This window comes from Micromonospora trifolii (genome assembly GCF_050516465.1).
Taxonomy (GTDB): Bacteria; Actinomycetota; Actinomycetes; order Mycobacteriales; family Micromonosporaceae; genus Micromonospora; species Micromonospora trifolii.
The window spans coordinates 2,611,887-2,724,988 of record NZ_CP191526.1 but is presented as its reverse complement, the minus strand read 5'-3'; the positions used below and the strand labels follow the sequence as shown (position 1 = coordinate 2,724,988).

104 protein-coding genes and 2 pseudogenes (2 of these 106 cut by a window edge) are annotated in these 113,102 nt (G+C 71.9%); 68 read left to right on the top strand and 38 right to left on the bottom strand.

The window, feature by feature from the left end; translation table 11 throughout:
* Positions 1-706, bottom strand: partial view of a methyltransferase gene (locus ACQRWP_RS12675; protein WP_430502415.1) — the 5' portion only. It extends 311 nt beyond the left edge of the window; only the first 706 of its 1,017 coding nucleotides appear in the window; the start codon lies at positions 704-706; the stop codon falls past the left edge of the window.
* A gap of 34 nt (positions 707-740) precedes the next feature.
* On the opposite strand from ACQRWP_RS12675, the gene ACQRWP_RS12670 reads away from it, so the two are divergent.
* Complete coding sequence (locus ACQRWP_RS12670) at positions 741-926, top strand: hypothetical protein (RefSeq protein ID WP_430502414.1); 186 nt, start codon at positions 741-743, stop codon at positions 924-926.
* A 34-nt stretch (positions 927-960) separates the two neighbouring features.
* Here ACQRWP_RS12670 and ACQRWP_RS12665 read toward each other — a convergent pair whose 3' ends face one another.
* Together ACQRWP_RS12665 and ACQRWP_RS12660 are read right to left on the bottom strand one after the other, a co-directional pair.
* Positions 961-1,521, bottom strand: a complete 561-nt coding sequence (locus tag ACQRWP_RS12665) for a GNAT family N-acetyltransferase (RefSeq protein WP_430502413.1) — start codon at positions 1,519-1,521, stop codon at positions 961-963.
* A gap of 23 nt (positions 1,522-1,544) precedes the next feature.
* Positions 1,545-1,955 (bottom strand): hypothetical protein, encoded by a 411-nt coding sequence (locus ACQRWP_RS12660; RefSeq protein ID WP_430502412.1) that lies wholly within the window; start codon positions 1,953-1,955, stop codon positions 1,545-1,547.
* Between the two features lie 308 nt (positions 1,956-2,263).
* On the opposite strand from ACQRWP_RS12660, the gene ACQRWP_RS12655 reads away from it, so the two are divergent.
* The 6 genes from ACQRWP_RS12655 to ACQRWP_RS12630 are packed head-to-tail and all read left to right on the top strand — an operon-like array spanning position 2,264 to position 6,793.
* Positions 2,264-2,566: an urease subunit gamma gene (locus ACQRWP_RS12655; RefSeq protein ID WP_030335444.1), complete on the top strand. Its 303-nt coding sequence runs from the start codon at positions 2,264-2,266 to the stop codon at positions 2,564-2,566.
* Positions 2,563-2,910, top strand: coding sequence for an urease subunit beta (locus ACQRWP_RS12650; protein ID WP_430502411.1), 348 nt, complete (start codon positions 2,563-2,565; stop codon positions 2,908-2,910). The genes ACQRWP_RS12655 and ACQRWP_RS12650 overlap by 4 nt, the downstream gene beginning before the upstream one ends.
* Entirely contained in the window at positions 2,907-4,610 is a 1,704-nt protein-coding gene (locus ACQRWP_RS12645) for an urease subunit alpha (protein WP_354942932.1), read from the top strand. The genes ACQRWP_RS12650 and ACQRWP_RS12645 overlap by 4 nt, the downstream gene beginning before the upstream one ends.
* The gene (locus tag ACQRWP_RS12640; protein WP_430502410.1) at positions 4,610-5,302 is read left to right on the top strand and encodes an urease accessory protein UreF; all 693 of its coding nucleotides are present in this window, start codon (positions 4,610-4,612) and stop codon (positions 5,300-5,302) included. The genes ACQRWP_RS12645 and ACQRWP_RS12640 overlap by 1 nt, the downstream gene beginning before the upstream one ends.
* Positions 5,292-6,077 (top strand): urease accessory protein UreG, encoded by a 786-nt coding sequence (ureG, locus tag ACQRWP_RS12635; RefSeq protein WP_258400227.1) that lies wholly within the window; start codon positions 5,292-5,294, stop codon positions 6,075-6,077. Before ACQRWP_RS12640 ends, ureG begins: the two co-directional genes overlap by 11 nt.
* Positions 6,077-6,793, top strand: a complete 717-nt coding sequence (locus ACQRWP_RS12630; protein ID WP_430502409.1) for an urease accessory protein UreD — start codon at positions 6,077-6,079, stop codon at positions 6,791-6,793. The genes ureG and ACQRWP_RS12630 overlap by 1 nt, the downstream gene beginning before the upstream one ends.
* 281 nt (positions 6,794-7,074) lie before the next feature.
* Here ACQRWP_RS12630 and ACQRWP_RS12625 read toward each other — a convergent pair whose 3' ends face one another.
* Positions 7,075-7,638 (bottom strand): MarR family winged helix-turn-helix transcriptional regulator, encoded by a 564-nt coding sequence (locus ACQRWP_RS12625; RefSeq protein ID WP_430502408.1) that lies wholly within the window; start codon positions 7,636-7,638, stop codon positions 7,075-7,077.
* A 96-nt stretch (positions 7,639-7,734) separates the two neighbouring features.
* Here ACQRWP_RS12625 and ACQRWP_RS12620 point away from each other — a divergent pair, with 96 nt between their 5' ends.
* The 6 genes from ACQRWP_RS12620 to urtE all read left to right on the top strand — a co-directional run bounded on the left by ACQRWP_RS12620 (position 7,735) and on the right by urtE (position 14,092).
* Positions 7,735-8,817: a substrate-binding domain-containing protein gene (locus tag ACQRWP_RS12620; protein ID WP_430502407.1), complete on the top strand. Its 1,083-nt coding sequence runs from the start codon at positions 7,735-7,737 to the stop codon at positions 8,815-8,817.
* Positions 8,818-9,235: 418 nt separating this feature from the next.
* The gene (gene urtA / locus ACQRWP_RS12615) at positions 9,236-10,480 is read left to right on the top strand and encodes an urea ABC transporter substrate-binding protein (RefSeq protein ID WP_366341026.1); all 1,245 of its coding nucleotides are present in this window, start codon (positions 9,236-9,238) and stop codon (positions 10,478-10,480) included.
* A gap of 75 nt (positions 10,481-10,555) precedes the next feature.
* Entirely contained in the window at positions 10,556-11,443 is an 888-nt protein-coding gene (urtB, locus tag ACQRWP_RS12610) for an urea ABC transporter permease subunit UrtB (RefSeq protein ID WP_354942925.1), read from the top strand.
* Positions 11,440-12,627: an urea ABC transporter permease subunit UrtC gene (gene urtC / locus ACQRWP_RS12605; protein WP_430502406.1), complete on the top strand. Its 1,188-nt coding sequence runs from the start codon at positions 11,440-11,442 to the stop codon at positions 12,625-12,627. The genes urtB and urtC overlap by 4 nt, the downstream gene beginning before the upstream one ends.
* Positions 12,624-13,400, top strand: a complete 777-nt coding sequence (gene urtD, locus ACQRWP_RS12600) for an urea ABC transporter ATP-binding protein UrtD (RefSeq protein WP_430502405.1) — start codon at positions 12,624-12,626, stop codon at positions 13,398-13,400. The genes urtC and urtD overlap by 4 nt, the downstream gene beginning before the upstream one ends.
* Positions 13,397-14,092: an urea ABC transporter ATP-binding subunit UrtE gene (gene urtE, locus ACQRWP_RS12595; RefSeq protein ID WP_430502404.1), complete on the top strand. Its 696-nt coding sequence runs from the start codon at positions 13,397-13,399 to the stop codon at positions 14,090-14,092. The genes urtD and urtE overlap by 4 nt, the downstream gene beginning before the upstream one ends.
* 15 nt (positions 14,093-14,107) lie before the next feature.
* Here urtE and ACQRWP_RS12590 read toward each other — a convergent pair whose 3' ends face one another.
* Positions 14,108-15,142, bottom strand: a complete 1,035-nt coding sequence (locus ACQRWP_RS12590; RefSeq protein WP_430502403.1) for a LacI family DNA-binding transcriptional regulator — start codon at positions 15,140-15,142, stop codon at positions 14,108-14,110.
* Positions 15,143-15,275: 133 nt separating this feature from the next.
* Between ACQRWP_RS12590 and ACQRWP_RS12585 the strand changes: the two genes are divergently transcribed.
* From ACQRWP_RS12585 to ACQRWP_RS12570, 4 genes are all read left to right on the top strand, one after another.
* Positions 15,276-16,223, top strand: coding sequence for a LamG-like jellyroll fold domain-containing protein (locus ACQRWP_RS12585; protein WP_430502402.1), 948 nt, complete (start codon positions 15,276-15,278; stop codon positions 16,221-16,223).
* Between the two features lie 37 nt (positions 16,224-16,260).
* Positions 16,261-18,363: a PQQ-dependent sugar dehydrogenase gene (locus ACQRWP_RS12580; protein WP_430502401.1), complete on the top strand. Its 2,103-nt coding sequence runs from the start codon at positions 16,261-16,263 to the stop codon at positions 18,361-18,363.
* Between the two features lie 100 nt (positions 18,364-18,463).
* Positions 18,464-18,934 carry a molybdenum cofactor biosysynthesis protein gene (locus ACQRWP_RS12575; protein ID WP_430502400.1) on the top strand — a complete coding sequence of 157 codons (471 nt, stop codon included), beginning with the start codon at positions 18,464-18,466 and terminating at the stop codon, positions 18,932-18,934.
* A 205-nt stretch (positions 18,935-19,139) separates the two neighbouring features.
* Positions 19,140-19,667: an SUKH-4 family immunity protein gene (locus tag ACQRWP_RS12570; protein WP_091398884.1), complete on the top strand. Its 528-nt coding sequence runs from the start codon at positions 19,140-19,142 to the stop codon at positions 19,665-19,667.
* 1 nt (position 19,668) lies between these two features.
* Here ACQRWP_RS12570 and ACQRWP_RS12565 read toward each other — a convergent pair whose 3' ends face one another.
* The 4 genes from ACQRWP_RS12565 to ACQRWP_RS12550 form a co-directional block, all read right to left on the bottom strand.
* Positions 19,669-20,046, bottom strand: a complete 378-nt coding sequence (locus ACQRWP_RS12565) for a nuclear transport factor 2 family protein (RefSeq protein ID WP_430502399.1) — start codon at positions 20,044-20,046, stop codon at positions 19,669-19,671.
* A 106-nt stretch (positions 20,047-20,152) separates the two neighbouring features.
* Positions 20,153-20,572: an ATP-binding protein gene (locus ACQRWP_RS12560; RefSeq protein WP_430502398.1), complete on the bottom strand. Its 420-nt coding sequence runs from the start codon at positions 20,570-20,572 to the stop codon at positions 20,153-20,155.
* Positions 20,573-20,800: 228 nt separating this feature from the next.
* Positions 20,801-21,637, bottom strand: coding sequence for an oxidoreductase (locus ACQRWP_RS12555; protein ID WP_430502397.1), 837 nt, complete (start codon positions 21,635-21,637; stop codon positions 20,801-20,803).
* 34 nt (positions 21,638-21,671) lie between these two features.
* Positions 21,672-22,004, bottom strand: a complete 333-nt coding sequence (locus ACQRWP_RS12550) for a nuclear transport factor 2 family protein (protein ID WP_430502396.1) — start codon at positions 22,002-22,004, stop codon at positions 21,672-21,674.
* A gap of 180 nt (positions 22,005-22,184) precedes the next feature.
* Here ACQRWP_RS12550 and ACQRWP_RS12545 point away from each other — a divergent pair, with 180 nt between their 5' ends.
* Positions 22,185-22,571, top strand: coding sequence for a DUF2267 domain-containing protein (locus tag ACQRWP_RS12545; RefSeq protein ID WP_196923406.1), 387 nt, complete (start codon positions 22,185-22,187; stop codon positions 22,569-22,571).
* 173 nt (positions 22,572-22,744) lie between these two features.
* The gene (locus tag ACQRWP_RS12540) at positions 22,745-23,704 is read left to right on the top strand and encodes a hypothetical protein (RefSeq protein WP_430503194.1); all 960 of its coding nucleotides are present in this window, start codon (positions 22,745-22,747) and stop codon (positions 23,702-23,704) included.
* A 75-nt stretch (positions 23,705-23,779) separates the two neighbouring features.
* Here ACQRWP_RS12540 and ACQRWP_RS12535 read toward each other — a convergent pair whose 3' ends face one another.
* Together ACQRWP_RS12535 and ACQRWP_RS12530 are read right to left on the bottom strand one after the other, a co-directional pair.
* Entirely contained in the window at positions 23,780-26,185 is a 2,406-nt protein-coding gene (locus ACQRWP_RS12535) for a ricin-type beta-trefoil lectin domain protein (RefSeq protein WP_430502395.1), read from the bottom strand.
* A 248-nt stretch (positions 26,186-26,433) separates the two neighbouring features.
* Entirely contained in the window at positions 26,434-27,300 is an 867-nt protein-coding gene (locus tag ACQRWP_RS12530; RefSeq protein WP_430502394.1) for a copper resistance CopC family protein, read from the bottom strand.
* Between the two features lie 103 nt (positions 27,301-27,403).
* Between ACQRWP_RS12530 and ACQRWP_RS12525 the strand changes: the two genes are divergently transcribed.
* Genes ACQRWP_RS12525 through ACQRWP_RS12515 form a run of 3 tightly spaced genes read left to right on the top strand, consistent with a single transcriptional unit; the run spans position 27,404 to position 30,030 of the window.
* A complete protein-coding gene (locus ACQRWP_RS12525) occupies positions 27,404-27,880 on the top strand; it encodes a hypothetical protein (RefSeq protein WP_430502393.1) in 477 nt (158 codons plus the stop codon).
* A gap of 5 nt (positions 27,881-27,885) precedes the next feature.
* On the top strand, positions 27,886-29,226 hold the full coding sequence (locus ACQRWP_RS12520; protein WP_430502392.1) for a hypothetical protein: 1,341 nt from the start codon (positions 27,886-27,888) through the stop codon (positions 29,224-29,226).
* Between the two features lie 36 nt (positions 29,227-29,262).
* Positions 29,263-30,030, top strand: a complete 768-nt coding sequence (locus ACQRWP_RS12515) for a nucleotidyltransferase domain-containing protein (protein ID WP_430502391.1) — start codon at positions 29,263-29,265, stop codon at positions 30,028-30,030.
* 35 nt (positions 30,031-30,065) lie between these two features.
* Here ACQRWP_RS12515 and ACQRWP_RS12510 read toward each other — a convergent pair whose 3' ends face one another.
* Genes ACQRWP_RS12510 through ACQRWP_RS12500 form a run of 3 tightly spaced genes read right to left on the bottom strand, consistent with a single transcriptional unit; the run spans position 30,066 to position 31,824 of the window.
* The gene (locus tag ACQRWP_RS12510) at positions 30,066-30,602 is read right to left on the bottom strand and encodes a GNAT family N-acetyltransferase (protein ID WP_430502390.1); all 537 of its coding nucleotides are present in this window, start codon (positions 30,600-30,602) and stop codon (positions 30,066-30,068) included.
* 12 nt (positions 30,603-30,614) lie between these two features.
* Complete coding sequence (locus ACQRWP_RS12505; RefSeq protein WP_430502389.1) at positions 30,615-31,583, bottom strand: XRE family transcriptional regulator; 969 nt, start codon at positions 31,581-31,583, stop codon at positions 30,615-30,617.
* Positions 31,486-31,824, bottom strand: coding sequence for a helix-turn-helix domain-containing protein (locus tag ACQRWP_RS12500; RefSeq protein ID WP_430502388.1), 339 nt, complete (start codon positions 31,822-31,824; stop codon positions 31,486-31,488). The genes ACQRWP_RS12505 and ACQRWP_RS12500 overlap by 98 nt, the downstream gene beginning before the upstream one ends.
* A 222-nt stretch (positions 31,825-32,046) precedes the next feature.
* Here ACQRWP_RS12500 and ACQRWP_RS12495 point away from each other — a divergent pair, with 222 nt between their 5' ends.
* Together ACQRWP_RS12495 and ACQRWP_RS12490 are read left to right on the top strand one after the other, a co-directional pair.
* A complete protein-coding gene (locus ACQRWP_RS12495; RefSeq protein ID WP_430502387.1) occupies positions 32,047-32,334 on the top strand; it encodes a hypothetical protein in 288 nt (95 codons plus the stop codon).
* 14 nt (positions 32,335-32,348) lie between these two features.
* Positions 32,349-32,654 (top strand): annotated as a pseudogene (locus ACQRWP_RS12490) (hypothetical protein); the annotation flags it as partial.
* Here ACQRWP_RS12490 and ACQRWP_RS12485 read toward each other — a convergent pair.
* From ACQRWP_RS12485 to ACQRWP_RS12475, 3 genes are all read right to left on the bottom strand, one after another.
* The gene (locus tag ACQRWP_RS12485; RefSeq protein WP_430502386.1) at positions 32,649-34,043 is read right to left on the bottom strand and encodes a dihydrolipoyl dehydrogenase family protein; all 1,395 of its coding nucleotides are present in this window, start codon (positions 34,041-34,043) and stop codon (positions 32,649-32,651) included. The pseudogene ACQRWP_RS12490 and the gene ACQRWP_RS12485 overlap by 6 nt on opposite strands.
* A 242-nt stretch (positions 34,044-34,285) precedes the next feature.
* A complete protein-coding gene (locus tag ACQRWP_RS12480) occupies positions 34,286-35,983 on the bottom strand; it encodes a hypothetical protein (RefSeq protein WP_430502385.1) in 1,698 nt (565 codons plus the stop codon).
* A gap of 260 nt (positions 35,984-36,243) precedes the next feature.
* On the bottom strand, positions 36,244-37,818 hold the full coding sequence (locus ACQRWP_RS12475; protein ID WP_430502384.1) for an FAD-dependent oxidoreductase: 1,575 nt from the start codon (positions 37,816-37,818) through the stop codon (positions 36,244-36,246).
* Positions 37,819-37,893: 75 nt separating this feature from the next.
* On the opposite strand from ACQRWP_RS12475, the gene ACQRWP_RS12470 reads away from it, so the two are divergent.
* From ACQRWP_RS12470 to ACQRWP_RS12460, 3 genes are read left to right on the top strand one after another with little or no spacing between them, the layout of a single operon-like run.
* Complete coding sequence (locus ACQRWP_RS12470; RefSeq protein ID WP_196923396.1) at positions 37,894-38,490, top strand: helix-turn-helix domain-containing protein; 597 nt, start codon at positions 37,894-37,896, stop codon at positions 38,488-38,490.
* Between the two features lie 54 nt (positions 38,491-38,544).
* Positions 38,545-39,408, top strand: coding sequence for an alpha/beta hydrolase fold domain-containing protein (locus ACQRWP_RS12465; RefSeq protein WP_430502383.1), 864 nt, complete (start codon positions 38,545-38,547; stop codon positions 39,406-39,408).
* 9 nt (positions 39,409-39,417) lie between these two features.
* The gene (locus tag ACQRWP_RS12460; protein ID WP_430502382.1) at positions 39,418-40,161 is read left to right on the top strand and encodes a hypothetical protein; all 744 of its coding nucleotides are present in this window, start codon (positions 39,418-39,420) and stop codon (positions 40,159-40,161) included.
* 70 nt (positions 40,162-40,231) lie between these two features.
* Here ACQRWP_RS12460 and ACQRWP_RS12455 read toward each other — a convergent pair whose 3' ends face one another.
* Together ACQRWP_RS12455 and ACQRWP_RS12450 are read right to left on the bottom strand one after the other, a co-directional pair.
* The gene (locus tag ACQRWP_RS12455; protein WP_430503193.1) at positions 40,232-43,600 is read right to left on the bottom strand and encodes a DUF7507 domain-containing protein; all 3,369 of its coding nucleotides are present in this window, start codon (positions 43,598-43,600) and stop codon (positions 40,232-40,234) included.
* Positions 43,601-43,705: 105 nt separating this feature from the next.
* A pseudogene (locus ACQRWP_RS12450) lies at positions 43,706-45,082 on the bottom strand (choice-of-anchor A family protein); the annotation flags it as partial.
* A 199-nt stretch (positions 45,083-45,281) separates the two neighbouring features.
* Here ACQRWP_RS12450 and ACQRWP_RS12445 point away from each other — a divergent pair.
* The 8 genes from ACQRWP_RS12445 (at position 45,282) to ACQRWP_RS12410 (ending at position 51,702) form a co-directional block, all read left to right on the top strand.
* Positions 45,282-46,265, top strand: a complete 984-nt coding sequence (locus ACQRWP_RS12445) for a dehydrogenase (RefSeq protein WP_430502381.1) — start codon at positions 45,282-45,284, stop codon at positions 46,263-46,265.
* Positions 46,266-46,267: 2 nt separating this feature from the next.
* A complete protein-coding gene (locus tag ACQRWP_RS12440) occupies positions 46,268-46,666 on the top strand; it encodes a 6-pyruvoyl trahydropterin synthase family protein (protein WP_112590267.1) in 399 nt (132 codons plus the stop codon).
* Positions 46,663-47,709, top strand: a complete 1,047-nt coding sequence (locus ACQRWP_RS12435; RefSeq protein WP_430502380.1) for a glycosyltransferase family 4 protein — start codon at positions 46,663-46,665, stop codon at positions 47,707-47,709. Before ACQRWP_RS12440 ends, ACQRWP_RS12435 begins: the two co-directional genes overlap by 4 nt.
* Positions 47,706-48,524 (top strand): class I SAM-dependent methyltransferase, encoded by an 819-nt coding sequence (locus ACQRWP_RS12430; RefSeq protein WP_430502379.1) that lies wholly within the window; start codon positions 47,706-47,708, stop codon positions 48,522-48,524. The genes ACQRWP_RS12435 and ACQRWP_RS12430 overlap by 4 nt, the downstream gene beginning before the upstream one ends.
* 67 nt (positions 48,525-48,591) lie before the next feature.
* On the top strand, positions 48,592-49,530 hold the full coding sequence (locus ACQRWP_RS12425; RefSeq protein WP_430502378.1) for a lysylphosphatidylglycerol synthase transmembrane domain-containing protein: 939 nt from the start codon (positions 48,592-48,594) through the stop codon (positions 49,528-49,530).
* 58 nt (positions 49,531-49,588) lie between these two features.
* On the top strand, positions 49,589-50,272 hold the full coding sequence (locus tag ACQRWP_RS12420) for a GTP cyclohydrolase II (protein WP_430502377.1): 684 nt from the start codon (positions 49,589-49,591) through the stop codon (positions 50,270-50,272).
* The gene (locus tag ACQRWP_RS12415; RefSeq protein WP_430502376.1) at positions 50,269-51,012 is read left to right on the top strand and encodes a RibD family protein; all 744 of its coding nucleotides are present in this window, start codon (positions 50,269-50,271) and stop codon (positions 51,010-51,012) included. Before ACQRWP_RS12420 ends, ACQRWP_RS12415 begins: the two co-directional genes overlap by 4 nt.
* Positions 51,013-51,150: 138 nt before the next feature.
* Positions 51,151-51,702, top strand: coding sequence for a DinB family protein (locus ACQRWP_RS12410; RefSeq protein WP_430502375.1), 552 nt, complete (start codon positions 51,151-51,153; stop codon positions 51,700-51,702).
* Between the two features lie 28 nt (positions 51,703-51,730).
* On the opposite strand, the gene ACQRWP_RS12405 is transcribed toward ACQRWP_RS12410, so the two are convergent.
* On the bottom strand, positions 51,731-53,260 hold the full coding sequence (locus ACQRWP_RS12405) for an FAD-binding oxidoreductase (RefSeq protein ID WP_430502374.1): 1,530 nt from the start codon (positions 53,258-53,260) through the stop codon (positions 51,731-51,733).
* A gap of 79 nt (positions 53,261-53,339) precedes the next feature.
* On the opposite strand from ACQRWP_RS12405, the gene ACQRWP_RS12400 reads away from it, so the two are divergent.
* The 4 genes from ACQRWP_RS12400 to ACQRWP_RS12385 all read left to right on the top strand — a co-directional run bounded on the left by ACQRWP_RS12400 (position 53,340) and on the right by ACQRWP_RS12385 (position 58,024).
* Positions 53,340-54,152, top strand: a complete 813-nt coding sequence (locus tag ACQRWP_RS12400; RefSeq protein WP_430502373.1) for a TetR/AcrR family transcriptional regulator — start codon at positions 53,340-53,342, stop codon at positions 54,150-54,152.
* Positions 54,153-54,213: 61 nt separating this feature from the next.
* Positions 54,214-54,621, top strand: a complete 408-nt coding sequence (locus ACQRWP_RS12395; RefSeq protein WP_430502372.1) for a GNAT family N-acetyltransferase — start codon at positions 54,214-54,216, stop codon at positions 54,619-54,621.
* Between the two features lie 102 nt (positions 54,622-54,723).
* The gene (locus tag ACQRWP_RS12390; protein ID WP_430502371.1) at positions 54,724-57,414 is read left to right on the top strand and encodes an Hsp70 family protein; all 2,691 of its coding nucleotides are present in this window, start codon (positions 54,724-54,726) and stop codon (positions 57,412-57,414) included.
* A 37-nt stretch (positions 57,415-57,451) separates the two neighbouring features.
* Positions 57,452-58,024 carry a nucleosidase gene (locus tag ACQRWP_RS12385; protein ID WP_430502370.1) on the top strand — a complete coding sequence of 191 codons (573 nt, stop codon included), beginning with the start codon at positions 57,452-57,454 and terminating at the stop codon, positions 58,022-58,024.
* A 10-nt stretch (positions 58,025-58,034) separates the two neighbouring features.
* Here ACQRWP_RS12385 and ACQRWP_RS12380 read toward each other — a convergent pair whose 3' ends face one another.
* Both ACQRWP_RS12380 and ACQRWP_RS12375 read right to left on the bottom strand, forming a co-directional pair.
* Positions 58,035-59,219: a low temperature requirement protein A gene (locus ACQRWP_RS12380; protein WP_430502369.1), complete on the bottom strand. Its 1,185-nt coding sequence runs from the start codon at positions 59,217-59,219 to the stop codon at positions 58,035-58,037.
* A 95-nt stretch (positions 59,220-59,314) separates the two neighbouring features.
* On the bottom strand, positions 59,315-60,496 hold the full coding sequence (locus ACQRWP_RS12375; protein ID WP_430502368.1) for a low temperature requirement protein A: 1,182 nt from the start codon (positions 60,494-60,496) through the stop codon (positions 59,315-59,317).
* Positions 60,497-60,668: 172 nt separating this feature from the next.
* Between ACQRWP_RS12375 and ACQRWP_RS12370 the strand changes: the two genes are divergently transcribed.
* The 4 genes from ACQRWP_RS12370 to ACQRWP_RS12355 all read left to right on the top strand — a co-directional run bounded on the left by ACQRWP_RS12370 (position 60,669) and on the right by ACQRWP_RS12355 (position 67,368).
* Positions 60,669-61,532: a S1 family peptidase gene (locus ACQRWP_RS12370; RefSeq protein WP_430502367.1), complete on the top strand. Its 864-nt coding sequence runs from the start codon at positions 60,669-60,671 to the stop codon at positions 61,530-61,532.
* A 95-nt stretch (positions 61,533-61,627) separates the two neighbouring features.
* Positions 61,628-62,653, top strand: a complete 1,026-nt coding sequence (locus ACQRWP_RS12365; protein ID WP_430502366.1) for a sugar kinase — start codon at positions 61,628-61,630, stop codon at positions 62,651-62,653.
* A gap of 67 nt (positions 62,654-62,720) precedes the next feature.
* Entirely contained in the window at positions 62,721-63,329 is a 609-nt protein-coding gene (locus tag ACQRWP_RS12360) for a bifunctional 4-hydroxy-2-oxoglutarate aldolase/2-dehydro-3-deoxy-phosphogluconate aldolase (protein WP_430502365.1), read from the top strand.
* Positions 63,330-63,654: 325 nt separating this feature from the next.
* The gene (locus ACQRWP_RS12355) at positions 63,655-67,368 is read left to right on the top strand and encodes a S8 family serine peptidase (RefSeq protein WP_430502364.1); all 3,714 of its coding nucleotides are present in this window, start codon (positions 63,655-63,657) and stop codon (positions 67,366-67,368) included.
* A 58-nt stretch (positions 67,369-67,426) separates the two neighbouring features.
* Here ACQRWP_RS12355 and ACQRWP_RS12350 read toward each other — a convergent pair whose 3' ends face one another.
* From ACQRWP_RS12350 to ACQRWP_RS12335, 4 genes are all read right to left on the bottom strand, one after another.
* The gene (locus ACQRWP_RS12350; protein WP_430502363.1) at positions 67,427-69,505 is read right to left on the bottom strand and encodes a penicillin acylase family protein; all 2,079 of its coding nucleotides are present in this window, start codon (positions 69,503-69,505) and stop codon (positions 67,427-67,429) included.
* A complete protein-coding gene (locus tag ACQRWP_RS12345) occupies positions 69,502-70,326 on the bottom strand; it encodes an ABC transporter ATP-binding protein (protein ID WP_091398778.1) in 825 nt (274 codons plus the stop codon). The genes ACQRWP_RS12350 and ACQRWP_RS12345 overlap by 4 nt, the downstream gene beginning before the upstream one ends.
* A 29-nt stretch (positions 70,327-70,355) precedes the next feature.
* Positions 70,356-71,384, bottom strand: coding sequence for a FecCD family ABC transporter permease (locus tag ACQRWP_RS12340; RefSeq protein ID WP_430502362.1), 1,029 nt, complete (start codon positions 71,382-71,384; stop codon positions 70,356-70,358).
* Positions 71,385-71,622: 238 nt separating this feature from the next.
* Complete coding sequence (locus ACQRWP_RS12335) at positions 71,623-72,573, bottom strand: FecCD family ABC transporter permease (protein ID WP_430503192.1); 951 nt, start codon at positions 72,571-72,573, stop codon at positions 71,623-71,625.
* Positions 72,574-72,808: 235 nt separating this feature from the next.
* Between ACQRWP_RS12335 and ACQRWP_RS12330 the strand changes: the two genes are divergently transcribed.
* The 7 genes from ACQRWP_RS12330 (at position 72,809) to ACQRWP_RS12300 (ending at position 80,652) form a co-directional block, all read left to right on the top strand.
* Complete coding sequence (locus ACQRWP_RS12330) at positions 72,809-73,840, top strand: ABC transporter substrate-binding protein (protein ID WP_430502361.1); 1,032 nt, start codon at positions 72,809-72,811, stop codon at positions 73,838-73,840.
* A 4-nt stretch (positions 73,841-73,844) separates the two neighbouring features.
* Positions 73,845-74,705, top strand: a complete 861-nt coding sequence (locus ACQRWP_RS12325) for a siderophore-interacting protein (RefSeq protein ID WP_430502360.1) — start codon at positions 73,845-73,847, stop codon at positions 74,703-74,705.
* A gap of 97 nt (positions 74,706-74,802) precedes the next feature.
* A complete protein-coding gene (locus ACQRWP_RS12320) occupies positions 74,803-76,341 on the top strand; it encodes a pyridoxal phosphate-dependent decarboxylase family protein (protein ID WP_430502359.1) in 1,539 nt (512 codons plus the stop codon).
* Positions 76,342-76,376: 35 nt separating this feature from the next.
* A complete protein-coding gene (locus ACQRWP_RS12315) occupies positions 76,377-77,654 on the top strand; it encodes a lysine N(6)-hydroxylase/L-ornithine N(5)-oxygenase family protein (protein ID WP_430503191.1) in 1,278 nt (425 codons plus the stop codon).
* Positions 77,651-78,259 carry a GNAT family N-acetyltransferase gene (locus ACQRWP_RS12310; RefSeq protein ID WP_430502358.1) on the top strand — a complete coding sequence of 203 codons (609 nt, stop codon included), beginning with the start codon at positions 77,651-77,653 and terminating at the stop codon, positions 78,257-78,259. Before ACQRWP_RS12315 ends, ACQRWP_RS12310 begins: the two co-directional genes overlap by 4 nt.
* Positions 78,256-80,103: an IucA/IucC family protein gene (locus ACQRWP_RS12305; protein ID WP_430502357.1), complete on the top strand. Its 1,848-nt coding sequence runs from the start codon at positions 78,256-78,258 to the stop codon at positions 80,101-80,103. Before ACQRWP_RS12310 ends, ACQRWP_RS12305 begins: the two co-directional genes overlap by 4 nt.
* A gap of 48 nt (positions 80,104-80,151) precedes the next feature.
* Positions 80,152-80,652: a DUF1772 domain-containing protein gene (locus tag ACQRWP_RS12300; RefSeq protein WP_430502356.1), complete on the top strand. Its 501-nt coding sequence runs from the start codon at positions 80,152-80,154 to the stop codon at positions 80,650-80,652.
* A gap of 33 nt (positions 80,653-80,685) precedes the next feature.
* Here ACQRWP_RS12300 and ACQRWP_RS12295 read toward each other — a convergent pair whose 3' ends face one another.
* Positions 80,686-81,159: a MarR family winged helix-turn-helix transcriptional regulator gene (locus ACQRWP_RS12295; RefSeq protein WP_430502355.1), complete on the bottom strand. Its 474-nt coding sequence runs from the start codon at positions 81,157-81,159 to the stop codon at positions 80,686-80,688.
* 138 nt (positions 81,160-81,297) lie between these two features.
* Between ACQRWP_RS12295 and ACQRWP_RS12290 the strand changes: the two genes are divergently transcribed.
* Positions 81,298-81,858, top strand: a complete 561-nt coding sequence (locus ACQRWP_RS12290; protein ID WP_430502354.1) for an NADPH-dependent FMN reductase — start codon at positions 81,298-81,300, stop codon at positions 81,856-81,858.
* Between the two features lie 74 nt (positions 81,859-81,932).
* On the opposite strand, the gene ACQRWP_RS12285 is transcribed toward ACQRWP_RS12290, so the two are convergent.
* Complete coding sequence (locus ACQRWP_RS12285) at positions 81,933-82,871, bottom strand: SDR family NAD(P)-dependent oxidoreductase (protein ID WP_430502353.1); 939 nt, start codon at positions 82,869-82,871, stop codon at positions 81,933-81,935.
* 149 nt (positions 82,872-83,020) lie between these two features.
* Here ACQRWP_RS12285 and ACQRWP_RS12280 point away from each other — a divergent pair, with 149 nt between their 5' ends.
* Entirely contained in the window at positions 83,021-83,926 is a 906-nt protein-coding gene (locus ACQRWP_RS12280) for a LysR family transcriptional regulator (RefSeq protein WP_430502352.1), read from the top strand.
* A 16-nt stretch (positions 83,927-83,942) separates the two neighbouring features.
* Here ACQRWP_RS12280 and ACQRWP_RS12275 read toward each other — a convergent pair whose 3' ends face one another.
* Both ACQRWP_RS12275 and ACQRWP_RS12270 read right to left on the bottom strand, forming a co-directional pair.
* Positions 83,943-84,860, bottom strand: a complete 918-nt coding sequence (locus ACQRWP_RS12275; RefSeq protein ID WP_430502351.1) for an RNA polymerase sigma-70 factor — start codon at positions 84,858-84,860, stop codon at positions 83,943-83,945.
* Positions 84,857-86,059 (bottom strand): NAD(P)/FAD-dependent oxidoreductase, encoded by a 1,203-nt coding sequence (locus ACQRWP_RS12270; RefSeq protein ID WP_430502350.1) that lies wholly within the window; start codon positions 86,057-86,059, stop codon positions 84,857-84,859. Before ACQRWP_RS12270 ends, ACQRWP_RS12275 begins: the two co-directional genes overlap by 4 nt.
* 125 nt (positions 86,060-86,184) lie before the next feature.
* Between ACQRWP_RS12270 and ACQRWP_RS12265 the strand changes: the two genes are divergently transcribed.
* A complete protein-coding gene (locus ACQRWP_RS12265; RefSeq protein ID WP_430502349.1) occupies positions 86,185-87,456 on the top strand; it encodes an MFS transporter in 1,272 nt (423 codons plus the stop codon).
* A 104-nt stretch (positions 87,457-87,560) separates the two neighbouring features.
* On the opposite strand, the gene ACQRWP_RS12260 is transcribed toward ACQRWP_RS12265, so the two are convergent.
* Positions 87,561-88,046 carry an N-acetyltransferase family protein gene (locus ACQRWP_RS12260; RefSeq protein WP_430502348.1) on the bottom strand — a complete coding sequence of 162 codons (486 nt, stop codon included), beginning with the start codon at positions 88,044-88,046 and terminating at the stop codon, positions 87,561-87,563.
* 134 nt (positions 88,047-88,180) lie between these two features.
* Here ACQRWP_RS12260 and ACQRWP_RS12255 point away from each other — a divergent pair, with 134 nt between their 5' ends.
* Complete coding sequence (locus ACQRWP_RS12255; RefSeq protein ID WP_430502347.1) at positions 88,181-88,843, top strand: fasciclin domain-containing protein; 663 nt, start codon at positions 88,181-88,183, stop codon at positions 88,841-88,843.
* 52 nt (positions 88,844-88,895) lie between these two features.
* On the opposite strand, the gene ACQRWP_RS12250 is transcribed toward ACQRWP_RS12255, so the two are convergent.
* Both ACQRWP_RS12250 and ACQRWP_RS12245 read right to left on the bottom strand, forming a co-directional pair.
* Positions 88,896-89,915 (bottom strand): phosphotransferase family protein, encoded by a 1,020-nt coding sequence (locus tag ACQRWP_RS12250; protein WP_430502346.1) that lies wholly within the window; start codon positions 89,913-89,915, stop codon positions 88,896-88,898.
* Complete coding sequence (locus ACQRWP_RS12245; protein WP_430502345.1) at positions 89,912-90,985, bottom strand: LacI family DNA-binding transcriptional regulator; 1,074 nt, start codon at positions 90,983-90,985, stop codon at positions 89,912-89,914. The genes ACQRWP_RS12250 and ACQRWP_RS12245 overlap by 4 nt, the downstream gene beginning before the upstream one ends.
* 93 nt (positions 90,986-91,078) lie before the next feature.
* Between ACQRWP_RS12245 and ACQRWP_RS12240 the strand changes: the two genes are divergently transcribed.
* From ACQRWP_RS12240 to ACQRWP_RS12200, 9 genes are all read left to right on the top strand, one after another.
* On the top strand, positions 91,079-91,423 hold the full coding sequence (locus ACQRWP_RS12240) for a cupin domain-containing protein (protein WP_430502344.1): 345 nt from the start codon (positions 91,079-91,081) through the stop codon (positions 91,421-91,423).
* Positions 91,416-92,132: a cupin domain-containing protein gene (locus tag ACQRWP_RS12235; protein ID WP_430502343.1), complete on the top strand. Its 717-nt coding sequence runs from the start codon at positions 91,416-91,418 to the stop codon at positions 92,130-92,132. The genes ACQRWP_RS12240 and ACQRWP_RS12235 overlap by 8 nt, the downstream gene beginning before the upstream one ends.
* 166 nt (positions 92,133-92,298) lie before the next feature.
* Entirely contained in the window at positions 92,299-93,234 is a 936-nt protein-coding gene (locus ACQRWP_RS12230) for an ABC transporter permease (RefSeq protein WP_430502342.1), read from the top strand.
* A gap of 23 nt (positions 93,235-93,257) precedes the next feature.
* Positions 93,258-94,262, top strand: coding sequence for an ABC transporter substrate-binding protein (locus ACQRWP_RS12225; RefSeq protein WP_091400123.1), 1,005 nt, complete (start codon positions 93,258-93,260; stop codon positions 94,260-94,262).
* A gap of 43 nt (positions 94,263-94,305) precedes the next feature.
* Positions 94,306-95,061, top strand: coding sequence for an ABC transporter ATP-binding protein (locus tag ACQRWP_RS12220; protein WP_430503190.1), 756 nt, complete (start codon positions 94,306-94,308; stop codon positions 95,059-95,061).
* 38 nt (positions 95,062-95,099) lie between these two features.
* Complete coding sequence (locus tag ACQRWP_RS12215; protein WP_430502341.1) at positions 95,100-96,251, top strand: Gfo/Idh/MocA family protein; 1,152 nt, start codon at positions 95,100-95,102, stop codon at positions 96,249-96,251.
* A 157-nt stretch (positions 96,252-96,408) separates the two neighbouring features.
* Positions 96,409-97,521: a dihydrodipicolinate synthase family protein gene (locus tag ACQRWP_RS12210; protein ID WP_430503189.1), complete on the top strand. Its 1,113-nt coding sequence runs from the start codon at positions 96,409-96,411 to the stop codon at positions 97,519-97,521.
* Complete coding sequence (locus ACQRWP_RS12205) at positions 97,518-98,321, top strand: sugar phosphate isomerase/epimerase family protein (RefSeq protein WP_430502340.1); 804 nt, start codon at positions 97,518-97,520, stop codon at positions 98,319-98,321. Before ACQRWP_RS12210 ends, ACQRWP_RS12205 begins: the two co-directional genes overlap by 4 nt.
* Positions 98,314-99,495, top strand: a complete 1,182-nt coding sequence (locus tag ACQRWP_RS12200; protein WP_430502339.1) for a hypothetical protein — start codon at positions 98,314-98,316, stop codon at positions 99,493-99,495. Before ACQRWP_RS12205 ends, ACQRWP_RS12200 begins: the two co-directional genes overlap by 8 nt.
* Here ACQRWP_RS12200 and ACQRWP_RS12195 read toward each other — a convergent pair.
* Both ACQRWP_RS12195 and ACQRWP_RS12190 read right to left on the bottom strand, forming a co-directional pair.
* A complete protein-coding gene (locus ACQRWP_RS12195) occupies positions 99,492-100,016 on the bottom strand; it encodes a hypothetical protein (RefSeq protein ID WP_430502338.1) in 525 nt (174 codons plus the stop codon). The genes ACQRWP_RS12200 and ACQRWP_RS12195 overlap by 4 nt on opposite strands.
* Positions 100,003-100,440: a MarR family winged helix-turn-helix transcriptional regulator gene (locus ACQRWP_RS12190; RefSeq protein ID WP_430502337.1), complete on the bottom strand. Its 438-nt coding sequence runs from the start codon at positions 100,438-100,440 to the stop codon at positions 100,003-100,005. Before ACQRWP_RS12190 ends, ACQRWP_RS12195 begins: the two co-directional genes overlap by 14 nt.
* Before the next feature lie 80 nt (positions 100,441-100,520).
* Here ACQRWP_RS12190 and ACQRWP_RS12185 point away from each other — a divergent pair, with 80 nt between their 5' ends.
* Positions 100,521-101,843, top strand: a complete 1,323-nt coding sequence (locus ACQRWP_RS12185) for a GNAT family N-acetyltransferase (protein ID WP_430502336.1) — start codon at positions 100,521-100,523, stop codon at positions 101,841-101,843.
* Between the two features lie 323 nt (positions 101,844-102,166).
* Positions 102,167-105,238, top strand: coding sequence for a S8 family serine peptidase (locus ACQRWP_RS12180; protein ID WP_430502335.1), 3,072 nt, complete (start codon positions 102,167-102,169; stop codon positions 105,236-105,238).
* Between the two features lie 59 nt (positions 105,239-105,297).
* Here the strand turns inward: ACQRWP_RS12180 and ACQRWP_RS12175 are convergent, their stop codons facing one another.
* The 3 genes from ACQRWP_RS12175 to ACQRWP_RS12165 form a co-directional block, all read right to left on the bottom strand.
* A complete protein-coding gene (locus tag ACQRWP_RS12175; RefSeq protein ID WP_430502334.1) occupies positions 105,298-106,590 on the bottom strand; it encodes a serpin family protein in 1,293 nt (430 codons plus the stop codon).
* A 73-nt stretch (positions 106,591-106,663) separates the two neighbouring features.
* Positions 106,664-107,308, bottom strand: a complete 645-nt coding sequence (locus ACQRWP_RS12170) for an alpha/beta fold hydrolase (protein WP_430502333.1) — start codon at positions 107,306-107,308, stop codon at positions 106,664-106,666.
* A gap of 183 nt (positions 107,309-107,491) precedes the next feature.
* Positions 107,492-110,956: a ThuA domain-containing protein gene (locus ACQRWP_RS12165; protein WP_430502332.1), complete on the bottom strand. Its 3,465-nt coding sequence runs from the start codon at positions 110,954-110,956 to the stop codon at positions 107,492-107,494.
* Between the two features lie 174 nt (positions 110,957-111,130).
* On the opposite strand from ACQRWP_RS12165, the gene ACQRWP_RS12160 reads away from it, so the two are divergent.
* From ACQRWP_RS12160 to ACQRWP_RS12150, 3 genes are all read left to right on the top strand, one after another.
* Positions 111,131-111,373: a hypothetical protein gene (locus tag ACQRWP_RS12160; protein ID WP_430502331.1), complete on the top strand. Its 243-nt coding sequence runs from the start codon at positions 111,131-111,133 to the stop codon at positions 111,371-111,373.
* Positions 111,374-111,476: 103 nt separating this feature from the next.
* Positions 111,477-112,298: an SAM-dependent methyltransferase gene (locus ACQRWP_RS12155; RefSeq protein WP_430502330.1), complete on the top strand. Its 822-nt coding sequence runs from the start codon at positions 111,477-111,479 to the stop codon at positions 112,296-112,298.
* A gap of 122 nt (positions 112,299-112,420) precedes the next feature.
* Positions 112,421-113,102: the 5' portion of an alpha/beta fold hydrolase gene (locus ACQRWP_RS12150; RefSeq protein ID WP_430502329.1), read on the top strand. Its footprint extends 182 nt past the window's final position; the window shows 682 of its 864 coding nt (coding positions 1-682); it begins with the start codon at positions 112,421-112,423; its stop codon lies off the right edge, out of view.

The window sequence follows — 113,102 nt, the reverse complement described above, 5'->3', positions numbered from 1 at the left end:
CGTCGTGCCCGTCCGGCAGCGCCGGGTCGGCGAGGAAGTCACCGCCCACCGCGTCGATTCGCCCGGTCAGGCCGGCCTCCGCGATCCGCTCCCGGGCCCGGACGCAGACGTGCGGCAGATCCAGGACGGTCGCCCGCAGCTCGGGCAGGCGTCGGCAGAACTCGATCGGGAACGCCCCGGCACCCCCGCCCACGTCGAGCAACCGGCGATGCGCGGAGAAGTCGTACGCGTCGGCCAACGCGCTGGCGGTGAAGCTGGACGTGGAGAACATCGCGTCCCAGAATTGCGCCAGCATCGCCGGGTCGGCGGTGTCGAACATCGACTGTTGGGCCTCCGGGTCCCAGGTCAACGGCCGATCGGTGCGCAGGGCCTCGCCGATGCGGTGCCAGGGCAGGTAGGTGCGCAGGTCCGAGTAGCGGACCTGCGCGCCGAAGTAGTACGGGCGACCCTCGACCAGGAACTGCTCGGCCAACTCGGAGTTGCGGTAACCGTCGCCGGCCTTCTCCAACAGGCCGAGCGACGCACTGGCGGCCAGCAGCAGGTCCGCGGGCCGGTCGGGCAGCCCGAACTCGGCGGCGGCCTGCTCGACGGTCATCGTCCGCCCACCGGCGAGCCGGGTGAACAGACCGAGTTCGACGCCGACCGCGAGGGTCTTGAACCCCCACACACCGGCCACCAGACGCATGAGGGGAGTCGGGGTGATCACCACGACATGAGATCACACATAAGACGTTTCCACGATGGACCGTCACGCCCGGATCAGCGTCACCAACCCCCCCGCCACCAGCACCCCGGCCCAGAGCCGACCGGGTCGCGGCGACCAACCGTGGCGGGGCCGGCACCGCGCTGGTGGGCAGGCCACGGCGGACCACGTCGACGTCCCGTTCGCCGGTGCGCCCGCGCCGGAGCCCGCCGGGGCCCGCTGACCGGCCGACCCGCGGCAACCGACGCCACGGCCGCTCACAGGTCCATCGCGTAGACCCGGACCTTGCGGCCGGTGTCCGGCTGCACGGTCTCGCGCTCCAGCGACATGCCCAGCTTGACCATCACCCGCGCGGACGCCTTGTTGCCGACGACGTGGATGCTGACCAGCCGCCGCAGGCCGAGCTGGGCGCGAGTGTGGGTGACAACGGCCTGGGCCGCCTCGGTGGCCAGGCCCCGACCCCAGTACGCGCGGCCGAGCCGCCAGCCGATCTCCACGGCCGGCATGATCTCGGGCAGGAAGGTCGGCACCGCCAGTCCGGTGAAACCGGCCAGCTCACCGGTCTCTCTGATCTCCACCGCGTACAGGCCGAAGCCGTGCTCGTCCCAGTGCCGCTGATAGGTGGCCAGACGCTCCGCGGTCGCGGCCCGGTCCAGGGTGCGGCCGTCATGGATGTAGCGCATCACGTCGGGCTGCGCGTTGACCGCGGCGAACCCGTCCAGATCATCGCTTCGCATGCGGCGCAACAGCAGCCGCGGAGTCTCGAGGGACGTGGCATCAAGGGGGCTTGTCAGGTCAGGCACGTCCCCTTCTAGCATTTCCGCGCCCGAGGGGCGATGGGTTATCTCGCGGCGGGTCGGCCGGCGAATCGCTGGCCGACCCGCCGCGCCGCGAGGCTCACCACCGTGCTGCCGGCTGCCATCCCGGCCAGCACCAGAATCCCCCCGACCACCCACAGCCCGCTGTCGTCGGTCGATGCGGCCCGCCACGACCAGGCCGCCGTGAACGCCACAGTCATCACCGGCGCGACCAGCCACGGGCTGAGCCGCGTCCCGGCGAGCGCGGCCAGCACCACGAGCGTCAACACGCAGCCGATCACCTGCCACGGCTCGTACGGGCCGCTGCTAGCGCCGGTCTGCGCGTCGACCGCGTACCGGGTGTCCCAGCCGAGCCAGAGGAGCCACGCCCCGACCGTTGCCGCCGCCAGGAACAGAACACCGAGCAGTGCGCGGGTACCCCTCGTCGCCGTCATCCGGCGATCATCCCCTGCCTGCCGCCGTACCGGTAGCCAGCGGCCGCCGACACGATCCCTGATGGACTGTTGCCTCGGTCGGTGGCGATCCTCTACGGTCTGCTCAGCGGTGGGCGGTGCGGTCCGCATCCGACCCGACACCGCCGGTTGCCCGTCGTGCGGGCCGGGATGGTGGAGTCCCGGGTCGCCCCGTCGGCGGTGGTCCGGCGGTCGTGTGACTCCCAGCTCGTCTCCTCGGGTCCTGTTGCCCGGGTGGCTCCGCGGAGCCGATGGCGAGCCGGGGCACGCCGACCCACCGGGAGAGCCCCGTGTTCCTCAGCCCGCACGAGCAGGACCGCCTGCTCGTCCACGTCGCGGCCGATGTAGCCCGCGCCCGCCGCGAACGCGGCCTGCGCCTCAATTACCCCGAAGCCGTCGCGGTGATCACCGCGTTCCTCCTCGAAGGGGCCCGCGACGGGCGGTCGGTGGTCGACCTGATGTCGGCCGGCCGGGCGGTGCTTGGCCGCGACGACGTCCAGGACGGCATCCCCGAGCTGCTGAGGGAGGTGCAGGTGGAGGCGACGTTCCCGGACGGCACCAAGCTGGTGACGGTGCACCACCCGATCCCGTGATCCCCGGGGAGATCCTGCCGGCGGCCGACCCGGTCGAGATCAACGTGGGTCGTCCGGTGACCACCCTGCTCGTGATCAACACCGCCGACCGCCCGGTACAGGTCGGTTCGCACTATCACTTCGCCGAAGCCAACCCGGCGCTGTCGTTCGACCGGGGCGCGGCCTGGGGGCAGCGGCTCGCCGTTCCGGCCGGCACCTCCGTCCGGTTCGAGCCGGGCATCAACCGCAGCGTCGACCTCGTACCGCTCGGCGGCGCCCGGGTCGTGCCGGGCCTGCGCGCAGAGTGCGCGGGACCATTGGACCCGTCGCCGCACCCGCCTATGGAAGACGGGTCGCCGCGGTGAGCGCCGTGCGGCGGGACCGCTACATCGACCTGTACGGGCCGACGACCGGTGACCGGATCCGGCTGGCCGACACCAACCTGCTGATCGAGGTGGAGACCGACCACTGCGTGGGCGGCGACGAGGCGGTCTTCGGCGGCGGGAAGGTGATCCGTGAGTCGATGGGCCAGTCCCGGGCCACCCGCGCCGAGGGGGCACTGGACACCGTCATCACCGGCGCGGTGGTGCTCGACCACTGGGGCGTGGTCAAGGCCGACGTGGGGCTGCGCGACGGGCGCATCGTGGCGCTCGGCCGGGCCGGCAACCCGGACACCATGCCCGGTGTCCACCCCGACCTGGTCATCGGCCCGTCGACCGAGGTGATCGCGGGCAACGGGCGGATCCTCACCGCCGGCGCGGTCGACACCCACGTGCACTTCATCTGCCCGCAGATCGTCACCGAGGCACTGGCCAGTGGCATCACCACGATGGTCGGCGGCGGCACCGGGCCGGCCGAGGGGACCCGCGCGACAACTGTCACCCCGAACGCCTGGCACCTGGCCCGGATGCACGAGGCGCTGGACACCATGCCGGTCAACGTGCTGCTGCTCGGCAAGGGCAACACCGTCTCCAGCGAAGCGCTGTGGGAACAACTGCGGGCCGGTGCGGGCGGTTTCAAGCTGCACGAGGACTGGGGCACCACACCGGCGGCGATCGACGCCTGCCTGCGGGTGGCGGACGCGTCCGGGGTCCAGGTGTCGATCCACACCGACACGCTCAACGAGGCCGGGTTCGTCGCCGACACCCTGCGGGCGATCGGTGGAAGGGCGATCCACTCGTACCACACCGAGGGAGCCGGTGGCGGACACGCACCGGACATCATCACCGTGGCCAGCGAACCGAACGTGTTGCCGTCCTCGACGAACCCGACCCGGCCGTACACCGCCAACACCCTGGCCGAGCACCTGGACATGTTGATGGTCTGCCACCATCTCAACCCATCCGTGCCGGAGGACCTGGCCTTCGCCGAGAGCCGGATCCGACCATCCACGATGGCCGCCGAGGACCTGCTGCACGACCTCGGCGCGATCTCGATCATCGGCTCCGACGCGCAGGCGATGGGCCGGGTCGGCGAGGTGATCATGCGGACCTGGCAGAGCGCCCACGTGATGAAGGACCGGGTCGGCGCGCTGCCGGGTGACGGGCCCGCCGACAACCACCGGGCTCGACGGTACGTGGCGAAGTACACCATCTGCGCGGCGATGGCCAACGGGCTGGAACGGGAGGTCGGCTCGGTCGAACCGGGCAAGCTCGCCGACCTGGTGCTCTGGGACCCGGCGTTCTTCGGTGTCCGGCCGCACCTGGTCCTCAAGGGCGGCATGATCGCGTACGCCCAGATGGGCGACGCCAACGCCTCGATCCCGACACCGCAGCCGATGCTGCCCAGGCCGATGTTCGGGGCGTACGGCGCGGCGGCGGCGGCCACCAGCCTTGCCTTCGTGGCTCCGGCGGCCCTGGACGCCGGGCTGCGCCTGGACGTGCGACGCCGGGTGGTGCCCGTGAGTGACGTGCGGTCGCGGGGCAAGGCCGACCTGCCGGAGAACAACGCGATGCCGCGCATCGAGGTGGACCCGGACACCTTCACGGTGCGGATCGACGGGCAGGTGGTGGAGCCGGACCCGGTGACCCGGCTGCCGATGGCCCAGCGGTACTTCCTGTTCTGATGACGACGCCGAGCCTGCTGTTGTTGTTGGCCGACGGGCGCTTCCCGGCCGGGGCGCACGCGCACTCCGGTGGTCTGGAGGCGGCCGTCGCCGCCGGTCGGGTCACCGACCTGGCCTCGTTGGAGGCGTTCCTGGCCGGCCGGTTGGCCACCGCCGGGCTGGTCGGCGCGGCGTTCGCGGCGGCCGCCCACCGAGCGGCGGTGCTGGCTGAGCCTGCTGCCCGATCGGGCGCGCTGACTCGGCTCGACGCGGAGCTGGACGCGCGTACCGCCGCCCCGGCGTTGCGGGCGGTATCGCGCCGGCAGGGCCGGGCGCTGCTGCGTGCCGGCCGGGCCATCTGGCCGGACGCCCCGTTCGCCGACCTGCCTGCGACGCCCGGTGGCGCACACCAACCGCTGGTGCTCGGGCTGCTCTGCGCCGCGGCCGGGCTGTCCCGCGTCGAGACCGCGACGATCGCCGCGTACGGGACGCTGACCGGGGCGGCCAGCGCTGGCGTACGTCTGCTCGGCCTCGACCCGTACCAGGTCCAGGCCCTGCTGGTCGGCCTGGCCGACGCCTGCGACGGCGCGGCCGCCGACGCGGCGCGGGCCGCCGATGATCCACCGGAGCGGCTGCCTGCGGCCGCCGCTCCACTCGCCGACATCCATGCCGAAATCCATGCCACCTGGGAGGTGCGTCTCTTTGCGTCCTGACACCGTTGTGCCGAGCGCTGTGCCCGCCGTCGAACCGATCACGCCGCCGCCGGCCACCCCACCCCACGACGAGACCGTTCCGCACACCCACCCGGAGCCGGGGGTGGACCCCCATCCGCCGTTGGCGCGTGCCGGCCGTGCCCTGCGGGTCGGCATCGGCGGCCCGGTCGGTTCCGGCAAGACGGCCCTGGTGGCCGCGCTCTGCCGTGCCTTCGCCGACGAGCTGCGGCTCGGCGTGGTGACCAACGACATCTACACGACCGAGGACGCCGACTTCCTCCGGCGGGCCGGCGTGCTGGACCCGGCCCGGATCCGCGCGGTGGAGACCGGTTGCTGCCCGCACACCGCGATCCGCGACGACATCGGCGCCAATCTGGACGCCGTCGACGAACTGGCCGAGGCGGTCGGCCCGTTGGACCTGGTCCTCGTGGAGAGCGGTGGGGACAACCTGACGGCGACCTTCAGTCGGGGGCTGGTCGACCGGCAGATCTTCGTGGTCGACGTGGCGGGCGGGGACAAGGTGCCCCGCAAGGGCGGGCCGGGGGTCACCGCCGCCGACCTCCTCGTGATCAACAAGACCGACCTGGCGCCGATGGTGGGTGCCGACCTCGCCGTCATGGATCGTGACGCGCGGGCCCGACGCGGCGACCTCCCGACCCTCTTCCTGTCCATCGTGGGAGACCCCACGGCAACGTCGGTAGCGGACTGGATCCGGCACGAGCTGGCCCACCACGCCGCCCTGCACCCACTGGCCGTGCCGGTCGGCCCGGCCTGATGCGAGCGCTCGCTCGGCTGGTCGCCAGGGCCGACGGTCGGGGCGGCACGGCCCTGGTCGAGCTGCACGGCGAAACGCCGTTGCTGCTGCGCCAGACCCCGACCGACGGTGGTGTCGCCACGGTGCACCTCATCGGCGGGGCGGCCGGACCGCTTGCCGGGGACGATCTGCGCCTGGAGATCGAGGTCGGGCCGGGCGCGGCCGTCCGGGTGCACAGCGTCGCCGCGTCGATCGCCCTTCCGGGTCGCGCGGGTGCCGTCTCCCGGATGGCGGTGCGGGCGGTGGTGCACGCCGGTGCCACGCTGCACTGGCTCCCGGAACAGTTGGTCGCTGCGGCCGGCTGCGCGCACCTCGCCGAGTCCCGGATCGCGCTGGCCGCCGACGCGAGCCTGCGGTGGCGCGACGAGCTGATCTGCGGCCGGTACGGCGAGGCGCCCGGCGGCGCCGTCGTGCACACCCAGGTCGACTACGCGGGTCGACCACTGCTGCGCCAGTCCCTCGCGGTGGGCCCGAACGCGCCGGGCTGGGCCGGCCCGGCGGTGCTCGGCGGCGCCCCGGCCACCGGCTCGCTGCTGGTGGTCGACCCGTCGCGACCCGCCGAACCTCCAACGGCCGAGGGCAGCGTCGCCCGGTTACCGCTGGCCGGCGGCCCGGCGACACTGTGGACGGCCACCGCTCCCGACGCGCACACCCTGCGCGCCCACCTCACGCCCTAGCAGCATCGGCGCTGGCCGTCGTGCGGCGTTGGCACGTCGTGCGGCGCTGGCGGTCGTGCGTGGTGTCGGCTGTGGTGGGAACCTGGCGGGCGGCACTTCCGCTCACGAGCGATATACCTGTGAGTCACATTTATGCCTCACAGGTATGTCGCGCTCCGGGGCGACCGACCTCTGACGCAGTCTGGGGCGACGGTCGGGACTTCGGCTTGGCGTGCCGGTCCAGCGCGACGACCCGGCCGGCCTGCCGTGTTGGCCCAGCAACGCCTTGCCCGCGGCGGCCGCTAGCGGTGGGGGCCACCGGCGGCGCCGGCATCGACGCGATCATCGCGTCGGGCGGGGTCGTCGCGGCGGGCGGGGTCCTGGCGGCGCGCGGGGTCGAGGCGGCCGATCAGATCGTCGAGCTGACTCACCAGGTCGGCGGCCGGTGGCACATGCGCGCTGCTGCTCTCTGCGGTGCCGAGCACCGCGCTGCCCAGCTCGACGATGCCCAGTTCGGCGATGCTGGCTCGGACCCGCTCGTCCATGCGGGCGTGCTCACGGCGGCCCCGAGCGGTCAGGTACGCCCGAATCCGTCGACGGTCGATCGGGTCGATCCGGCGGAAGACGAGGTTGCGGTCGACGAGCTGGTCGACCAGCTTGGTGAGGGTGCCCGGCGGCAGCGACGCCTCGGCGGACACCTCGCTCATCGGGTGACCCTGGCCGTCGGCGAGCAGGCAGAGCACCCGCCACGCCTCGATGCTGATCGCGTCGTCGGCCAGAACAGCGCCCAGCCGGCGGGAGAGCAGCCGTTCGGCGCGGGTGAGCGAGCGCAGCAGGTCGGCTGGCGCCCCGGGCACGTCTGACATGAAACTCCCTGGTCCGGTGGCCCTGTCATGGTAGCGAGTCGTCCCGGTCAGTGGTGAGCGCTGGTCTTCGGTCGTGGGCCGGGCAATCATGTGCTCATGTCCGCGCCGGCACCGCCGTGGCTGACCGTCGACCGTGCCGTGGTCAGCATCGCGCTGGTCTACCCGATGCGCGGGCCGGCCGGCATGTTCGGCCCCACCTGCGAGCTCTGCGCGCAGCTCGCAATGGAGGAAATCAATCGGTGTGGTGGCGTACTGGGCCGGGAGGTCCGGCTGGTGCCGGTCGACGGTGGCGCACCGCCGGCCGAGGTGGCCGCCGAGGTCGAGACGTTGGTGTCGGTGGGGGCCGTGCAGGGGGTGACGGGGTGGCACATCTCCTCGGTGCGCCAGGCGTTGGCGCCCCGCGTCGCGCACCGGGTGCCGTACGTCTACACCGCACTCTACGAGGGCGGCGAACGCACCGAAGGTGTCTTCCTGACCAGCGAGACGCCCGATGCCCAACTCTGGCCCGCGATGCGGCTGCTCGCCGGGGAGCAGGGCGTGCGCCGCTGGTTCGTGGTCGGCAACGACTACGTCTGGCCGCGTCGTACGTCGCGGGCTGCCCAGCGGTACGCGCTGCGCGGCGGTGGGCAGGTGGTCGGCCGGCACTTCCTGCCGTTGGACGCGCACGACTTCACCGAGGTGTTGCGCCGCATCGAGCACAGTGACGCGGATGCGGTGTTGATGCTGCTGGTCGGTGCCGACGCGGTGCGGTTCAACCGTGCGTTCGCCCGATCCGGCCTGGATCAGCGCTGCCTGCGGCTGAGCACCCTGATGGACGAGAACATGCTGTTGGCCAGCGGTGCCGGCGCGACCCGGAGGCTGTACAGCACGGCGGGTTTCTTCGCCGGGCTGGTGACACAGGAGAATCTCGACTTCCACGGCGAGTTCGCGCGGCGCTTCGGGGTGGAGGCGCCGCCGCTGGGCAGCCTGGGGGAGTCCTGCTACGAGGGCGTCATGCTGCTCGCCGCGCTGATCGGCCAGGCCCGCACCCTCGACGTGCGGGCGATCGAGACGGCCGCCGACACGGTCGCCTACCACGGCCCGCGTGGGCGGCTGCGGCTGCGGCAGCGGCACGTCCGGCAGCGCATCTACCTGGCCGAGGCCGACGGGCTCGACTTCACAGTGCTCGCCCAACTCTGAACCGGGCAGTGCAGTCGGTTCACCCGACCCTTGACAGCGCCACCCGATCCCGTCCTAAGATGCTTCCTGCGTGAAGGATCTGGCCACGGGGTCAGATCTCGCCAATGTGCCCACCGTCCACGGATTCGTCCGTCGACCATTGTGCTGGCACTTATTCTGCGTCTTTCCGAACGGCCGACACCGTTTCCTCCCCAACGGTGTCGGCCGATTTTCGTGCGCGCCTCGACGGTCCCTCGGAAACAGTCAATTAAGGACCGGGAAACACCCGCGCAATCATGCCGGTCGACGCTTTCCCTGCCCATATCCGATCCGGTGTCCTGCGCGGCGTCCACCCGTCGACCTTGGCATCGCCCACGTCAGCTCCATCGGACCGCACCGACCGTCCTTTCGCCACTTGAGTGCACCGCAGGGAGAGTAGATGTCATTATTCCGGGGCCGCCGCATCCTGGCGGGTGCCATGACCCTGGTCGCCGCGGCCGCGATGACCGCGTGCGGCAGCAAGACCACCGACGAGGGTGGCGCGACCGGCGTCACCGCCGACGTCTCCGGCGACACCGTGAAGGTGGGCCTGCTCAACTCGCTCTCCGGGACCATGGCGATCAGCGAGGTCACCGTCCGCGACTCCATCATGCTCGCCGTCGAGGAGATCAACGCGGCCGGCGGTGTCCTCGGCAAGAAGATCCAGCCGGTCGGTGAGGACGGCGCCTCGGACTGGCCCACCTTCGCGGAGAAGGCCGAGAAGCTCATCTCCGAGGACCGGGTGGCCGCCGTCTTCGGCTGTTGGACGTCGGCCAGCCGCAAGGCGGTCAAGCCGGTGTTCGAGAAGAACAAGGCGCTGCTGTTCTACCCGGTGCAGTACGAGGGCCTGGAGCAGTCGCCCTACATCTTCTACACCGGAGCGACGACCAACCAGCAGATCGTTCCCGGGCTCGACTACCTCAAGTCGCAGGGCGCGAAGTCGGTCTATCTGGTCGGTAGCGACTACGTCTTTCCGCGCACCGCCAACAAAATCATCAAGGCGTACGCGACCGCGAACGGGATGACCGTGCTGGGTGAGGATTACGCGCCCCTCGGCTCCACCGAGTTCGGCACCATCGTCAACAAGGTCAAATCGTCCGGCGCGGACGCGGTGTTCAACACGCTCAACGGTGACAGCAACGTGGCCTTCTTCAAGGAGTACAAGTCCGCGGGTCTGACCGCCGCCGCGATGCCGGTGGTGTCGGTGTCGATCGCCGAGGAAGAGGTCAAGGGCATCGGCACCCAGTACCTGGAGGGTCAGCTGACGGCCTGGAACTACTACCAGACCACCCCCGGTGCGGCGAACTCGAAGTTCGTGGCCGCGTACAAGGCGAAGTACGGCGCGGACAAGCCGACCAGCGATCCGATGGAGGCCGCGTACGTGGGCGTGCACCTGTGGAAGGCGATGGTCGAGAAGGCCGGCGCGTTCGACGTGGAGAAGGTCCGCTCCGCCTCGGACGGGATCACCTTCGACGCGCCGGAGGGTCTGGTCACCGTCGACGGCAAGACCCAACACATCGCCAAGACCGCCCGGATCGGCAAGATCGGCGCGGACGGCCTGATCACCGAGGTGTGGAACTCCGGCAAGCCCGTCGCGCCGGACCCGTACCTCAAGACCTACCCGTGGGCGAGCGGCCTGAGCTGACGACGCCGGCCCGGGCGGAGCGCGTTGCCGCGCGCTCCGCCCGGGCCACCCGACCAGCAGTTCGGAGTACCCACCGTGACAGTCCTCTTCGGTCAACTCTTCACCGGCATCAGCATCGGCGCGGTGCTGCTGCTCATCGCGCTCGGCCTCGCGTTGACCTTCGGCCAGATGAACGTGATCAACATGGCGCACGGTGAGTTCATCATGGCCGGCGCGTACACCACCTATGTTCTGCAACAGAGCATCACCGGCGCGGGCCTGTCGCTGGTGGTCGCGCTGCCGGTGGCGTTCGTCGTCGCCGGCGCCATGGGCGTCCTGCTGGAGGTGCTGCTCATCCGCCGGCTCTACGCCCGGCCACTGGACACCCTGCTGGTCACCTGGGGTGTGTCACTGATGTTGCAGCAACTGGCCCGGGACATCTTCGGCAGCCCGAACGTGCAGACCCGCGCGCCCGAGCTGCTCACCGGCAACGTGGCGCTGCCCGGCGGGCTGACCATCGCCAACAACCGGCTGTTCATCCTGGCCCTGGCGCTGGCCGCCGTCGCGGCGCTCACCCTGGCGCTGCGACTCACCCCGCTCGGGCGTCGTATCCGCGCAGTGGTGCAGAACCGGGACCTCGCCGCCGTGTCGGGCATCGCCACCTCCCGGGTCGACCGGACGACCTTCTTCCTCGGCTCCGGCCTGGCCGGGCTCGCCGGGGTGGCCCTCACCCTGCTCGGCCCGATCGGCCCGACGATGGGCACCAACCTGATCATCGACGCCTTCCTGGTCGTCGTGGTCGGCGGGATCGGCCAGCTCAAGGGCAGCGTGATCGTCGCCTTCGCCCTCGGCGTGCTCCAGGCCACCGGGGAGTACCTCACCACCCTCAGCGTCGCCAAGGTGATCGTGTTCGTGGCGATCGTCGCGTTCCTTCAGTGGCGGCCACAGGGCCTGTTCACCCTGCGGACCAGGAGCCTCGCATGACCGCCGTCACCCCCGCGCCACCCAGCACCGCCGTCCGCCCGGCGCCCGCCGGCGCCGTACCACCGGGCCGCCCCGCCGGCCGATCGCGGCTGCGGACCCTGGCCGGCTTCGCCTTCGGCGCGGCGGTGCTGTTCGCCGTCGCCCCGCTGGTGTTGTCGGACTTCCGACTGGCGTTGCTCGCCAAGTACCTCTGCGTCGCCATGGTCGCGGTCGGCATCGGGATCGCCTGGGGCCGGGGCGGGATGCTCACCCTGGGCCAGGGCGTCTTCTTCGGCCTCGGCGGCTACGCGATGGCCATGCACCTCAAGCTCGCCGACGCGGGCCCGGATGGGATGCCCGACTTCATGCAGCTGTACGGGCAACTCGACGAGCTGCCCCTGTGGTGGCGGCCGTTCGCCAGCCCGTGGTTCGCGCTGCCCGCCACGGTGCTGCTGCCGATGGCGGTCGCCTTCGGGCTCGGCTCGCTGGTCTTCCGTCGCCGGGTCCGCGGCGCGTACTTCGCCATCCTCAGTCAGGCGCTCGCCGCGGCGATGGTGATCCTGCTGATCGGTCAGCAGGGCACCACGGGCGGCACCAACGGGCTCACCGACATCAAGGGCTTCTTCGGCTACGACCTGGACGACCCGGTCAACCAGCGGATGGTGTACTTCATCATCGCCGGGACGCTGCTGGCGTTGCTCGCGCTGACCCGTCAGCTCATCCACAGCCGCTACGGCGAGCTGCTGGTGGCGGTCCGCGACGGTGAGGAACGGGTCCGCTTCCTGGGCTACGACCCGGCGTCGGTCAAGCTGGTGGCGTACGTGGTCGCGGCGGGCATGGCCGGACTGGCCGGGGCGCTGTTCGTGCCCGCGGTGGGCATCATCTCGCCCGCGCTGATCGGCATCGTCCCGTCGATCGAGTTCGTCATCGGCGTCGCGGTTGGTGGCCGGGCGACACTGCTCGGGCCGGTGCTCGGCGCGGTGGCGGTGGCCTGGGCGCGTACCGCCCTCTCCGAGCGGTTCCCGGGCACCTGGACGTACCTTCAGGGGTTGCTCTTCGTGGTCGTGGTGGCGTTCCTTCCCGGCGGCCTGGCGTCGCTGTGGGCGTTGGCCCGCCGCCGCGACGTCGCCGCGCAGCCGTCGTGGCGCGGGCGGTTGTCGCTGGGCCGACGACGCGCCGAGCGGACGGAGGTGCCGGCGGCATGAGCGGCGAGCGGTTGGACGGGTTGTCCGTCCGTGACGTGCGGGTCAGTTTCGACGGTTTCACCGCCGTGGACGGCGTCTCGTTGGAGGTGCCCGCCGGCGACATCCGGTTTCTGATCGGGCCGAACGGCGCCGGCAAGACAACACTGGTCGACGCGATCACCGGCCTGGTCCGGGCCACCGGATCGGCCCGGTTCGGCGACGAGGAACTGCTCGGCCGCCCGGTGCACCGGATCAGCCGGCTCGGCATCGGGCGGACTTTCCAGACCTCGACGGTCTTCGAGGAGCTGTCGGTGTTGCAGAACCTCGACATCGCGGCGGGCGCCCGGCGTAGCTGGGCGACCCTGGCCCGCCGCCGCCGTGGTGTCCCTGACGAGGTCGCCGCCGCGCTGGAGACCATCGGTCTGGCCGAGCGGGCCGCGCACCTCGCCGGGACCCTCGCGCACGGCCAGAAGCAGTGGCTGGAGATCGGCATGCTGCTGGTGCAGGACGCGCGACTGCTGCTGCTGGACGAGCCGGTCGCCGGGATGAGCCACGAGGAACGCGACGCCACCGGCGTCCTGTTGGAGACGGTGAGCCGGGATCGCACTGTCGTCGTGATCGAGCACGACATGGACTTCCTGCGTCGGTTCGCGCGCAGCGTCACCGTGCTGCACGCCGGTCGGGTGCTCAGCGAGGGCACGGTGGCGCAGGTCCAAGCGGACCCGCGGGTGCAGGAGGTCTACCTTGGCCACCCGGTCGACGCCGGGTCGGCCCGCACTGGCCTGGAGGCATGATGCTGACGCTGCGCGGGGTGCACGCCGGGTACGGGCGATCTCGGGTGCTGCACGGGGTTGATCTGGCGGTCCCGCCCGACGGGGTGGCCGCCGTGCTCGGGCACAACGGTGCCGGCAAGAGCACTCTGCTGCGGGTCGCGGCCGGGCTGCTGCGGCCGAGCGCCGGCACCGTCGAGCTGGACGGCGAGGACGTCACCCGCGCCGGGCCGCACGAGCGGGTGGCGCGGGGGATGGCGTACGTTCCGCAGGGTCAGCAGTGCTTTCCGCACCTGACCGCAGCGGAGAATCTGCGGCTGGTCGCCGACGGTCGGCGCGACGGGGCGGTGGCCACGGCGGAGGTGCTGGATCTGTTCCCGGCGTTGCGCCCGCTGCTGCGGCGTCGGGCCGGGTTGCTCTCCGGCGGTCAGCGTCAGCAGTTGGCCATCGCCCGCGCCCTGATCACCCGGCCGCGGCTGCTGATGCTCGACGAGCCGACCGAGGGCATCCAGCCGTCGGTGGTCGCGGAGATCCAGGAGCGGATCGTGGAGTTGACCCGGCAGTCCGGGTTCAGTGTGCTGCTCGTCGAGCAGCACCTGGGCTTCGCGCTGCGGGTGGCGGACCGCTACCACGTGCTGGAGTCCGGTCGGGTCACCTCGCACGGCGACGGGGGTGTCACGGCGGAGCGGGCGGTCCGGGCGGCCCTGACGGTCTGACCGGCGCGGCGTCGGTCAGGTTCTCGGTGCGGGCCCGGTCGAGTCGCGGACGACCAGCAGGTGCCCGGTGGGGCGGCGGCGGGGGCGTGTCGTGCGCGGCTTGAGGGCGAGGGTGAGTGCCGTGCGGCCCATCTCGGCCATCGGCAGGCGGATGGTGGTGAGGCTGGGTGCGAGGTCGGCCGCCACGGAGACGTCGTCGAAGCCGACCACGGACATCCGCGCGGGCACCGGCACGCGACGGGACCGCAGCGTCGACAGCACGCCCATGGCCATCGCGTCGTTGAGCGCGATGATCGCCGTCGTCTCGGGATGGTCGTTGAGGATCTGCTCGGCGGCGGCACGCCCACCGCCGCGGGTGAAGTCGCTGTGCACGACGACGAGGTCGGCGGGGGACCGCCCGCGCTGCCGCAGGGCCGACGACACCCCGGCCAGCCGGTCGGCGACGGTGGTGAGGCCGGCGCTGCCCGCGGCGACCGCGATCCGCCGGTGGCCGAGATCCATCAGGTGCTGGGCGAGGGCGTGCCCGCCGGCCTCGTTGTCCGGCAGCACGGCGTCGACGCCGAGCGCGTGTCGTCCGATGGCAGCGGCCCGTCCGCCGTGGTCCTGGAACGCGGCCAGTTCGGCGCGGGCCGCGCTCTCCATCCGTGGGTCGTCGTAGCCGGAGCCGCTGATCAGGACGATGCCGACTCGCTGAGCGATCAGGTGACGCAGCTGTTGCAGCTCGTAGCCGGGGTCGCGGCCGGACTGGCAGATCTGCACCAGCAGCCCCTGCTCGGCGGCCAGTTGGATGACCCCGGCGGCGATCTCGGAGAAGTACGGGTCGTCGACCTGGTGGACGATCAAACCCACAGTGGAGGTGGCTCCGCTGGCCAGGGTGCGGGCGTACGGGTTGGCCACGTAGCCCAGCTCGCGGGCGACCTGCCGGATCCGGTCGGCCACCTCGGTGCTGACCCCCGCACGGCCGGCGAGGGCGCGGGAGGCGGTCGCCAGTGAGACGGCGGCGTGTTCGGCGACGTCCACGAGGCGCGGCCGGTGGCTGGCCCTGGGCATCGGCAATCCCCCGAAAACATTCATGTCACCCGATCTGTTGCGAGCGACATCGATCGAAGCCTAGGGTACGTAAGCGCTTTCGTAAGCGCGCACGTGACCGGCATCCGGCATGCCGCGAAACGAGGTGACAGCCATGTCCAGGGCCCGACGAGCGGCCGTCTCCCTCCTGGCGATCGGCGCACTGACCGGCGCCAGCGCGCCACCGGCGCAGGCGGATCGCAGCCTCCCGCACGACGTCCACCCGGCGCTGCGCGCGCACCTGGTCGCCGCGTACGACTTCGACCACCCGGTGCCCGGCGATCCCGCCCTCGAACGCGACCAGGGACGTTCCGGCACCGAGATCGAGCTGATCAACGGCGGCGCCGCCATGCGGGTGCCGGACCGCGCCTATCGGGGCAGCCGCAACGCGGTGCAGACCCGGCAGGTCGCCCCCGCCGTCGCCGGTAACGACGACTGGAAGGCCGGCACCTGGTCGGCCAGCGGGGTGCGGACGCTGCGAGCCTTCAGCGCCACCGCGGGCACCACCGTCATGGGCTGGTTCAAGCTGAACATGGACAGCCCGTTGCCCAACTCCACCACCGCCGACCCGGACGACCGGTACAACGCGATCGGGCTGGCCGGAGTGCTGACCGGCGACTCCGACGGCCACGGCGTCCGCGCCCTGCTGGAACTGATCGACGTTGACGGGGAGTTGCGTCTCGTCGCGCTCGGTCGGCGGCTCGACGGCGGCAACTCGCAGACCTTCGCCGCCACCCGGGACTGGCGCGAGCTGCTGCCGGTGGGGGAGTGGGTGCACCTGGCCGCCACCTTCGACTTCAACACCGGCGCGCTCGCCCTCTACCGCAACGGCGAACCGGTGGACGGCTTCTACACCCGCGCCGACGACCCGTGGCTGGTGTCCGGGCCGGGCCCACACGTGACCACCGCGTCCGACCCCCGGGGCATCAAGATCGGCGGCAGCTTCCCCCAGGACACCCTTGAGCGCAACCCGTGCGACTGCCGGATGGACGGCCTGATGTTCCTCGACAGTGTGGTCTCCGCGAACGACGTGCGGAGGCAGTACCGCCACCTTGCCCGCTGACCACCCTCGGCACCGTCCCACCGAGAAGGAGACACGCGTGCGCACCCTGCACCGCCGCACCGGCACCGCCCGCCGGCCCACAGTGAGGGCCGGCCTCACCGCCCTCGTGCTGGTCCTGTCCACCCTGGTCGCCACGCCCGCGCGGGCCGCTGACGCGGTCGACGACCCCATCCCCGAGATGCCGGTCCAGTCCCGACTGGGGCTGGTCCTCAGCGAGTACGCCAGCTTCCCGCAGTCGTACCCGACGCCGGCGCCGACCGACGCGCGGCTCATGCGTACCGCGCGGATCAACACCATCATGGAGGTGCCCGACGGCTCCGGCCGGCGGGCGGTGCCCGACCTCAACGGCAGCCTCTACCTGGTCGAGGGCGGCGTGCCGCACGTCTACCTGGACGTGGCGGCGACGTTCGCGCCGCGGTTCTTCTCCGGTCGTGGGCTCGGCCAGGGCTTCGGGTACGTCGCGTTCCACCCGGAGTTCGGGGTGAACGGCCGGTTCTACAGCATCCACACCGAGTTGGCGTCGACGACGACCGCCACGCCGGATTACGCCCAACCCAACACGCTCTTCCACGGTGTCATCACCGAGTGGACGGCGACCGATCCGGCCGCCGCCACCTTCGCCGGTACGCACCGCGAGGTGCTGCGCATCGGCTTCGGTGGCCAGGTGCACGGCATCCAGGAGATCAACTTCAACCCCACGGCCAAGCGTCACGACCGCGACTACGGCCTGCTGTACCTCGCCGTCGGCGACGGTGGCCAGGGCGCGCGCAACACGGACCCGCAGAACCTGGCCCTGCCCCACGGCAAGCTGCTGCGGATCGACCCGCGCGGCACCAACTCCGCGAACGGGCGCTACGGCATCCCAACCGGGAACCCGTTCGTCGGCCGGGCCGGCGCGCTCGGCGAGCTCTACGCCGTGGGTTTCCGGGACCCGCACCGGTTCAGCTGGGACCGGGCGACCGGCCGGATGTACCTCGGGCACATCGGTGAACACGCTGTCGAGGCCATCTACGAGGTCCGCGCCGGGGACAACTTCGGCTGGAGCGAGCGCGAGGGCTCCTTCGTCTTCGACAAGGCGGCCACGAACCCCTGCGACCGGCTGCTCCCGCTACCCGCCGACGACGACAGGTACGGCTACACCTACCCGGTCGCCGCGTACGACCACGACCCCGCCGCCGGCTGGAACTGCACCGACGACGTCGGTGTCGCGGTGGCCGGCGGCTTCGTCTACCGGGGGCGGGCGCTGCCCGCGCTGCGCGGCAAGTACGTCTTCGGCGACCTGGTCGACGGCCGGGTGCTCTACACCGAGGCCAACGAGATGCGCCGGGGCCGAGGGCTGGCCACGATCCACCAGCTCGCGCTCTTCGACGCGGCGGGCACCCCGGTCCGGATGCGCGACCTGTCCGCCCCGGGCGCGCCCGGTGACCCCAACCGGGTGGACCTGCGCTTCGGCACCGACGCCGCCGGCGAGCTCTACGTCGTCGCGAAGGCCAACGGAAAGGTGTGGAAGGTGACCGGCACCAGAGAGTTCGCCAGCGGCGACGTCGGGGACGTCACAGTGCGCCGCACCGCCGGAGCCGCCAACTGGGCGCCGGTGACGCCGGCGAAGTGGCAGTTCACAGACGACCAGGTCATCCTGGCCGAGGCCGGGGAGAGCCGGCCGGGCCCGCGCCGGCCCTTCGAGTACGCCGTGCTGACCAACGGCCCGGCGTGGTCGTCGGTGCAGGTCGACGCACAGGTACGACTCGACACACCGGTGGAGGTCACCAACCGGGACGTGATCATCGTCTTCGGCTGGCGCTCGGACACCGAGTTCTACTACGCCCACCTCTCCACCGACAACACGATCTATCCGCACAACGGCATCTTCAAGGTGGACAACGCCGACCGGGAGCGCATCGACCACCAGTGGAACGGCCGGTCCCGGGGTGCCAACCCGGCGATCACCGATGCCAGGTGGCACCGCGTCCGGGTGGTGCACCTGCCGGCCAGCGGCGAGATCGCCGTCTACGTCGACGGGCACCGCGATCCGCTGCTGACCGCGAAGGACACCACGTTCGGCTCGGGCCGGGTGGGCTTCGGATCGTTCGACAACGTGGGCCGACTGCGCAACCTGACCGTCACCGGCACGCCGGCCTGAACCGGGAGCGCGGTGGGACGGCGACGCTCGCGCCGCCGTCCCACCGGCTCATCCGTCGACCTGCCACGGGCGGTCGGGTCCGGTTCGTAGAATTCCTGCCATGCCGGAGATCGTCGAGTTGCTGGCCTCGCCCGTGCACCGCTTCCTGGGCCGGCCCGCCGACGGCCCGGCCCCGGCCCCGCCCGGTGAGCTGGTCGACGCCGTCCGGATCCGGGCCGGCCTCGGCATCGTCGGCGACCGGTACTTCGGCCAGCAGGCACACCGCGACGCCAGCGTCACCGTCATCGCCCAGGAGTCGCTACCGATCGGCATCGGCCTGGCCGAGGTGCGGCGCAACATCCTCACCACCGGGATCGCCGTGGACGAGTTGATCGGCAGAGTGCTGGTGCTGGACTCCGGCGATGGCCCGGTCAGCCTGCGGGTCAACAGGGCGGCCCGGCCGTGCGCCTGGATGGACGTCACCGTCGGCCCGGGGACGTGGAAGGCGCTGCGCACCACCGGCGGCATCCGCTGTACGCCCCTCAACGACGGCACCCTGCGCGTCGGCGCGATCGACGCCGTCGTGAGCTGAGGAAGGGCTCGACGTGGTGTGTGTCGACCTGACTGCGGCCGGTCGAAAGCCGGACGAGCGGTGGTGACGGCGCGGTTGGGGGATTCGGCGAGGTGACGCCCCGGCGAGCCGGTGCGTGGTAGAACCAAACCGCACATCGGCTCGCAGGTCTCCGGGCAGCCGAGGGCATTGCCGGACGGGACCTCATCCGAACAGAGGTGATGCGGTGAACCTCGAGCTGCGGCAGCTCATCGAGGAGCTGCGGGCTGAACTGGCCGATCTGCCGGACAGCCTGGCCTACGCCGAGTTCGGCGAGGGGGCTGCCATCGACGCCGTACCGGCGGGGCTCCCGGCCGACCTACGGGACCTCCTGCTGGTGGCCGACGGGCTGCGGGCGGGCCGGGTCGAGCTGGCGTCCTCGTCGACCCTCGCGGGGATCCAGTACCACCTGGACTACGCGCCGGACTTCTCGTCCATCCCGCAGGACCGGGCGGGCTGGCTGGTGGTCGGGGTCCGCAGCGACGAGCCGATCTTCATGGACCGTGGCACGGGAGCGATCTGGTACTTCCCACCCACCGGCACCGAGTGGTTCATGTCCGACGCGTTCGAGGAGCTCGCCCCCGACGTGGAATCCTTCGTGGACTACTACCTGCTCGGGCCGGGATACGCCGATCTGACCCCCGCCGACGACCGGTGGTTCGCGTTCCTCGACGAGCAGGGCCTGCTCGACGAGGACGACGAGGACGGCAGTTGAGTCAGACCGGGCTGATGTGGGCCGCCAGGATCCGCCAGCCGTGCCGGTCGTCGTGGACCCATGTCCGGGTGTAGCGCAGCCGCGCCGCGAACGGCGCCCCCTCGAAGACGCCGGACACCCGGCCCAGGAAGAACGTCACCCCCGTCGCTCCGACGACGAGCAGGTCCAGCTCCTCCTCCACCAACTCCTCAACGACCGAGCGGCGGTCCCGGTGGGCGGCCAGGTCATCCTGCTTGGTGTGCATACGACCGTCCGGGCCGATGGCAATCAGCTGGTCGACCAGCAGCTGATCGAGGGCGCCGACGTCGCCGGCCCGTTGGGCGGCCTGGAGGGTGCGCTCGGCGTCGAGCAGCTCAGCCTCGCGTGCGCTGTCCGGCATTGTTGCGTCCTCCCGTTTCGGGTCCGACCCGGTGCCACCGTCGGCCCGGGCTGTCCGCATTGTGGCAGCCAACCTGGCCCGGGCGGGCAGGGATCGCCTCCGACGTTCACAGACTCAGGCGAATCCGTACGACGGTCTGCCCGGGGCCGGTGAGCACCGCTACCTCGTCACAGATCTGCTCCACGATAGCCAGCCCGCGACCCCGCACCGAATCGGCGGCCGGCATGCTCCGGCCGAACGCCCGCGTCGGACCCCGGTCGACCACGTCGCAGAGCAGCTGACCCGGCTCGGCCCAGAGTCGTACCCAGCCGCCGCCGGTGGTGTGCTGCAACGTGTTGGTGGCCAGCTCGCTGACCGCCAGCGTCAACAGCTCCACCCGCTCGGCCGACAGGCCGCGGGCCAGCGCCCCGGCGCTGACGAAGGCGCGCAGCGCTCGAATGTCGGTAGCGACCTGATACGACATGGTGTCCGCGGCGTGGGTGGGAACACTCTGCTCGGCCACGGTCTCCCGTCGCTCGCCCGGCATCAGCCCGCCCGATGCGGCTGCCCGGCCAGCGGCACCGCGTTCCGCGCGGGTGTCGTGGGCGTGCGAGCCAGGAAGTGCGCCATCGGGCAGCGGGAACCCTTCTCGTAGCGACAGCTGTTGTCGCCACATCATGTCACCCACTGACCTCTTGACCGTCTCGTCCGTTCGGCGGTTGATCACGTACGGGCGGGCCCGACAAGCCTCGCCGCCGCGGCAGCGGGAGTCGGGTCAGGGAGTCGCGTCGAAGGCGATCGACTCGCTCAACTCCCGCCACCGCGCGTCCGAAGCGGCGAGGGTCTCGGCGGCCGCCCGGGCGGCCGCCACGGCGTCGGCGCCGAGCAGCAAGCGGAGCGGCGGGTCGTCGACCCGGGTGATCCGGATGATCGCCTGGGCGGCGCGGGCCGGGTCGCCCGGCTGGGTGCCGCTGGTCTGGCGCAGCCGCTGCACGGCCGGGTCGATGACCGGCCGGTACGGTTCGCTGACCGTCAGGGCGCTCATCGACGAGCCGGCCCAGTCGGTGCGCAGCCCACCCGGCTCGACCGTGGTGATCCGGATCCCGAACGCCTCGACCTCTCTGGCGAGCACCCCGGAGAAGCCGCTGACCGCCCACTTGGCGGACTGGTACGCGCCCAGACCCGTGCTCGCGACCCGGCTGCCGACACTGGAGATCTGCACGATGTGCCCGCGCCCCTGCTCGCGCATCACCGGCAGGCAAGCCCGGGACAGGTTCACCACGCCGAAGAAATTGGCCTCGATCTGCGCCCGGAAGTCGTCCTCCGACATGTCCTCGATCGCGGCGACGTCGGCGTACCCGGCGTTGTTGACCAGGATGTCCAGTCGTCCGAACGTGTCCACCGCGGTGCGGACGGCGGCACGGGCGGCGGCGGGGTCGTTGACGTCGAGGGCCACCGCGCGGACCTGGTCACCGTGCCGGTCGACCAGGTCGTCGAGCTGTGCCGGGTTGCGGGCGGTGGCCACCAGGTGGTCGCCGTCGGCCAGGACGGCCTCGGCGAGGGCGCGGCCGAGACCACGCGAACAGCCGGTGATGAGCCAGACTCGCGGCACGGCCTTCCTTTCGTGTCGGTGGACCAACTCGTCGTCAGGGGCGGATGTCCAGGGCGCCGATCAGCCCGTCGCGCAGCGTGAACCGGTACCGCAGCTCGATCGGGCTGCCGGGGAAGTCGCCGGACACCCGGGTGAGAGCCAGGTACGAGTCGCCCGCCTGCGATGTGACCCTGACCGGCTCGGCGGTGTACGAGTAGGCGTCCATCGTCTTCTGCCGCCAGGCGCGGATCGAGGCCCGCCCGTCGTACAGCCGGTCCTCGTCGGCGACGCTCGCGGTGTCCGCGAAGCAGGCGACGAAGGCGTCCAGGTCCCGGTCGTTGACGGACCGGAAGTACCGGTCGATCACGTCGGGCAGGTCGAGGGCCATCTGCTCCTCCTGCGACACGGGCCGCCGTCGGGCAGCCGTCGGGTTCCCGGTCCGACCTCACCGTACGAGAAGCGGACGGCACCGCGCGGAGCAACCAGCAGAACCATCCCGCTGCGGCTGCCGGGTTTGCTGCCGGTGGGCCCGGGTAGCCACGCGTTTCCGAAAGCGAAGGGCGGGGGCATGGCCGAGCTGGCGTTCGTCGACAAGGTTGCGGCACGGGCGGGTCTCCCGCCGGAGCAGGCGCGCCCCCTCACCGAGGCGGTCCTGCGGACCCTCACCGAGCGGCTCAGCGGCGGGGAGGCGGGCGCGTTGGCCCCCCACCTGGCCGACGAGCTGAGCCCGCTGCTGGTCAAGGCCGCCGAGCCGCCGGAAACGTTCGGCTACGACGAGTTTCTGCGCCGGGTGGCCGACCGCGCCGGGATCGACCGTCCGGCCGCCGAGCGGGGCACCCGCGCGGTACTCCAGACGATGCACCGGGTGGTCGGGCACCGGGAGTTCGAGGACGCCCTGGCCCAACTCCCGGCGGACCTGCGGGCACTGGCGCAGCCGCTGCCGCACGGCCCCTGACCGACGGCCCCATCGCCGGACGCCGCGGGCGTCGGTGACCGTTCGGTCCCTGGTGCGCCGCCACGACACCGGGTCTACTGTGCGTTACCGATCGAACGCGCAGTGGTGGCGGTCCCGCGCCCGTCCGCCGGGTCGTCGCCGCTCCGATCCGAGGAGCGTCCCCCTTGGCGTCCATGGTGTCCCCGCGTCCCCTGCTGACCGCAGCGACGACCGTCGTCGCGCTGATCACCCTCGCTCCTGCTCCCGCCGCCGCGTCTCCGCACAGCTATCGGGTCGTCGACCTCGGCACCCTGAGCGGGGGTGACGGCGCTGCGACGGCGATGAACGACCGCGGCGACATCGTCGGCTGGAGCACCGTCGCCAGCGGCGCCCGGCACGCCGTGCTCTGGCGCCACGGTGTCATCACCGACCTGGGCGTGCTGCCGGGCGACACGGATTCCAGCGCCGTGGACGTCAACGAGTTCGGTGACGTGGCGATCACCTCCTTCGGCTCGGACTTCCTGACCCGCGCGGTGCTGTGGCGTGACGGTCAGCTCCACGACCTGGGCACCCTGGGCGGGGAGAACAGCGTGGCGATCGGCGTCAACGACCGGCGGCAGGTGCTCGGCACCAGTGAACCGGCCGGCGACATGCCGCACCGCTTCCTGTGGCGCAACGGGGTCTTCACCGACCTGGGGCGGGAGTACTTCTACGAGTTCACCACCGACTTCAACAACGCCGGCGACGTGGTGGGCGGGTTCAACGTGCCGCCGCAGGCCTACCCGTGCACCTGCGTCGGTGGCCGGCTGCGCGACGGGGTGCTCACCCAGATCGGCAGCGAGGCCCTCGGGGTCAACAACCGGGGCCAGGTGGTGGGCACGGCGAACGGGCGGGCGTTCCGCTGGCAGAACGGGATACTGACCGACCTCGGCACGCTGGGTGGCGACTGGAGCCGTGCCACCGCGATCAACGACCGGGGTGAGGTGGTGGGCCAGAGCACCACCACCGCCGCGTGGCACCCGTTCCTCTGGCGCAACGGGGTGATGACCGACCTGACCACCCGAGGCGTGTGGGAGACCGACTCGATCGAGGACATCAACATTCGGGGCCAACTCGTCGGCGCCCGGGGCAACCGGCCGGTGTTGTTCCGCTGAGCGGCGGTCCTCTCACCACGGACGAGTGGGGGCGTGGCCTGACCCGCCGGTCAGACCACGCCCCTTCGTCCGAGGTCAGCCGGTTACCCCGCTACTGACCACCCACTTCTGGTGTGCGCCGCCCGCGTACGTGCCGAGTTGGATCTGGGTGCGGTCGGCGCTGCTACCGCCCGCGGCCTCCAGGGCCTTGCCGGACTGCGGGTTGCGGATCGACCCGTCGGCCTGCGGCTGCCAGACCTGCGCGCCGCTGCCGTTGCAGGTCCAGAGCTGAACCTTCGTGCCGTTGGCGGTGCCGCCGTTGTCCACGTCCAGGCACTTGCCCAGCACCCGGTACGTGTCGCCGACCTTCGTCCACGACTGTGCTGTGGTGCCGTTGCAGGTCCAGAGCTGGATCTTCGTGCCGTCGGCGGTGCCCGCGTTGTCGACGTCCAGGCACTTGCCACCGACGCCGGTGATGGTGCCGCCGGTCGGCGGCGGGGGACTGCCCGGGATCGAGTTGAGCGTGTACCACGCCTCGGTGCTCCAGAGGGACTGGCCGCTGGTGGAGGTGAACGGGCGCGGTGACCGCAGGTGCACCACCCTGCCGGCCTTGCGACCGGGCACCGTGAGGCTGACCTTCTTGCCGTCCGCCGAGAGGGTGGCCGAGGTGACGGTCAGGGTCTCCTCGTCGATCTTCGGACCGCCGTAGTTCGACGTCGCCACGTACCGCCACTGCTTGAGCTTGTAGCGCGCGGCCAGGTCGGTGGCGGTCGCCGTCGACACCGGCTGGGTGTACTCCACCTCGAAGCCGGTCGTGGTGGCGCGCATCGCGAGCATCTCGAACGTGGTGGCGGTGTTCGGGGTGAGCTTCTGCAGGCCGTACGACAGCTTGCCGGTCTGGCCCCAGTTGCCGCCCGCGCCGAGCCCGCCGACGTAGATCGCGCCGTCCGGGCCGACGTTGACCTCGGAGACGCCCGCCTCCAGACCCTGGGTGAGCCGGAACAGGGCGCCCTGGTACTCGCCGTTGACCTTCTCCACATTCGCCCGTTGCAGGCCGCCGTACGTCACGTCGCCGATGACGAACTGGCCGGCGTAGCGACCGCTGGTCAGGTAGAGCGGCGTGCTGGGCGAGTTGGCGATCTCGTTCTGCGGCATCCAGAGCACCGGCTGCGTGACCTGAGCGGTGTCGAACGGACCCGCCGGGTTCGTGAAGTGGTTGAAGAACCGGCCCTGCTTGACGTGCACCAGCTTCGACGAGGGCAGCCAGCCGCCCTGGTTGTCGGTGACGAAGATGCCGCCCTCCGGGCCCCAGCCGATCCCGTGCGGCGTACGCAGGCCGCCGGCGACGTAGCTGACCGCACCGGTGTCCTTGTTGACCTTGAGGGTGGTGCCGCGGTTGGTGGCGGGTTGCGGGTTGGTGGTGGCGCCGCCGGAGTTGATCGACACCGACAGGTTCAGATAGAAGAACCCGTCCTGGTAGAGCAGGCCGAACGCGAACTCGTGGAAGTTGCCGCCGTACGGCCAGGTGGCGACGGTTTCCAGGCGCTCGGCCGCCTCGTCACCACCGGTGTTCACCAGCCGGGTCAACCGCTGCTTCTCGGTCACGTAGACGACCCCGTCGACGACCTTGAGCCCCATCGGTTCCTTGAGGCCGCCGGCGATCTTCTTGGTGGTCACGTTGCCGGGGCTCGTCGATCCGCCGGTGTTCCCGAGGATCCAGACCTCGCCGTCCTGGGAGGTGCCGGACTGGTCGCTGCCGCCCCAGGTGCTGATGACCAGTCGGCCGTCGGCCAGCCAGTCCATCCCGGTGACCTTCGGCTGGAAGCCGCTGGGCCGCAGGTTTGTCAGCGTGTAGCCGGGGTGCACGCCGGTCAGCGGCAGGCCGTCACCGGGGGTGTCGGAGACGCCCTCGCACTCCTTGCGTCCGGGTGCGGTCACCCGGACCACGCCGGCGTCGGTGCTCAGCGCCGAGTTCGGTACGACCACGAAGGTCGACGAACCGGGCGTCTTCCATTCCAGGGTGATCTGCTGCCCGCCCCCACGCTCGAAGTGGTCGATGCGCAGCGGGTGCAGGCCGGCGGTGAGGGTGACAGTGCCCTCCTTGGGCGGGGTCGCGCCGTGCAGGCCGTCGTGGTTGATCACCACGGTGTTGTCGATCGACAGCTTGGAGCCGTCGTCGCTGCTGAGCCGGAAGGTGTAGCTGCCGGCCTGGGTGGTGGTGATGTTGCCGAGCACCTGCGAGACGAAGTTGTCCTCGAAGCCGAAGTCGGCCGCCGAGGTCCAGTTGATGGTGGACATCAGCTTGTCCACGTTGGGGGTCTGGGCGGGCTTGAGGGTGCACAACTCGGACAGCGGCACCTGCACGTCGAAGACGCGAAGCGTGACGCCCGGTTCCTGCGCGGGGGCGGCGTTGGCGGGGACGGCCCAGAGACCGGCGGCGAGGACGAGTGCCAGCGCACCCAGGACGGGATGGTGGAGTCGGCGTAGCAGGCGTGTGCCCATCGTTCCTCCAGGAGGCAGCGGAGTGTCCGACGGCCGGCGTGGATCAGCGGTGAGGATGACCGTCGGCCCGGCTCCGTAACGTCCTCGACGCCGACGAGTGACGTTGCGGAAACACCGGGTGGATGGCTCGGAACATTAAGGCGTTTCGATTGGACTGTCCATGGCTTCGCCTCGATACATCAAAAGTTTCCAATGTCCGTGCGAAAGTTCGCGACTGTAAGCGAAGAATGCCCGGCTATCGCGAGGGTCTACCGCCGTCCGCGCCGCGCCGGACCACCGGTCCGATTGCCGGTCTTCCGAGTCGGGTTGACGGACTTGCGGGTCCCGGCGCCGCCTCGGCCCGCTGCTCCGGCGGGCCGGCGTTCCGCTGTGGAGGATCCGCGCGTCGCGGGCCGGCGGCGGGCCGCCACCAGCACGAGCACTGCGACCGTGACGACGATCAGGGCTGGGATCAGCCACGCCGGAAACCCAGTGTCGCGCTGCTCCTCGGCGGCGCCGGCCGGCTCGCTCGCCGGAGCGCCGGTGGGGCCGATCGGGCTGCCGGTGGCCCCAGGGTTGGTCGAGCCCTCACCTTCGGCCTGGGCGAGCAGCGCCGGATCCGGTCCCGCCGTGGGCGCCGACCAGCCGGCCGGGGCCGGCGTACCCGGGCCCTGGTAGTCGAAGGTCACCTCGCCCCGCACCGCCTCACCGTCCGAGGCGACCGAGAGGTAGCTGGCGGTGTAGCGGCCCTTCGCCGGCCAGTGCGCGACGGTCACCATGGCCGGGAAGCCGGTGTGGTAAAGCCGTGGCTCGAACACGCCGTTGACCATGAAGTACTCGGTGACCGGCTTGTCCAGTCGCTTCGGCTCACCGTAGGACCAGCCATTGTCCACTCGCGACCCGTTCGGCCCGCTGATGGCGAAGTGCGCGTTGGACGCCGGCTTTTCGGTGAAGTACAACGCCAACTGGGTCAGCGGCTCGCGTACGACGGTGCCTTTCAGCGGAGTGGAGGTCGCCAGCTGGCCGTGCGCTGACGCCGGGGCGACCGGCAGTAGCAGCGACACCACCACGGTCGCCGCCAGCGCCGCCACGACACGGGTCAGGACCTTACGCACAGTGACCAGCTTCGATCGCATTCGTTCATCATGGTCATTTCCCCGGCACCGAACAAGACGTAGAGTTCTCCTCCCCGACGATCAACACGACACCCGTCCCCCTCGCGTCGTTCGGAGTCCGCCCGTGTTCGTCAGTACCCCCGCCGCCCGGACCGCCGCCACCCTCGCCGCCGCCACCCTCGGCGCCCTGCTCCTCGCCGGTTGCGGGCAGGACGACGACCCCTCCGTGGCCACCCCCTCGACGGCGCCCACGTCCGCCGCCCCGTCGACCGCCACCCCCACCGCGCCGACCCCGACGGCCACCGGCACGCCCAGCTCCTCCGCCAGCACCGCCGCGGTCGACCAACAGATCACCGTCACGATCGCGAAGAAGCGGGTCGATCCGCCGACCGGACGGGTCACCGTCAGTAAGGGCCAGCTGGTCCGGATCACGGTCACCTCCGACGTGGCCGACGAATTGCACGTGCACGGCTACGACCTGGGCGCCCGGCTGCCGGCCGGCACGCCCGGCTCGGTGGAGTTCCGCGCCGACAAGACCGGGCTGTTCGAGGTGGAGACGCACGAGTCCGAGCTGGTGCTCTTCCAGCTCGTCGTCCGCTGAACGACATGACGGCCGCTCCCACGCTGCTGGCACACGGCGTCGGTGGCCGCCAGGACCTGCCGATCACGCTGCCGCAGCTCGTCGTCGCCGCCGCACTGACCCTCGTCGTCACCTTCGTGGCGCTGGGCCTGCTCTGGCGCGAACCCCGGCTCGACCGGGACGCCGTCGGCGGTCGCCCGGTGCCGCGCTGGCTCGCCCGACTCGTCGACGCGCCCGCGTTCCGGTGGGCGCTGCGCGGGCTGGGCCTGCTCGCCGCCGCCTGGTTCTGCCTCGGTCTGCTGGGCGGGCCGGACACCGCGGACAACCCCACCGCCGGCGCGCTCTACGTGCTGCTCTGGGTCGGGCTGGCCCCGCTGTCGCTGCTGCTCGGCCCGATCTGGCGGGCGGTCAATCCGCTGCGTACGGTGCACCTGCTCGCGGCGCTGGCGGCGCGGCGCGACCCGAACCGTGGGCTGCGTGAGCTGCCCGAAAGCGTCGGTTGGTGGCCGGCCGCCGCCGCCCTGTTCGGGTTCGTCTGGCTGGAACTGGTCGCCCCCGACCGGGCCACCCTGCCGGTCATCACCGCCTGGCTGGCCGGGTACGCGGTGGTCCTGCTGGCTGGCGCGGTGCTGTTCGGCGCCGGCTGGTTCGACCACGCAGACCCGTTCGAGGCGTACAGCACCCTGATCGGTCAGCTCGCCCCGCTCGGCCGGGCCGCCGATGGCGTCCTGGTGTGGCGCAACCCGCTCGACGGGATAGCCGGCCTGCGACCCCGCCCTGGGCTGGTCGCTGTGGTGATCGTGCTGCTCGGCTCGACCATGTACGACAGCCTTTCCAACGCGCCGGGCTGGTTGCGCTTCAGCCAGGAGAACGGCCTGCACCCGGCGGTCACCGGCAGCGCCGGTCTGAGCCTCGTCATCGCCGCCGTCGCGGTGGCGTACCTCGCCGCCACCGGCGCCGCGGCGCGCATCGGTCGCGCCGACGCGGCCGAGGCCCGTGGGGTGCCGGGCGAGATCGCCCACTCCATCGTGCCGATCGCGGTGGGGTACGTGGTGGCGCACTACTACTCGCTGCTGATCCTGGAGGGTCAGCGCACCGTCGCGTTGCTCTCCGACCCCCTGGGCACCGGCGCCAACTGGCTCGGCACCGCCGACTGGGAGCCGCAGACCGCGCTGATCACGCCCTCCGGGGTGGCGACCCTCCAGATCACCGTCATCATCCTCGGGCACCTGCTCGGCACGCTGCTCGCCCACGACCGCGCCCTGTACCTGTTCCCCCGGGTCCGGGCGGTGGCCGGCCAACTACCCCTGCTGGCGCTGATGGTCGCCTACACCGTCGCCGGTCTGCTGCTGCTCTACGCGGGGTAGTCCCGCCGGGCTCCGACCCGTGCGCCATGATGGCCCGTGGACTCCGATCTCCAGTGCTACCTCGACGACCTCGTCATCACCGCCCGGGACGTGCTCGGCGCCGACCTGGTCGGCGCGTACGCGGCCGGTTCGGTGGGGCTCGGGGCGTACCAGCCCGGCCGCAGCGACGTGGACGTGGCGCTGCTCAGCGCCGGGCCGCTCACCGAGGCCGCCAAAAGGACGTTGGTCGCCCGGCTGCGGCACGAGGCGCTGCCCTGCCCCGCGCGCGGACTGGAGCTGGTCGTCTACGACCGGGCGGTGGCCGCCTCCGGCACCCCGGAGCCCGGCTTCGAGGTCGAACTGAACACCGGGGCCGGCATGCCGTTCCGGCGCACCCTCGACCCCGCCGACCGCCCGGCTGCCGACGGCCGATTCTGGTACGGCCTCGATCGCAGCATCCTGCACCAGAGTGGGCTCCCACTGCTCGGCCCGCCGGCAGGGGAGGCCTTCACCGACCTCGCCCCGGCCGACCTGCGCCGGCTGCTCATCGAGGCGCTGTCCTGGTGGCTGGCCCTGCCCACACCGCCGGCCGACCAACCCGCGCCCGGCACCGAGGACGCCGTACTCGGCGCCTGCCGGTCACTGGTGCGCCACCGCGACGGCGTCTGGTTGGCGAAAGTGGCCGCCGGCCAGCGGCTGATCGACTCCGGCGACCCAGCCGAGGTGATCCGTCAGGCGGTCGCCGCGCGGCACGACGGGCCGCCGCCCACCGGGGCGCAGGCCCGCGCCTTCCAACAACGAGTACGCGACGAGATCGCCGGGTAGCCGTCGCTCGGTTGCGGGGGCGGGCCTCGCGGCGCTCAGCGGACCCGCTCCGGGCCAAGGTCGAGGACGAGGAGGTCCATGGGTGGACCCCAGGGCAGGACTGATGTGCCGACCTGCCGCCACCCGTTGCGCGCGTACACCTTCCGTGCCCGAGAGCGGGGATCCGAGGCGAGAGTGGCGTACCGCTCCGAGCGGTCGGCGAGCAGCCGGCGCATCAACTCCGCGCCGGCGCCCTCGCCGCGGCGGTGCGGGTGGACGACCCACTCCATCACCGCCAGTTTCGCCGCCGCACGGATCTCGGCGGGCGGGTCGGCGTCGGCCCGGGACCACCAGTCGCCGGCCGACATGGTCCACCCGTAGGCGGCACCGACCAGCGACGAGTCCACGGCAACGGTGACGAGAGTGAAACCGGGCCGGCCGGCCTCCCCGGGCAGGCGGTCGCGGAAACGAGCCACCTGGTCGGGGCCTTCCTCGTACGGCGGCTCGGCGTACACACACTCGTACAAGTCGACCAGCGGTCCGAAGAAGCGGGCCGCGTCCTGGCTGTGGCTGATGGTGTAGATCAAGCCCATGCCCGGATGATGCTAGACGCGTACCCGCTCTACCAACTCGCTGTAAACCGGCCGGTGTCGCTCGGCGTCGGGAACGGCGGCGGCAACTTGCCGGGCGACCGCACGCACGAGTTCGTTGTGCTGTTCGGCGGGTAGCTGGTCGAGCAGGCCCGCGGCGAGGCGTAATCCGTCGGGGATGTGCCCGCTGCGGCACAATGCCGCCGCCTGGTGCAGCTGCACCTGCGTGCGTAGCCGCTGCTGCGACGGCGGGTACAGCTCGAGGGCGCGCTGCTGTGCGGCCTCGGCGGCGTGCTGGTCCCCGGCGTGGGCGTACACCCACGACTCGGTGTGTCGTAGCCGGTGCTCTGGCCAACCCCACAGCGACTCCACGTCGGCCGTCACCGTGGCGGGCAGCGCCTCCACCCGGTCGGCGAGGGCGCGCACGCAGGCCACCGCCTCGGCGTGCCGGCCGGCAAGCGAGAGTGCCTGCGCCCTGCCCGCGAGCAGCCCGCACGTCGCCGCCGAAGGCGTGCCGTCGGTCAGCGGCAGCACCTGGTCGGCCAGCGCTACCACCGTGGTGGGGGCCCGGCCGTCGTAGCAGCCGTTCACCACGTCCCACGCCCGGGTGAGCACCCGCGTGTCTGCGTCGCCGGATTCGTCGGCGATCCGCTGCGCGCTGGCCCGCCACCTGCCGGCCAGCACGGTCTGCCCGCACGCGTTCAGGCTGAGTGCCACGATGACCGACAGGCGGCCAGCGGCGCGTAGCAGCAATGGGCGATGGTGCCCGTCGGCGGCGGCGATCTGTTGCTGCAACACGGTCAGGTCCCGCCCAAGTTGGGCCACGAGTTGGTCGTGCGGTTGGCGGTAGTAGCCGCGTCCGTAGTCCGCGACTATCTCAGTCCACTCATCGAAGTCGACATCGACCGCGGCGCTGAGCCCCTGCCGCAGGGCCTCCCATCTCACGAGCCGATCCACCGCGGGCACCGCGGCGAGCGCGCCCATTACCTGGAGTACCGACCGTCTGCGCACGTCCTTGTCGCCTGCCTGCTTGGTCCCGTACGCCGTCTCCAATGCACCACCAGCCGACAACGCGCGGTCGTAGGCGGCCACCACCGCTGCGCTGGTTGCCGCGTTCAATCTGCCCGAGGTAGCCGAAGTCGTACGCCGTCAGTTCGGCGAACTTCCGCAGCGACCAGCCGGCGGCTTTGCGGTGCTGTCTGAGTGTGTCCCCGAAACCGTCCATCTCGCCCCCCGGCGTGTGGGCTCCCATGTGGGCCCACTGCTCACGGCTGCCACACCCCGCAGCGTAGCGGCAACGCTACCCATGTCGGTCGATCTCGGGCGGCGTGAATAGGCGCGGCGGATCGCTGCCGGACGGCGCGGTATGTCGTAGCCGCTGGTTGTGGTTGCCGACCGGAGTCTCACTCTTGTCGGCCACCACGCACAACCCTTGGGGGTGGACGTCATGAAATGGATTGGAAAAGCGGCGGCCGTGGATGTCGACGCGAAGGTGCCCGCCGGAACCAAGCTGTTCCTCCTGGCCGGGGAGTGGCTGTGCGAGCCCACCGTGCTCGCCCGACGGGACGAGGTGGTGATCGTCGTGGCCATCTGTCGGGGGGCGACCAGCGGCTGGGTGTGGGTTAGAGGGCACGTGTGCCGGCGCCAGGACCCTCCGGACTGCGGCACCGGGTCCTGCTTCGAGCACCAGGTGCTCGCCTCGGCGATCCGCCTTAACCTGGCCGGTCAGCGGTGAGCGCGGCCCAGCCCCTGAAGGTTGACACGGAGCGGCACGGGCTCGCGGCCCACCCGGTGCAAGACGGCGAGACGCACACCCCGCTGCGCCCGGGGTGGCGTTGCCGGGTGGACGGCCAGCAGTGGCCCTGCCACGACGCAAAGCTGCTACTCAGGGCGGAGTTCGATGACAACCAGTCGGGACTGACCATCTACCTGGCGGGCATGTTCCATGAGGCCACCCAGGATCTCCACCACCTCAACCCTTACGAAGGACCCAGCCCGCGCGAGTTGTACGACCGCTTCGTGGCCTGGGGTCGGCGGGTTTCGCGGGGCTCAGCGGACCGGGCGGGACTCCAGCGAGGCGAAGAGCAGATTGAGACCCTCGGTCATGGTCGGGTGGGTAATGACGGCGTCCCGCAGGTCGGTCCACGGGATTCCGGCGAGCATCGCCAGCTGCACCGAGGTGATCACCTCACCGGCCTCGGCGCCGAGCAACGCCGCGCCGAGGATCCGGTCGGTGCTGGTGTCGATGACCGCCTTCCACATGCCCTGGGTCTGGCGCAGGGTGCGTGCCCGGGGGATGGCGGCCACCGGCAGGTGGGCGACCTGGACGTCGTACCCGGCGCGGCGCGCCTCGGTCTCGGTCAGCCCGATCCGCGCCAGCTCCGGGGTGGTGAAGACGGTGTACGGGATCAGCCGGTCGGCGGTGCTGCGCTGGCCTCCCGCGAGGTTCGCCCGGATGATTCGGTAGTCGTCCAACGAGACGTGGGTGAACTGCGGGCTGCCGGCGACGTCCCCGGCCGCCCAGGTGCGCTCGGCGCTGGTGCGCAGGTGCTCGTCGACCTCCACGAAGCCCCGCTCGCTGAGCCGTACGCCGGCCACGTCCAGGCCGAGCCCGTCGGTGACCGGTTCCCGGCCGGCCGCCACCAGCACGTCGTCCCCGATCACCACGCTGCCGTCGTCCAGCGTCACCCGGAGCGAGCCGTCGGCCTCCCGGTCGACCCGCGCGACGGCCACACCCACCCGTACGTCGATGCCATCGTCGAGGAAGACGCGCATCACCGCGTCGCTGATGTCGGCGTCCTCGCGGGTGAGCAGCCGTGGGCCGCCCTCGACCAGCGTCACCGCGCTGCCGAACAACGCGAACATCTGCGCGAACTCCACCCCGACGGTGCCGCCGCCGAGCACCACCAGCCGGGCCGGCAGCCGGTCCAGGCGCAGCAACTCGTCGCTGGTGAGCACCCCGGCCTCGGCCATCCCGGGTACCGACGGCAGATGAGGGCGAGTGCCCGTGTTGATCACCACGTCGCTGCCGCGCAGCAGTCGCTCGCCGCCGTCGGCGAGTGCCACCCGTACGGTTCGTGGGCCGACGAACTGGGCCTCGCCGATCACCAGGTGCAGGCCGGAGTCGAGGAACTGCTGCCGGTTGGCGGCGACCATCCCCTCGACCACGTCCTGCTTGTGCGCGCGCAACAGGTCGATGTCGACCCGGCCGCCCTCCACCGTCAGGCCGAGCGCCGACGCGTCCCGCAGTTGGCGGGCGGCCCGCGCGCTGGTCACCAGCGCCTTCGTCGGGATGCACGCGACGTTGATGCAGCTGCCGCCGATCATGCCGCGCTCGACCATGGCGACCCGCTGACCGGATCGGGCGACGTCCATGCTCAACGTCTTGCCGGCCTTGCCGCCACCGACGACGAGCAGGTCGAACTCCTCCGGTTGGTCGGTCACCGGGCGCTCCTCTCGGTCACCGGCCAGGCCGGTGGCCACCGCTGGTGCGCGGCGGCCAGCCCAGCCTGCCAGCTCAAGCGGGCACGGCGACCCGGTTCCGCGCAGAATCCGCCCGGGTCGCCCCCATTCCGCGATCTGCACTTACTGCCCCGACATACGGGGCATTCCGTGAATCTCGGCGACCGAAACCGCAAGATCGGCGTGGGCGGGGGCTCCGGGCCCGGGTGCAAGCGCTGCTGAGGTCAGTGTCGGGCGGCGCCGTTCTCGCTGACCGGCTGTCCGAAGGCCAGGAACGGCACGGGGGTCGGTGCGTCCGTGCCGATGTGCCGAGGGAAGGTCGGCTCGGCGTCGTCGGCGCTCACCTCCCGGGCTGCCGTACGGTCGGGCGCCGGCGACTCGTCCGCCACCGCCGGCGCGCCGCCGTGCTCGCCGTTCGCCTGATCGGCCGGGGTCCGGTCGGTACCGGCCTGTTCTACCGGGGTCCGGTCGACGTAGCTGTTCTCGACCGAGACGCGGTCAACAGATGCGGGGCTGAGCGGGGCGCGGTCGGCGTCCCCATCGTCCACGGTGGGTCGCTCCGGTGAGTGCCGGTCGACGCCGACGCGGTCGACGTTGAGCCGCTCGACGCCTACCCGCTCGGGGGCGGGTCGGTCCGCGCTCGAGCGGGAACCCACCATCGGGTACTCAGCGGTCTCCGTACCGCCGGCTGCCGCGGCCATGACCGCGGCGGCGGCGAGATCGGCCACCCGCTTCGCCTCCCGCTGTACGCGGGCGCGGACCTCCTTGGCGTGCCGCTCGGCGGAGTCCCCGGCCCGCCGGGCCTCGTCCAGCCGGGCGCTCTCGGCGGTCAGGTCCCGGCGGACCTCACCGAGTCGCTGCTGCATCCGGGACAGCTCGTTCTCCAGCGTCTCGCCCTCCTGGCGGATCTCGGCGAGCTGCTGGCGGCCGGTGTCCAGCTCGGCGTTCAGCTCGGCGGCCTCCTGCCGGCGCTCCTCAAGCTCCTTCTGCAGGGCGGCGAGCTGCTGCTGATGGCTGGCGGCCTGCTCGTCGGCGCGGTTGCGCAGCTCGGTCACGTGCTGCTGCGCCTCGGCCAGCAGCGCGGCGATCTGCTGCTCGGTCGCGCTGCGCTGCTCGGCCAGCTCCTGCTCGGCGGCGGCCTGCTGTTCGGCGATGTCCTGCTCGGCGGCGGTACGCCGTTCGTTGACCTCTCGCTCCACGCTGGCCTGCCACTGGGCCATCTCCTGCTGGTTCTTGGAGCGGGCCGACTGGAGTTCCTGCTGGATCTGCGTACGGGCCGACTTCATCAGCGCGTCGGCGGCGACCCGGGTCTGGTTGAGCTGCTGCGCGCTCTGCTCGGTGATCCGCTTGGCCTCGTGCTGGGCGCGCTCGTGCGCGGCCTCACCGTCGGCCCGCAACTGCTCGGCGTGCTCGCGGATCGCGGTCAATTCAGCTTCCGCGTGGGTGCGCCGTTCCTCGTGCGCCTGCTCCTGCTCGGCCCGTCGGGCGGCCAACTCCTCGGCCAGATCCTGACGTGCCTGCGCGGCCCGCTCACGGGTGTCGGCGAGGATCCGCTCGGACTCGCTGCGCAGCTCGTTCGCCCGGTCGGTGGCCGACTCGGTGATGATGCCGGCCTGCTTTTCGGCGAGCGCCATGATCTCGCCGACCATCGGGCCCAGATCGTGGAACGAGGCGCGGTCCACCTGCACGGGTTGCTCCTGAAGCTCGGCCAGTTCGGCGCGCAGACGCTGCACCTCGGCGGTCAGTTCACGGACGCGGACGGCGGAGCGCCCGTGCTCCCCGCTCAGCATCGCGATCTGGCCGTCGAGCTGCTCCAGGTGCCGGTCCACCTGGCGTTTGTCGTATCCGCGCAGGGCGAGCTCGAAGCTCGGCCGGGAGGCCGCATCGTCGCGTGCTGCGTGCGGCTCAGCGCCGATGGACATGCACCATCCTCCGTACGATCGGGGCGTCAGGGTCGGCGGTCGCCTGCCCCACGGGCCGTCAGTGTGGCGCAACGCTACCGCCGAGCGGACCTCATGCGAAGTCCTGCCCCACCACCTCTCACGTTGCCGACCCGCGTTGCCCCGATCCCGCGCCGATCATGGACTCGTGGTGCCGGAAAGGTGGTGCTCCACCACCTTTGTCATCCAGCACCACTCCATGATCGACGCAGGTCGACGTAGGGCGACGCGGTCGCGCGAGGTCAGCGTCGGCGGGCGACCAGGACCGCGTCGTGGTGGGTGATGTCCTCACCGTTCTGGTTGGTGGCGAGGCGGGAGCGTTCCTCAGCCGCCAGCACCTCCCAGTGGGCCGGCTCCAGATCGGCGGCCACGTCCTGAGCGGTGTACATCATGTCCGGCATGTGCATCCGGTGCGCCGACCCCCACAGATCCGACGGGTGGTGCCCGACGATCAGCAGGACGCCGCCGGGTGCCACCGCGGCGGCCAGCCGGCCGAACATCTCCCGCCGCTGGGCCGGGGGCAGGTGCATGAACTGAGCGGACACCAGGTCGTACGCCTCCTCGGTGGGCGGCTTGTCCCGCAGGTCGGCGTGGGTGAACTCGATCCGGTCGCCCGCGCCGGCGGCCTCGGCGTGCGCGGCGGCCCGGCTCAGCGCCGTGCTGGAGATGTCCACCGCCGTCACCTGCCAGCCGCGCTCGGCCAACCACACCGCGTCGGCGCCCTCGCCGCTGCCCACGTCCAGGGCGCGCCCCGGGGCCAGGTCGGTGACCTCGGCCACCAGCTGCGGGTTCGGCCGGCCACTCCACACCGTGGGCCGGGACTGGTAGCGCTCCTCCCACGCCGGCTCCTCGAACGTCGTGGCCACCAACTGCCGGTACGCGGCCACCGCGTCGCGGGTGTCCTCGGCGATGAGATCAGCGTTGATCGCCGCCGCGGCGGCCAGGCCGGCCCCGGCGGACGTGATCACCTGACTGCGGATGTCGGCCACGTTGCCCGCCACCCAGACACCCGGGACGGTGGTCGCGCCGGTGGCGTCGGCGGGGATCTGGGCGCCGATGACGTGCTCACCCATCGTCACCTCCTCCGGGGCCAGACCGAGCCCCACCAGCACATCGGAGCGGGGAGTCAGTCGCGTCCCCACCACGATCGCGTCGAGCGCCACCACCCGGCCGTCGGCGAGCCGTACGCCGGTCAGCGCGTCGTCGGTCACCTCCACCGCGGCGACCGGGCCGGGCACCACCGCGATGCTGCGGGCGGCGAGCCGCTCGGCGGCCTCCGCGTCCGGCGCCGGGGCGTCGTGCAGCAGGAGCAGCACGCTGGAGCTCCACTGTCGCCACATCTCGGCCTGGTGCACGCTCAGCGGGCTGGTCGCCAGGACGCCGATCCGGCGGTCCCGAACCTCCCAGCCGTGGCAGTACGGGCAGTGCAGCACGTCGCGACCCCACCGCTGGGCCAGGCCGGGCACGTCGGGCAGCTCGTCGGTCAGACCGGTGGTCACCAGCAGCCGGCGGGCCCGCACCGAATCCCCGCCGTCCAGGCTCAGCCGGAACCCGTCGTCGTCCCGGGTCGCGGCGTCCACCCGCCCGCTGCGGAACTGCCCGCCGTACCCGGCCACCTCGGCCCGGCCGATCGCGAGCAGCTCGCCCGGCGGCGTTCCCTCTCGGCCGAGGTAGTTGTGTATCCGGTCGGCCGGCGCGTTGCGCGGCTCACCGGAGTCGATAACCAGCACCGACCGTCGGGCCCGGCTCAGCGCCAGGGCTCCGCTGAGCCCTGCGGCGCCGCCGCCCACCACCACCACGTCGTATGTCTCGTCCACAGCTATCTCCCTCTTGCTCTGTCGCTGCGCCCACCATCCGTCGACACCGGCAAGGTGGCAACTATCCTTGCCGTTATGGCAAACGAGGACAGCGCCGCGCTGGCGGCCGTCGGCCCCCGGCTGCGTGCCCTACGTCACCAACGCGGGACCACGCTGACCCAGCTCGCCGACCTGACCGGCATCTCGGTGAGCACCCTCTCCCGGCTGGAGTCCGGTAGCCGTCGCCCCACCCTGGAGCTGCTGCTCCCGCTGGCGAGGGCCTACCAGGTGGCGCTGGACGAACTGGTCGACGCCCCCGCCACCGGCGACCCCCGGGTACGCCCCAAACCGATAGTCATCCACGGCGTGACGTACCTGCCGCTGACCCGCCGACCGGGCGGTGTCCAGGCGTTCAAGCAGATCTTCCCGCCGGACCCGTCCGCCGGGGGCCGAATCCCGCAGGCCCACGAGGGGTACGAGTGGCTCTACGTGCTCTCCGGCCGGCTACGCCTGCTGCTCGGTGACCGTGATCTGACGTTGACCCCGGGGGAGGTGGCCGAGTTCGACACCCGCATTCCGCACCTCTTCTTCAACCCCGGCCCCGGCACCGCCGAAGCCCTCAGCCTCTTCGGGCCGCAGGGGGAGCGGTTGCACGTCCGCGCCCGCCCCGCCGCGCCCGACAAGCAGCAGTGATCAACTCGGCTTCCGTGGAGGGTACGGCGGGACCGTCGGTGCGAAGATGGCCTGATGATCGATGCGGCATCCCGAGGTTGGACCGACCGGGTCGAGCACCGCGACATCGTCGTCAACGAGGTCCCGGGCTTCCGCCCGCTGACGTTGGACCTCGCCGTGCCGGCCGGGGCCGCCACACCAGCCCCGGTCCTGGTGTGGATCCACGGTGGCGCGTGGTTGTTCGGCTCGCCCAAGCACCCGGCGGACTGGCTCATGGAAGCGGACCCGTTCACCGCCGCCATCCGCGCCGGATTCGCGGTCGCCTCAGCGCAGTACCGGCTCAGCGGTGAGGCGCACTTCCCCGCTCAACTCGACGACGTCAAGGCGGCGGTGCGCTGGCTGCGCCGGCAGGGCGACAAGGTGGGGGTGGACCGCGAGCGGATCGGGGTGTGGGGTGAGTCGGCCGGTGGGCACCTGGCCTCGATGCTCGCGCTGACAGGTGACGACCAGGACGACAGCGGCGTCCGGGCGGCGGTCTGCTGGTACGCGCCGTCGAACCTGTTGACCATGCAGTCGCAGGCACACCCGTCCGGGACGATCGACCACGACGTGGCGGACTCGCCCGAGTCACTGCTGATCGGCGCCCCGTTGGCCGAGAACCCCGGGCTGGGCCGGGCGGCCAGTCCGACCACCTACGTGACCGACCAGGCCCCACCCATGCTGCTGATCCATGGCGACCAGGACCTGGTCGTACCGGTGGGGCAGAGCGAAGAACTCGCCGCAGCGTTGACCGCGGCGGGTGCCGAGGTCGAGTTGTCGGTGGTGCAGGGGGCCGACCACTGTTTCGCCGGAGTGCCGCTGGAGCCGCTGATCCGCGACACCCTGGCGTTCTTCACCCGGGTCCTCGCCCCCGAGACCGGGGCGCTGCCGCCTCACTAGGGTGACCCGGTGACCGCCTACGACGTCGCCACCAAACTTCCTGACATCGACCGGCTGCGGCAGCGCTGCAAGGCGTTGGCCGTGCTCGAACGCATCATCGACGGCGGTGACCCGTACTACGCCTACACCTCGAACTGGGGCACGGACGAGGCGGCGCTGATGAGCAATGGCAGCGGCGACGAGTGGGCCATCGTGTTCACCGCAGACGGCGCCTTCATCCGACTCTTCGATCATGAGTCGGCGATGTCGCCGTACTGTCATCCGGACCACGAGCTGTGGCCGGGCCTGGTCGACGGTGTACCGGAGGTCCTGCGTCCACAGGTGACGGAACCCGCCTTCTGCGACGAGGACGGGCAACTCGTCGCGACGACAGTGCTGTGGCGGCTGGCGGGGGACGATCGCTGGCACGCCGGTGACGGCATCGCCTTCCCACCACCGAGCGGGCCGTACGACGACAATGGCCCGGACGGGTCCGGCCTGCTCGACATCCTGTTCGACGACATCGTCGACCGCTTCGTCGAGTTCGCCGTCGACTACTACGAGATGACTGTGGACCGGGCGGCAGTCGAGCACGTCGTCGCCCATCGACCGCTCACCGACACCGTGACCAGGGCCCTGAATCCTCAGCTCACCGTCGCCGACCTGCGCACGGACCTCACCGAGATCGGCTACCCGATCGCCGGGGACGGCACGTGCGACGGCGCCGCGACGGCCGCCGGACCGAATGGGGACGCGGGACGTCGACGCTTCTAGCCTTCGGGGTGACGTGCCGCGAGGGCCGGACCGGTTCCCCTCCGGTCCGACCCCCGCGATCAGGTCCGCGCTAGGCGCGGATCCTGCGCTGCCGGACGACCAGCAGCAGCGCCGCGCCGAGGAGCACCGCCAGCACGCCGGCACCCATCCAGAGCCCCGCCGGGAACGACGTACCGGTCACCGGGAGTTTGCCCTTCACCGGGATGGTGATGGTGGACTCGGGCGAGACCGGCGCCGGTCCGTCCGGCGGAGTGCCGGTCGCCGTCGCGGTGTTGCGCAGCGACCCGTGGTGGTAGTCAGCCTTGCTGACCGTGTACGTCGCCGCGCAGGTCACGGCGGCGCCGGCCGCGAGGGTGACGGCGCCGTTCGGGGTCCGCTCCGGACCACAGGTGATCGGGCCGAGGTCGGCCGCCGAGGCCGGCGCGGTCAGGGCGTCGGTGATCGTCACGGCGGTCAGCGGCACCTGACCGGTGTTGGTGACCACGAACTGGAACGGCACGTGCTGCCCCGGTCGGACGATCTTGTCGGTGCTGCTCGACTTCACCACGGTGATCGCCGCGCCTCGGGTGGCCGTGACCTCGGCCGAGGCCGGCGCGGAGCGTACCGGTGCGGGCGGGTCCTGGCCGGGGATGGTCGGCGGCGTTCCGGCCACGACGGCCGTGTTGGTGATCCGACCGGCCTCGATGTCCGCCGCGGTTACCGCGTAGGTCGACGTGCAGGTGGTGCTCGCCCCGGCGGCCAGGGTGACAGCCCCGTTGGCGACTGGTGGGTTGCCGCAGGTGATCGCCCCGGGCGTCCCGGTGCCGGAGAAGTCGGTCTCGTCGACAGTCACCGCGCTGAGCGCTGTGGTGCCGGTGTTACTCACCACGAACCGGTACGTGACCACGTCACCGGCCGCGGACACCACTGTGGGCGTGACCGACTTGGTGATGGCGATCGCCGGGTGCGGGATCGGGATGTCCAGCGGGGACGGTGGTGAGACCGGCGGCGGCCCGAACGGTGGCGTACCGGTGGCCGTGGCGACGTTGCGCAGCGACGAGCCGGTGAAGTCCTCCGCGGTCACCGTGTAGGTCGTCCGGCACTGGATGGAGGCGCCCGGCGACAACGTCACCGCGCCGTTCGGCATGTTCTGCGGACCGCAGGTGATCGGTCCGAGCACACCGCGCTCGGACGGCGGCAGCACTGTGTCGTTGACTGTCACGTCGGTGAGGGTGAAGCCGCCGCTGTTGACGACCAGGAAGGTGTAGGGCACCTGCTGGCCCGGCGCGGCGATCGCCACTGTGGTCGTCGACTTGATCACCTCGATGTTGGCGACGAGGCCGGACTCCGGGATGGTCACTGTCGACGGCGGCGAGTCGACCGGCGCGCCCCCGCCCGGCGGTGTGCCGTGCGCGGTGGCGACGTCGGTGACGCCGCCGTTGTCGAGGTCGGCCTGGGTGACGGTGTAGGTGGCGGTGCAGGTGGTGTTCGCGCCGGGGGCGAGGGTGGTGGCGGCGCAGGTGATCGGGCCGAGGTCGGCGTTGGACGACGGCGGTGTCTGCACGTCGGTCACGTTGACGTTGGTCAGCGTGAGACCACCGGTGTTGACCACGTTGAACCGGTACGGGACCTGCTGTCCGACCGTGTTGATCGCCACCGTCGTGGAGGTCTTCACGACCTGGATCGCGGCGACGATCCCCGCGTCCGGAATGGTGAGCGTCGCCGGCGTCGAATCGATCGGCGTGTCACTGCCGGCCGGCGTGCCGTGTGCGGTGGCGACGTCGGTGACGCCGTTGTTGTCGAGGTCGGCCTGGGTGACGGTGTAGGTGGCGGTGCAGGTGGTGTTCGCGCCGGGGGCGAGGGTGGTGGCGGCGCAGGTGATCGGTCCCAGGTCGGCGTTGGACGACGGCGGCGTCTGTACGTCGGTCACGTTCACCGAGGACAGCGTCACGGTGCCGGTGTTGGCCACCAGGAACCGGTAGGGCACCTGCTGCCCAACCGTGTTGATCGAGACGGTGGTGGACGACTTCAGCAGCGAGATCGACTGGATCAGGTCGGCCGCCGGGATGGTCAGGGTCGAGGGTGCCGAATCGATCGGCGTGTCACTGCCGGCCGGTGTGCCGTGTGCGGTGGCGACGTCGGTGACCTCGTCGTTGTCGAGGTCGGCCTGGGTGACGGTGTAGGTGGCGGTGCAGGTGGTACTCGCGCCCGGGGCGAGGGTGGTGGCGGCGCAGGTGATCGGGCCGAGGTCGGCGTTGGACGACGGCGGGGTCTGCACGTCGGTCACGTTCACGTCGTTGAGCGTCACGCCGCCGGTGTTGACCACCAGGAACCGGTACGGCACCTGCTGACCGACCGCCGTGACCGACGTGGTGGTCGACGACTTCACCAGGGAGATGCCGGGGACGGCCACGTCGCTCGGAATCGTCAGGGTGGCCGGCGGCGACTGCACGGGCGGCCGGCCGCCGGGTGGTGTGCCCTGCGCGGTCGCGCTGTCCCGGACCGAGCCGAAGTCCAGGTCGGCCTGGGTGACGGTGTAGGTGGCGGTGCACAGGGTCTGCGCGCCGGGGGCGAGGGTGGTGGCGGCGCAGGTGATCGGGCCGAGGTTGGTGTTCGACGACGGTGGGGTCTGCACGTCGGTGACGGCCACGTTGCTCAGGGTCAGGCCGCCGGTGTTGACGACGTGGAACTGGTACGGCACCTGCTGGCCGACCGACGTGATCGACGTGGTGGTGGAGGTCTTCAGGATCGCGATAGAGGCGACCAGGCCGGTCTCCGGAATGGTCAGTGTCGAGGGCGTCGAGTCGACAGGTGGGCCGACCGTTGGGGTGCCGTGCGCGGTGGCGACGTTGGTGACGCCGTCGTTGTCCAGGTCGGCCTGGGTGACCGTGTAGGTGGCGGTGCAGGTGGTCTGCGTACCCGGTGCGAGGGTGGTGGCGGCGCAGGTGATCGGGCCGAGGTTGGCGTTCGACGACGGCGGTGTCTGCACGTCGGTCACGTTCACGCCGGTCAGGGTGAAGCCGCCGATGTTCAGCAGGCGGTACTGGTACGGGACCTGTTGCCCGACAGTGGTGATCGACGTGGTGGTGGAGGTCTTCAGGATGGCGATCGCCGCGATCAGACCGGCCTCGGGGATGGTCAGCGTCGAGGGCGGTGAGGTGACCGGCGTACCGCCACCGGGCGGGGTGCCCCGGGCGGTGGCGACGTTGGTGACGCCGTTGTTGTCCAGGTCGGCCTGGGTGACGGTGTAGGTGGCGGTGCAGACGGTGCTCGCGCCGGGCGCGAGGGTGGTGGCGGCGCAGGTGATCGGGCCGAGGTTGGCGTTCGACGACGGCGGTGTCTGCACGTCGGTGACGGCCACGTTGCTCAGGGTCAGACCGCCGGTGTTGGCCACCAGGAACCGGTACGGCACCTGCTGCCCGACCGTCGTGATCGACGTGGTGGTGGACGACTTCACCACAGTGACGGCGGCGGTGAGCACCGGTGCCGGGATGGTCAGGGAGTTCGGATCGGAGACGACCGGTGGACCGGTGGGTGGGCTGCCCTGCGCGGTGGCGACGTTGGTGACGCCGCCGTTGTCCAGGTCGGCCTGGGTGACCGTGTAGGTGGCCGTGCAGGCGGTCTGCGCGCCGGGCGCGAGGGTGGTGGCGGCGCAGGTGATCGGGCCGAGGCTGGCGTTGGACGACGGCGGGGTCTGCACGTCGGTGACGGAGATGTTGGTCAGCGGGACGCCGCCGGTGTTGACCACGTGGAACGAGTACGGCACCTGCTGACCGACGCTGGTGATCAGCGTGGTGGTCGACGACTTGATCAGTGCGATGTCGGCCGGGGTGGCACCCGCGCAGGACAGGGTGGTGCTGAACGGGAAGTAGTGGATCTCGCCGCCGCGGTGGTCCAGCGTACGGGTGATGACGCTGCCCTCGGTGTCGCTGGAGGAGAGGTCGGTGAGGCTGGCGTTGGGGGCGTAGATGGTGCCCTCGACGGTGGCGGCGTTCGGGGTGAGGGTGAGCGCGGTGGCGGTCGGGAAGTTGAACAGGATGTAGCGCGCCTGCGGGCCACCGATCCCGGCGAAGTTCGGGGCGGTCCAGGCGAACGTGTTGCCCACGCCGCTGGTGTCCACATTGACCAGGAGTGGCGTGTCGGCGCTCGGCTGGCTCGCGAAGGTCAGGATCTGGATGTTGGCCAGGTCGGCGGCGGTCAGGTTGAGCACGTTCGTCACGCCCGGGGTCAAGGTGACGACGGCGTTGCTGCCCGGTGGGATCGGTCGGGGCAGCACGTCACCGTTCGGCGTCCGCAGCACCACCGTGTTGTCGCAGGTGGCCAGGCCGGCGGTGGTGTCCCGGAAGGCGGCGAACGCGCCGGCGAAGTTGATCGGCGAGGTCGGGCCGACGCTGGCAACCGGCTGCCGGGTGACCAGCTCCACCCGGGGTGAGGCGTCGTAGTCGTTCGTCGGCAGGATCCGGGTGTTGACCTGGGCGCCGTTGTTGTCGGTGTTACGGACGAAGGTGCCGGTCAGGTCGCCGACCTTGGCGTAGCCGTTGGAGAGCACCTGGAGGCGGCTGCCGCCGACGCTGCCGGCGAAGTTCACCCGTCCACCCACGACCAGGGCGCTGGGGTTGGCGTCGCCGGGTACCACGAACGACCCGGCGGTCGCTCCGGCGAGTTGGTAGTTGCCGAAGGTGAGGTCGCCGCCGACGGCGAGGGTTCCCTCGTTCTCGTCGTTGTTCACAGTGGCGTTGCCTTCGGTCATCACGCCGAAGCTCAGCGCCTCGGCGACCGGGTCGACCGGGCCGATGGCCTCGTCCACGGCGGCCAGTACCGGGTTGATCGGGGTGGGTGCGGCGGGTGCCGGCACCAGCAGACCGTTGACCGCCAGCACGCCCGCGACGGCGGCCAGCGCCGTCGCCCGTGACCTGCGGCTACCCCACCACGAAATCCTCATCACGCCCCCGTTGGTTCGAATGTGCCAGGGGAGCTTATAGGGGGAAAAGCACCTTATGCCGTATTTGTCCGAATGGTGATCCTGCTGGGCGGGCTTCGAACTGTGCGCGCCGTACCTCCGTGTTTATGATCGACAACCCCGACCGGGGACCCGACATGGCCGATCGGTTTGGCCCGGAGCAGAGGTGAGGTGCGCGACGGTGATCCGCGAGGCGTACGCCTGCTGGGTGCGCGAACCCGGCGCGGCCGAGATCCGGCCGGTGTCGCTGACCGCCCCGGGCCCCGACGAGGTGCTGGTCCGGGCCAGTTACTCCGGGGTCAGCCGGGGCACCGAGACGCTGGTCTTCGCCGGTCGGGTTCCCGCCGACCAGTACGCCACGATGCGCGCGCCCTTTCAGGAGGGCGAGTTCCCCGGCCCGGTGAAGTACGGGTACCTGAGCGTCGGCGTGGTCGAGCAGGGCCCGCCGGAGCTGCTCGGGCGGACCGTGTTCTGCCTGCACCCGCACCAGAGCGCGTACGTCGTGCCGGTGAGCGCGGTGGTGCCGGTGCCGGAGGGGGTGCCGGCCGCCCGAGCGGTACTCGCCGGCACTGTGGAGACCGCCGTCAACGCCCTGTGGGACGCGGCGCCGCTGGTCGGTGACCGGGTCACCGTGATCGGCGCGGGCATGGTGGGCTGCTGCGTCGCGGCGCTGCTGGCCCGGTTCCCCGGCGTGCACGTCGAGTTGGTCGACACCGACGCGCGCCGGGCCGGCGTGGCCGGGGCACTCGGCGTCAACTTCGCCAACCCGGCCGACGCCCACGGTGACCGGGACCTGGTCGTGCACGCCAGCGCCACCGCCGCCGGCCTGCAACAGTCGCTGGACCTGCTCGCCCCGGAGGGCACCGTCATCGAGCTGAGCTGGTACGGCGACCGCCCGGTGCAGGTGTCGCTGGGCGGCGCGTTCCACTCCGGTCGACTCAGCGTGCGCAGCAGCCAGGTCGGCATGGTGGCACCCGCCCGCCGGGGGCGGCGCAGTTACGCCGACCGACTGGCGCTCGCCCTGGACCTGCTCGACGACCCGGCCTTCGACGCGTTGATCACCGGCGCGTCGCGCTTCGCGGAGCTGCCCGACGTGCTCGCCAGACTGACCTCGGGCGATCTGCCCGCGCTCTGCCACCTCATCACCTACGAAGACGGAGAGTGACCGTGTTCAGCGTGACCGTTCGGGACCACATGATGATCGCCCACAGTTTCCGAGGCGAGGTGTTCGGTCCCGCCCAACGCCTGCACGGCGCGACGTTCGTGGTGGACGCGACGTTCCGCCGGCCCGACCTGGACGCCGACGGGATCGTGGTGGACATCGGCCTGGCCACCGAGCAGTTGCGCGCCGTACTGAGCGAGCTGACCTACCGCAACCTCGACGACGAGGCTGCCTTCGCCGGGGTGAACACCACCACGGAGGTGCTGGCCCGTACGGTCGCGGACCGATTGGTCGAGCGGGTGCACGCCGGTGAGCTGGGTGCGGGGGCGCGCGACCTGACCGGCATCACGGTCACCCTGCACGAGTCGCACATCGCCTGGGCGAGCTACGAGCGGTCGTTGTGACCGATGCGGGCCGGGCGGTGCACGTCGTCCTGCCCGGTGACATCGACGACCCGGCCACGCCCAGCGGCGGCAACTTCTACGACCGGCGGATCTGCGCCGGGCTGGGCGAGCGCGGCTGGTCGGTGCACGAGCATCCGGTGCCCGGCGCGTGGCCGCACCCCGACCCGGCCGACCGGGCGGCGCTGGACGCTGTGCTCGTCGCCGCGCCCGATGACGCCGTGGTGCTGCTCGACGGCCTGATCGCCTCGGCCGTGCCGGACCTGCTCGCCCCTCACGCCCGTCGGCTGCGACTGGTGCTCCTGGTGCACCTGCCGCTGGACGACGAGCCGGAGGCCCGCGCGCTGGCCACCGCCCGGGCCGTCGTCACCACCAGCGAGTGGACCCGCCGCGCCCTGCTGGCCCGCCACCCGGCCCTCGCCGACCGGATCTGGGCAGCGCCGCCCGGGGTGCGGCCCGCGCCGCCCGCAGCCGGCTCGGCGGTCGGCGACCGGTTGCTCTGCGTCGCGGCGGTCACCCACCACAAGGGGTACGACGTGCTGGTCGACGCGTTGGCCACGCTGGTCGGTCGGTCCTGGACGATGGTCTGTGCGGGGACGCTGGCCCGGGAACCGGATCTCGTCCACCGACTGCGCGACCGGCTGACCGGAGCGGGCCTCACCGAGCGGGTGCGGCTGGTCGGCCCGCTGACCGGGGCGGCGTTGGACGACGCGTACGCCGCCGCCGACCTGCTGGTGCTGCCGTCGAGAGGCGAGACGTACGGCATGGTCGTCACCGAGGCGCTGGCCCGTGGTCTGCCGGTGTTGACCACCGAGGTGGGCGGGCTGCCCGAGTCGCTCGGTCACGCGCCCGGCGGTGAGCGCCCGGGACTGCTGGTCCCACCCGGTGACCCGGCGGCGCTGGCCGTCGCGCTGATCCGCTGGCTGGACGATGACGCGCTGCGCGCTCGGCTGCGGCGTGCCGCTCTCGCCCGGCGCGACACCCTGACCGACTGGCCGGTGACCGCCGCGCTGCTGGCCGGCGTGCTGAAGGAGGTGGCGGAATGACCGCCGAGGAGACCCTGCCGTTCGCCGACTGGCTGCGGTTGCGTGAGCCGGCCGACGCGGCGGCACGCGCCGAGGACCTGCTGGATGTCGTCCGGGCCCGGTTGACCGGGGACGCGCCGACGGTGATCCACGACCTGGGCAGCGGCACCGGGTCGATGAGTCGTTGGCTGGCCGCCCGGCTACCCGGACCACAGCACTGGGTGCTGCACGACAGGGACGCCGACCTGCTGGCCCGTGCCGCCGAGGGCATGACCGGGGTGACCGCCGCCGACGGCGCCCCGGTGACCGTCCACACCCGCTGCGGTGACCTCACCCGGCTGACCACCGCCGACCTGGCCGACGGTTCCCTGGTCACCGCGTCCGCGCTGCTGGACATGCTCACCGCCGAGGAGATCGAACGGGTGGTGGCCGCCTGCGTCGGCCGGCCGGCCCTGTTCGCCATCTCGGTGACCGGGCGGGTCCGGTTCACCCCGACCGACCCGCTCGACGAGGCGGTCGAAGCAGCGTTCAACGACCACCAGCGGCGTACCGTCGAGGGCCGGCGGCTGCTCGGCCCGGATGCCGCCGCCGCCACCGCCGCCGCGTTCACCCGGCACGGCGTCGACGTGCGGGAACGGCCCAGCCCGTGGCGTCTCGGCCCGAAGCAGGCCGACCTGGCCGCCGAGTGGTTCCGGGGGTGGCTCGGGGCGGCCTGCGAGCAGCGCCCCGACCTGGCCGGCCCCGCCCAGGCGTACGCCCGCCGTCGGTTGGCCGACGCGGCTGCCGGCCGACTCACCGTGCTGGTCGAACACACTGACCTCCTCGCCGGTGGATGAACCGTTCACGCCCTGGGTACGTGCACTAGGGCAAGTGGACGATCTTCAAAGGGGAGGGCCGGCGCCGATGTTCTGGGCCTGGGCACGAGTGGTCGGCGGGGTGGGTCTGCTCGCCGTCCTGCTGTGGCAGGTGGGCAGCGGCCCGTTCCTCGCCGGAGTACGACTGATCGACGCGCCGGCGTTGGCAGCGGCGCTGGTCATCGGGGTGCTCACCACGGTCTGCGCGGCGTGGCGGTGGAGCCTGGTCGCCGGCGGCCTCGGTGTACGCCTGCCACTGGCGACCGCTGTGGCGCACTGCTACCGGGCCGTGTTCCTCAACGCCACACTGCCCGGCGGGGTGCTCGGCGACGTGCACCGGGCGGTACGCCACGGCCGCGACGCCGGTGACGTCAGCCGGGGCATCCGCGCGGTGGTCTGGGAGCGGGCCGCCGGGCAGGTGGTCCTGATCGGGGTCGCGCTGGTGGTGCTCGCCGCCTTCCCGTCCCCGGTACGGCCGTACCTGCCGGTCGCCGCCGCGTTGCTCGTCGCCGGCGGGCTGGTCGTCGTGCTGCTGGCCCGGGTCCTTCCGAACGGTGGCGGGTCGCGCTGGGCGACGGCACTGCGTACCGCAGTGGCGGACGTGCGGTCGGGGCTGCTGGCGCGGCGCACCTGGTTCGGTGTGCTGGTCGCCTCGGCCGTGATGGTCGCCGGTCACCTGGCCACCTTCCTGGTGGCGGCGCGTACCGCCGGATCGGACGCCCCGCTGTCCCGACTGCTGCCGTTGACGTTGCTCGCCCTGCTCGCCATGGGCCTGCCGTTGAACGTGGCCGGTTTCGGGCCGCGCGAGGGGGTGGCGGCGTGGGTGTTCGGCGCGGCCGGCCTCAGCGCGGCCGAGGGCGTCGCCACCGCCACCGTCTACGGCGCACTGGTGTTGGTGGCGAGCCTGCCCGGGGCCGCCGTGCTGCTGGCCCGTCGGCGTCGAATCCCGGTCGCTGCCCGGGAAGCCGCCTCCGGCGGCGGATGTTGAGTCGGTTGTGAGACGGTACGCGTCGCCGGACGACGGTGGCGCCGGACAGAGGAGTCCCATGCCCGAAGCATTGCCGGTTGCCACGATCCGCACGCAGGTCACGGTGCCGCTGGCGTTTCCGGATGGCTACACCACGACCGCCCGGGTGTTCACCTTCAAGGGCCTGGTGGACGGTCGGGAGCACCTGGCCATCGGCCTCGGCGATTGGGCGGGCGCCCTGGACCGGCTCGCCGCCGGGGGAGCAGCCCCGCTGGTGCGTCCGCACAGCGAGTGCCTGACCGGCGACGTGTTCGGCAGCCAGCGCTGCGACTGCGGGCCGCAACTGCGCGAGGCGGTGCAGCGGATCGCCGAGACCGGCGGTTTCCTGCTCTACCTGCGACAGGAGGGCCGTGGCATCGGCCTGTACGCCAAGCTCGACGCGTACGCGTTGCAGGACGCCGGGTTGGACACCTACCAGGCCAACGTCGCGCTGGGCCGGGGCGAGGACGAGCGGGACTACACCGCCGCCGCGCAGATGCTGGCCACGTTGGGCGTGCCGCGGGTCCGACTGCTGAGCAGCAACCCGGACAAGGCCGAGCAGCTGACCCGGCTGGGCGTGGACGTGGCCGAACGGGTGCTCACCAGCGTCTTCCTCTCGCCGGCCAACGCCGAGTACCTGGCGGCGAAGGCTGCCAAGGCGGCGGAGGTCGAGGCGGCCGAGGCGCTGGCGGGTCATGCTCCCGATCGGCCCGTCTCCCGATGAGTCGGCGGCCGGGGCCGGCGCGGCCGTACGTGCTGCTGAGTTGTGCCGCCTCCATCGACGGGTACATCGACGACGCCTCCGAGCAGCGGTTACTGCTGTCCAACGAGGAGGACCTGGACCGCGTCGACGCGGTCCGGGCCAGCTGCGATGCCATCCTGGTCGGCGCTGGCACCGTCCGACGAGACGACCCTCGGCTACTGGTGCGTTCCCCGAGTCGCCGGGCCGAACGGGTGGCGGCCGGTCGGCCCGCGTCGCCCACCAAGGTCACCCTGACCGCCCAGGGTGACCTCGACCCGACCGCCCGCTTCTTCACCGCCGGCGATTCGGCCCGGCTCGTCTACTGCGCCACTGGTGCGCTGGAGAAGACCGAGGAGCGGGTCGGCCGACTGGCCACCGTGATCGACGCGGGTGAGCCCGTCGACCCGGGGTGGCTGCTGACCGACCTGGCCGCGCGGGGCGTAGAGCGGTTGATGGTGGAGGGCGGCGGGACGGTGCACGCCCAGTTCCTCGCCGCCGGTCTCGCCGACGAACTGCACCTGGTGGTGGCCCCGTTCTTCGTCGGTGACGGCCGGGCGCCCCGGTTCGTCGGCGAGGGTCGCTTCCCCTGGCACCCGGGTCGCCGCGCCCGCCTGGCCGAGGCCCGCCAGATCGGCGACGTGGTCCTGCTCCGCTACGCCCTCTCCACCCGCTGCCCCACCGACCCGCCCGCCGCCGACCCGCCCGCCCGCCCTATCGATTGATCATGGGGTTGGCGGGTGATTCGATCTCCACAGAACCCGCCAACCTCATGATCACCCCGGTCGGCCGCCCGGGGGAGGGTTGGGTGGGGTGGGTTTAACTTGTGGACGGCAGTGCCGGTGCCCCGACAGAATCTCCGGATGTCCGTAGCGCCCCTGGCCCTCCTGCGCTGGCAGTTCGACCTGACGTGGTCGCTGTTCGAGTACCACCTTGAGCGACTCGATCCCGCGGACTTCCTCTGGGAGCCGGCCGACCACTGCTGGTCGGTGCGGCAGAGCACCGACGGCACCTGGACCCCGGACTGGGCCGACACCGAACCCGACCCGGTCCCGGTGCCGACGATCGGCTGGCTCACCTGGCACGTCGGCTGGTGGTGGACCGTGGCGATGGACCATCTCCGGGGTGGATCAGCGCGGCAGCGCACGGCCGTGGTCTGGCCGGGCGCGGGCGAGCCGAGTGTCGCCTGGCTGCGGGGCCTGCGCACCGAATGGCTGGGTCTGCTCGACCAGCTCGGCGACAGCGACCTCGACCGCAACGCGACGTTCCCCTGGCCGGACGAGACCGACCACACCGTCACGCACACGATCGGTTGGGTCAACTCCGAGCTGATGAAGAACGTCGCGGAGATCGGTCAGCTCCGGCTGCTCCGCGCCGCACGGACCGATCGGGACGGCCCGGCTGCTCGACCCTAGGCCAACGTGACGAAGGTGCCGGGTGCGGTCAGTGGCCGGGTGGTCGTACCGACAGGTCGTGGTGGAAGACGTCGCCGGGGTCCCAACGGGCCTTGACCTGTTGCAGCCGCCGGTAACCGGACCCGAAGTAGACCTCCGGCCACGGTCGGGTCGCGGTGGTGAGGTCGACGTCGGGATAGTTGATGTAGGCGCCGTCCGGGGGCACACCCCCGGTGTCGGCGTACATGTCCCGGTAGAACTCGCGGATCCAGGCCAGGTGCCGGGGGTCCGCGGCCGAGTCGGCCCAGCCGGCGAGGTAGAACAGCAGCATGGACGCGTCCCGCTGGACGGTGGCGGTGGAAGTCGGTGCCACGGCGTTGATCGCCCCACCGTAGGTGTTGAGGCTCAGGGAGCCGGCCGGCAGGTCACTGTCGCGGGTGAGGTGGCGGTAGGCCACGTGCAACTGCCGCTCGGTCAGGGGCGCGCGCTGGAAGGCGGACTTCACCTTCAACCGCCAGCCCTTGCCGTCGTCGCTGTGGCCGCCGAGGGTCGCGGTCAGCCAGGGCAGCGTCTGCGCCGACACGGTCGGCGTGACACCGACGCCGTCGCCGAGCGCCCGGACGAGTTCGTCGAGCAGGTGGCGGCTGCCGTGCGGAACCTGACCGGCGAGGGTGTGACCGCCGGCCTGCGGGCGGGACAGGACCAACTCGCCGTACAGGTGCCGGCCCCGGGAGTCGGGCGCGCTGTTGCGGGCGCACCAGCGGCCGAAGTTGCCGGCGAGTCGGTGAAAGCCCGGCTCGTCCATGCCGGCCCACGGCCAGGTGACGGTGAAGTCCCGCACCCGCGCGGGTGGGGTGGGAAGCGAGCGGAACCAGTAGCGGGTGACGACGCCGAAGGTGCCCCCGCCGCCACCGGTGTGCGCCCACCACAGGTCGCGGTGCGGGTCCGTCGGCTCCCGGGTGGCGACCACCGCACGGGCGGTGCCGCCGCGGTCGACCACGACCACCTCCACCGCGTACAGGTGGTCCACCACGAGTCCGTGCAGGCGGGAGAGGCGACCGTAACCGCCACCGGTGATGTGACCGCCGACGCCGACTCCCGGGCACGAGCCACCGGGAAGGGTTACCCCCCAGCCCAGAAAGAGCCTGCGGTACGCCTCGCCGAGCGTGGCGCCCGCCTCGACCGCGAAACCGAACCGTCGGGGGTCGTGGTAGACCTCGGTCAGCCCGGACAGGTCGATCACCATGCGGACCGCGGGGTCGTCCACGAACCCCTCGAAGCAGTGCCCGCCCCCGCGTACCGCCACCCGTCGGCCGGTGCGGACGGCATCCTGCACGGCCGCGACGACCTGCTCGGTCGAGCCGACCACGCGCACCTCGTCCGGCGTGCCCACGAACCGTCGGTTGCCGCGGCGGACCAGGTCCGCGTACCGGGGGTCGTCCGGCCGCACCCGGACCGGGCCGAGTGGGGGCACGCCGCCCGCCGGTGGCGCGGCGGCGGAGACCGGGGACGGACAGAGGACGGCGGCGGAGGCGACTGCGCCGACGCGGAGCAGATCTCTGCGGCTGGGCGGATTCATGCCCCGATCCTGTCGCCGCCGGGCGGACGACGTGCAGTACTTTCGTCACACGGAGTGCCGTGACGAAACTGGAGGCGGCGTGCTCAGTGTCCGGTGTGTCGAGTGCGAGGCGGACCTGCCCGTCGGTGCCGACCGCGGGCGCCCGCGCCGCTACTGCTCCCGGCGCTGCCAGGCCCGCGCGTACCGCAGGCGTCGTGAGCACGGCCCCACCAGCACGCCGCGTCGAGTGCGGGACCTGCCCGTGCCGACCGGCGGCGACCCGCGCCACCGGTTGGTCGCCCTCGCGGTCGAGTTGGCGGACGCCGGCGGCCTGGACGCCGTCTCCATGCGGGTCCTCGCCCAACGCGCCGGCCTGCCCGCCCACGCCGTGTACCGGCACGTCCGGAACCGGGCCGACCTCCTCGCCGCGATGGCCGAGCAGATCACCGCCACCCGCCCGCCCGGCGCCGCGCCACTACCGCCTGATCCGCGCCAACGGCTCGAACGGCTGGCCGGGGACGAGTGGGCGATGTACCGCCGCCATCCCTGGCTGCTGGCCGTCCTCGCTACCGACCGGCCGCCGACCGGGCCGGCGGTACTCGCCATGGTCGACCGGGTGGTGGCGGCGTTCAGCGGCGCCGGATACGACCCGGCCGAGGCGTTCCGCGCCTACCTGGCGCTCAGCGGCTACATCCAGGGCATGGCCCTGCTCATCCGGCGTGATCCCGTCGACACCACCGACCACGCCTGGTGGTCGGCGACCCTCACCCGGCTGGAGCGGACCGGTCGTACCCGGGACCGGCCCTGGCTGGCCGCGGCCGGGCAGACCAGACCCGACACCGACCTGGACACCTGGTTCCAGTTCGGCCTGCGCGGGCTGCTCGACGGCCTGTTGCACAGACCCGCTCGGTAGGGTGGCCGGCGTGCCGCGACTGGTGAAAGTCACTAAAGACAATGTGGAGGCCGCGTGCCGGGTGAGCGTGCGGCCCGACCAGGAGAAGTTCTCGTCCCCGGTCGCCTGGTCCCTCGCCGAGGCGTACGCGCAGCCCGAGATCGCATGGCCGCGTCTGATCGTCGAGGATGACGAGATCGTCGGCTTCCTGATGGGCTTCTTCGACATCGTGTGGGATCCGGCCCAACCGGCCGACCTGCGCTCGGGGCTGTGGCGGCTGAACATCGCCGCCGAGCACCAGGGCCGGGGGTACGGCCGCTTCGCGGTAGAGGCCGTCCGCGACGAGGCCCGCCGACGTGGCCACGACCGCGTCTACACGACGTGGGAGCCGGGGCCGGACGGCCCGGAGCGGTTCTACCTGAAACTCGGGTTCCAGCTGACCGGGGAGACCAGCGAGGACGAGGTGGTGGGCGTCCACTCCACCCACTGACCGGACGCCACCGACCACCCCGGACCGAGTGATCAGCGGTGCGGCGGGGCCTGCGTACGATGCGGGGTCGAGTTCCCCTCGTCGCGGCGGAGGTATCGGGCAATGGCAGGCCAGCACGAGGGTTTCGCTCTCGGCATCGACCTCGGTACATCCAACACGGTCGCGGTGCTGCGCTGGCCGGACGGGCGGACCCGTCCGCTGCTGATGGACGGTCAACCGCTCAGTCCGTCCGCCGTCTACGCCGACCCGGACGGCACCCTGCACACCGGCTGGGACGCCCGCCGGTTGGCGCAGGCCGACCCGGCCCGGTTCGAGGCGAACCCGAAGCGTCGGGTGGACGAGCCGACCGTGCAGCTCGGCGACCACGCGTACCCGCCGGCCGAACTGCTCGCCGCGGTACTGGCGGCGGTCGCGCGGGCCGCTGTGGGCGCTGTGGGTTTCCTGCCGCCGGCCGTGGTCACCTGCCCGGCCGCCTGGGACGCGACGCGGCGGCAGGTGCTTTTCGACGCGCTGCTGCTGGCAGGATGGCCGCAGGCGGCCGAGCACACCCTCGCCGGGCCGACGCCGCCGGGCACCCGGCTGCTGCGGGAGCCGGTGGCCGCCGCCCGCTACTACACGCAGGTGCTGCACCGTCCGGTGCCGGTCGGCGGGGCGATCGCGGTGTTCGACTTCGGTGGCGGGACGCTCGACGTCGCGGTGCTGCGCAACGAGGGCGCGGACCCCTGGGGTGACTCCGGCTTCAGCGTGGTCTCCGACGGTGGCCTGCCCGACCTGGGCGGTCTGGACCTCGACGCCGCGCTGGTGCGGCGGGTCGGCGAGTTGGTCGGTGAGCGGTACGCCACGCAGTGGGCCCGGCTCACCCGACCGGCTGATCCGGCGCAGCGCCGCGACCAGGTCCGGCTCTGGGACGAGGTACGTGGTGCGAAGGAGACCCTGTCCCGCTCTGCTGTCGCCCCGGTCGCGGTGCCGGGAGTGGCAGAGACGGTCCAGCTGACCCGGGCGGACGTCGAGCGGGTGGCCACGCCGCTGCTGCGCCGGGCGGTGCAGCGGGCCCGGGAGGTCATCGCCGCCGCCGGTCTCAGCCCCGATCAGCTCGACGGGCTGTTCCTCGTGGGCGGGTCGTCACGGATCCCGCTGGTGGCCCGCATGCTCCACGCCGAGCTGGGGATCGCGCCGACGGTGCTGGACCAGCCCGAGTTGCCGGTGGCCGAGGGCGCCCTGACCGACCTGCCGCTGCGCAAGCCGCTACCCGCCCCGGCGTACGCGGGACCGCCGCTCGCACCACCCGCGCCGGCTCCGGTGAGCCCACCCGCCCCGGCCGGAGCGCCCGCGCCGGTCGTACCGTCGCAGCCCTGGCCGGGATCCACCCCACCGGCGGGCCCGCCCTCCGGGCCGGGCCTGGCCGGCGCCACCCCGACCCCGCCGGGGGGCGCGACCCGCTGGCGGCGGGCGCGCTGGGTGGTGCTCGGCGCGGTGCTGGCCCTGGCCGGGGTGGCCACCGCGGCGACGCTCTACCTGACCCGGGACCGCTACCCGGATCTGAAGTTCTCATCGCTGTACGAGCTGTCCCGGCCGTCGGCTGGCGCGGAACGGCCGGTCGGCATGTGGACGGCGGTGCTCGACGATCGGGTCTACCTCGCGTTCCCGCTGCCGGACGACCGGCTGGAGGTGGTGGCCGTCGACGCGGGAGACGGCCACCAGCTGTGGCGGAAGCAGACCGACGTGCGGGCTGACGACTGGGAGGCGATCATCGCCGTCCCCGGGGCGGTCGCGGTCCTCGCCGACGCACCGGGCGACAGCACCCCCCGACCGCTGGCCGTCCTCGACGGTCGTACCGGCGAGCAGCGCTGGCAGCGCGTTCTGCGTGGTGACGACGACGTCTACTTCGCCGACGACACGGCGGTGCTGGTGGACCGGGCCGCGGACGAACTGGTCGGCCTGCGTCTGACCAACGGCTCGGCGAAGTGGACCCAGCCCAATCCCCGCGGCCAGTACGCCGGTGGCCGTACCGTGGTCCGACCGGTCGGCACCGACGCGGCGGCGGGCGGGCCGGCCTTCCTCGACGGCACGCCCCGCAACCCGTGGACGAGCAAGGGGCGGCGACTCGTCCAGGTGGGTGCGGACCGGTCGGTGCGGCTGCTCGACATGGCATCCGGCGCGGTCCTGCGCCAGTGGGGCAGCGTCGCCGACCTCGACGATTTGGTGGTCGCCCACGAGGACCGCCTGTACGTTGCCGCCAACGAGGGCGGTTACCAACTCCTCGCGTACGACCTGGGTTCCGACGCCGAGCCGGTGGTGCTGCACCGCTCCGGCAACGACGAGTACCGCCCGAAGGAACTAATGGCCTGCGGTGAGCGGCGGGCCTGCCTGTTGCAGGTGCCGGACAATGACGTCAAGCGCACCGAGGTGGTGGCGGCCACCGAGGGTGAGGGCATGATCAGCTGGTCGGCGCCGGGCGTGACCGGTCTGGTTCCGTTGGGTGAGCAGGTGCTCGCCCAGCGGGAGTTGCCGGAGCCGACCGTCACCGTCTTCGACGCCGCCGGCAAGCCGGTGCTGCGGGACCGGGGCGGGGTGGCGGTCCGCCTGGACGCGGGCAACCTGCTGGTCTTCGCCAAGACGCCCAGCGTGGTCGCGGACAACCGGGTGCTGGCCGGGGTGTGGGCCGAGTCCGGGGAGGTCGACGAGTTGGGTGAGCTGAAGGACGTGCGCAGCTCGTCCTGCTCGTGGAACACCCGCGTGATCGCCTGTGGCGCGGAGAAGGACTTCGTGCTGTACCGCTTCACCGACGACTGACGTCAACGGCCCACCGGTCGGCTCGTACGATGCTCCGGTGAATCTTCGAGGTACGGTCCGCGCCGATCGTCCGTTGGTGGTTCTTGCCGTGGGGGAGGAGGCCCGCTACCTGCCGCCCGAGCTGCCGGTCCTGCTCACCGGCATGGGCAAGGTGAACGCCGCCAGCGCGGTGGCCGCGGTGCTGGCCGCCGGGCCGCGCCCCGCCCTGCTGCTCAACCTGGGTACGGCGGGCGCGTTGCGCCCCGGCTGGGCCGGCATCCACGAGGTCGCCACCGTGCTCCAGCACGACCTGGACACCGACCTGCTGCGTACGCTCACCGGGGAGACCTACGGGGCGCCACTGTCGCTGGCCGCCGAGGGCGCGGTGCTCGCCACCGGTGACACCTTCGTGGCCGACGACGCGGAGCGGGACCGGTTGGCGCAGCGCGCCGACCTGGTCGACATGGAGGGGTACGCGGTGGCCTGGGCCGCCGCGCAGGCCGGCGTGCCGTGCCGGCTGGTCAAGCAGGTCAGCGACGAGGCGGGGGAGGGCGCGGCCCGGACCTGGAAGGAGTCGGTGGACGCGTGCGCCCGGGACCTCGCCCAGTGGGCCGCTCGACACTTCGCCTGAATAGGCAGGGTCAGTCGTCGGATTGCCGCATCCGCAGGCCCGGTGTGGTCTCCCGGGCCGCTCCCGGAACCAGGATGTGCGCCGCCAGCGTGAGCGCCACGACCGCGGCGACCAGCAGGGGCGGCCAGCGGCCGGCCCACGGCAGGATCAGCAGCGGCAGGGGGAGGCAGAGCATTCGCCGCCACGGCACGAGCATGGACACCAGCAGGGTGAACAGGACGCGGCCGATCACGAACAGCGCGGGGCCGCCCAGGATCAGTAACAACCACCCCACCGGCGTGGTGCCGGTCGGCCGGGTGACGACCCGGTCGAACGAGGCCGCCGTGGCGACCACCCCGGCCAGCATCACCAGATGGGTGTACGGAGCCACCCGGGCCGGCCGGCCCGACTTCGGCCCGGCCCCAGCCTCCAGCAACTCGCCGGCCCGGAAGACGTAGACCTGCCAGAGCAGCAGCATGATGGCGAACGCGCAGAGCAGCGCGGCGACCCGGAGTCCGGCCAGCGGGCCCCGGCTGACCTGCAACGTGGGAACCAGGATGATGTCGCCGAGGGCCAGGATGATGAACTGCTGGTACCGCTCGCCCAGATGCGCGGTGGTCCGCTCGTACTGCTCGGAGGGCACCCGGCCCAGCCAGGGCGTGGGGTAGCGCGCCGCCGCGGAGAGCAGGTCGATCGTGATGGCGATGGTCCAGAGGGTCCAGTTCACAGAGCCGGACGCCGCGCCGGTGATCCAGAAGACGCCGGACACCACGAACCAGAAGAAGAACCGGGTGGCCCGGACCATGGCCGCCCGATGTCGCTTCCGGTACAACGTCGTGACCAGGATGATGCCGCGGATCACGTGCGTGCCGACGTAGGAGATCGCGAAGACCATCGCGTGCCCGTCGGAGACCATCGGCAACGATGCCGCCATCCCCACCGAACCGACCATGGCGACCATCAGGATGGCCTGGATGGGGCGCTGCTGCGGGTCGTAGAACTCGGTGGTGGTGGAGGTGACCGACCAGGTCCACCAGATCGCGGTCAGCATCAGCAGGACCATCGCGGCGCCGAACCAGTTGTGGCTTTCCGCGAGCAGGGTCGAGGTCAGCGCGAGCGAGGCCACGAAGACCACGTCGAAGAGCAACTCCAGCAGCGTGGCCCGCGTCGAACCGTCCGGCCGGCGTACCAGCGCCGCGGTGCCTCCGGTGGTCATGCCCGGCCTCCCGCCGTGTCTCCGAGGATTATCGGCGGTGCCGGCGCGGCCCGTCCCCGGATCGGCGATTCCCGCCGGTCGGGGAGGGGCAGGGGTCAGTCGTCGGGTTGCCGTAGCCGCAGGCCCGGCGTGGTCTCCCGGGCTGCTCCGGGAAACAGGATGTGACCGGCCAACCCGAGCGCCACGATCGCGGCTACCAGCACCGGCGGCCAACCGCCGGCCCACGGCAGCACCAGCAGCGGCAAGAGCTGCCAGGCAATTCGCCGCCACGGCACGACCCACGACACCGCCATGGTGAACAGGACGCGGCCGACCACGAACAGCGTCGGGCCGGTGATGATCAGCACGAGCCACGGCACCGGCGTGGTTCCGGTCGGCCTGGTGACGACCAGGTCGAAGGTGGCGGCAGTGGCGGCCACGCCGGCCAGCATGACCAGATGGGTGAACGGAGCCAGCCGCGTTGCCCGGCTCCCCTTGGACCCGGCCGCCACCAACAACTCGCCGGCGCGGAAGACGTAGATCTGCCAGAGCAGCAGCATGGTGGCAAAGGCACAGAGCAGGGAGGTGAGCCGGAGGTGATCGAGGTGGCCCCGGCTGACCTGCAACGTCGGCAACAGGATGATGTCGCCGAGGGCCAGGATGATGAACTGCTGGTACCGCTCGCCCAGATGCTCGGTGGTCCGCCCGTACTGCACGAGCGGCACCCGGCCCAACCAGGGTGTGGGGTAGCGGGCCGCCCCGGCGACCAGGTCGATCGCTATGGCTATCGTCCAGAGCCCCCAGTTCGGAGTCTCTGACAGCGCGCCGATGACCCAGAAGACGCCGGACACCGTGAACCAGAAGAGAAACCGGGTGGCCCGCTCCCTGGCCGTCCGGTGCCCCTGCCGGTGCAAGGCGATGACCAGGATGATGCAGCGAATCACGTGCGTGCCGACGTACGAGATCACGAAGAGCATCAGGTGCCCGATGCTGACCATCGGCAGCGATGCCGCCATCCCCACCGACCCGACCATGGCGATCATCAGGATGGCCTGGATCGGGCGTTGCTGCGGGTCGTAGAACTCGGTAGTGGTCGTGGTGACCGACCACGTCCACCAGACGGCGGTCAGCATCAGCAGCAGCTTGGCGGCGCCGGACCAGGAGACCTCTTCGGACAACAGTTTCGATGTCAGTGCGAGCGCGGCCACGAAGACCACGTCGAAGAGCAACTCCAGCAGCGTTGCCCGGGTCGACTGGTCCCGCCGGCGTACCAGCGCCGCATTCCCTTTGATGGTCATGCCTGGCCTCCCGCCGCGTCTCCCCGGGAATTATCGGCGGCCCCGACACGGGCCGTCCCCGGATCGGCGATTCCCGCCGGGCGGGGAAGAAGGCGGCTTGAGGTTGCCACGGCGTCGGACGCCGGGCGATGCTTTACCGCATCCATCAATCTCGATCTCTTCGGAGGTTCGGATGCGCCGCTCCCCGCTGGCCGCCCTCGTCCTGACCATCCTGCTGCTCGTCGCGCCCGGCGCGGCGCAGGCCGCCGTCCCCGACCGGGTCGCCGCGCCCGCCGCCGACCCGGCGGCCCTGCTGACCGGGGTACGCACCCCGGGCGCTGCCTGGGGTGTCGACCCCGCCACCGGCCGGATGACACTCACCGTCGACGACACCGTGGACTCCAGTGAACTGGCCGAGCTGCGGGCGGTGACCGACCGGGCCGGCGTGCTGCTGCGCCGCGAGCCCGGAACGCTGCGTCCCCTGATCGCCGGCGGGCAGGGCATCTACGGCGGCGGTGGCGCGCGCTGCTCGCTCGGCGCGAACGCGCGCAGCGGCAGCACCTATTACGTGATCACCGCCGGGCACTGCACAACCGCCGCCGCCACCTGGTACGCCGACAGCGCCCGGACCACAGTGCTCGGCACCCGCACCGCCACCAGCTACCCCACCAACGACTACGGGCTGATCCGCTACACCGGCCGGATCGCCCACCCGAGCGCGGTCTACACCTACCCCGGCCTGCTGACCATCAACGGCCCCGGCAACGCGTACATCGGTCAGGCGGTGTGCCGCAGCGGCAGCACCACCGGCGTGCGCTGCGGCACCGTCACCGGTCTCAACCAGACCGTCAACTACTCCACCGGCGTGATCTACGGCCTGATCCGCACCAACATCTGCGCCGAGCCGGGGGACAGCGGCGGGCCGCTCTACGTGGCCTCCACCGGCACCATCCTCGGCATCCTCTCCGGCGGCACCGGCAACTGCACCGCCGGCGGCACCACCTACTACCAGCCGATCGCGGAGGTGCTGGCCGCGTACGGGCTGACGTTGCCCTGAGCGTCGAGGTGTGACGCGCGACAGGTTGCCCGTCCCGCGCGGGACACCTAGGCTCGGCGACGCCCAGCACCCCCCGCCGCGAGGACGTGTGCCCGATGCCGACCGCCCCCCGACCTGACCAGGCCAGTGCCCCGGCCGGCCTTCCGTCGATCGAGGTGGCCGCGGTGGGGGAGACGATGGTGGTGCTCTGCCCCGCGCCGGGTGAGCCGCTGGAGCGTGCCGAGCGGGTCGCCGTCTCGGTCGGTGGGGCCGAGTCCAACGTGGCCGGTTACCTGGCCCGCCTGGGACACCTGACGACCTGGGTGAGCCGGGTCGGCGACGACCCCTTCGGTCGGGCCGTCGTCCGGCACGTCGCCGCGGCCGGCGTCCGCGTCGACCAGGTGTGCGTGGACCCGACCGCCCCCACCGGCCTGTACGTCAAGGACCCGGGCCCGGAGGGGACCGCCGTGCACTACTACCGGGCCGGGTCGGCGGCCGCCCGGATGGACCCCGCCACGCTGGCCGACCCGGCGCTGGCCGGTGCCCGGGTGCTGCACCTGTCCGGGATCACCCCGGCGCTCTCCGCGTCCTGCCGGGCGCTGGTAGAGCACGCGGTGACCGACCGACCGCTGGCGGAGGCGTTGGTCAGTTTCGACGTCAACCACCGGGCCCGGCTGTGGCCCGCCGAGCAGGCCGCACCGGTGCTGCGCGACCTCGCCAACCGCTGCGACCTCGTCTTCGTCGGGCAGGACGAGGCGGAGACCCTCTGGGGCACCACCGACCCGACGGCCGTACGCGAGCTGTTGCCCGACCCGGAGACGGTGGTGGTCAAGGACGGCGCGGTGGGCGCCACCGCGCTGGTCCGCGACGCCGAACCGGTCTTCGTGCCCGCGCCGCGCGTGACGGTGGTGGAGCCGGTCGGCGCCGGAGACGCCTTCGCCGCCGGCTACCTGGCCGGGCTGCTACGTGGCCTCGACCCGGTGCGGCGGTTGCGCCTCGGTCACCTCGTCGCGGCGCAGGCGTTGACCAGCAGCGGCGACAACGCCCCCGTCCCACCGTGGGCCTGGTTCGAGAAACTCATCGACGCCCCCGCCGACGCCTGGTCGCCGCTCGACCTGACCGACCCGGGGGCGACGACCTGAGTCGGGCCGCCGGGTTGCGACCCGACCAGCAGCAACAGTCCCACCGCGACCTCGGATGGAGTGCACCATGACCACACCGGACTTCGACCACATCTTCGGCGGCGCCCGGGTGATGGCGATCCTGCGCGGCCTGCCGGTCGCCGAGACCGTTCGGCTCGCCGAACGTGCCTGGGACCTCGGCATCGACGTGGTGGAGGTTCCGGTGGCCACCGCCGACGCGGTGCCGGCGCTGCGGGCCGCCGTCGAGGCGGGGGCCGAGCGCGACCGGATCGTCGGCGCCGGCACCGTGCTCGACGTCGAACAGGTCGCCGCGGCGGCCGACGCGGGCGCCCGGTTCACCGTCGCGCCCGGCCTGGACCTCGCGGTCGCCGACGCCGCCGCCGCGCGTGGCCTGCCGCACCTGCCCGGTGTGGCCACCCCCACCGAGGCCCAGCAGGCACTGCGGCACGGCCTCACCTGGCTCAAGGCGTTCCCCGCGATCTCCCTCGGGCCGGCCTGGTTCAAGGCCGTCGCCGGCCCGCTGCCGCAGTTGCGCTTCGTCGCCACGGGCGGCCTCGACGCCGGCAACGCCGGTGCGTTCCTGCAAGCAGGCGTACGCGTGGTTGCCGTCGGCTCCGCCCTCTCCGACCCCACCCAACTAGACGCCCTAGCCAAACTGACCCGCCCCACCCTGTAATTCCCCCCGCCCCCCGCCCCCCGCCGCCCCCCGCCCCGCCCCGCCGCCCCCCGCCCCGCCCCACCCCGCCCCCGTCGATCATGGAGTTGTGGTGGGGTGCGAAAGGCGCATTTGACCCGACGTCGGGCACCACAAGTCCATGATCGACCGGGGGCGGGGCGGACCGGGGGCGGGGCGGGCCGGGGGCGGGGCGCGGGCGGGGTGGGGTGGGGTGGGGTGGCGGGGTTGCGCCATGGCGTAAGTGCGTCGGGGTGCGGTGCGCGGTTGGGGTGGGCGCTGCGTCGATGCTGTGGTGCGTACCACTTCTCGACACAAAGAGGTCATCGTGGCTCTGTCTCACCGGCGCCGCCGATCCGGGCTGATCGCCCTCGGCGCCGCCCTCACCCTGGCGGCCGGGTTCACCCCACCCGGCGCGGGAGCGGCCGCCGCCCCGCCGAACAACCCCGACCGTCCGGCGGGTCAACCCCCGGCCGCCGCCGGACGCGCGTCCACCGTCACCCTGATCACCGGTGACACGGTCACCGTCACCACCGCGGCGGACGGCAGCACGGTGTCGACAGTGCGCCGGCCGGACGGCAGCACCCCGAGTTTCCACCGCACCGTGCGCGACGGCGACACCTACGTCTACCCGGACGCGGCACTGTCCTATGTGACAAGTGGTGTGCTGGACCGGCAACTGTTCAACGTCACCGATCTCATCGCCGACGGCTACGACGACGCGCACACCGACGCGCTTCCGCTGATCGTCACGATGACCGACGCGGCGGCTCGCAACCGCACCCGCCCCGCCGTGGACGGTGCCGAACTGGTCCGACCGTTGGACAGCGTGCAGGGCGCGGCGCTGACCCGCCAGCGCGCCACCGCCGAGCGGTTCTGGACCGCGCTGACCGCCGGTTCGACCCGGCGTACGGGTGACGCCCCGACCCTGGCCAACGGCATCGCCAAGGTTTGGTTGGACGGTCGGGTGCACGCGGACCTGACCGAGTCCACCGCGCAGATCGGCGCGCCGAAGCTGTGGGCCGAGGGCAACACCGCCACCGGTGTCGACGTCGCGGTGCTCGACTCTGGGGCGGACGCCGAACACCCCGACCTCGTCGGCCAGATCGCCGAGTCCAGCAGCTTCGTGCCCGAAGAGCCCGACATCCTCGACTACAAGGGCCACGGCACGCACGTAGCCTCGACGATCGCCGGCACCGGCGCCGCGTCCGGTGGCGCCGAGCGGGGTGTCGCCCCCGGCGCCCGGCTGCACATCGGCAAGGTCCTCAACAGCGAGGGCAGCGGGCAGAACTCGTGGATCATCGCCGGCATGGAGTGGGCGGCCCGTGCGCAGAAGGCCCGGGTGGTCAGCATGAGCCTGGGCGGTGAGGCCACCGACGGCAGCGACCCGATGAGCCAGGCGGTCGAGCGGCTCAGCGCCGAGACCGGCGCCCTCTTCGTGATCGCCGCCGGCAACAGCGGCCCGGCCTCCATCGGCAGCCCGGGTGCCGCCAACTCCGCGCTCACCGTGGGCGCCGTCGACAACACCGACCACCTCGCCGACTTCTCCAGCCAGGGGCCACGCGCCGGCGACGGCGGGCTCAAGCCCGAGATCACCGCCCCCGGCGTGGACATCCTGGCGGCCCGCTCGCACCTGGTGCGGGGCGGATCCGGCGATTACACGCTGATGAGCGGCACGTCGATGGCCACCCCGCACGTGGCCGGCACGGCGGCGCTGGTCGCCGCCGCGCACCCGGATTGGACCGGTCAGCGGATCAAGGAAGCGCTGGTCAGCACGGTCAAGGCCACCCCCGAGTACACCCCGTACCAGGCGGGTGCCGGTCGGGTCGACGCGGTCGCGGCCGCGCACGCCACCGTCTTCGCCACCCCGAGCGCCTACTCCGGCTTCCAGGCGTGGCCTCAGCAGCCGGGCATGTCCGTCGACCGCACGGTCACCTACACCAACGTCGGCAGCGCGCCGGTCGACCTGAAACTGGCCCTCGACGCGGCCACCGCGCCGGCCGGACTGTTCGCGCTCTCCGCCGACCGGGTCACCGTGCCCGTGGGCGGCACCGCCACCGTGACGGTGACCGCCGCGTACGACAAGCTGCCGGTGGAGAAGCAGGTAAGCGGCATGATCGTCGCCACTGACGACGCCGGTGCGGTGCGCGGCCGCACCCTGATCGGGGCCGGCAAGGAAGGCCAGCGGCAGAACCTGACGCTGGTCGCCAAGGACCGGGACGGCAAGCCACTCGTCGGCAAGGTCATCCTCACCACTGACACCCTGTTCACCGCCGTGGACCTGCCCGAGAGCGGCACCGCCACGCTGCGGCTGCCGGTGGCGAGCTGGAACGGTTGGATCTCCGCGGACGTGCGCGGCGCGCACGGGCCGCACTCCAAGGGCATGGCGATGCTCAGCTTCACCGACGTGAACCTGGACCGGGACCGCACCGTCACCCTGGACGCGCGCGCCGCCCGACAGGTGCAGGCCCGGGTGCCGCAGGAGGCCACCGCCAGCGCGCTGCGGATGGACATCCACCGGTCCACGAAGAACGGTCTCACCGAGAGTCAGGTGCTGCCCGACGACTCGTACGACAGCATGTGGGCGTTGCCGACGAGCCGTCCGGTGACCGACGGCGAGTTCGAGTTCGGCGCCCGGTGGCGGCTGGAGCAGCCGGCCCTGACCGTCTCGGCGGGCGGTCGCTCGTACGACGATCTGTTGGTGAAGCGGGCGACCCCGGCGCTGCCGGCCGGTCGTCGCCAGATGGACGCGGTCTACGTCGCCGACGCGTCGGCGGCGGGGCTGGCCAAGCGTCCGGTCCGGGACCGGGCCGTGGTGGTGCGCCGCAGTGACAGTGTGGACATCGCCACCCAGGCGCAGGCCGCCGCGGCGGCCGGAGCGAAGCTGCTGCTCGTGGTCAACGACGGCGTCGGTCGGCTCCAGCCGTGGGACGAGGCGCCGTGGAGCCCGGAGAGCCCGGCCCCGGTGACCGTGGCCACGCTCGGCGCCGACGAGGGTGGGCAGCTCATCGCCGCGCTGGAGCGCGGCGCGGTGCGGCTCACCGTCGAGTCGCACCCGGAGACCAGCTACCTGTACGACGTGGCGCACCACTGGAACGGCACGGTGCCGGCCGACCCCACCTACCGGCCCACGAAGCGGCAGTTGGCCCGGGTCGACGTGGAGTTCCGCAACTACCGGCAGGGCAAGGCGCTGGAGTTCCGCACCGACGTCTGGCGCGGTTGGGCGTCGAGCAACCAGGAGCCGGCCCCGGCGCAGGGCCGGCGCACCGACTGGGTGAGCGCCGACCAGCGGTGGATCGACGACGCGTTCATCGCCGGCGAGACCGGTCAGCACCTGATGGCGGTGACCACGTACCCGGCCGGCAAGCCGAGCGCCGTCACCTGGTTCGGGCCGATCCAGCGACCCCGGATGGGCGGGAACTACGTGCCGGTCCGGTACCTGGACACCGTCTATCTGCCCGCGCCCGGGTGGGGCGACGGGGGCGGCCACATCGGTGAGGCGTACGCGAACTACGACATGGTCAACCGGACCACCCTCTACCAGGGCGACAGGGAGCTGAACTGGGGTAACGCCGAGTACCTCCAGGTCTCCGGGCTGGCGTCTCAGCGACTGCCGTACCGGCTGGTGGTGGAGAACGACCGGGCCGCGTGGACCAACCCGTACTCCCGGCAGACCCGCACCGAGTGGGGCTTCCACTCGGCGGTCACCGGGGAGGAGTCGGCCGAGGTCCTGCCGATGATCCAGATGGACTACCAGGTGGCCATCGACTCCGCCGGCAAGGCGTCGCGGCGGGCACCGCTGACCGTGGTCGCCTCCCACCTGCCCGACGTCACCGGCACGATCGGCGCGGTGACCGTCGAGGTGTCCTACGACGACGGGGCGACCTGGCAGAAGCAGCGGCTGACCCGGCACGGCGACGGCTGGCGTACCTCGTTGGCCGCACCGGGTAAGGCCGGCTTCGTGAGCCTGCGGACCACCGCGCGGGACACCGCCGGCAACACCGTGAGTCAGAGCATCAGCCGGGCGTTCGGCCTGCGCTGACGCCACTGCGGCCGGCCGCCGTCCGGGGTGCCTCGCACCCCGGTGGCGGCCGGTGCCGTCAGTCCCGTTCCTCGGCGAGCTGGTCCCAGTCCGTGATGACCGGCAGCAGGTCCCCGGCCAGCCAGGCGGGGCTCTGGTCGTCGTGGTGCGGGTCGCCGGGCGCCCCGCAGGCGCCCAGCGGGACCACCCAGCGGCTGTCCGCGCGGCGGGCCAGGTCCCAGACGAAGCGCGCCGCCGGCCCCCGGAAGCACCAGTGGGTGACCCCGGGCACGCTGGAGGTGGCCAACACACAGTCGTGGTCACCGTCGAGCCGGGGGCCGGGCCCGGTGTCCGGGCCGGGCAGGGCCCGCCAGGGCACCAGCCGGTGCAGGTCCCCCCACGGCACCTGCCCGGCCGCCGCGTCGGCGACCTCCTCGGCCGCCGCGCGCACCAGCGCGGTGATGTCCACACCGGGCAGCGGGGTCGCGCCGAGCAGGTGCTCCAGCGCGTGACCGACGCGCGGCGTCAGCGCCAGCCAGGGCGCGAACACCTCGGGGTACGCGGGCAGCTCGGCCAGCGCGGCCAGCGTCGGGTGGGCGGCGATCCGGCGTACGACAGCCGCCCGCAGGATGGCGTAGGCCGCCGCGTCCGTGCTGTCGGCGGCCATCCGGCGATCCCAGCGCAGCAGTCGTTCACGCAGCGCGGCGGCGGCCGGACCGAGCCCCGTCGACTCGGCGAGGACCGCCAAGAGCGGCCCCGCCGCGCCCAGGTACGTGTCGGTGTGCACCGAGGCCATCTCGTCGGCCGTCCACGCCGAACGGGCGTCGAGCAGCTCGGCGATGCGATGCGCCCGGTGCGGTGGGGCGAACTCCACCCCGAGCGGCGCCGCCAGCCCGCGCTCGTTGGCCATCACCGACCGACCGACCACCTCGGCGCGGGGCATCGGCGCGTGCCAGCCCTGCCAGGCGTACGCGGCGTCCCATCCGGGGACCACCCGTCGGCCGTTCTCCGGGTGCCGCACCGGCACCGCCCCGGCGACCCGGTGCAACAGCCCTCCGGCGGTGTCCGCCGCCTGCACCACGTTGACCGGCTCCACCCAGTGCCGCAGCGCGTGGTCCACATCGGCCACGGTTCGGGCGCGCAGCAGCTCCGGCAGTGTCGCGAAACCGAGGTCACCCCGGACCCGGGGCGGGTAGCGCAGGCTGACGGCGGTCTCGTCGTCCGGCCCACCGGCGATCACCGGACCACGGTCGGTCTCCACCACCTCGACCTCGACCGGGTCGGCCCCGGCCACCTCGATCGTCTCGACGTGGCGGTGCACCGGTCGCCAACCGTCCGGGCCGAGCGCCTGCACCCGGGGGCCGTCGCGGCGCAGCCGCTCCGCGTACACGTCCTGGTAGTCGGCCATCGCGTTGGTGATCGCCCAGGCCACCCCGCCGGTGTGCCCGAAGTGCGCGATGCCCGGCACACCCGGCACCGCCAACCCGACCACGTCGTACTCCGGGCAGGCCAGCCGGATCTGCTGGTAGACGCCGGGATCCTCGATGAACCGGTGCGGATCGCCGCCGAGCAGCGCCGCCCCGGTACCGGTGCGCTCGGCGGCGAGCAGCCACCCGTTGCTGCCGGCCACGGCCGGCCCGTCGGTGGCGAACAGGTCGATCGCGTCCGGCCCGAGCCGCTGCGCCACGTGCTCGCGCCAGAGCTTGCCGGGGAACCCGGCGAACAGGATGTGGTGGCCCAGCCAGACCGCGAGCGGCGTCCACGGCTCCCACCGACCCGGGCGCAGCCCGGTGGCGGCGAACTCCGGTGACCGGGCCGCCCCGGCGGTGAGACCGGCGTTGACGCCGTCCACGTAGGCGCCCACCCACTCGGCGGTCGTCGGGTCCAGCGAGGCGTGGCAGCGGCGTGCCGTGTCGTCGAGCCGGACCTGCCGGACGAACCGGTCCCAGCCGAGCGCGTCGGGCCCGAGGAACGCCGCGCTGGTGCCCTGGGCGCGGTGCCGTTCCACCTCGATCTGCCAGGCCCGGTCGTACGCGGTCACCCGGCCCTGCGCCACCGCCAGCGCGAGCGGGTCGTCGGCCCGCAGGTGCGGCACCCCCCACGGGTCGCGGAAACGCCGCTCGCCGCTGTGCTTGCTGTGCTGGCTGTGCTCGCTCACGCCGGCTCCGGGGCCAGGGTGGTGGCGCGGCGTCGGGCCGCGGGGACGACCAGCGGGGTGCCCGTCTCCGGGTCGTCGATCACCCGGCAGGGCAGCCCGAACACCTCCGCCACCAGGTCGGCGGTGACCACCGACGCGGGCTCCCCGGCGGCCACCACGCGTCCGTCGCGCATGGCGATCAGGTGGGTGGCGTAGCGGGCCGCGTGGTTCAGGTCGTGCAGAACGGCGACAAGCGTGCGGCCCTGCTCCTCGTGCAGCCGGGCGCAGAGGTCCAGGATCTCGATCTGGTGGGCGATGTCGAGGTACGTGGTCGGCTCGTCGAGCAGCAGCAGGGGGGTCTGCTGCGCCAACGCCATGGCGATCCAGACCCGCTGCCGCTGCCCGCCGGACAGCTCGTCCACCGCCCGGTCGGCGAGGTCGTCGACCCCGGTCGCGGCCATCGACTCCTCGACCACCCGCTCGTCCTCGCGGGACCACTGCCGCAGCAACCCCTGGTGGGGGTAGCGACCCCGGGCGACCAGCTCGGCGACGCTGATGCCGTCCGGTGCGATCGACGACTGCGGCAGCAGGCCGAGCGTACGGGCCACCTTGCGGGCCGGCAGGTCGTGAATGTCCCGTCCGTCCAGCAGCACGGCACCGGCGCTGGGGCGCAGCATCCGGGACAGTGCGCGCAGCAGCGTCGACTTGCCGCACGCGTTCGGGCCGATGATCACCGTGAAGGACCTGTCGGGCACCGCCACTGTCAGGTTCTCGGCGATGGTGCGCTGGTCGTAGGCGAGGGTCAGCGCGGTGCCGCCGAGTCGGGAATCGCCAGGTCGCATGGGTGCTCCTTCGAGGGCGTCACGATTGTTCACAGTCGGCCCGCCCGACGTTCCATCGCCAGCAGCCAGACCAGGTAACCGCCGCCGATCACGCCGGTCACCACGCCGACCGGGAGTTGGTGCCCGGCGAACGCGCGCTGCGCCACCAGGTCGGCCCCGACCAGCAGCGCCGCGCCGACGGCCATCGACGGCAGCAGGTTCGGGCCCGGGGCCCGGGTCAGTCGTTTCGCCACGTGCGGGGCGACGAGCGCCACGAAGGACACCGGCCCGGCGGCGGCCGCGGCGAACGAGACCAGCAGCACGGCGGCAGCGAGCAGCACCAGGCGCAGCCGGCGTACCGGCACGCCCAGGGCGCTGGCCGCGTCGTCGCCCAACTCCATCATCCGCAGCGCCGGGGCGCAGCCGACGAGCATCAGCGGCGCCAACACGACCAGGACGGCGAGCAGCGGCCCGGCGTTGGCCCAGCCACGCCCGTCCAGGCTGCCGGTGAGCCAGAGCACCGCGCGGGCGGCGTCCATCAGGGGCGCCCGGGTCAGCAGGTAGCCGTTGACGCCGGTCAGGATCGCCGCCACCCCGATGCCGACCAGGATGAGCCGGTAACCGTGCACTCCGCGCCGCCAGGCGAGCGCGTAGATCACCAGACCGGTGCCGAGGCCACCGACGACCGCGGCACCGGCCAGCGCCAGGCTGCTGCCACCGAGGACGACAACCACCAGCGCCCCGGTCGACGCGCCCTGGGTGAAGCCCAGGATGTCCGGGCTGCCCAACGGGTTGCGAACCAGCGACTGGAACACAGTGCCGGCGAGAGCCAACGCCGCACCGACCAACAGGGCGGTGACCAGTCGGGGCAGGCGCAGGTCGAACACGATGAACTGCTCCGCCACACTGCCGCCGCCGGTCAGCGTGCGCAGCACGTCCGCCGGCCCCATCGGGTAGTCACCACTGCCCAGGGCCACCAGGCCGAACCCGGCCGCGAGCACCGCCGCGCCGGCCCCGACGCCCAACGCGCGAGGCCGAAACCGCAGCGACAACCCCCCAGGTGTACGAATGACGCTCACGCCATCGCTCCGCTTCGCTGCGTGCCGGCGCGACGCGCCACAACACTGAGCCTGCTGATTCGCTCGCTCCGCTCGCGTCGCACCATCGCTCCGCTTCGCTGCGTGCCGGCGCGACGCGCCACAACACTGAGCCTGCTGATTCGCTCGCTCCGCTCGCGTCGCACCATCGCTCCGCTTCGCTGCGCGCTGGCGCGACGCGCCACAATCCTGAACCTGCCGGTTCGCTCGCTGCGCTCGCTCACGGTTGCGCCACCGGTCGGCGGGTGACCAGCCACAGGAACAGCGGGCCGCCCAGCACGGCGGTCACCATGCCGACCTGGAGTTCTCCGGGGCGGCCCAGCACCCGGCCGAGCACGTCGGCGCCGAGCAGCAACGCGGGCGAGAGCACCGCGCAGTACGGCAGCAGCCAGCGCAGGTCCGGGCCGGTCAGGGCGCGGACCAGGTGCGGCACCAGCAGCCCGACGAAGACGATCGGGCCGCACGCGGCGGTCGCCGCGCCGCAGAGCAGGGTGACCGCGACGATCACGGCGGCGCGGATCAGCGCCGGTCGGGCGCCGAGGGCTCGCGCCGCGTCATCGCCGAGCGCCAGCGCGTTCAGCGGACGGGCGGCACCGAGCGCGACCAGCAGCCCGATGAGGATGAACGGCAGCACCCGGGTCACGGTCGCGGGGTCCGCGCTGGCCAGTGAGCCGACCGTCCAGAAACGCAGCCGCTCCAGCGACGCGGTGTCCAGCAGCATCACCGCGCTCACGTAGGAGTAGAGGGTGGCGTTGAGCGCCGCCCCGGCCAACGCGAGTCGGGCCGGGGTGGCACCGCGTCCGCCGCCGACGGCGTAGACGAGCGCGGTCACCGCCGCCGCGCCGAGCAGCGCGAACCAGACGTACCCGCCGACGGCGGTGACGCCCAGGAACGCGGCGGCGGTGGCGACGGCCGCGGACGCTCCGGCGTTGATGCCGAGCAGCCCGGGGTCGGCGAGCGGGTTGCGGGTGAGGGCCTGCATGACCGCGCCCGCCACACCGAGGGCGGTGCCGGCGAGCAGCCCGAGCAGGGTGCGGGGCAGACGCATCCGGTGCACCACGGCGTACTCGGTGGCGTCGCGGTGCAGCAACCCGGACCAGACGTCGGCGAGCGGCATGGCCTTCGCGCCGACCGCGATGCTGAGCACCACGATCACCGCGAGCAGTGCCACGGCGGTGACCAGGCCGGCGGCGCGGGCCGCCCGGCGGCCACGCCGGCTCGGGGGTACGGCCGTTCCCCTGGCCGGCACGGGCGGTGCCGGTCGGGTGACGGTGGGTGTGGCGTCCAGTGTGGGCTCCGGGGTGATGGCGACACGGCGTACCGCTGTTGACAATGACCGAGGTTAGGCTAACCTAACCCCGCTGCCCTGGTCGACTCCGGCCAACCCTTGATCGAAAGACAACACCATGCCCGATGCCCTGTCCGCCCGCCGCCTCTCCCGCCGTGGCCTGCTGGCCGCCGGTGGCGCCGCCACGCTGGCCACCCTGCTCGCCGCCTGTGGCAAGGACGACGCCGCGAAGCCCGCCGCCGGCAACGGAAGTGGCCCCTGGTCGTTCACCGACGACCGCGGCACGAAGGTGGAGGCGGCGACCCGTCCGACCCGCGTGGTGGCCTTCACCGGCGTGGCGGCGGCCCTGATCGATTTCGGTCTCGACAAGCAGCTCGTGGGCGTGTTCGGTGAGACCAAGCGCGCCGATGGCACAGCCGACCCGCAGGCCGGCGACCTGAACGTCGAGGGCGTCGAGATCCTCGGCAACGTGTGGGGCGAGTTCAGCCTGGAGAAGTACGCGGCCCTGCGCCCCGAACTGCTGGTCACCCACATGTACGACCCGGACGCGCTCTGGTACGTGCCGGACGAGAGCAAGGCCAAGATCCTCCCGCTGGCTCCCAGTGTGGCGATCACCACCGCCCGGGTGCCGATGACCAAGCCCATCGAGCGGTACGCGGCGCTGGCCGAGTCGCTCGGCGCCGACCTGTCCGCGAAGAAGGTCACCGACGGAAAGGCCCGCTTCGACGCCGCCGCCGAGGCGGTCCGGCAGGCGGTCAAGGCCAACCCCGGGATCAAGGTGATGGCCTGCTCCGGCAGCCCCGACCTCTTCTACGTCTCCAACCCGAAGGTCAGCACCGACCTGATGTACTTCGCTGAGTTGGGCGTCGACATCGTGGTCCCCACCAAGCTCGAAGCCGGCGACTACTTCGAGGCGCTGAGCTGGGAGAGCGCCGGCAAGTTCCCGGCCGACCTGATCCTGCTGGACAACCGCAGCACCGCCTTGCAGGCCAAGGACCTCACAGCCAAGCCGACCTGGCAGCAACTGCCGGCGGTCAAGGCCAACCAGGTGAGCCCGTGGGACGCGGTTCCCCGCTTCTCGTACGCCGGCTCCGCGCCGCTGCTGGAGAACCTCGCCACCGCCATCCGGAACGCGAAGAAGGTCAGCTGACGCCATGAGTACGAGCGCCACCGCACCGATCGCCTCGCAGTACCGCTTCTACGCCGCGCACGTCGTCCGGGCCCGCCGGGTCGGCGCCTCGCTGATCCGGGTCACCTTCGGTGGCGCGGAGCTGGCCGACTTCGCCGGCGGCGGCCGGGACCAGAGCGTCTCGCTGTTCCTGCCGCACACCGGGCAGCACGCCCCGGTGGTCCCGGTAGAGCAGGGCGAGGACTGGTTCGGCGGCTGGCGGGCCCTGCCGGCGGACGTCCGCGCGGTGCTGCGCTCGTACACCATCCGGGAGCACCGCCCGGCCGACACCGAGGTCGACATCGACTTCGTCAGCCATGGCGACACCGGCCCCGCCTCCCGCTGGGCGGCCCTGGCCGGCCCCGGCGACCGGGTGCTGCTGCTCGGCCCGGCGGTGCTCGACAACCGCAGCGTCTGCTTCCGCCCGCCGGACGGCACTGACCTCGTGCTGCTCGCCGCCGACGAGACCGCGCTGCCGGCCACCGAAGGCATCCTGGCCTGGCTGCCCGCCGGCACCCGGGTCCGCGCCTGGATCGAGGTGCCCGACGCCGCCGACATCACCGACCTGCCCACCGATGCCGACGCCGAGATCAGGTGGATCGTGCGAGGCAGCACCCCGCCCGGCAGTGACCTGCTGGTCAGCTCCGTTCGCGCCGCCCGGCTCCCCACCGGCGGCACCCCGTACGCCTGGATCGCCGGTGAGTCCGGCGTGGTGAAGGCGCTGCGCCGGCACCTCGTCGACGAGCGCGGCTTCGACCGCCGGAGGGTGACCTTCGCCGGCTACTGGCGACGCGGACTGTCCGAAGAGGACCTGCGTGCCGAGGCGCTGGCCGGCGCCACCGCCTGACTGACGACCCCAACCGATCGGCAGCACTGCCCCGAGGCGCACCGCCGCGCCGGGGAGGTTCCGGCTGCCCCTCGTCGAGAACGTGGAAGGACATTCCGTGACCGTGCCGACGTACCCCGTCGAGACCACCACGCCGCCACCGGCGTCAACCGCCGCGCGGGCCCAGCTGCTGCATGGCGGCTCGGTCGAGCAGTACCGCCGGACGATCGCCGACGGCGTCGACCGGGTCGCCCGCCGAGTGGCCACCGTGGACCGTCCCGGCACCGGAATCACGCCGGCCGAGCTTGCCCCCCTGGTCGACCGGGTGGACCTGGACCGTCCGCTGGGCGACGCCGGCGCTGCCCTCGACGAGCTGGAGAACGTCTACCTGCGCGACGCCGTCTGGTTCCACCACCCCCGCTACCTGGCCCACCTCAACTGCCCGGTGGCCATCCCGGCACTGCTCGGTGAGGCGGTGCTCACCGCCGTGAACTCCTCACTGGACACCTGGGACCAGAGCGCCGGGGCCACCCTCATCGAGCGCCGACTGATCGACTGGACGGCCGAGCGGATCGGCCTCGGCCCCCGCGCCGACGGCATCTTCACCAGCGGCGGCAGCCAGTCCAACCTCCAGGCGCTGCTGCTGGCCCGGGAGGAGGCGTGCGCCGACGCCATCGGCCCGGCGGCGCGCGCCGAGCTGCTGCCCCGGTTGCGGGTGCTCACCTCCGCCGCCGGTCACTTCAGCGTGCAGAAGTCGGCCAAGCTGCTCGGCCTCGCCCCGGACGCGGTGATCGCGGTGACCACCGACACCCGGCGACGGATCAGCGCGGCCGCCGTCCGCGCGGAGATCGAGCGGTGTCGCCAGGCCGGGCTGGTGGTGATGGCCGTCGTCGGCACCGCCGGCACCACCGACTTCGGCTCGATCGACCCGCTCACCGAACTGGCCGGGATCTGCGCGGCAGCCGGCGTCTGGCTGCACGTGGACGCCGCGTACGGCTGCGGTCTGCTCGTCTCGCCGACGCGCCGGCACCTGCTCGACGGCATCGAGCGGGCCGACTCGGTGACCGTCGACTTCCACAAGTCGTTCTTCCAGCCGGTCAGCTCCAGCGCGTTGCTGGTGCGCGACAAGCGGACGCTGCGGCACGTCACCTACCACGCCGACTACCTCAACCCGGCCCGGATGGTGGAGCAGCGCATTCCCAACCAGGTCGACAAGAGCTTGCAGACCACCCGCCGTTTCGACGCGCTGAAGCTCTGGCTCACCCTGCGGGTGATGGGCCCGGACGCGCTCGGCGGGCTCTTCGACGAGGTCGTCGACCGGGCCGCCGACGCCTGGCAACTGGTCAGCGAGGACCCGCGCTTCGAGGTGGTGACGCGCTCGGAGTTGAGCACCGTGGTGTTCCGCTACCTGCCCACCGGCCCCGGCCGGGAGCTGGCCGACGCCGCCAACCTGCACGCCCGGGAGGCCCTCGCGGCGTCCGGTCTCGCCGTGGTCGCCGGGACCCGGGTGGACGGCCGGCACTTCCTGAAGTTCACACTGCTCAACCCGGAAACCACAGTCGACGACGTCGGGTACGTGCTCGACCTGATCGCCACCCACGCCGGCCAGTACGTGCACGACCACGTCGCCGTCGACCTGACCTGCCACGTCGGCTGACGCCGGTGACCACGAACCCGCGCCTGGAGACCCCGATGTCCACCCACGACTTCATCGCCATCGGGTTGGGCCCGTACAACCTGGGCCTGGCCTGTCTCACCGCGCCGATCGACGAACTCGACGGTGTGTTCCTGGAGGCCCGGCCGAGCCTCGCCTGGCACCCCGGCATGCTGCTGGAGTCGGCCCGGTTGCAGACTCCGTTCATCGCCGACCTGGTCAGCCTCGCCGACCCGACGTCGCCGTACTCCTTCCTCAACTACCTCAAGGAGATCGGCCGGCTCTACCCGTTCTACATCCGGGAGAGCTTCTACCCGCTGCGCAGCGAGTACGACGCGTACTGCCGGTGGGCGGCGTCGAAACTGCCGAGCCTGCGCTTTGGCCAGACCGTGACCACTGTGGAGTACGACAGCGCCGACGAGCGGTACGTGGTGCGGGCCAGCACCGGCGCGGGGGAGAACGTGGAATACCGGGCCCGGCACCTGGTGCTCGGCACCGGCACCCCGCCGCACCTGCCCCCGGCCGTGGCCGACCTGCCCGGCGACGCCGTGCACAACTCCCACTACCTGGAGCACCGCACGGCGCTGCGCACCAAGCGCAGCATCACAGTGGTGGGCAGCGGGCAGAGCGCCGCCGAGATCTACCACGACCTGCTCGGCGACATCGACCGCTACGGCTACCAGCTCAACTGGGTGACCCGGTCGCCGCGGTTCTTCCCGCTCGAATACACCAAGCTGACGCTGGAGATGACCTCACCGGACTACGTGGACTACTTCCACGCGCTGCCCGAGGCGACCCGCTACCGGCTGGAGTCCGAGCAGAAGGGCCTGTTCAAGGGGATCAACGCCGACCTGATCAACGACATCTTCGACCTGCTCTACGCGCACAGCGTGGACGGGCCGGTGAACACGCGCCTGCTCACCAACACCGAACTGGTCAGCGCCGACCACCAGGACGGGCAGTACACGCTGGGGTTGCGTCAGGTGGAGCAGGAACGCGACTTCGCCCTGCGTACCGAGGGGTTGGTCCTGGCCACCGGCTACCACTACCGGGTGCCGGAGTTCCTCACGCCGGTGCGGGACCGGATCCGCTGGGACGCGCACGGCCGCTTCGACGTGGCCCGCAACTACAGCATCGACCACAGCGGGCGGGGCATCTTCCTGCAGAACGCGGGCACCCACACGCACAGCATCACCTCACCGGACCTGGGCATGGGCGCCTACCGCAACTCCTGGATCATCAGTGAGCTGCTCGGCCGGGAGCACTACCCGATCGAGAAGAGCATCACCTTCCAGGAGTTCGGGGTGTCGTCGTGACCAGCGTCTTCACCCGCGTCGACGAGGGGCTCGGTGAGTTCGCGCTGCGGCCGCTCGACCTGGACGCCGACGCGGCGCTGCTGCACGCCTGGGTGACCCACGCGAAGGCGGAGTTCTGGATGATGCAGGACGCCGACCTGGCCCAGGTCACCGAGGAGTACCGGCGGATCGCCGAGCACCCGCACCACGACGCGTACCTCGGCCTGTGGCGGGGGAGTCCCGCCTTCCTGGCGGAGCGCTACGACCCGGCCCACGTCGAGTTGGTCGGCCTGTACGACCACCAGCCCGGTGACGTGGGCATGCACTTCCTCTGCGCGCCGGTCGACGCGCCCGTGCACGGCTTCACCCGGGCGGTGATCGGCACCGTCATGGCGTGGCTCTTCGACGACCCGACGACCCGGCGGGTCGTGGTCGAACCGGACGTGCGCAACACCGCCGTGCATGCGCTGAACGCCGCCGTCGGCTTCACGGTCGTCGGCCCGATCGCCAAGCCCGAGAAGGACGCGCTGCTCAGCGTCTGCACCCGAGCCCAGTTCCAGGCCGCCGCCGACCGCGCCGCCGCCGACCGCGCCGCTGTCACCCGAACCGAAGGAGCCCCGGCGTGACCACCACCGCCGTCCCCACCCACCCGCCCGTCGCCGCCGCGCACAACGCCTCCGGCGACCCGGTCGGGCACCTCACCCCGCAGCGCTGGGCCCGGGCCAACCGGCTGCTGGTCCGCAAGGCGCTCGCCGAGTTCACCCACGAGCGGCTGCTCACCCCGCAGGCCGTGGCCGGCCCCGACGACCGGCAGTGGTACGAGATCCGCAGCGACGACGGCACTGTCACCTACCGGTTCGCGGCGCGGGTGCTCGCCCTGGCGCACTGGCAGGTCGACGCGGACAGCATCACCCGACACCGCGACGGCACCTCCCTGGCCCCGGACGCGGTGGACCTCATCGTCGAACTGCGCGACACCCTCGGGCTCTCCGCACGGGTGCTCCCGGTCTACCTGGAGGAGATCACCTCGACGCTGGCGGGTACGGCGTACAAGCTGGCCCAGGCCGCGCCGAGCGCCACCGAGCTGGCCGAGGCTGACTTCCAGACCATCGAGACCTCGATGACCGAGGGCCACCCCTGCTTCGTGGCGAACAACGGCCGGCTCGGCTTCGGCGTCGACGAGTACCACCGGTACGCCCCGGAGGCCGCCGCGCCGGTGCGGCTGGAGTGGCTGGCCGCGCACCGGGACCACTCGACGTTCAGCAGCGCCGCCGACCTCGACTACGACGCGCTCATCGAGAGCGAGTTGGACGCCGAGACCCGGGCCCGGTTCGCGGCCACCATGGCCGATCTGGGGCTGGACCTCGCCGACTACCACCTGATCCCGGCGCACCCGTGGCAGTGGTGGAACAAGCTGGCGGTCACCTTCGCCGGGGAGCTGGCCGAGCGGCGGCTGGTGCACCTGGGCCCCGGGCCGGACGTGTACCTCGCCCAGCAGTCCATCCGCACCTTCTTCAACGTCAGCGAGCCGGGACGGCACTACGTCAAGACGGCGCTGTCGGTGCTGAACATGGGCTTCATGCGGGGGTTGTCGGCCGCGTACATGGCGGCCACCCCGGCGATCAACGACTGGCTGGCCGACCTGATCGCCGCCGACGAGGTGTTGACCGGCACCGGCCTGACCGTCATCCGGGAGCGGGCCGCTGTGGGTTACCGGCACCGGCAGTACGAGGCGGCGACCGAGCGCACCTCCCCGTACCGCAAGATGTTGGCCGCCCTGTGGCGGGAGAGCCCGGTGCCCGAGCTGGCGCCGGGGCAGCGACTGTCCACCATGGCCGCGCTGCTGCACGTCGACGACGAGGGCGACTCACTGGCGGCGGCGCTGATCACCCGGTCCGGCCTGGCGCCCGAGGTGTGGCTGCGCCGCTACCTGGACGCCTACCTGACCCCGCTGCTGCACAGCTTCTACGCCCACGACCTGGCCTTCATGCCGCACGGCGAGAACGTCATCCTGGTCCTCGACGAGCAGGACACCGTCCAGCGGGTGATCTTCAAGGACATCGCCGAGGAGATCGCGGTGATGAGCGACAAGGTCGAGCTGCCGGCGGCGGTGGAGCGGATCCGCGTCGAGGTGCCCGACGACACCAAGCTGCTGACCATCTTCACCGACGTGGTGGACTGCTTCCTGCGGCACCTCAACGCGGTCCTGGTCGAGGCGGACGTGATCGCCGAGGACGACTTCTGGCGCACTGTCGCTGCCTGTGCCGCCGACTACTTCGACCGGGTGCCGCACCTGGCCGAGCGGGTCCGCCACTACGACCTGTTCGCCCCGGAGTTCACGCTGTCCTGCCTCAACCGGCTGCAACTGCGCAACAACCAGCAGATGATCGACCTGGCCGACCCGTCGGCGGCGCTCCAGTTCGTCGGCACCCTCACCAACCCGCTCGCCGCTCATGCTCCGGTCCGGTGACCGCTATCGCGTTTGGTCAGCGCGCACCCCAACGGGTGCAATAGGCGGATGGGAGTTCTGAGTACCGCCAGCCTGTTCGCCGCCACAGTGACCACCGGCCTGACCGCCGGACTGTTCGCCGCCTTCGCGTACGCGGTCATGCCGGGTCTGGCCCGCACCGACGACCGGACGTTGGTGCTCGCCATGCGGCGGATCAACGAGTCGATCCTCAACGGGTGGTTCGCGGTGTGCTTCGGCGGCGCGCTGCTGTTCACGCTGCTGGCGGCGGCGCTGCACCTGGGGGACGGGCGTCGGGCGGTGCTGCCGTGGATCGTCGCCGGGCTGCTGCTGTACCTGGTGGTGCTCGGCGTCACCGCCGTGGTCAACGTGCCGCTCAACAACGTGCTGGCCCGCGCCGGCGACGTCGACGACGCCACCGACCTCGCGGCGCTGCGGGCGCGCTTCGAGGTCACCTGGGTACGCGGCAACGTGGTCCGCGCCGTCGCGTCGACCGGCGCCTTCGGGTTGCTGGCGTGGGCGCTGGTGGCCGAGGGCCGGTTGCCCGGCTGAGGCCGGCGGATGACCGACTGGGCCGGCGTTGGCTCAGTCGGTCGGCTCTGCCGTGCCGGCCCCCTGGAACGCGCGGGCCAGTTGGGCGAGGTCGAAGCCCTCGAAGTGCTGGAGGAACCGGCGGCGTACGGCGGCCAGGTGACTGGGCCAGGACTCCTCCAGGCGGGCGAAGCCCGCGTCGGTGAGGACGGCGTTCCAGCCGCGCGCGTCCTCCTCGCACCGTTCCCGCCGGACCAGGCCCTGCGTCTCCAGCCGGATGATCGTGCGGGTCATGCCGCTGAGCGAGAGGTGGCAGAGCGCGGCGAGTTCGTTCATGCGCATCCGCCGGTCCGGTGTCTCGGAGAGGTTCATCAGCGCGGTGTACTCGGTGAGCGGTAGCTGACGGTCACCGACCATGTCCGCGTCGATCGCGCGGGGCAAGACGTGCATTACCTGGCCCAGGGCACGGACCAGGGCTTCCTCGTCTGGGTTGAGAGGTTGCGGAGTCGCTACGGAGGGGTTGGCCATCCTCTTATCATACTTGTTTGACCGAGCAAGTGCTCACCCTCCGTGTGACCACGCCCATAGACCAGATATTTGCTTGACCAATCAAGCACCGGTTAGCGTTCCCGTCGTCAGGCAAGGACCCTCTGAAAGGCGCCACACATGACCAGGATCGGGATCATCCTCGGAAGCACCCGCCCGGGGCGTAACGGCGAGGCCGTCGCCCGCTGGGTGCTCGAGATCGCCAAGCAGCGCTCCGACGCGGAGTACGAGCTGGTCGACCTGCTCGACTACCAGCTGCCGCACCTCGACGAGGCGTACCCGCCCTCGATGGGCCAGTACACCCAGCCGCACACCAAGCGGTGGGCCGAGACGATCGCGTCGTTCGACGGGTTCATCATGGTCACCCCCGAGTACAACCACTCGACCTCGGGCGCCCTGAAGAACGCGATCGACTTCCTCTACGCCGAGTGGAACAACAAGGCCGTCGGCTTCGTCAGCTACGGCTCGGTCGGCGGGACGCGCGCCGTGGAGCACCTGCGTCTGATCTCCGGTGAGCTCCAGATGGCCGACGTGCGCTCGCAGGTCGCGCTGTCGCTCTTCACCGACTTCGAGAACTTCAGCGTCTTCAAGCCCAACCAGTTCCACCAGGACTCGCTGACCGCCACGCTCGACCAGGTGGTCGCCTGGAGCACGGCGCTCGCTCCGCTGCGCAAGGGCTGAGCGATTCGCGTCGTCCGGAAACGGCCGCGGGGGATCCCAGGGCCGTTTCCGGACGTTCAGGCACGCTGTGCACGTCAGGCGCGTCGGGCGCCGGTGAGCAGATCCAGCGAGAGCTGCCACAGTCGCGTCGCCGCCGCGGGGTCGATCGCGTGGTCGGCAACGCCGCGCAGCGGGTCCGCCGGGTCGTGGCGTACCGCCTGCTCGCAGTCCTCGAAGTACCGGCCGCCGATGCCCTCCAGCTGCGGCCCGGCGGCGAGCAGCACGGAGGTCGCGGCCCCCTGCTGCGGGGTCTTGAAGTCGAACGCCGGAAGCTGCGCGTAGTCCTCCTCGGTGAGGTGCCGTCCCAGGTTGGTGGCGACCGCACCCGGGTTGGCCACGTTGACGGTGATGCCGTCGCCGGCCCAGCGCCGGTTCGCCTCGACCGCGAACAGCGCGGTGGCGGTCTTCGACTCGCCGTAGGCGAGAAGACGGTCATAGGGGCGTTCCCGGAAGTTGACGTCCTCGAAGACCATCGGGGCCTGAACGTGGGCGATGGAACTCAGCGACACCACGCGGGCCCGACCGGCCCCGGCGAGTGCCCGGTGCAGTCCGTTGGCGAGTGCGAAGTGGCCGAGGTGGTTGGTGGCCAACTGCAACTCCCAACCCTCCGCGGTGCGCATCTCCGGGGTCGCCGACACCCCTGCGTTGTTGACCAGAATGTGCAGGGGCCCGTCCCAGGCGGCCACGAACGCGGCGACCGACCGCTGGTCGGACAGGTCCAACGGCGCGACCCGGAGCAGCCGGTTCGCGGTCCCGGCGCCGATCTCCCGCGCGGTCCGTTCTCCGGCCCGCACGTCCCGTACCGCCAGGGTCACCTCGGCGCCCGCCATGGCGAGCGCCCGGGCGGTCTCCACGCCGATGCCGGACGAGGCACCAGTGACGATGGCGCGTCGCCCGGTCAGGTCGACACCGGCCACGACGTCGGCGGCGGTAGAGCGGGCGTCGAACGGCGTGCTGACGCGTGATTCCGACATGATCGACTTCCTTTGGTGGTGTCCTCACGTGGCCGTGCCGGCTCCGTACGGGCGTACGGTGTGCCGGCACCGCCCTTCGCACCGATCGTGCGCGGAGGTCTGCGCGGACGGCCAACACACGCTTCCTGGCGTGGCTACAGTCTGTTCCTGTGGCCACGCCTGAGCTGCGACAACTGCGGTATTTCCTGGTCCTCGCGGAGGAGCTGAGCTTCACCCGGGCCGCCGCCCGCCTGATGATCGCCCAGCAGTCGCTGTCGCAGCAGATCACCGCCCTGGAGCGCGCCCTCGGGGCGAAGCTGTTCGATCGCGACAGCCGCGGCACCACCCTCACCGACATCGGCGCCCTGTTCGTGCCCGAGGCGCGCGCCGTGACCGACCGCGCCGAACAAGCCGTCGCCGTCGTGGGACGGGCCCTGCGGGGCGAGGTCGGCACCTTCCGGCTCGCCTTTTTGACCACCGTCGCCAATCACGTGCTGCCCCCGGTGGTCCGGGCGGTCCGCCACCACCTCCCCGACCTGCGCCTGACCACCGAGACCACGAGCATCGCGCCCCTGGTGCAGGGCGTCCTCGACGGGCGGTTCGACGTCGCCTTCACCCGGACCCCGCTCGTTACCGGCCTGGAGTCCAGGAGGCTGACGACCGAACCGGTCTGCGCGGTGCTGCCCGAGGGCCACCCGCTCGCCGGGCGCGCCGAGTTGACCCTCGCCGACCTGGCGAACGAACCGTGGGTCATGACGCCGCGCAGCTCCTGGGAACCCTGGCACCGCGCCTACGAGGACCAGTTCCGGGAAGCGGGCTTCGTACCGACCGTCGTTCAGGAGGAGGCCGGCGTGCAGAGCCTCCTCGGTCTGGTCGCCGCCGGAATCGGCGTCACCCGGCTCGCCTGCTCGGCGGCGAGCCTTCGCCGCACCGGCGTGGTGTTCGTCCCGCTGGCCAACGCCTACGCGTACACCGAGATGGTGTGGTTGGCGGGCAACACCGCACCCGCACTGCACCGGTTCCTGGACGTGGTCACGGAACTCGCGGCGACGACCGACCTCACCAGCACCGGCTGACGGGGAGGCAGCCGGCTCAGCGCGTCCCGAGTTGGTGGGTGGTGCCATCGGCGACGGCGCGCAGCTTGTCGGGGTTGGCGACGTTGTGGATGGCGGTGATGCGACCGTCGGCGTCGATGTCGAAAGAGAGGATGGCGACCACCCGGCCCGCACCGCTGAACACCAGCCCAGGCCCCCCGTTGATCTCGACCAGGGCGGCATGCATGTCGTGCGGCGCAACGCCCTGGTAGGCGACGGTGCTGATGGCCGCGAACCACACGGCGACCCTCTCGGCGCCCCTGATGGGACGCAGGGCCTGGCGGACCTTACCGCCACCGTCCGTCCACAACGCGACATCCGGGGACAGCAGCTCCAGCAGGGTGTTGATGTCGCCACCGGTCGAGGCGGCGAGGAACCGCTCGGTGACCCCGCGCTGCTGCGATCGGTCCGCCGTGAAGCGTGGCCGCTGGCCCCGCACGTGCTCGCGAGCACGGTGGGCGGTCTGGCGGACAGCGGCCTCGGAGCGTTCCACCGCCACCGCGATCTCCGCGTGGCTGAAGTCGAAGACCTCCCGCAGGACGAACACGGCACGCTCGAGCGGGCTGAGCGTCTCCAGCACCACCAGCATCGCCATCGACACCGACTCCGCGTCGGTGACGGCGTCGGCAGCGTCCGCATCGGTCAGGACGGGCTCGGGCAACCACGGCCCCACATAGGTTTCGCGTTGATGCCGGGCCGAGCGCAGGCGCTGCAACGCGAGGTTCGACACGATGCGGGCGAGGTACGCCTTGGGGTCGGCGACCTGGGAGCGGTCCGCCGAGGACCAGCTGATCCAGGCGTCCTGCACCGCGTCCTCGGCATCGGCCGCGCTGCCGAGGATCCGGTAGGCCACCGAGAACAGCAGGTTGCGATGACTGTGGAACACCTGCTCGTCGGCGTTCGGCGGGTGCGTCACCGCGCGTCCCGCAGGCGCGTGAAGCGGCCGCCGCGCGGCCAGAACGCCCCGGAGGAGGGCAGCCGCGACATGCGGCGGTAGGTCGGCCAGGGCGAAGCGGTCACTGTCTCCTTGTACCAGACCGCCACCCGCCCGGTCAGACACCCGCGGCGAGGGCTGTCGTCGGGGCGGGTGAACTGCACGACCGCATCGTTTCGGCCCAGGCTCACCGGCTTGTGGTAGTAACCGAACCGGAACGGCCGGGGTTGCCTACCCCGCAGCGTGCGGGCGATCGACACCGCCGCGTGCACGCCGGTCGGCATGCCGCTCTGGCAGGTGCCGTGCAGCATCCCGTAGCCCTGCCGGATCGCGGCCGCATCGCCGATCGCGTACACCTCGGGATGCGACACCGACCGCAAAGCGGCGTCGGTGACGACGCGACCGCGTTCGTCGACGGTCAGCCCGGCGGCGGCAGCCAGCGGCGCCACCCGGGTACCACCCGTCCAGAGGACGACGTCAGCCGCCACGGTCTCCGCACCGGCCACTTCGACCCCGTCGGGCCGGACCCTGGTGACCGCCGCTCCAGTGATCAGCTGAACGCCGAGGCGAGTCAGCGCGGCCCGCAGGTACGCCTCGGCCTTCGAGTTCATGCTCGCCCCCGGGTCCTGCTGGCCCACCAGCGTGACACCGACCTCCGGGTGCCGTTCCGCGATCTCCGCGGCCGCCTCGACCCCGGTCAACCCGCTGCCGACCACGACGACCGTGCCGGCGCTGAGCCGTGCCAACCGGTCCGCCAGCGTGGTCGCGCCGCTCGGACCGTCCAGGGTGTACGCGTGCTCCTCGACGCCCGGGACCGCCGCCGTGTCCGTCACGCTGCCCAACGCGTAGACCAGGGTGTCGTAGCGCAGCACCCGGCTGTCGTCGACGCGGACGGTCCTCGCGTGGGCGTCCACCGCCGTCACCCAGCCGCGCACGAACTGCGCACCCGTCCCCGCCAGCAGGTGGGGGATGTTCAGCTCGGCGAGCCGCTGACCGGTCGCCGTCATGTGCAGCCGGAGACGCTCGGTGAACCGCTCCTGCGCGTTGACCACTGTCACCTGCACGTCGGTCCGCCTGGTCCGTGCCGCGAGCTGGGTCGCCGAGGCCATGCCCGCGTAGCCCGCGCCGAGGATCAGCACGCGGTGCGTGCCCGCCGGGACCTGTCGATGCGCTGTGCTCATTGTTTCGCCTCTCTGATCGGACTGACGACCACGAGATGCGTGCCGTTGGTTGGTTCGTGACATCGCAGCGATGTGACGCCCGCCACGGCCAGCGCCGGAGGGGCGCGTTTACTACCCTTGGCGCGATGAGCCGATCCGCCGCCGCTGGTCGGGCTCCGCTCTGGCGGGACCGCACCTTCGGCACGTACTGGGTCGCCCAGTCGCTCTCGGCGGCCGGCGACTCGTTCGCCTACCTGGCGGTGCCGCTGCTGGTGCTCCAGGCGACCGGGTCGGTGGCGCAGATGGGCCTGCTCACCGCCGTCGCGGGCGCGGCGTCCGTCGTCGCCGGGATCTTCGGCGGGGTGCTGGTCGACCGGTACGACCGCCGCACCCTGATGATCGTGGCGGATCTGACCCGGCTGGTGCTCTACGCCCTGGTGCCACTGGCGTGGCTGGCCGGCCCGCAGGTCTGGCTGCTCTTCGTCGTGCTGCCCGTTTGCGAGGCGGCCGGCATGCTGTTCCAGGTCGCCGCGGTGACCGCGGTCCGCAACCTCGTCGACTCCGACCGGATCACCGAGGCCAACGGCCGGTTGCAGGCGACGTACGCGGCGGCGGCCGTCCTCGGGCCGCTGCTCGCCGGTGTGGTGGCGGCCCGCTTCGGCCCGGCCACCGCCATCGCCGTCAACGCTGCGAGCTTCGCGCTCTCGGCGGCCGGCCTGTGGCTGATCCGACTGCGCCCCGTCCAGGTGGACGAGGGGGTGGCCCGGCAGCGCCCGCTGGCCGAGTTCCTGGCCGGGGCGCGGTTCCTGTGGCGACAGCCCGTGCTGCGCGCGCTGACCGTCCTGTTGTCGGTCTTCATCTTCCTCACCTACGGCTTCGTCGACGTGCTGATCTACCACGTCACGCACGACCTCGGCGGCTCCGAGGGCACCGTCGGCACGGTGCTCGGCCTGGCGGCGTTGGGAACCGTCGCCGGCGCGCTGCTGGTGGCGCCGCTGCGTCGCCGTCGCGGCTTCGGTGCCACCTGGATCGGCGCGCACGCGATCTGCGGTTTCGCCGTGGCGGGGGTCGGCATCGCCACCACAGTGCCCGCGGTCACCACGCTGACCGCGGTGTACCTGTGCTGTCTCAGCGTCGGCGGGATCTGTTCGATGTCCCTGCGGCAGGAGATCACCCCCGATCACCTGCTGGGCCGGGTCACGTCGGCGTTCTGGAGCACGCACTACGCCCTCGGTCCGGCCGGCGCTGTCGTGCTGACCTGGGCCGCCGGCCGGTACGGTGCTCCGGCGGTCACGCTCGCGGCCGGAGCGGGGTGCCTGCTGGTCGCGGTCGGCGCCCTCTTCACCCCGATCCGCCGTGCCGGCGCGGAGCCGGCCGTCGGGCAGCCCGGACTGCGCCCGGCCCCCGCCGGCGGCTGAGCCCTCCTGGTCGATCATGGACTTAGGGTGGGCGCGTTGTGCAAGCATGCCCCTTTTGCGCACCACCACAAGTCCATGATCGACGCGAGCGGGGGCGGGGCGCCTCAGAACTCCTGGTACATCACGTGCAGGCCGACCCGGCCCACAGTCGGATGACGGAACGCGCCCGGCACGGTGCCGACCACCTCGAAGCCCTCCCGCCGATACAGCCGCACCGCCGAGCTGTTGCTCTCCACCACGGCGTTGAACTGCATGCCGGCGTACCCCTGCCGGCGGGCCCAGGTCAGGGCGTCACGGCACAGCACGGTGCCCACGCCCCGGCCCCGCGCGTCGGCGGCGACCATGAAGCTGGCGGTGGACACGTGCGCGCCCGGCCCGGGCCGGTTGGTGCCCATCTTCGCGGTGCCGAGCACCCGCTCGCCGTCGACCGCCACGACGGTCCGCCCGGGCGCCGCCTCGACCCACATGCCGTACGACTGCTCGGCGGTCATCGCCGGGTCGTAGGGGAAGGTCTCCTGTGCCCGGATCACCTCCTCGATGATCGGCCACACCTGCGACCAGTCCCGGTCGACGAACTTCCGAATCAGCACCCGGGGAGGTTAGGCCCCGGCAGGATCCCTGGACAATCCGTTATCCGCGGGTGCATCTGCGCGGCCTACCCGGCACGAAGCATGGATCGTGACGAGACGTCACGGATCCGGTCGCTTCGACGAAAGGCCCGCTGATGAAGATCGCACGAATCGCCGCCCGGATGGCGGTGGGCGCCGTGGCCACCGCGCTGGCCACCACCGCAGTCGCCGTACCGGCAGCTCAGGCCACCAGCAAGCCCAAGCCGCTCGGCACGACGTCACTCGCCCAGGTGCTCACCCGGGACAGCAGCGGCTTCGACCGCAACTCGCGTGACTTCGACGTGCTGACGGCGGCCGTGCTGGCCGTGCTGGAGACCAAGCCGAACTCTCCGGTCAAGGTGCTCACCGACGGCACCGTGGCGCTGACCGCGTTCATCCCCACCGACGCCGCCTTCCAGCAGTTGGTCCGCGAGATCACGCAGGCCCGGAAGCTGCCGAGTGAGAGCGCCGCCTTCACCGCCGTGGCCGGGCTGGGCATCGACACCGTCGAGTCGGTGCTGCTCTACCACGTGGTCCCGGGCGCCACCATCGATCGCAAGACGGCGGTCCGGGCCGACGGCACGGACCTGACCACCGCGCTCGGCTCGTCCGTCGAGGTCGACGTGCGCACCTACCTGTACTTCTTCCGCCAGGTGCGGCTGGTCGACGCCGACACCGACGACCGTGACGCGCGGGTCGTCTCCTACGACGTCAACAAGGGCAACCGGCAGATCGCGCATGCCGTGGACCGGGTGCTGCGCCCGATCGACCTGCCCTGACCGCGGGCGGGTGGCGTCCGACCACGCGGCGGACGCCACCCGCGCCGGGCCGTCAACCCGAGGCGAGCGCGGCGAGTTCCTCGTCCAGCAGGGCCGCCAGCCGGGCGTGCCGCCCGGGATGGCTGCGCGCGGTCATCCCGCGGCTGGGCATCTCCACAGTCATCAGCAGGTACAGGTGCAGCCGGTAGAGGCCGAGCCGGCGGCGTGCCGAGGCGTTCAGCACCAACGGTTCGGGTGCGCTGGCCTGGTAGCCGCGCAGCAGGGGGTGCTCCGGCTCGTCCTCGACGCGTCGGAAGAGCAGCGGCGAGACCAGGTCCAGCAGTGGGTCGCCGTAGAGGAACCGCTCGCCGTCCACGAGGCCGCGCAGCCGCAACCGGCCGTCCCCGTCGGGTGCGGCCAGCACGTTGCCGTCCCAGCAGTCGAAGTGCAGCAGCGCTGGTCGGCGCACCTCGTCGAGCGCGTCGGCGTGCCGCCTTACCAGCGCGCGCAGCCGCTCCGGGGTCACCGGCAGTCGGACGTCCCAGTCGACCGCGTCGGCCAGGAGCGCGTCGAGCATCGCCGTGAACGCCGCCCGCCAGGTCGGCCCGCCGGCCCGGTCGTCGTCGTACCCGAACCGCTCACCGGTCGCCCGGTGCAACGCGGCGAGAGCCACCCCGAGGTCGTAGCGCGCCGGGCCGTCGTCGACCGCGACACCGGCCTCGGCCAGGTCGGACAGCGACCGGCCGGGCAGCATCGCGGTGACCAACCATTCGCCGTACGCCGGGTCGGCGCCGCGCCGGAGCACCGGGGGTACGGGCACCTGCGGCGCCCGCTGCGCGACGAGCCGAAAGTACCGCTCCTCGGCAGCGCAGAGCCCGCGCTCGTAGCGCAGCAGCGGCGTTCCGGCCGGCGGAGCCAGCTTCAGCACCACCCGACGGTCGTCGTCGAGCAGCGCCCACCAGACCGTCGCGTACCCGCCGCCGGCCAGCGGACCGGCGTCCCGGACCCGGGTGTGTGGCCCGAACGACGCACCGACCAGGTACGCCACATCGGCGCGCGTGAGGGGCCGCTGGGTCGGGCTGGCACCGGTCACGACGTGGTGTCACCTCGCCGCGCGCGTGGCGCGGAACCCGCGGTGGCGCGGGTGGACCGTGGGACGGGACCGGCGGTGTCGCGGCGGACCAGTTCGGCGGGGAGCACCTCGATCCGGGGCGTCGGGGCGCCGACGCCGAGCACCAGGGACATCGCCCGCACACCCATGTCGACCAGGGGCAGTCGCACGGTGGTCAGCGCCGGGGTCACGTCCCGGGCGATCGGCATGTCGTCGAAACCCAGCACCGAGATCTGCTGCGGCACGGCCAACCCACGCGCGCGCAGGGTGGCGAGCGCGCCGATGGCCATCGAGTCGTTGAGCGCCACGATCGCGGTCAGCTCCGGGTCGGCGTCGAGCAGTCGGGCGGTGGCCTCGGCCCCACCGTCGCGGTCGAACTCCGCGTACCGGATGCGCGGTTCGGGCAGCTCGCGGCCCTGCTCGGTGAGGGCCTGCCGGAGGCCGGCGAGCCGGTCGGTGGTGGTGGTCAGGATGCGCGGGCCGGCGACCACGCCGATCGCCCGGTGCCCCAGACCGCAAAGCTCCCGCCCGGCGAGGTAGCCGCCGGTCCGGTTGTCCGGCATCACCGCGTCGCCGGAATGCTCGTGCCGACCGATCACCGCCACCCGCCCGCCGGTGGCCTCGTACGCGGCGAGCTTCTCGTTGAGTTGCCGGGTGAACGCCTCGTCGTGGTAGCCCGAGCCGGCCAGGATCAGCGCCGCGACCTGGTGGCCGCGCAGCAGCTCCACGTACTCCAACTCGCGGTCCGGGTCCCGGTAGCTGTTGCAGATCATCAGCAGCCGGCCCTGGTCGGTGGCGACCCGTTGCAGCCCCCGGGTGATCTCGGCGAAGTACGGGTCGGAGACGTCGTGCACGATCACGCCGACCGCGCTGCGGTGCGAGCGGGCCAGCAGTTGGGCGTGCGCGTTCGGCACGTACTGCAACTCGGCGACGGCGGCAAGCACCCGTTCGCGCAGCTCGTCGGTGACCGGCTTGCTGCTGCCGTTGATGACGCGGGAGGCGGTGGCGGGCGAGACGCCCGCTCGGCGGGCCACATCGGACAGGGTCGCCATGGCCCGCCCCCTCGATCTGTTGACGGCGTTTCGTCGTGCCGGCTAGCGTCACCGTACCGCAGAGAAAGCCCTTTCCCGCAGGGAGGCCCGGCCGTGTCCGATCGCTTCGCGGTACTTCAACTTGACGACCTTCCCACCCGGCGCTGCTCGTGTGGGACCACCCGCCGGGGTTTCATCGCCGAGAGCGAGGGCCAGGCCAGCGTGCATCTGCTCCAGGTGCAGGACGCCGTGACCCACCACCACCGGATCGCCACCGAGTACTACGTCGTGCTCGCCGGCGAGGGGGAGATCGAGCTGGACGGCGTCCGTCACCCCGCCCGGCCGATGTCCGCGTTCCTGATCAAGCCGGGCTGCCGGCACCGGGCCATCGGCGACCTCACCGTGCTGTTGGTGTCCCTGCCGGCGGCGGACGACACCGACGAGTACTTCGATGCGTGATCGGCCGGCACCGCTGCCCGGCGGGGTCGGGGTGTCCCGGCTGCGCGTCTACGACACCGTGGCCCCGGACGGCCTGGTCGGCGGCACCCCGCACGTGCACCTGTGCTGCACCGAGGGGTACGTGGTGACCGACGGCGAGGGCGTGGTGCAGACCCTGACCACGGCCGGCTACCGGGAGACGCCGTTGCGGCCGGGGGTGGTGGTCTGGTTCGAGCCGGGCACCGTGCACCGCCTGGTCAACGGGGGCAGGCTGAGCATCGTGGTGCTCATGCAGAACAGCGGCCTGCCCGAGGCCGGCGACGCGGTGCTGACCTTCCCGCCCGAGGTGCTGGCCGACCCGGCCGCGTACACCACGGCGGCGGCGTTGCCCGACGGGGGAGCGCCGGGCGCGGACGTGCACGCCGCGTACCGCCGTCGGGATCTGGCGGTGACCGGCTTCCAGGCGCTGCGGTCCGGCGGTCCGGCGGCGCTGGCCGCGTTCCACGCCGCCGCGATCGCCCTGCGCCAGCCGATGCTGACGCGGTGGCGGCAGCGGTGGGAGGCCGGCGCCGGCCGCGCCGCCGCCGACACCGCCGCGCAGCTCGACGCCCTGGAGCGGGGGGATCCCGGGTATCTGGGCGACGCCGGGGTATACGCGGTGGACGAGCCGGTCGAGCGGGGCCGGTTGGGCATGTGCGGCCTCCTCGACACCTATCCGACGGCCGGCTGACCGTCTCTTCGGGACAGCTGTCGGGCTGCCGGGCATCGGTGGAAACAGATCGAGGAAAGGCCTTGCCCGGCGTGAGGGGGCCGCCTACGCTCCAGGAAAGCGTTTGCCTGATCCGCCGACCGGCTCGGTTCATGGGTGCCGTGCCGGGCCCCCGAGGAGGTTCCGCGTGACCGAGAACTCTTTGGACACGGCGGGCCGGCAGGCCGCCGCCGACCAGGCCGGTGGTGCGCGGGACGGCCTCGGCGGCACGACCTCGTCCACTGTGGCAAAACCGCCACCCGGCGGCGGCCGTCCATCACGTCCCACGCTCGGTCGCCGGGCGGTGGCCTTCGCCGACTCGCTCTGGCGGCCGGCGCTGGTGCTCGCGGTCTTCTTCGCCGCCTGGTGGTTCGTGGCGGCCCGGGAGTACGTCCCGAACTACCTGGTGCCCACCCCCGGCCAGGTCTGGGAGACGATGACCACCCAGTGGTCCGAGCTGGCCCGGCACACCCTGGTGACCCTCTACGAGACGGTGCTCGGCTTCGTGCTGGCAGCCGCGCTGGGTCTGGTCACCGCGGTCGCCATCGCCTACTCCCGCACCCTGGACAAGGCGCTCTACCCGATCGTCCTGTTCGCACAGGTCATTCCGAAGATCGCCATCGCGCCGCTGCTGGTGGTCTGGTTCGGCCTCGGCCTCACCCCGAAGATCATCCTGGCGGTGCTCATCGCGTTCTTCCCGGTGGTCATCTCCGGCGTGGCCGGGCTGCGCTCCACCGACCCGGAGCTGCTCGACCTCGCCGCCACGATGGGCGCCGGGCCGTGGCGTACCTTCCGCAAGATCCGCTTCCCGAACGCGTTGCCGCACCTGATGGCCGGCCTGAAGGTGGCCGTCACCCTCGCCGTGGTCGGTGCCGTGGTCGGCGAGTTCGTCGGCGCCAGCGAAGGGCTCGGCTACGTCCTGTTGCTGGCCAACGGCAACCTCGACGCCCCGCTGCTGTTCGCCGACCTGATCCTGATGTCCGCCATCGGCATCGTCCTGTTCGTCCTGGTCGAGATCGCCGAGGCACTGCTCATTCCGTGGCACGCCAGCCGCCGGGCCGGCGTGTCCCTCACCACCTCCTGACCGACCCCATCACGGAGGCACCGATGAAACGCACCGCCACCACCATCCTGGCCACCGCCGCCCTGCTTCTCGCCGCGACCGGCTGCGGTGGGGACGACCCCGCCGGCAGCACCAACGCCGACGGCAGCAAGCAGGTCACCCTCACCCTCAACTGGGTGCCCTACGGCGAGCACGCGCCCTTCTACTACGGCCTTCAGAAGGGCTACTACTCCGCCGAGGGCATCGACCTGAAGATCCTGCCCGGCAACGGCTCGGGCAACACCGTCAAGCAGGTCGCCCAGAAGCAGACCGACTTCGGCTGGGCGGACAGCCCGGTGCTGCTGAAGTCGGTGGCCAGCGGCATGCCGGTGCGCAGCCTCGGCGCGTACCTGGAGAAGGGACCCTCCTCGGTGGAGTTCTTCACCGAGGAGAACATCAAGACCCCGGCCGACCTCAAGGGCAAGACCGTCGGCGGCACCCCCGGCGACGCCCTCTACGCCACCTTCCCGGCCTGGCTGGAGAAGAACGGCCTCAAGAAGGACGACGTCAAGGTGGTCAACGTCGACGCCGCCGGCAAGATCGCCGCCCTGGCCGAGGGCAAGGTCGATGCCATCATGGGCTTCTTCCACGACCAGGCACCCACCATCGAGAGCAAGACCGGCAAGAAGGTCGACGTGCTGCTCTTCGCCGACTACGGGATGAACCTGCTCGGCACCGGCCTGATCGCCAACACCCAGACCCTGCAGAAGGACCCGGAGCTGGTCCGCAAGTTCGTCCGGGCCACCCAGAAGTCCTGGGCCGACGCCGCCCGGGACCCGGCCGGCGCGGTTAGCGCGATGACGGCTCTGGCCGAGAACGAGCCGGCGCCCGAGGTGCTCACCAAGCAGCTCACGCTCAACATGCCGCTGATCGGCGCGGACGGCCCGCCCGGGGTGAACACCGAGGCCCAGTGGACCGAGACCATCGACCTGATGTCCCGCTACGCCGAGCTGAAGGACCCGGGAGCGCCCAGCGCGTACTGGGACTCCTCGTACGCGGCGCAGGGGTGACCCGGTGACCGCCGCGCCGGCAGCCACCGGCACCGCCATCGGGATGTCCGGGCTGACCGTCCGGTTCACCACCCGGCGGTCGCAGACCACCGCGTTGGACGACGTGTCGCTGGACATCGAGCCGGGCGAGTTCGTCTCGATCGTCGGCCCGTCCGGCTGCGGCAAGTCCACCCTTCTGAAGATCGTCGCGGGGTTGGTCAAGCCGACCAGCGGCGAGGTGTCGTTGCTGGAGCGCCCGGTGCGCGGCCCGCAGAAGGAGATCGGCTTCGTCTTCCAGAAGGCCGCGTTGCTGGAGTGGCGCGGTGCCCGAGCCAACATCCTGCTCCAGGCCGAGATGCGCGGCATGGACCGGGCGCCCGCCGCCCGCCGCGCCGACGAGCTGATCGAGATGACCGGCCTGACCGGCTTCGAGAAGGCGTTGCCACACGAGCTGTCCGGCGGCATGCAGCAGCGGGTGGCGCTCTGCCGCGCGCTGCTGCACTCCCCGCCGGTGCTACTGATGGACGAACCGTTCGGCGCCCTGGACGCGCTGACCCGCGAGCAGATGAACGCCGAACTGCACCGGATCTGGCGAGAAACCGGGACCACAGTGGTGCTGGTCACCCACTCCATCGCCGAGGCGGTCTTCCTCGGCACCCGGGTCGTGGTGATGAGTCCCCGGCCCGGCCGCATCATCCGCACCTTCCCGGTCGAGCTGCCGGCGCACCGCGACTACGCGCAGGTGATGTCGGATCCCCGCTTCGACCGGCTCGCCACCGACCTGCGTGGGTTGCTCGGCAGCGCGGCCGCCAACCACTGAGCGCGGATCGGCACGACCAGCACGACGGAAGGAACACCATGACCCGCAGGTCGATCGGCATCATCGTCAACGGCGTGACCGGACGGATGGGCTACCGGCAGCACCTCGTCCGGTCGCTGCTGGCCATCCGCGAATCCGGTGGTGTGGCGTTGGCCGACGGCACCACCATCTGGCCGGAACCGGTCCTGGTCGGACGCAACGAGACGAAACTCCGGGAGCTCGCCGAGCGGCACGGGCTGACCGACTGGACCACCGACCTGACCTCAGCGCTGGCCCGCGACGACGTCGAGATCTACTTCGACGCGCAGGTAACCCAGCAACGGGAGAAGGCGATCCGGCAGGCCATCGAGGCCGGCAAGCACATCTACACGGAGAAGCCCCTGGCCGAGGACACCGCGGCCGCCCTCGACCTGGCCCGGGCGGCGGACGCGGCCGGTGTCCGCACCGGTGTCGTGCAGGACAAGCTCTTCCTGCCCGGTCTGCGCAAGCTCAAGCGCCTCATCGACGGCGGCTTCTTCGGCCGGATCCTCTCGGTGCGCGGCGAGTTCGGGTACTGGGTCTTCGAGGGTGACTGGCAGCCCGCTCAGCGGCCGTCGTGGAACTACCGGACCGAGGACGGTGGCGGCATCGTGGTCGACATGTTCCCGCACTGGCACTACGTGCTGGAGGAGCTGTTCGGCCGGGTCACTGCCGTCTCCTGCGTGACCGCCACCCACGTGCCCGAACGGGTCGACGAGGCCGGTCACCCGTACGCGGCCACCGCCGACGACGCAGCGTACGCCACCTTCGAACTCGACGGCGGGGTGATCGCCCAGATCAACTCGTCCTGGGCCGTGCGGGTGTACCGCGACGAGCTGGTGGAGTTCCAGGTCGACGGCACGGAGGGCAGCGCGATCGCCGGCCTGCGCAACTGCCGGGTGCAGCACCGGGCGGTCACCCCGAAGCCGGTGTGGAACCCGGACCTGCCGGCCACCGAGGACTTCCGTGCCCAGTGGGCCGAGGTGCCCGACAACGAGGAGTTCGACAACGGCTTCAAGGTGCAGTGGGAGGCGTACCTGCGGCACGTGGTGGCCGGCGAGCCGTTCCGGTGGGACTTCCTGGCCGGCGCCCGCGGCGTGCAGCTCGCCGAGCTGGGGCTGCGCTCGGCCCGCGAAGGCGGTCGTGTCGAGGTGCCGGAGCTGCACCCGTGAGCGCGAGGAGTGAGCCGGGTTTGCGAGCCCCGCAGCCACGAACGAACGGTGGCACCCTGTGAGCGCGAGGAGTGAGCCGGGTTTGCGAGCCCCGCAGCCGCGAACGAACGGTGGCTCAGCGAGCGCCGAGGTGGTGCTGCCCGGTGGGCGGCGGCACCTGCTCGCCGGGGGCGGCGGCTTCGCCCGACCGGACGCACCGGCGACCAGCCGGATCGCGTACGCCGCCGCGCACGTGGTCGCCGACCCGGGCGCGGAGAACGTGCCGGGTGCCCCGGCGGCGGTGGACTGGGACACCACCCTCGCCTTCCGGCGGCACCTGTGGTCGTACGGGCTGGGGGTCGCCGAGGCGATGGACACCGCCCAGCGGGGGATGGGGCTTGACTACCCGGCCACCCGGGAGCTGATCCGGCGTAGCGCCGCCGAGGCCCGCGCGGTGGGCGGGCGGATCGTCGCCGGGGTCGGCACCGACCAACTGCCGGTCGGCCCGGCCACCCTGGCGGCGGTCACCGCCGCGTACGCCGAGCAGCTCGACGACGTCCGCGCCGCCGGGGCCCGGCCGGTGCTGATGTGCAGCCGGCACCTGGCCGCCGCCGCGCGCGGCCCGGAGGACTACCTGCGCGTGTACGACGAGCTGCTGGGCGCCGCCGACGAACCGGTGGTGCTGCACTGGCTGGGCCCGATGTTCGACCCGGCGTTGACCGGCTACTGGGGGGCGGTCGACCTGGACCTGGCCGCCGACACGGTGATCGAGCTGATCAAGGCGCACCAGTCCAAGGTGGACGGCATCAAGGTGTCGCTGCTGGACGCCGACCGGGAGGTCGCGTTGCGCCGCCGCCTGCCCGCCGGGGTACGCCTCTACACCGGTGACGACTTCCACTACCCGGAGCTGATCCGGGGTGACGAGATGGGTCATTCCGACGCGCTGCTCGGGGTGTTCGCGGCCATTGCGCCGGCCGCCGCCGCCGCGCTGGCCGCCCTGGATCGGGGGGACCTGACGGCGTACGACGAGATCTTCGGGCCCACCGTGCCGCTGGCCCGGCACCTGTTCGCGGCGCCGACCTGGCACTACAAGACGGGGATCGTGTTCCTGGCCTGGCTGGCCGGGCACCAGGACCACTTCACGATGGTCGGTGGCGCGCAGTCCGGCCGGTCTCCGGCGCACCTTGCCACCCTGCTCACCCTGGCCGACGCGGCCGGGCTGCTGCCCGACGCCGACCTGGCCGCCGCCCGCGCCCGGGCCTTCTTCACGGTGGCGGGGGTGGAGCAATGAGCCTCGCGCGCTTCTCGTTCAACCAGGCGACCGCCCAGCGCTGGCCGCTTCCCGAGGTGGTGGCCGGGTGCGTGGCGGCCGGCGTGCCGGGCATCGGCCTGTGGCGGGAGCCGGTGGCCGAGTACGGGTTGGCCCGCTCGGCGAAACTGGTCCGCGACGCCGGCCTCGCCGTCACGTCCCTGTGCCGGGGCGGGTTCTTCTCCGCCGACGACTGGCGCGCGGAGAACCTGCGGGCCATCGAGGAGGCCGCCGCCCTCGGGGCCCCGGAGCTGGTACTGGTCTCCGGTGGGCTGCCGGCCGGCAGCCGGGACGTCGACGGCGCGCGGCGTCGGGTCGCCGACGCGATCGGCGAGCTGGCACCGCACGCCGAGGCCGCCGGCGTACGGCTGGCCATCGAGCCGCTGCACCCGATGTTCGCCGCCGACCGGTGCGTGATCGCCACCCTCGGCCAGGCGCTGGACATCGCCGAGCGGTTCGACCCGGCGGTGGTCGGCGTGGTCGTCGACGCGTACCACGTCTGGTGGGACGACACGGTGTACGCGCAGATCGCGCGGGCCGGCGCCCGGATCGCCGCGTTTCAGGTCTGCGACTGGGTGACCCCGCTGCCGGAGGGGGTGCTGCTCGGCCGGGCGCTGCCCGGCGACGGCTGCATCGAGCTGCGTCGGCTGCGCGAGGCGGTGGACGCGGCCGGCTACGTCGGCCCGATCGAGGTGGAGGTCTTCTCCGCCGAGGTGTGGGCGCGTCCGGGCGCGGAGGTGCTTGACGCGGCGATCGCCGGCTACCTGCGCCACGTTGTCTGACATCCCCGAACGGCGGTGGCCGGCGGCGGTCGGCGCCTGGCTGGGCATCGGGACCGCACCGGCCACGCTGGTGCTCGGCGCTGCGATGGCTGCCCGACACGGCGGCGCGGTGCCGGTGGCCGGGCTGCTGGTCGGCGGGGCGCTGATGGCGGCCCTGCTCTGGGGGCAGGGCCGGATCGGGCTGCGCCGACCGCTCGGCGACGGCGGGACGTTGACAGCGGTGCTGCCCGCGTACCTGGGGGACACCTCGCGGCTGCTGCTGGCGGTGGTGCTGGCCGTGTCGATGGTCGGTTGGAACGGGTTCAACGTCGGGCTCGGCGGGGCCTCGCTGGCCGCGCTGACCCACCTGCCGGGCTGGGCCGGGCCGGCGCTGCTGGAGGTGGCGGTCCTCGCCGTCTCCTGGGCGCCGGCCCGGCTCGGCAACCGGGTCGCGGTGGTCACCACGCTCAGCGCGGTGGTGCTGGTCGGCTGGTGCCTGACGGTGCTGCCACCACCCGGCGCGCCGGTCCGCCTCGCCGGCGGTGGGCTCGCCGACGCCGCCGCGCTGATCGGGTACGCGGCCGTGTTCGCGCTGCGGGCACCAGACTTCAGCGTGGGCCTTTCCCGAAGGCGGGACCTGGCCTGGTGCGTGGGGCTCCTGATCGGGCCGGCGCTGCTCGGGGTGCTCGCCGGCGCCGGCCTGTGGTTGCGGACCGGCTCGGCCGACGTGGTCGCGTTGCTCGCCGCCGGGTCGGGGCTGGCCGCGTACGCGAATCTGTTCGTCGCGGTGGCGGTCTTCGCGGCGGCGCTGACCACCACGTACTCCGGTGCGCTGGCGATCCGCGGCCTGACGCCGCGGGTGCCGGCCCGGGTGGCGATGCTCGCCGTCGCGGTGCTCGGCGGGATGCTGGCGGTGGCGCGGTTCGACCGTCTGGTGCTGCCCTGGCTGACCCTGCTGGCCGCCGCGTTGCCGGTGCTGGTGGTGCCGATGGCCGTGGAAGCCGCGGCCCGTCGGCGCGGTCGGGTCCCGCGTACCGTGCCCGCCTGGTGCTGGGTGCCGCCGGCGCTGCTCGCGGTGGCCTGCACACTCGCCGGGGTGGGCGTCGCACCGCTGCTCGGGCTGGCCCTGGCCGCGGCGTGCACGGTGCTCTGGCGCCGCCGGGAAGGCCCGGTGCAGCCGGCTGGTGGCGCCTAGCGGGTGGCGTGCGAGCCGTGGTCGCTGACCTGGGCATCGAACCAGTGGTGCAGGGCATCGCGAAGCCCCGCGTCGTCCGTGGCGTAGGTGGCGCGCGCGCCGTCGGGAATGGCTTCGTACGTGATGGTGATCCGCCCGCCGTGTGCCCGAAGCGTTGCCAGACCGGGCATCTCGGTGCCGTGGATGCGGGCGGGGTCGCTGAAGTCACCTCGCCGGAACCGCTCGACCTCGGCGCTCAGGTGCTGTTGGACAAGGGTGATCTGGGTGGTGTCCTGGGGGTCGTCGGCGACCACGGTCTGCACGCCGCCGGTGTCGGTCGTCATAAAGCGGTGCGTGGTGCGTTCCAGGTCGAACGGCATGACCGAAGCGCCTCGTTCGGCGACGTCGGCCTGCCGATCGGAGGTGGTCGGTGTCGGTGTCGACGGCGCGGAGTCGTCGGCGCAGCCGCCGATCAGCGCGGCGACGGCGATGGTCGCCAGGAGCAGAGCCCGATGGGGACGAGGGCGGTCAGAACGGTTCACCGGTGGCCTCCGCGAGGGTTTGGAGCGCACGCACCACTGCCGCGCGCTGGTCGTCGGGAACGCGATCGAGCAGGGCGGTGAGCCGGGCCCGACGGGCGTTGGCCTGTCGGGCAGCGGCCGTGGTGCCCGCGGCAGTCAGCAGAAGCAGAACGCCGCGACCGTCACCCTCGGCTGTCTCCCGGTGCACCCAGCCCCGGTTGACCAGATTGGTGACCAGGCGGCTGACGCTGCTCTTCTCCAGCCGCAGCCGGCGAGCCAACTCCACCTGCCGGATGTGTCCCTCCCGGGCGATCTCCACCATGGCGTGCGCCTCGGACACCGGCAGCGGCTGCCCGCAGGGAGTCCGGTCGGGCTGATGGAGGCCGAAGTTGCGGACGAACCGCATCAGTGCCTCCTGCGCCGCGTCGAGCTCACCAGCCTGCATGGTTCGACGGTACAACCAGATGGTTCGGCCGTGCAACCATTGTGGAGAGAACTCGCATCTGAGCCCACGGGAGACACGGCATGACACCGGAGAGCGACAGTTACGTGGTTCGGCCCGGCCGAGCCAGCGACGCCGCCGAACTAGCCCGCCTGCACGCCTCGGTTCAGCTTCAGGCGGTGACCGGCGGTCAACCACACCCCGGCATCGCCGCCTGGGTGGAAGACCTGCTGGACGGTCACCCCTCCGTCGTACCCGAGGACTTCCTGGTTGCCGAGGACGCGGCCACCGGATGCCTGGTGGCAAGTCTGGTGGGGCTGCGGCAGTACTGGAGCCTTGCCGGGGTTCGGCTGCCGGTGGCCCAGGTCGAGCTGGTCGGAACGGCGCCCGAGCACCGCGGCAACCGGCTCACCGAACGGTTGTTCGCCGCACTGCACCAGAGGTACGCGGCCGATGGTGTGCCGGTGCAGGTGATCGAGGGGATTCCCTACTTCTACCGGCGGCTCGGCTACGACTATGCCCTGGCGAACGACGGCGCTCCGACGGTGCCCGCCGCCGTGCTGCCGGCCATCGAGCCGGACCGCTCCAACGGCCTCGCGGTCCGGCCGGCCACCGTTGCCGATGCGGATGCGCTCGCCCGCATCGACCGGCGGCTCGCTGGCGGAGACGTCCTGCTTTGCCCGAGAGACGCCGCGGTGTGGCGGTACGAGATCTCCGGTCGCCGTCCGGCGGATCTCGCCCGGCGGGAGGTCACGGTGCTGGTCCAGGGTGTTGATGTGGGTGGCTACCTGGTGCACGGTTCCCGGCTCTCCGCAGCCGGCGAGCTGAACGTGTTCGCGGCCGCGACCGATCGATCGGCCGACTGGCCGCAGGCCGCCGTCGCCATGCACATACACCTCGCCCAGGTAGGACGGCGGTACGAGGCGTCGGCACAAGAGCCGTTCACGGCGGTCCGCCCCATCCTCGGCCCCGAGCACCCACTGGTCCGGCTCAGCCCGGCCGGCGTACCGAGGCGTCCCAGAGGCTGGTACGTCCGCACCGGTGACCCGGCCGACCTGCTTGCCCGGCTGCAACCGCTGCTGCGGGCCCGCTGGCAGGCAGCCGACCTGCAATGGCCCGAGCCGACGTTGATCATCGACATGTACGGCCGTGCCGCTCGACTTGAGTTCACCGACGGCAGACTGGCTGGCGTGACCGCCATGCGCGGCGCTATCAGCCCGTCCACCGATCCCGGAACCCATGCCGCCATCCCACCGGGTGCGCTGCTCCAGTTGGCCCTCGGTTACCGCACCCTGCCCGAGGTACTGGACACCTGGCCGGACTGCCTGCTGCGCGACCTCCGCACCGAACAGCTCCTGACAGTGGCCTTCCCGCGCGTGCCGGTCCAGGTCTGGCCCCGCAACTGACCACCGACCAGGTGCAACCTGGTGGTACTGGGGTTCGTGAACGCCGGCTCGTCCCAAATGGACGCCGTCCGCGAGGCGAGCCTTGACCTCGGCCGTGCGGTCGCCGTCCTCCTGGCGCCGGCCCGGCCGAGGGTCCGCCGTTTCGATCATGGTATTGACGACCCACTACCTACCGCGCGTACGGTGATCTTGCCAGTACCGACGATCCGTAACACCACGCAAATCCTCGATTAACCGTCGTGGACTTGGGTGGGGGAGCGCTCCCAATGGCGGGTCGCGATCAATGAGAAGTGCTCCACAAGGGAGCAATCGAAAGGAGCCTCGTGGCTACAGGCACGAGCGGAAACAGGCTGCGAAGACTGGCGATACCTACGCTGGTCGTCGCCCTGATCACCGGTACCACCGGTGTCGCGGGAACGGCGTCGGCGGCACCCGCGGGGTCGTCGGGTAACGGTAGTGGCGCCGGTTACTTCACCGCCGGGTCCGACCGGAAGGTCACCCTGACCGACGGGGCCGACCGCCGACCCCGCGGCAACCCTGCGGCCACGCCGAAGGCAGCCGTCGACGAAACCGGCTCCGGCATGTACGTCGTCGAGTTGGCCGAAGACCCGTTGACCACGTACACCGGCGGGGTGTCTGGTCTGGCGCGGACCCGCCCGGCGGCGGGCAACCGGCTGGACGTGACGTCGACGCCGTCGCAGGCGTACCGCCGGCACCTCGACGCGCAGCGGGACGCCGTCACCGCCGCGGCCGGGGTCAAGGTCAACGCCGTCTACACCGCAGCCTTCAACGGGTTCTCGGCGAAGCTGACCGCCCAGCAGGTGAGCACGTTGCGGGCGGACAAGCGCGTCCGCGCCGTCACCGCCTCGCGGGCCCTCGGCACCCCCTCGGCGCCGCCCACCACGACCACGGCGACCGCCGCCAACCCGACGCCCGCCACCCCGAGTGGCGCGGAGCAGTCGGCGCTGACGGACCGCTCCGGCCGGCCGGCCAAGCCTGGCCCCGGCACGGGCGCGGGCATGGTGATCGGCGTCCTGGACACCGGCATCTGGCCGGAGAGCGCGTCGTTCGCCAAGAAGATGCCCGCCCCCGCGACCTGGCACGGCACCTGCCAGACCGGCGTCGCCTTCGTGGCCGAACACTGCAACGGCAAGATCGTCGGCGCCCGCTACTTCGCCGACACCTGGCTCGCCGGCGGCGGCTCTGTGCCGGAGGGCGAGGTACTCTCCCCCCGGGACATGGCCGGGCACGGCACGCACACCGCGTCCACCGCGGCCGGTCTGCCCCTGTCGAACGTCACCATCGACGGTCGCCGCTTCGGTCCCGTCTCCGGGGTGGCACCGGACGCCCAGATCGCCGTCTACAAGGTGCTCTGGGGTGGCATGGGCTACGACGCCGACATCATCGCCGGCATCGACGCGGCCGTCGCCGACGGTGTGCAGGTGCTGAACTTCTCGATCGGTTCCGATCTCGGCGACTGGGAGGCCAACACCCCCATCGGCGTGGCGTTCCTCAACGCCTCGCTGGCCGGGGTCTTCGTGGCGGCGTCGGCCGGCAACACCGGCATCGTGAGTGGAGCGATCAGCAACGCGGCGCCCTGGGTGACCACGGTCGGTGCGGCGGTGACCAAGCTCGACGAGGCCACCGCCAAGCTGGGCGACGGCACGAAGCTGGTCGGCGGCTCGCTGGACGCGCTGCCCGGCGGTGGCGCACGGCCGCTGGTCTTCGGTGAACAGGCCGGCTCGCCGGATCTGGGCGCGGTCTACTGCGAGCCCGGCAGCCTGGACCCCGCCAAGATCAAGGGCAAGGTGGTCGCCTGCGCGCTGTCCGACATGTTCGGCTCCGCGGCCGAGATCAAGGCCAAGGGCGGGGCGGCGATGGTGGTGTTCGACCCGGTCGGCAACTACCGGATCAACTCCATCTTCAACTTCCCGGTGGTCTACCTGCCGACCGAGAAGCAGGCCGGCACGCTGTTCAACTACCTGATGCGCCACCCCACCGACGCCACCGTGTCGCTGCGCGCCGGCGGTGACGGCTCCAGCGTCCCGGGCATACCGAGCGTGGCGGACTTCTCCTCCACCGGCCCGGACAAGGTGACCCTCGGCGTCTTCAAGCCGGACCTGGTCGCGCCCGGTTCGAACATCATCGCCGCGGTCTCACCAGCGGGCAACTTCGGGCGACAGTACGACGCGTACTCCGGCACCTCGATGGCCTCGCCGTACGTGGCCGGAGCGGCGGCGATCCTTCGCGCCACGCACCCGGACTGGTCACCCGGCGCGGTCGCCTCGGCCCTGCGCACCACCGCCACCGACACCGTCGGCACCAGCAGCCCCCTCGACCAGGGCAGCGGATTCATCAATCTGCCCCGAGCCACCGACCCGGGACTGGTCATCGAACCCACGGCGGCAGAACTGATCGAGTTCAGCGAGACGGCCGAACCCGACGGCAAGGCACTCAACCTGCCGGCCATCTCGTTGCGCGAGTACGACGGGACCCGCCCGGTGACCCTCACCCGCACCCTGACCAATGTGGGCAAGGCGCGGGAGACCTACCGTTCGTCGGTGTCCGGTCTGCCCGGCATGAAGGTCACCGTGTCGCCGGCATCGGTGACCCTGGCGCCCGGCAAGTCCGCGACGGTAACCATCACGCTGCGTCGGGGCAGTGCGCCCTGGGACCGGTACGTGACCGGGTCGATCACCTGGCGCGGCAAGGCCCACAGCGCCCGGATTCCGGTCGCCGCCCGTCCGTGGGGCATCTCGGCCCGGCCGTACGCGGACGACGGCGAGGAGTTCGCCCGGATGACCAACGGCGCCTTCGGCATGGTCCAGCCGGGCTTCACCGGGTCACTCGTCGGTCGCAGCACCGGTTACACCCCGATGCGGCGCACGTCGTACTCGATGCCGGCCGGCGTCTACGGCGGAGTGTTCGACCCGAGCGCCACCGGAGTGAAGAAGGTCGACTTCACGGTGCCGGCGAACACCGCCGGCATTGTCGTCGAGGCCAACACCGCCGATCCGAACACGAACCTCGATCTCTACCTGTACAAGGGCGACACCCTCATCTACAGCAGTGACAGGTTCTGGACCAGCGCCGAGCAGGCGTACAAGTTCCTGCCCGAGCCCGGACGCTACAGCGCTTACGTGTTCGCGCAGGTGCCCGGCGGCCCGGTCGTCGACTTCGACCTGAAGCACGCCATCATCGGCCGCAACGCCAAGTATTCCGGTGCCACCCTCACGCTGCCCTCCACCTCGGAGCGCGGTCAGGGCTTCAACTTCACGCTGAAGCCGAACAAGCCGCTGGCCGAGGGCGACTTCTGGGCGTACACGGAGTACCGCACCAACGGCACTGTGGTCCCCGGCAACCTCGTCTACACCCAACAGAGTTCCTGGCAGTAACTGTTCAGCCGGGCGTGGGGCGGTGCCGATGTGCACCGCCCCACACCCGGAACGCCCGGTCAGGCTGGGCCGTTGACCAGCGGGTCGTGGACCCGGCCGAGGAACAGCGGTACGCCGGTGAGCCGGTCGTGGATGACGTACAGGAATGGCCGGTTGACGAAGAACTGCGGCCCCTGCGGGATCGACGGCGGCCGGACGATGACGGCCGACGCGGCTGCGGCCTCGGTGCCCTTCTCGTCCACCGCGATGAACGTCTCGTGCACCACGTTGTCGATGCACAGCGCCGGTTCGGTGCTCATGCCGGTGAAATCGGCCTGTGACGTGAATGCCGTGGGCATGCCGAGGCTGCTCAGCGCGGCACCCAACTCGGCCGGGAGGCGGAACGTCCACCGGGGCAGGCGCAGTTGGACGTCGGTGATCTGGAACCCGGTCAGCAATGCGCCCAGCCAGGTCGCATCGAGGTTCGCCTCGACCGCGGCGAGATTGTCCCGGGTCGGCATGACGATGGCCATGGCAAGCCCGTCGCCGGCGTACGGCACGTCGACGGCGCGCCACCCGTCCCCCTCGAGGTAGCCCATCCTGTCGAACGGCCCGCGCATGACCGGGACGTCGACGACGGTCCCGTCATCCCTGGTGAACGGTCCCACCGTCGTGGCCGTCAGGGTGAACGGGTACTTCCAGGCCGCCTTGAGGTAGATCGTGTTGGTCAGCATCAGGCTGGTGTCGGGGCCCACGGCGTCGGGCTGCAACAGCTCCGGGATCTTCGCGTTGGTCCGATCGGACACCCAGGTGTTGATCTCCTGGCGTGCCACCTCCGGCGCGCCGCGAAAGTCGACCGGTTGCGGCGCGGCACCGTAGTAGCCGGCCAGGGCGTCCCGGAACCCGGGCCGCAGGACCAGGTCGAGTCGTGTCCACAGCGCGTTGGCCGTGGTCAGCCGAGGCTGCTTTATCCCGTCACTGTCCTGGTACAAACCGGCGAGCGTCTGCTCAACGGTGTTGAACCCGCTGTCGAGCGCGCGGGGGCGCGGATGCGGCGCGTGGAGCACCGCGTCCATCTCGTCCGCCGTGGTCGAGCCGGCGCCCGCCCTGGTCATCGTGAGGGCGAGCCCGACCGAGTACGGCGCGCACACCACATTGCCGCCTGCCCGGGTCGATGCCAGCGTGCCGTAGAGGTCGGCCGTGAAGCCGCGAACGGCGGTAGCGGTGGCCTGCATCGTGGCCGGGTCGGGTGGTACGCGGTCCGCATCCGCCGAGGTGGACGACGGGCCGAGCCAACGGGGATCACCTGGGACGGCGGTAAGGGCAGCGGCCGCAAGCGGTACCGCCCGCAGGACCGATCGACGCGAGACCATGCATCGACGGTAACCTATTTCCGGCTTCCTGGGGTGCCGGGAGGTTCGGACCGTGACGGCCCTGGTTCCGCCTTCAGGGCAACAGGTACGCGGTCAGGCGGTCGGCGAGTTGCTTCGGGTGGCTGAACGCCACCGAGTGACCCCCGCCTATCTCGTCCGGGGCGGTGCCGAGTCGGTCGACGGCCACCCGGCGCTGGAAGTCCGCCGGGAAAAACCGGTCCTCGCGTGCGATGAGCACGGTCGTCGGCACGTCTGGCCAGGCGTCCAGGGGCCACGGCTCGTTTCCCTCCGCGCTGACCTGGTCCCGGCCGTGTGCCGCTGCCTCCGCGACGACCTCGGTCGGCACACCGTTGTAGAACTGCTGCTCCTCGCTGAGCCCTTCCGCGCTGCGGTAACCGGTGTTGGCCCACCAGTCGCCGGGCCTCTCGCCGGGCTTGGGGATCATCGGTGTGAGCAGGACGATCAGCCGCACCGGCAGCCTGTCGGCAATGAGCGGCGCGGTGAACGCACCGTACGAGTGCCCGACGACCACGAGGTCTCTCCGGTCGCCGATCGCGTCGACGACCGTCCGGCAGAACTCGGCGAACCCCGCGGACTTGTCCTCGATCGGCAGTTCCGGTACGACCACGTCGTGGCCGCGGCTGGTCAGCTCGGGGACAAGGAGATGCCAGTCCCAGGCGCTGCCCCCGCCGCCGTGGATCAGAACGAAAGTCGCCATGCCCCGAAGCCTCGCACACAGGTACGACAGCCATCGCTCACGGCTGTGGACTCGCAGGCGTCAGCGCGACCACCAACCGAGGCGACGATCCGCGCGATAACGGCCAGAACGTCGTCGCCGCCTCCGCGCACCCCGGCCGGGCGGCGGCGGGCCGGGTGGACCCCGCCCGCCATCGCCCGACGGTCAGGTGACAGTGATGGTCAGGTTGAGCGAGCGGGTCTCCCCGCTGGTGTAGGTGACCGTCACCCGGGCGGTGAAGGTCCCCTTGCGCGGGTAGCTGTGAGCCGTCGACCGTAGTGTCGCTCCGTGCGTGATGGCGCTGTTGTCGCCGAAGTCCCACGCGTAGTCGGTGATGCTCTGCCCGGACGGCGCCGTCGCTGTGGCGGTGAGCGTGGTGGTCAGCGGCGCGGTGCCGCCGGTCGGATTGGCGGCCAGGGACAACGTCCCGCCCGGCTCCTGTTTGACCCCGGCGCCGTTGAACCGCAGCCAGTCCAGGGCGAGCAGGTCCGGGGTGCCATTGACCTGGGCGGCGTTGACGAACTTCGCGTACAGGGTGGTCGTGCCGGTGGGCTTGTTGGTCAGCGTGACGGTGGGGGAGACCAGGTTGTCCCAGCCGCCGGTGGAGCCGATGGTGGCCGAGCCGATCAGCGTGCCGGTGGGCGAGCCGGTCCGCAGTTCGATGGTGCCGCCGAGCCCGCCGTTGGTCACCCCGAGCGTCACCGAGCCGACGTTGCGCAGGTCCGCCGGCCCGAACGCCACCCAGTCGTTGTGGTCGACCTCGCCGAGCCGCTTGCCGGCGCGGGCGGTGGCCCGGTCGTTGACCGTGACGCCGGACTGGGCGCTGAAGTGCTCGGCCTCCTTGCTCTTGGGCTGCAACTGGACGCGGGTCGAGCCGGTCAGCGCCGGTACGCCGCCGGCCGCGCCGCCGTCGGTGTACTGCGCGGTGATCAGGGTGTAGAGGTTCTGCCCCGGCCCGTGGCCGTCACCGGCGTCCGCCTCGGTGGCGAGCAGCCCCGAGCAGCCGGTGTAGACGTCCAGCGGGTGGGCGTGCGAGTCGTGGCCGAGTTGGGTCTGCACGGTCACCTTGGCGCAGTCGATCGTGCTCTCCTCCGGGTCGGTGACCGTCACCGTGTACGGGATCTTGTCCCCGAAGTCGAAGAACCCGCCGTTGGGAACGGTGATGGTCACCGTCGGTCGGGTGTTGCCGACCACCACGTCGGTGACCGCGGTGGCGGTCAACCCGTTGCCGCTGTTGCGCACGGTCAGCCGGGCGGTGTGCTTCCCGGCCGTCGAGTAGGTGTGGCTCGGGTTGGCGGCGGTGGAGTCGGTGCTGCCGTCGTTGGTGAAGTCCCAGGCGTAGCTGAGCGCCGACCCGTCACCGGCCGACGACCCGGCCGAGGAGAACGTCACCGCGAGCGGCGTACGTCCGCTGTCCGGGGTGGCGGTGATCTTCGCTGTCGGTGGCCGCCCGTTGGCGACGTAGTCGATCCGGTAGATGCCCGCGCCGGCGTTGCTGCCGCCGCGACCACTGCCGGTGCCCTCGCCGAAGTCGATGACGTAGAGCGAACCGTCCGGGCCGAACTCCGCCTCGAAGGGCTGGATCCAGCTCATGTTGCCGAAGATCCCGTTGATCGACTGGAGGTCACCCACGGCGGTCGGGCCGAAGCGCGCGTTGCTGAAGGTCTGCGCGGTCTTGTGGATCGACAGCGTCTTGAACCACCTGCGGGTCAGCTCGTAGGTGATCCACTTGCCCTCGAAGTACTCGGGGAACTTCGTGGTGCGGGTGTTGGCCGGGTCGTAGTCGTAGACCGGTCCGCTCATCGGCCCGCCACCGCCGGTGCCCAGCTCGGGGAACTGGGTGGAGGCGGAGTACGCGTACCAGACCAGCGCGGACTTCGCCGCCGGCAGGGTGGTCAGGCCGGTGTTGTTGGGTGAGTTGTTCACCGGTGCGGCGCAGTTGAACTTCGCCCCCGAGGTGCTGGTGGCGAAGTTGTAGTCGTTGAACGGGATGTTGTTGCCCACGCAGTACGGCCATCCGAAGTTGCCGGCGCTGGTGATCCGGTTGAACTCGACAGTCCCCTCCGGACCGCGGTTGGGGTCGGCGGCGCGGGCGTCCGGGCCGTAGTCGGCCACCAGCACCGCGTTGGTCTGCGGCTCGATGGTGATCCGGAACGGGTTGCGCATGCCCATCGCGTAGATCTCCGGCCTGGTCCTCGCGGTGCCGGCCGGGAAGAGGTTGCCGCTGGGCACTGTGTACGTACCGTCGGATTGTGGGGTGATCCGCAGGATCTTGCCGCGCAGGTCGTTGGTGTTGCCGGCGGTGCCCTGGGCGTCCCAGGCGGCACGACCGGCGCGTTCGTCGACCGGGGTGTAGCCGCTGGAGGCGAACGGGTCGGTGTTGTCGCCGATCGCCGCGTAGAGCCGTCCGGCGGCGTCCATGGCCAGCGAACCGCCCATGTGCGAGTTGGCCCGGCCCTCACCCCGGTAGGTGGGGATGGCCAGCAGGCGTTTCTCCGAGGAGAGCGCGACGCTGTTGTTGGCGACCGTGAACCGGGACAGGTTGAGCTGTTTGAGGGTCTTGTCCGACCAGAGCAGGTAGATCCAGCCGTTGCTGGCGAAGTTGCGGTCCAGGGTCATCCCGAGCAGGCCGTCGGACTGGTCGGTCATCGCCGAGGTGTACGCGAAGTCCAGCAGCGTGGTGACCTGGAGGGTGTCGGAGTTGACCACCTTCAGCGCGCCGGTGCGCTGGATGTAGTAGACCTTCCGGTCCGGGCCGACGGCCAGCTCGAAGGGGTCGGCCAGGTTCTCGGTGACCAGCCCCACCCGTTCGAAGTTGCTGGTCTTGGTGGCCGAGCAGTCACCGGCGACCGCGCCGGCCGCCCACTCGATGCCGTAGCGCAGGTGCTCCAGGAAGGTCGGGGTGCTGAACTGGGAGCTGGCGTGCCCACCGGCGGTGAACCAGGACCGGCCGCCGTCGTAGCGTTGACACCAGGAGTACGCGTGGTCGACGCCCTCGTCCAGGCCGTTGATCCCGTCGCGCACCTTGATCTGGGCGAGGGTGTGCACGTTGCCGGTCGGGTTGGTCCGCCAGTTGTACCACTCCTCGCTCTGCTCCCAGAGCTCCGGCAGGTTACGCGTCGAAGGGTGCGCGCGGTCGAGCACCTTGACCCGCCCGGGGAAGGTGCCGCCGGTGGACGAGAAGTCGGGGTGGTAGTCGAAGATCGTGCCGACCAGGCCCTCGTACCAAGGCCAGTCGCGTTCGCTGGCCGAGGCGGCGTGCAGGCCGGCCCAACCGCCGCCGTTGCGGATGAACGTCTGCAACGCCGCCCGCTGGCTGGCGTTGAGCAGGTCACCCGAGGTCGGGAGGCTGTTGGTGTTGTTGAACACGAGGGCGTCGAAGGTGGCGAGGTTGGCGTCGGTGAAGGCCGCCGCGTCGGTGGTGGCGACGACCTCGAAGTTGTGGGCGGCGCCGAGCTGCTGGATCGCGGCGATGCCGGCCGGGATCGAGTCGTGGTAGAAGTTCGTGATCTTGGAGAAGACCAACACCCGGAAGCGCGGGGCGGCCTCGGCGGGCAGGGCGGTGGTGGTGCTCACCACGGTGGCGATGGCGAGCAGGATCAGGCAGAACGCACGGAGGTGTCGGGGCATGGGGGCGCTCCCTGTCGGACGGTGAGGGGTCGGAAAGCGCTTTCTCGCTGCCCGCATCACGGTACTGACAGCCAGTTACGAGCGTCAATAGCATCGGGGTAAGCGGTTTCCTGACGAATGGCAGCAGCGACCTGTGCAGGTGTCTGCGTTCCGCCGACGGGGTACGGGCTGAACATGACCCTCGAAAAGAGCCACAGTCACGTCCACAAGGAGCCGCCGCGGTCACGGAGTGCTGGCCGCCCTGCGCTCGCCATCGTCATCGGTCTGGCGACTGGCGCCGCGATGGCTGCCGTCGTCTACACGTACGGCCTCGGCCGTACCAGTCCCCTGGGCGAGGGATCGATTCCGATCGCGGTCCTGGTCGGGCTGATGGTCACGGCCGGGACGGCGTGGACGATGTTCCGCAAGGGCTGGTAGGCCCCGTAGACGCCGTGCGCGCGCTGGCTGACGGGGCCGTCGCGGGGCCACCACATCGACGTTCTTCCCCTACGATCGGTGGCGGTCGACCTCGGGAGGTCACGTGACGACACCATCGCCTTCGGACCGGATCGACACCAGCGTGGTCCACCCGGCCCGCCGCTACAACTACTGGCTCGGCGGCAAGGACAACTTCGCCGTCGACCGGGAGTCCGGCGACCAGATCGCGGCCGTCTACCCAGGGGTACGCACCCTCGCCCGGGAAAACCGGGCCTTCCTCGGCCGAGCGGTCCGGTTCCTCGCCGAGGAGGTCGGCGTCCGGCAGTTCCTCGACATCGGCACCGGCATCCCGAGCGCCGACAACACCCACGAGGTGGCGCAGTCGGTCGCCTCCGACTCCCGGGTGGTCTACGTCGACAACGACCCGATGGTGCTTGTCCACGCCCGGGCGCTGCTGACCAGCGACCCGGCCGGCGCCACCGCCTACCTGGACGCCGACCTACGCGACCCCGAGAAGATCCTCGCCGACCCGCAGTTGCACGCCACCCTGGACCTGTCCCAACCGGTGGCCCTGGTGCTGATCGCCGTGACGCACTTCCTCACCGACGACGACCGCCCCCACGAACAGGTCGCCCGCCTGCTCGACGCGCTTCCGTCGGGCAGCTGGCTGGCGTTGACCCACTTCACCACCGACCACATCCCCGCCGAGATCGTCAGGCGGATGGAGGCCGAGTTCACCGCCGGCCGGATGAAGCAGGACGCCGTACCCCGCGACCGCGCCGAGTTCGCCCGCTTCTTCACCGGCCTGGAGCTGGCCGAACCGGGCATCGCCCCGGTCACCGAGTGGCGGTCGCAGGTGCCACCGGAGCAGCGTCCACCCCTGGCAGACGCCTCCATCTACGGCGCGGTGGCCCGCAAGCCCTGACCGCCTGGGCCAATCGAGGACGTCGTCGATGCGCGGATGGCCTGCCGAGTGGCCTGCGCCGCGCAACCGCTCAAGTCGGTGAACGGATGTTTGCTCGGCGGGTGACCGGATACTTGTCGCGCATGTTCGACGGTTTCGAGGACGAGCGGATCGATGTGGGGGAGGTGGAGCTCCGGGTCCGGTATGCGGGGCACGGGCCTGCGGTCCTGCTCATCCACGGACATCCGCGGACGGGGTCGACGTGGCATCGGGTCGCGCCGCAGCTGGTTGATCGCGGGTTCACCGTCGTCTGCCCCGACATGCGCGGCTACGGGCAGTCCGGCAAGGCGCGCATTCTCGCGGATCACTCGCAGCAGTCCAAGCGGGTGGTTGCCGCGGACATGGTCCAGCTGATGGACGAACTGGGCCATCCGAGGTTCGCGACGGTCGGGCACGATCGTGGGTCGTACGTGGCGTTACGCCTGGCGCTGGACCATCCCGATACGGTCAGTCATCTGGTGGTCATCGACGGCGTGCCCATCAGTGAGGCTCTTGCCCGGTGCGATGCGAAATTCGCCCATGACTGGTACCACTGGTTCTTCTTCGCCCAGCCGGACAAGCCGGAGCGGGCCATCGCGGCCGACCCCGATGCCTGGTACGCCAGTAAGGCCCGGGCCGAGAGCATGGGAGCCGAGAACTACCAGGAGTTCCGGCAGGCCATCCACGATGCGGCCACCGTGCGGGCCATGCTGGAGGACTACCGAGCCGGCCTCGGCGTCGACCGGGCGCACGAGGAAGCCGACCGGCGCGACGGCCGCACTGTCC

What these genes read in the sequence shown, in the direction of transcription:
- ACQRWP_RS12670 (WP_430502414.1), top strand. Translation starts at nt 741, where the DNA reads ATGGACCGTCACGCCCGGATCAGCGTCACCAACCCCCCCGCCACCAGC.
- ACQRWP_RS12665 (WP_430502413.1), bottom strand. Translation starts at nt 1,521, where the DNA reads ATGCTAGAAGGGGACGTGCCTGACCTGACAAGCCCCCTTGATGCCACG.
- ACQRWP_RS12660 (WP_430502412.1), bottom strand. Translation starts at nt 1,955, where the DNA reads ATGACGGCGACGAGGGGTACCCGCGCACTGCTCGGTGTTCTGTTCCTG.
- ACQRWP_RS12640 (WP_430502410.1), top strand. Translation starts at nt 4,610, where the DNA reads ATGACGACGCCGAGCCTGCTGTTGTTGTTGGCCGACGGGCGCTTCCCG.
- ACQRWP_RS12630 (WP_430502409.1), top strand. Translation starts at nt 6,077, where the DNA reads ATGCGAGCGCTCGCTCGGCTGGTCGCCAGGGCCGACGGTCGGGGCGGC.
- ACQRWP_RS12625 (WP_430502408.1), bottom strand. Translation starts at nt 7,638, where the DNA reads ATGTCAGACGTGCCCGGGGCGCCAGCCGACCTGCTGCGCTCGCTCACC.
- ACQRWP_RS12620 (WP_430502407.1), top strand. Translation starts at nt 7,735, where the DNA reads ATGTCCGCGCCGGCACCGCCGTGGCTGACCGTCGACCGTGCCGTGGTC.
- urtA (WP_366341026.1), top strand. Translation starts at nt 9,236, where the DNA reads ATGTCATTATTCCGGGGCCGCCGCATCCTGGCGGGTGCCATGACCCTG.
- urtC (WP_430502406.1), top strand. Translation starts at nt 11,440, where the DNA reads ATGACCGCCGTCACCCCCGCGCCACCCAGCACCGCCGTCCGCCCGGCG.
- urtD (WP_430502405.1), top strand. Translation starts at nt 12,624, where the DNA reads ATGAGCGGCGAGCGGTTGGACGGGTTGTCCGTCCGTGACGTGCGGGTC.
- urtE (WP_430502404.1), top strand. Translation starts at nt 13,397, where the DNA reads ATGATGCTGACGCTGCGCGGGGTGCACGCCGGGTACGGGCGATCTCGG.
- ACQRWP_RS12590 (WP_430502403.1), bottom strand. Translation starts at nt 15,142, where the DNA reads ATGCCCAGGGCCAGCCACCGGCCGCGCCTCGTGGACGTCGCCGAACAC.
- ACQRWP_RS12585 (WP_430502402.1), top strand. Translation starts at nt 15,276, where the DNA reads ATGTCCAGGGCCCGACGAGCGGCCGTCTCCCTCCTGGCGATCGGCGCA.
- ACQRWP_RS12575 (WP_430502400.1), top strand. Translation starts at nt 18,464, where the DNA reads ATGCCGGAGATCGTCGAGTTGCTGGCCTCGCCCGTGCACCGCTTCCTG.
- ACQRWP_RS12565 (WP_430502399.1), bottom strand. Translation starts at nt 20,046, where the DNA reads ATGCCGGACAGCGCACGCGAGGCTGAGCTGCTCGACGCCGAGCGCACC.
- ACQRWP_RS12560 (WP_430502398.1), bottom strand. Translation starts at nt 20,572, where the DNA reads ATGCCGGGCGAGCGACGGGAGACCGTGGCCGAGCAGAGTGTTCCCACC.
- ACQRWP_RS12550 (WP_430502396.1), bottom strand. Translation starts at nt 22,004, where the DNA reads ATGGCCCTCGACCTGCCCGACGTGATCGACCGGTACTTCCGGTCCGTC.
- ACQRWP_RS12545 (WP_196923406.1), top strand. Translation starts at nt 22,185, where the DNA reads ATGGCCGAGCTGGCGTTCGTCGACAAGGTTGCGGCACGGGCGGGTCTC.
- ACQRWP_RS12540 (WP_430503194.1), top strand. Translation starts at nt 22,745, where the DNA reads ATGGTGTCCCCGCGTCCCCTGCTGACCGCAGCGACGACCGTCGTCGCG.
- ACQRWP_RS12535 (WP_430502395.1), bottom strand. Translation starts at nt 26,185, where the DNA reads ATGGGCACACGCCTGCTACGCCGACTCCACCATCCCGTCCTGGGTGCG.
- ACQRWP_RS12530 (WP_430502394.1), bottom strand. Translation starts at nt 27,300, where the DNA reads ATGCGATCGAAGCTGGTCACTGTGCGTAAGGTCCTGACCCGTGTCGTG.
- ACQRWP_RS12520 (WP_430502392.1), top strand. Translation starts at nt 27,886, where the DNA reads ATGACGGCCGCTCCCACGCTGCTGGCACACGGCGTCGGTGGCCGCCAG.
- ACQRWP_RS12510 (WP_430502390.1), bottom strand. Translation starts at nt 30,602, where the DNA reads ATGGGCTTGATCTACACCATCAGCCACAGCCAGGACGCGGCCCGCTTC.
- ACQRWP_RS12505 (WP_430502389.1), bottom strand. Translation starts at nt 31,583, where the DNA reads ATGGGCGCGCTCGCCGCGGTGCCCGCGGTGGATCGGCTCGTGAGATGG.
- ACQRWP_RS12500 (WP_430502388.1), bottom strand. Translation starts at nt 31,824, where the DNA reads ATGGACGGTTTCGGGGACACACTCAGACAGCACCGCAAAGCCGCCGGC.
- ACQRWP_RS12495 (WP_430502387.1), top strand. Translation starts at nt 32,047, where the DNA reads ATGAAATGGATTGGAAAAGCGGCGGCCGTGGATGTCGACGCGAAGGTG.
- ACQRWP_RS12480 (WP_430502385.1), bottom strand. Translation starts at nt 35,983, where the DNA reads ATGTCCATCGGCGCTGAGCCGCACGCAGCACGCGACGATGCGGCCTCC.
- ACQRWP_RS12470 (WP_196923396.1), top strand. Translation starts at nt 37,894, where the DNA reads ATGGCAAACGAGGACAGCGCCGCGCTGGCGGCCGTCGGCCCCCGGCTG.
- ACQRWP_RS12465 (WP_430502383.1), top strand. Translation starts at nt 38,545, where the DNA reads ATGATCGATGCGGCATCCCGAGGTTGGACCGACCGGGTCGAGCACCGC.
- ACQRWP_RS12430 (WP_430502379.1), top strand. Translation starts at nt 47,706, where the DNA reads ATGACCGCCGAGGAGACCCTGCCGTTCGCCGACTGGCTGCGGTTGCGT.
- ACQRWP_RS12425 (WP_430502378.1), top strand. Translation starts at nt 48,592, where the DNA reads ATGTTCTGGGCCTGGGCACGAGTGGTCGGCGGGGTGGGTCTGCTCGCC.
- ACQRWP_RS12420 (WP_430502377.1), top strand. Translation starts at nt 49,589, where the DNA reads ATGCCCGAAGCATTGCCGGTTGCCACGATCCGCACGCAGGTCACGGTG.
- ACQRWP_RS12415 (WP_430502376.1), top strand. Translation starts at nt 50,269, where the DNA reads ATGAGTCGGCGGCCGGGGCCGGCGCGGCCGTACGTGCTGCTGAGTTGT.
- ACQRWP_RS12410 (WP_430502375.1), top strand. Translation starts at nt 51,151, where the DNA reads ATGTCCGTAGCGCCCCTGGCCCTCCTGCGCTGGCAGTTCGACCTGACG.
- ACQRWP_RS12405 (WP_430502374.1), bottom strand. Translation starts at nt 53,260, where the DNA reads ATGAATCCGCCCAGCCGCAGAGATCTGCTCCGCGTCGGCGCAGTCGCC.
- ACQRWP_RS12390 (WP_430502371.1), top strand. Translation starts at nt 54,724, where the DNA reads ATGGCAGGCCAGCACGAGGGTTTCGCTCTCGGCATCGACCTCGGTACA.
- ACQRWP_RS12380 (WP_430502369.1), bottom strand. Translation starts at nt 59,219, where the DNA reads ATGACCACCGGAGGCACCGCGGCGCTGGTACGCCGGCCGGACGGTTCG.
- ACQRWP_RS12375 (WP_430502368.1), bottom strand. Translation starts at nt 60,496, where the DNA reads ATGACCATCAAAGGGAATGCGGCGCTGGTACGCCGGCGGGACCAGTCG.
- ACQRWP_RS12370 (WP_430502367.1), top strand. Translation starts at nt 60,669, where the DNA reads ATGCGCCGCTCCCCGCTGGCCGCCCTCGTCCTGACCATCCTGCTGCTC.
- ACQRWP_RS12365 (WP_430502366.1), top strand. Translation starts at nt 61,628, where the DNA reads ATGCCGACCGCCCCCCGACCTGACCAGGCCAGTGCCCCGGCCGGCCTT.
- ACQRWP_RS12360 (WP_430502365.1), top strand. Translation starts at nt 62,721, where the DNA reads ATGACCACACCGGACTTCGACCACATCTTCGGCGGCGCCCGGGTGATG.
- ACQRWP_RS12345 (WP_091398778.1), bottom strand. Translation starts at nt 70,326, where the DNA reads ATGCGACCTGGCGATTCCCGACTCGGCGGCACCGCGCTGACCCTCGCC.
- ACQRWP_RS12330 (WP_430502361.1), top strand. Translation starts at nt 72,809, where the DNA reads ATGCCCGATGCCCTGTCCGCCCGCCGCCTCTCCCGCCGTGGCCTGCTG.
- ACQRWP_RS12325 (WP_430502360.1), top strand. Translation starts at nt 73,845, where the DNA reads ATGAGTACGAGCGCCACCGCACCGATCGCCTCGCAGTACCGCTTCTAC.
- ACQRWP_RS12315 (WP_430503191.1), top strand. Translation starts at nt 76,377, where the DNA reads ATGTCCACCCACGACTTCATCGCCATCGGGTTGGGCCCGTACAACCTG.
- ACQRWP_RS12300 (WP_430502356.1), top strand. Translation starts at nt 80,152, where the DNA reads ATGGGAGTTCTGAGTACCGCCAGCCTGTTCGCCGCCACAGTGACCACC.
- ACQRWP_RS12295 (WP_430502355.1), bottom strand. Translation starts at nt 81,159, where the DNA reads ATGGCCAACCCCTCCGTAGCGACTCCGCAACCTCTCAACCCAGACGAG.
- ACQRWP_RS12290 (WP_430502354.1), top strand. Translation starts at nt 81,298, where the DNA reads ATGACCAGGATCGGGATCATCCTCGGAAGCACCCGCCCGGGGCGTAAC.
- ACQRWP_RS12285 (WP_430502353.1), bottom strand. Translation starts at nt 82,871, where the DNA reads ATGTCGGAATCACGCGTCAGCACGCCGTTCGACGCCCGCTCTACCGCC.
- ACQRWP_RS12270 (WP_430502350.1), bottom strand. Translation starts at nt 86,059, where the DNA reads ATGAGCACAGCGCATCGACAGGTCCCGGCGGGCACGCACCGCGTGCTG.
- ACQRWP_RS12265 (WP_430502349.1), top strand. Translation starts at nt 86,185, where the DNA reads ATGAGCCGATCCGCCGCCGCTGGTCGGGCTCCGCTCTGGCGGGACCGC.
- ACQRWP_RS12255 (WP_430502347.1), top strand. Translation starts at nt 88,181, where the DNA reads ATGAAGATCGCACGAATCGCCGCCCGGATGGCGGTGGGCGCCGTGGCC.
- ACQRWP_RS12245 (WP_430502345.1), bottom strand. Translation starts at nt 90,985, where the DNA reads ATGGCGACCCTGTCCGATGTGGCCCGCCGAGCGGGCGTCTCGCCCGCC.
- ACQRWP_RS12235 (WP_430502343.1), top strand. Translation starts at nt 91,416, where the DNA reads ATGCGTGATCGGCCGGCACCGCTGCCCGGCGGGGTCGGGGTGTCCCGG.
- ACQRWP_RS12225 (WP_091400123.1), top strand. Translation starts at nt 93,258, where the DNA reads ATGAAACGCACCGCCACCACCATCCTGGCCACCGCCGCCCTGCTTCTC.
- ACQRWP_RS12220 (WP_430503190.1), top strand. Translation starts at nt 94,306, where the DNA reads ATGTCCGGGCTGACCGTCCGGTTCACCACCCGGCGGTCGCAGACCACC.
- ACQRWP_RS12215 (WP_430502341.1), top strand. Translation starts at nt 95,100, where the DNA reads ATGACCCGCAGGTCGATCGGCATCATCGTCAACGGCGTGACCGGACGG.
- ACQRWP_RS12205 (WP_430502340.1), top strand. Translation starts at nt 97,518, where the DNA reads ATGAGCCTCGCGCGCTTCTCGTTCAACCAGGCGACCGCCCAGCGCTGG.
- ACQRWP_RS12190 (WP_430502337.1), bottom strand. Translation starts at nt 100,440, where the DNA reads ATGCAGGCTGGTGAGCTCGACGCGGCGCAGGAGGCACTGATGCGGTTC.
- ACQRWP_RS12185 (WP_430502336.1), top strand. Translation starts at nt 100,521, where the DNA reads ATGACACCGGAGAGCGACAGTTACGTGGTTCGGCCCGGCCGAGCCAGC.
- ACQRWP_RS12175 (WP_430502334.1), bottom strand. Translation starts at nt 106,590, where the DNA reads ATGGTCTCGCGTCGATCGGTCCTGCGGGCGGTACCGCTTGCGGCCGCT.
- ACQRWP_RS12170 (WP_430502333.1), bottom strand. Translation starts at nt 107,308, where the DNA reads ATGGCGACTTTCGTTCTGATCCACGGCGGCGGGGGCAGCGCCTGGGAC.
- ACQRWP_RS12165 (WP_430502332.1), bottom strand. Translation starts at nt 110,956, where the DNA reads ATGCCCCGACACCTCCGTGCGTTCTGCCTGATCCTGCTCGCCATCGCC.
- ACQRWP_RS12160 (WP_430502331.1), top strand. Translation starts at nt 111,131, where the DNA reads ATGACCCTCGAAAAGAGCCACAGTCACGTCCACAAGGAGCCGCCGCGG.